Consider the following 115,343-nt stretch of genomic DNA (forward strand, 5'->3'; position numbering starts at 1 on the left):
TTAAATCTGGATGATTTATATCTACACCACTATCTATTACTGCTACAATAACCTCTTCATCACCTTGGGTTATTTCCCATGCTTCTTCTATGTTTATATCTATTCCAGCAACGCCAGATTGCTGTTGAATGGTTTGTCCAATATTTTTAAGTCCCCATAACTCGTTGCTTCTTTCGTCAGATGTAAGGTTAAGGGATTGATATATATAATTAGGCTCTATATATTCAATATAATCATGCGATTGAAGGTTATAGAAGTAGTTTGCCATCTGATCTAAGTCAACTAAGTTAGACATGGAAACTAGTCCAGCATTCATAAACTCGAAATTCTCAATCATTTCAAAATTATTTTGGAGAGTAGTCTTTACTAAATCATTTTTTTCAACATCATCCCTGTATTTAATTATAAATTCACCTGGTACAGCACTATGTACCGTATTGTCTTCTTCGGCCCACATATCGATTACAGTACTAAGTTCGATATCATTACTTATCATGCTATTCATTGGTATAATCGCATAAACACTTTGTGGGATTGCCATCAATATAACTAGTAAAATTGGTATTATCTTAAACTTGTTTTTCATCTTGTCGCCCCTTTTATAGAATGTTTTGAAAAATTATTCTCTAAAAAAGCGTGAATGCCATAAAGCATTCACGCTTTTGTTTGGTTATTATTATTCAGGCGCTACGTCAGTCCAAGTATCTGAACCTTCAACTCTGTAAAGATTGAACGATGCCATATAACCATATTTTGCTCCCATTTCTAAGTAACCAGCATAGTCTAATCTACCAGCTACATAATGCTCAGTTGCATTTCCTGTTGCTACTTCATAGTTAACTGGTTCTTCTGGCTCTGGCTCTGGCTCTGGCTCTGGTTCTGGCTCTGGCTCTGGCTCTGGTTCTGGCTCTGGCTCTGGCTCTGGTTCTGGCTCTGGCTCTGGCTCTGGTTCTGGCTCTGTCTCTGGCTCTGGTTCTGGCTCTGGCTCTGGCTCTGGTTCTGGCTCTGGCTCTGGCTCTGGTTCTGGCTCTGGCTCTGGCTCTGGTTCTGGCTCTGGCTCTGGCTCTGGCTCTGGCTCTGGCTCTGGCTCTGGTTCTGGCTCTGGCTCTGGCTCTGGTTCTGGCTCTGGCTCTGGCTCTGGTTCTGGCTCTGGCTCTGGCTCTGGTTCTGGCTCTGTTACTCCATTTGGTTCTTCGTCAGTCCAAGTTGTTGATCCTTCCACTCTATAAAGCCAGAAGGATGTTCCAAATCCATATTTTGCTCCCATTTCATTGTAACCTGTTACATCTAATCTACCAGCTACATAGTGCTCTGTTGCTGTTCCATATTCACTTTCATAGTTAACTGGCTCTTCTGGATCCGTTGGCTCAGGATCTGTTGGTTCAGGATCTACTGGATCCGTTGGCTCAGGATCTACTGGATCTGTTGGTTCTGTTGGCTCTGAAGAAGTTCCATTAAAGAAGTTCCATATGATTGAACTCATATCTGGTCCATTTGGATCTGTGTAGCTTCCTGCTGTGCTTCCACCTGACCAGTCATGGCCCATTCCATCTACCATCCATTTTTCCATTACGATGTTACCTTCGCTGTCATTGTAACCATATCTTGTAAAAGATCTTCCACCTTGTACTTGACCTTGCTCTGTTAAATCTGCAGTTGCATTGATAGAACCATTCGCTTGTCCATCATCTGCTCTGTCATTTGTTCTTGCCCATTGTTCAATTGTTTGATGCGCATTTACTTCTCCTACTGTAAAATCTTGTGTTCCGTGGAATACAATTGTTGGCATTACTCTAGGTGTGCTTTTTGTCATTTCGTCATAAGCTAGATCCCCTTGTCTTACTGGGTCTGGACCACCAGAACTCATCGCTGTAAATGCCCCCGTCATACCTGTTGCTGCTTTGTACTCTAGTCCTGCAGCAGATCCAACTCCACTAAAGATGTCTGGGTATGTAGCCCCTAAAATTGTACTCATTGCTGCCCCTGCTGATAAACCAGCAACGTATACACTATCATCATCAATTGAGAAGTTTGATTTTACATGGTTTACCATACCTGCAATTAAAGCTGGCTCGCCACTCCCTCTATGTTGGTGCGCTCTTTCAAACCAGTTCCAACACTGACTTGAGTTTGCAGAAGAAGTTTGTACTGGATACATAACAATAAAGTTTTCAACTGCTGCTAAATCATTCATTCTTGTTCCTGCTGCAAATTGATCTGCATCTTGTGTACATCCATGTAACATAACCATTAATGGCACATCTGTTCCTGGTTCATAGCTATTTGGAACAAATACTTTATAAGTTCTACCACTAAAGGATACGTTAGTGAATGATCCTCCGCTTGTACTTGCAAATGATGCTAGCGGTAATAATGAAATTATTAATGCTAGTACCAGAAGCAAACAAAGCTGTCTTGAATTTCTGATTTTCATTGTAAATCCCCTCCAATTATTTTTTTGTAATAATGGCATACTGATTTGCATCATTATTGTACACCACCATTACTTTGTTGCAGAACTCTGCAATTCTGCTTATTTATAGCTATTCTATCTTTGTCCTTTTTTTTCCTTTGTGTACGATTCAACTGGCATATTTTTTGTCACAACACGCATAATTGTATGTATAATAAACACATTAAGTCTTTTATTTAAATGAATAAAAGGTTTATCCAGTGGATAAACCTTTTATTAAATCATCATATTTATGTCTGCTCATAGCAGCTATTTTTTTACTACCTTTAAATTTTATTTCGTAAGATAAATTCCCTACTAACATAATTTTTGAAATGTTGTCTTTATTTACAATAAAGGATTTGTGGGTCCTTATAAAGCTTTTACCAAGCATCTTTTCTAACTCAGCTAATGTTTTTTTCGATGTAAAATGATTATTACCCGTATGTATAATGGATACCCTATCTTCTTTTTCTATATACAATATATTGGCTTTGTTTATAACATGTATGGTGTGCTTTTCCTTAATTGTAATTACATCATCTCTTTTTTTCTCTGATTCTATTTCTGAAACAAGAAGCGTATTTAACACTTCACTAAATTTTTGTATGTCTATTGGTTTTAAAAGATAGTCATATGGATGAACTGAAAAAGAATCAATGGCATATTCCATATGGGCTGTAACAAAAACAAACCTTGTTTCGCTAGATACTTTACTTATCAACTTTGCTGCATCAATACCATTTAAATTTGGCATATCAATGTCAAGAAAGGCTATGTTTAGCCTTTCTTGCTTTGCAATCTCTACTGCTTGTACCCCATCCTCCGCAGTGAAAATTTTACTTGCAAAAGGATTTTTTGAGGCTACTTTTTTCAACATTTCCCTTGTGGGTTTATGGTCATCGCAAATTAAGATATCTCCCATGTTAACACCATCCTAAAGCTCTTTTTTGATGCTTTCTGGTATTTCAGGTTCATGCAAACCCCACAAACTAGTTGTGCTTACGCCACTCATTGCAACTACGGTTAGTAAACTAGCTGCTACAGTTAAAATGTTTCTTTTCAAATGTTTCATCATGCTTGTTCCTCCTTTCTTTTAAAATTTAGATTATAAAATACTAGCATTATGCCTGCTTTGCTAGGCATTACTACTAAGATTTTATTACTTGGATAACTAGATCAACTTTTTAAAAATCTTTTGGCTAACATTTAGATATTATTATCACATTTATTCCTTCTCTTCTTTAATCTATGTAATCTATCCTTTGCGCCAGGTTTAACTGGCGTAAAATATGTGCTAACATTTAGATATATGTGCTTAAGAGGTATTTATCTTTTCTTTGATTTTATAAATGTGTCTTCCTTTATTAAATAAATAGAAACAATTATGGGTGATATTTTTTATAAGAGAGGTATTGAATTTTTTTTACTTTTTGAAAGGCTGATAAGTCCTTATTAAATTTCAAAACTTGTAACCTTCTTACCTAATGGTGTTGCAAGGAAAAAAGCTAACATGATTCCTCCTAAACTAGATGTAGCTGCTTCATCGTATCCTGATTTTTGAACAAACAATATGACTATAAACCAAGTGGTTAAAAGTAAAATTGTTTTTTTCTTTATTTTTTTTCTTAGCTCAGGGTTTTTAATGGATTTTTTCTCTGTCCCCATAGGCACCCATTTAATTGTTATTAAAATACCCATTAAATACAGTGTTATAATTAATGAAAGTAATAGTTGCTGTGGAATAACAATTACTTTACTGAAAAACCCCAATAAAAGCATGAGAAATGTACTATAAACAAAACATTTATTAAAAGTGTCACAATGACTTCCACCAATTTTTCGCCTAAATAGAATAAAGGTTACTACTACTATTGTGGTAGATTTAAAAATATTTAATATATATGCAAATACGAATATTGTAATAAATTTAAGAAACTCACCTAAAAACACCTGTAACCCGTAGCTTAAAATTCCCCTTTTTTCATCACTGTACTTTAATTCATGACAAATATAAGACGAAATACTATCAGATAGTTTTTGCACCATAACTCTATTCCCCCCTTGGTAAAATAGCAGTAAAAACTACAGTCTTTCTAGCTGTGTTTTCAACATTTATACTTCCATTATACTTGTCCATTATTTTTTTACAAATATGCAGTCCATATCCCCTTGTTTTTACGTCCTTTGTTGATATTCCCGCTTCAAATAATGCTTTTTGAATATTATTGCTTATGCATCCTGGATTTTCAATTTGAATTGAATATCCTCTTTTGCAATGACCTAATGTTATATTAATCCATCTTTCATCCTTTGGCATCAATATAGCTGCTTCTATTGCATTTTCTATTAAATTGGTGGCCAAATTATTTAGCTCCCAGGAATTTAACTTGATTTTATCTATTTTTTCCTTGCAATTTATCTCAAAATTAATTCCCTTTTCCTGGGCTACTTCTCTTTTCGTATTTAATATAGCTGTTAGCACAGGATGGCCCACTCTTATAATCTGATTTGTTGTTCTATACTCCTTACTAATACCCGTTATGTAATTTGATAGTTCTTCATATTCCTGTAAGTATAATAATGCATTTATTGATTGTATATGACTGACATAATCATGCCTTTCGGTTTTAAGTAATGTGATTAATTCTTCTACGGCTTTCATATTTGTCTTAACTAAATTTAACTCTGTTTGCTTTGCCTCGTACTCTCCCACCCTTGCAAGGGAAATAATCACTAAAATCGTTATACTAATAATTAAAATGTTATATATAAATATATTGTTCTTTAATGAATCTAGAGAGTCTGCCATTCTTATTGATGTATTAAGCATTAAAATTAGAATCGTTTGAAATAAAATTGTAAAAATTAAAATATATTTTCCCGTATTTTTCAGTCTAATCACCTGCTATATCCCATAAATAAAATTTTTTATTTTTGATTACAAATAAGAGTAATAATGATGAGAAAAATACTGGTATAAAACAAAGGATCGTTTCTTTAGAATTGTCTATTAATGAAGTAAATTCAGGCTCAAAAAAAACATCTAAAACCATTAATACAATGCTTTGAGTAATCCCTTGTGTAGCTCCTCCTATTAGTACAGGTATAATGGCCTTGTAGTATCTTATTTTAAAACAAATAATTGCTAGAAAATAAAAAGAAGCCAGTTGTACAATCACAGAATAGGCCAACCCCATGTTTGCAGCCATTACTATAAAAGCAACTATTGCTTGTATAACCGATGCAGCCAATAATGGGGCTATTTTAATATTTTTAATATTGCAAAGATTTAAACCTATTAAGAATATGAGAATTGCCTCTGGAAATGAAACGAAAATCGAAACATATAAATAATTTAGCATCTTTATCCCCCTAGCCTCTTTTAAATAAGTTAACTAAAACAATTATAATGAATATCAAATAATTGCAAATAGTTATATTGGTCTTTAGTGCTCTAAAGGACTATTTAAATACTTATTGGAAATAAAATCGGATTTTTTGAGGTGCATCGGAGAGGTTGAATATATTTTTATTGTTTCCTATTCCTCTCAGCTTCTATATCCTTTAAGTAAAATCTTTTATTTTTAATTACTAATAAGAGTAGTAATGATGTTAAAAGTACAGGTAGGAAACAAAGAATAGTAACTTTAAAGTTTTCTACTAATGAAGTAATGTCCACTTCAAAAAAAACATCTATAATCATTAGTACAATACTTTGAATAATTCCTTGTACAGCTAATCCTATTATTACAGGTATAATGGCCTTGTCGTATTTTATTTTAAAGAAAATAATAACTAAAAAATATAATGAAGCTATTTGTATTATTGCTGAATATACTAACCCTATATTTGCAGTCATTACTATAAACGCAACCATTGTTTGTAAAATTGATGTAGCTAATAAGGGGCATAATTTGATATTTTTAATATTAGAAAGATAGAGACCTATTAATAATACAAGAATTACTTCTGGGAATGAAACAAAAATCGAAACATATAAATAATTTAGCATATTTATCCCCCAATTTAATTAATCATGACATATCAGTATGATATAAAAGGGTATATCTTATTAAGCATAATATCATATATGTATTTAAGCTTGTGTCGAATACCGTCGAAAGAAATATGATTTGTCATATTTTTGTCGAAAGGTTATATTTGTTCCCTAAATACTTAATCTGTAAATACTTCGACCTCTGAAAAAAATATCCTTCAACTGTTCTTCTAAGGTAACAGGTATAACAAAACCAAGACTTCAATTGTCTTGGTTTTATTAATGGCTCATCGAATTTGGTTAAAAGTCACTGGCTTTTCTCATAGTTAAAGGTTAAAAATGCTCTCAAGTCCTGACTTCTTTCAACACTTCTCATATCAATGATAATTTGATCGGTTCTCTTATTTTTTATTTCAATTTTTAATATCTCTTCTCGTGTTTCTTTTAATGATGTCATCTGTGACCACTTTGTAAATTTACCAGTCTCATAAATGCCATTTTCATATATTTCAATTTTTCGAAAAGCACTTATCCCTATTATTATCATAAATGTGTTGAAGAGTATTACATATAATATCAAAATTTTTTCTGGGGCATTTGCAAAGTGTAATAGCATGAATACATTGACTAACAATCCAAATGATACTGTTAATGTTTGTGTACTTGACTTGTGTTTAAAGCGATCTAAAAGATCTCCACCAAATCTTTTGGCCCTATAAAAATGTATCGCCCTATTTATAACAATAACTGTTCCAATCAAAATGATCATATTTATACTAAATATAAAACCAAATATTTTATAAATAATATCCATATAGCCATATCCCCACCTTACTATTAGTGATCTAGGAAATTGCATTATCTGTACAATTTCCTACAAATCATTTAGTTCTAGTTAATTAGCTTGATTCCCTTTATTTCTTTCCTTGTTTTTACCTTTAAAGTTTAATTTCTGTTATATTAGGTTTTAATGCTTGTTAAAAAATAAGTCATTTGCTTTTAATCTAGCTTTAACTTTTTAAGTGCATCGGCAAGAGCGGTGTTGATCGGTTCTTCACTAGCTTTTTTCTGTTCTTTTAAATATTTAGATACTTCTCTTTTTGATGCGTTATTACCCTGTTTTTTCTTTCTTTCGTTAAAGGAAGAAAGCTTCTCCCTATGTCCACAGGGACATGCAAAAATCTGTCCTTCTCCTTCACCTCGAAGTTCAAGTTTCTTTTTACAATTCGGGCATCGGGCGTTGGTAAGTCTTGATATTCCCTTTTTATATCCGCAGTCCCTATCTTGACAGATGTGCATTTTGCCTTTTTTATTTTTCACTTCAAGAAGGTACTTCCCACACTCTGGACATTTGTTCCTAGTTAAATTGTCATGTTTAAATTTATTTTCACTTTGTTTAATTTCATTAATCAAGGTTTTTGCATAACTGCGCATATCTTTTACAAAGTGATCTTTCTTTAAACTTCCCTTTGCGATTGCATTTAGTTTTTGTTCCCACTGAGCGGTTAACTCTGGAGATTTTAGATCCTCTGGAACGAGATCAAGGAGCTGTTTTCCTTTAGAAGTTATATAAATATCTTTTCCTTTTAACTCTAATAAAAAAGTGTTAAACAGTTTATCTATAATATCCGCTCTAGTGGCTACGGTGCCTATTCCTCCGGCTTCCCCCAGGGTTTTGATTAAATCCTTACTGGTGTCCTTCATATATTTTGCTGGATTTTCCATTGCAGAAAGCAAAGTAGCTTCATTGAATCTTTTCGGTGGCTGTGTTTCTCCTTGGGTTTGGGTTACGCTACTTATCTCTAGCGTATCTCCATCCTTTAATGTAGGTAAAATTTGATCCTTTAATTCTTCCTCTGCTTCATCATCATACTGGTTAGAATAAACTTCTTTCCAGCCTTGATGGTTAACGATTTTACCTTTTGCAATGAATGTTTCATTTTCTATATTTGCCCTTATCGTAGTTTGTTCATATTCAAAGGGCGGGAATAGCACAGCTAAAAATCGCTTTACTACTAAATCATATATTTTTCTTTCCCGGTCACTTAAGGCGCCTAGGTGTACCCGTTGCTCTGTAGGGATAATTGCATGGTGATCTGAAACTTTGCTATTGTCGACAAAGCTCTTTGATGTTCTGATTGGTTTATTTAAAATTTTATTGGCGTAACTAGCGTATGGTCCGACTCCACAGGCCTTTATCCTATCTTTTAATGTCTCTACAATATCAGAGGAAATATATCTAGAGTCTGTTCTTGGATAGGTTAGTAGCTTATGGCTTTCGTATAGTCTTTGCATAATACCAAGGGTCTCTTTTGCAGCGTATCCAAATAGCTTATTTGCATCCCGTTGTAGTTCTGTAAGGTCGTAGAGTCCTGGTGCGTAGCTTTTCTTCTTTTTTTTGCTCACTTCATTGATCTTTAGTTTTTTATTCTGCACCTTTTTTTCAATATCAAGCACTTCGTTTTTATTAAATGTCTTTATATCCTTTGACTTATTATGCTGCCATACTAAATCAAAGTCCTTTGTTTTTACTTTCAGACCATAGTAGGTTTGGGGTTTAAAATTACGGATAGCTTCTTCTCTTTGTGCGATCATTGCTAATGTAGGCGTCTGTACTCGCCCGCAGGAGAGCTGTGCATTGTACTTTGTTGTTAGTGCTCTTGTAGCGTTAATACCTACTAACCAGTCTGCTTCTGATCTTGCTACTGCTGATGCATATAGATTTTCGTAGGCTTTTCCGTTTTTCAAATTGCTAAAGCCTTCTTTTATTGCCTTATCCGTTACAGATGAAATCCAAAGACGTTTAATTGGCTTGTTTGGTCGGGCTTTTTCTATAATCCACCGAGCTACTAGCTCTCCTTCTCGACCGGCATCCGTAGCAATTACAATTTCTTTTACATCTTTACGATTCATCTGAGTTTTTACACTATTAAATTGTTTGCTGGTTTTTTTAATTACAACCAGTTTTAAATAATCAGGAAGTATAGGCAAATCTTCTAGCTTCCACGTGGCATAGTTTTTACCGTACGCCTCTGGATCTGCTAAAGTTACTAGGTGCCCCAAAGCCCAGGTTACAATGTCTGTGGTGCCTTCAAGAAATCCATTCCCTTTTTTATTGCAATTTAGCACTCTGGCAATGTCTCGTGCCACAGAGGGTTTTTCTGCTAAGATTAATCTTTTACTCAATTTAAACAAATCCTTTCAGTTTATAAAACAGCGAAGGATTCTCCGGCTTATATAGTTGTCCCTAAAGTTAAAAAACTGAAAGTCAACACCGAGATACTTCACTTCGTTCAGTATGACATACTAACATTCCTTTTATTTAAAATCTAATTATTTTAGATTAGTCTTTTCAATCGCCATTATTTCTTTTAAAAGCTTTTTAAGTCCTTCTTCAAAAAGCCTATTATCTTCTTTGCTTCTTTTTGGTATTTTACTATACTTTTTTTGTTTCATTCTCATCTGTTGATTAATGTGTCTTTTCATTAAAAGACCATCTATATTTTCCTTTGTATATTCCCAGCCATTTTGGTGAATAGCATAGGCATCTTTACCAAGGGCTAAGGCCGCTACCCCATAATCTTGGGTTACAATGATATCCCCTTTTTTGGCATTGTTAATTAGCACTAAATCAGCCATGTCTCTTCCCTGATCCACGGTAATAATTTTTGCATAGTCATCATTTAGTTCATGACATATATTTTTAACCATAATAACTTCTATTTTATGCTGTTTTGCTACATCTAAAATAATATCTTTTACAGGACACCCGTCGGCGTCTACTAATATTCTCACAGCCATCACCTCTTTACGACAAATAAAAATATAAAGGGCAATGTAATTGCCCTTTGGTTCTCTTCTTTCAGTTTGTTAGTTGGACAGTTGATGTTTTTTAACAATTGTTGAGCAGTTGTTTAGCTGTAGTTAAACAGTTGTTTAACTATTGCTTAACTATCGTTCCGCTATCGTAATAAGTTGGAAAGCGCAAAGGAGTCAAACTCGAGATACTTCACCGTTGTTACAGTAAGCCTCTTTTACGCCTCTTCTACTGTTAATTTAATCATTTTGTCCCCTGCTCTAATATCATCTACAACATCTAAACCTTCAATCACTTTTCCAAAAACTGTGTGTTCTCCATCTAAATGTGGTTGTGGGCTATGGCAAATAAAGAACTGACTTCCACCTGTATCTCTTCCAGCATGGGCCATTGAAAGACTTCCTCTTTGATGCTTGTTGGGATTATTTTCTAATTCGCATTTTATGGCGTATCCTGGGCCACCTGTTCCTGTACCATGGGGGCATCCTCCTTGAATTACAAAGTCTGGGATTACTCTGTGAAATGTTAGACCATCATAAAATCCTTCTTTTATTAGTTTTTCAAAGTTTGCTACGGTACCAGGAGCATCTTTTTCAAATAACTCTGCCACCATCGTACCTTTTTCTGTTTCAAAAATAACTTTTTTCATATGTATACCCTCCTAATTTTCTTCATTGCTACATTTTTATTGTTGCCATATTATAGTATAATTCATTCAGTTCAATACTTGAAGTATTATTTAAAGACTGTTACTTATCTTTGAATAACAAGATGCATAGCATCCCAATAAATTGAAGTTTATTATCTCTAAATTACATATTAATACTAGTTTTAACTACACAAAATTTTTTTCTTTTCTATAGCAAATTCCTCATCCGTAATAATCCCTCTATCTTTTAGTGATGCTAACTTTTCTAATTTTTCATATGGGTCATCATCAGATTTTGATGTTTGCTGAGATTGTGTGTTATTTTTTACTTGCTCCAATGTTTCTAGTGCTTCTTGTACTTTGTTTGTAAAGTTTTTAACGGTTTTTTTCCAGACGTTCTCTATTTTCCGTGACTTTGCCCCATCTGTAATAATTATTTTTCCAAAAAATATACCTGTAGATCCGGAAACTGCGTTAACTCTATTCAAAGGAATAATTTCTTGCTTCATGCCATAAATCATCCCTTTATCTAAAAATATAATCCTCTTATCAGTTAGGGTAATTAACCACGTACTTCCATCCATTAATCCTGAAGAAAAGCCTAGCACTTGCTCTCCTTCACGTAATACTTGGGGTAAATAATGCAATTCTTTTTTTGTAAAGAATTGATCGTCTCCCATTTCCTTTGCAATACGGTTATACTCATTTTGCAACTCATCCTTTGATGCATTTTTAAAATCAAACACAGTATCTCCTCCCTTATCATATGTATTAAGTGTAGGTATACTTCTTATTTTAACATGAAACTATGGCTTATTATTTTTTATTTGTAAGTACCTATGATTAATTGAGTTGTGCAGCACTTCTTTATTGTCTTAAAACTACAAAATAAAGAAGCGGATAATACCGCTTCTTTATTAATTGTTTTTAATTTTTTTCCTGTTTATTACTAAATATGCCCCTGGAATTAGGACACCCAGTATATACCACTTCATTCCCTTATCTCCAGTCTTAGGGTTTTCAGTTGTTGTTTCACTAGATTCTTCCTCTTCAACTGAAATAATTGTAAATGTACTGAATTTATTAATTGTAAACTTAATCCCTAATAAATCCTCTTTGTACTCAACTATTTCTCCTTTTACTAGTACTTTTTCTCCGTCACTGTGTTCTATAAATACCCTCAGACTTTCTAAAAACTGTTTTCTTTCCTGTGGATCATTAGGTAAATTTTCTGTTGGTATAGGTAATATTATGTCAGTAGATTTACTTTCCATATTCGTTTCAATCACTGCTGGCTTACCTATAATATCAAATTCTTTTTCCTTTATTTCATCTTGAATAACTTTTTCACTTTTCGCTCTTTCTTTTATTTCTTGTTGCTGAGGAGCTTCTCTTACTGGTACTATTCTAAAGAATAATTCTTCACCTAGATTAAGACTACTTGTCGTCTCTTTAGGTAAAATAATTCTTGCGACATCTGTAAATACCTCAAAATTCATTGCACTTTCTTTAAGAATCTTCAGTGTATTCGTTGGAATTTTAATTAGTGTTTCTGTTACTTTATCTTCTTCATCTGCAATATTAATTTGATGCGTATCTTTACCCTCTTGTTTTAATTGGTCTATAGTGGCTCTAGCTGCTTCTTCTGTGTACTCTACTGAATCGACTATGGTTCCATCTGATTTTTCTGTTCTTTTTATTATGGGTTTTAATATAGGTTCTTTTTGATATTGAGCTGTAACAGTTAGATTATTTTTCACACTATTAAAATCTATATCCCAACCGCTAAAGGTGTATCCTTCACGAATTAAATCAGTCGGTGCAGTAGCAGTACTACCACGTAAAACGATTTCTGATTTAACTTCTGTTCCATCAAAGTCTTTAAAGGTTACTGTGTACTCTTTAATCTGCCATTTTGCATATAACGTAATATCTTCTGATGGTACTTGATCACTTTCAAAATTCCATGGTGTTGTAAACCCTGAGTCTTTATACCAACCATCAAAGTTATATCCTTCTTTTACAGGATTATTAGGCTGGTTTATTGTTGTATTAAAGTCTGCTATTATAGCATCTACCGTACTTCCTCCATTACTATCGAAGGTTATTGTATACTGGTTTATTTCATATTGCGCTGTTATGGTTACGTCCTGGGTTATATTGTTAAGTTTCTTATCCCAACCGGTAAATGTATACCCCTCTCGCGTTGGATTAGATGGAGATTTGGCGTTACTACCGTGGGTTACCACATCCGTCTTTAATGCTGTTCCATCAAAGTCTTTAAAGGTTACTGTGTACTCTTTAATCTGCCATTTTGCATATAACGTAATATCTTCTGCTGGTACTTGATCACTTATAAAGTTCCAAGGTGTCATAAAATCTGAATCTTTATACCAACCACGGAAGTTATACCCTTCTTTTATAGGGTTATTAGGCGCTTTTATTGTTGTATTAAAGTCTGCTATTATAGCATCTACAGCACTTCCTCCATTACTATCGAAGGTTACGGTATACTGATTTATTTCATATTGTGCTGTTATGGTTAAGTCCTGGGTTATATTGTTAAGTGTCTTATCCCAACCTTTAAATGTGTAACCTTCTCGAATTGGATGTGTTGGAGATATTGCGTCACTGCCGTGAGTTACCACATCGGTTTTTAACACTGTTCCATCGTAGTCTTTAAATATCACTGTATATCTATTAATCTCATACTCTGCAGTTACAGTTAAATTCCTCGTGATGTAGCTAAAGTTTTCACTCCAACCTGTAAATGTATATCCTTCTCGAGTTGGATTAGATGGGGGTCTGGCACTACTCCCATAAGTGACCTCTTCGGTTTTTAATCTCCTCCCATTATAGTCATTAAACCAAACTGTATACCTATTAATAGCAAAGTTAGCTATTAGATTTATACTTTTAGAAATATTGGTGTCGGTTCGTGTAGCCCACCTTAAACCATCACTCCACTCTACAAAATGAAAGCCTAAATTTGGTGAGGCAGTCACTTGGGTTCCGTTTTCACCATGTACAATAATTTGATTTTTTTCACCATTAATTGTCCCGTAAGGACCTGCTGTATAAGTTAAATTATATAAGTATTTAAAGGATTTATCATTACTAAGAGCATATGATTTAGCTGTCGAATCTTCATAGCCATAGATAATCAGGTCGTCCCGGTTGTTACTAAAAGCTTCATCTCCTATGGAAGCAGTCTTGTGTAAGATTTTCACATGCCCAAGGTCATTGTTCTTAAAGGACAAATTCCCTATATTCGTTACACTATCCGGAATACTTATATTATATAATTGATTATTCTCATAGGCCGAATTCCCTATATGCCACACACTATTAGGTATGTTTATTGTTTCAAGCTGATTATTCATAAATGCTCCGGTGTAAATATAGCGTGGTCCATTTGCTATAGTGACATTTGTAAGTTGATTGTTTTGAAATGCATAAGAACCTATTGAGGAAACACTAGCGGGTATATTTACACTAGTAAGTTGATTGTTTTGAAATGCATAAGAACCTATTGAGGATACGCTACCGGGTATATTTATACTTGTTATTTGATTATCAGCAAACACGCTGTAGGATAGGCTTCTTAAACTACTAGGCAAGTTGATCTTTGTAAGTTGATTGCCACGAAAAGCTCTTGAGCCAATGGAACTTAAATTTTTTGATAGGGTTACACTAGTAAGTTGATTATTACTAAAAGCATCCCATCCTATACTAGTTACCGTATCAGGGATCGTTAAATTTATTAAACTATTGTTATTAAAAGCATAATGTCCTATACTTGTAACACTATCTGGTATGACAACACTTTCCATTTCATTGTATCTAAACATTCCACTACCTATGTTAGTAATCCCATCAGGTAATTCTAAATGTGTAAATTTATTATTTGTAAATAAATAAGAAGATTCTCCTAATAATCTGTGGGGAATTGTTATATTCTCAAAACTACTAAGTTGATTATTTGCAAAAGCATAACTTCCTATACTTGTAACACTATCTGGCATTATTAGACTTGTAAGTTTGTTGTTTCCAAAAGCATAATGTCCTATACTTGTAACACTGTCTGGTATGACAACACTTTCCATTTCATTGTATCTAAACATTCCATTACCTATGTTAGTAATCCCATCAGGTAATTCTAAATGTGTAAATTTATTATTTGTAAATAAATAAGAAGATTCTCCTAATAATCTGTGGGGAATTGTTATATCCTCAAAACTACTAAGTTGATTATTTGAAAAAGCATAACTTCCTATACTTGTAACACTATCTGGTATGACAACACTTTCCATTTTATTGTATCTAAACATTCCAGTACCTATGTTAGTAATCCCATCAGGTAATTCTAAATGCGTGAATTTATTACTTGTAAATAAATAAGAAGACTCACCCAATAATCTGTCCGGAATTGTTATATTCTCAAAACTACTAAGTAGATTATTTGTGAAGGCACTACTTCCTATGCTGGTAACACTATCTGGTATTGTTATGGTAGTGAGTTGATTGGCACGGAATGCCCAAGTACCAATGCTAGTCACAGTATCTGGAATTTCTACACTCGTAAGACTTTTACTACGAAATGCATGACTTCCTATATCTGTTACCTCTACTCCACCAATAGTACTAGGAATAATAACATCCTTTGGCCCTGAATGACTATAATTAGTGATGGTGCCTGTAGCTGCATCAAAGGTAAAATAATGCTCCGGTGTATATAATAATTCTCTTGTTACTTCTATTGTATATGTTTTTATGCTGTCATCCTGGGCTGCTACATCTACATTTATTGTATTTTTACCGATATCTAAATTAATATCACTTGACGCATTTCCGTTCTTTACCACTTCACCGTTCACGGCTACTGTTGCGGTTGTATCTTCAACTGTGGGTGTCACGGTTATACTACTGATCTCATTTTCTACATTGGCTGTATAGCTCGTTGTTCCACTTTCAAAGTTCGGTGATAATGTACCCTCACTTAAGGCTATGTTGCTTAAATCTGCATTGCTCGATACTGCCCTTGTTACCGTTACTGTATATATTTTCACATTTCCATCTTCAGCAGTTACGACTACATTAGCCTCATTTTCTCCAATAATTAATGGTATATCTGCTCCACTTCCATTTATCACTGGTGTGCCATTTACCGTTACTGTTGTTGACGAATCCACCAATGTTGGAGTCAATGTTATGCTGCTTACTTCATTTCCGACATTAGCTATGTACTCCGTCGTCTCACTTTCAAAGCTCGGTGATAATGTACCCTCACTTAAGGCTATGTTGCTTAAATCTGCATTGCTCGATGCTGCCCTTGTTACCGTTACTGTATATATTTTCACACTTGCATCTTCAGCAGTTACGACTACATTAGCCTCATTTTCTCCAATAATTAATGGTATATCTGCTCCGCTTCCATTTATCACTGGTGTGCCATTTACCGTTACTGTTGTTGACGAATGCACCACTGTTGGAGTCAATGTTATGCTACTTACTTCATTTCCGACATTAGCTATGTACTCCGTCGTCCCACTTTCAAAGCTCGGTGATAATGTGCCCTCGCTTAAGGCTATCTTACTTAAATCTGCATTGCTCGATCCTGCCTTTGTTACCTCTACTGTATAAGTTTTTGTACTTCCATCTTCAGCGGTTACGACTACATGTATTATGTTGATTCCAACAGTTAGTGGTATAGCTGCTGTTGCATCGCCGCTTATTACCTCATCGCCGTTTACTTCAATACTTGCCATCTCTTCTGCTACTGTTGGGGTCACCGTTATGCTATTTATTTCATTTGCTACATTTGCGGTGTAACTTGTTGTGGTGCTATCGAAAATTGGTGATAGCGTCCCTTCACTCAGGGTTATGTTATCTAAATCAGCATTGCTAGACGTTTGTTCTATGGTATAATCCCCTGATCCCAATTCCGTCTGTGCTACAACGATATTTGTTGACATAGATAATAGCAAACAAAATATTAAAAATAATGAAGTCACTTTACTTTTTATTTTCATCCCTTTTTCCCTCTCTTCTTCTTTATTATAAATATTCTAATCCTTATGACTTAAGTACAACACACTGTAACAAAACAACTTTATAGTTCAATAACTAAATTTTACCACAGGATTCCATTAATAATTGTTAAGGCAAGTTAAAGATATTTTAAATTTTTCTTAAGGTGTAAACTCGCGAACATATGTTTGGTAAAATTCCTTACTTCGTGGTAAAATAGTTGTTAGAGGTGTTGATATGGATATTACATCAAAATTAAATATATTATCCGCAGCTGCTAAATATGATGTGTCCTGTTCATCCAGTGGAAGTAACCGTAAAAATAACGCTACTGGTTTAGGAAATGCAGCGTCTAGTGGTATTTGTCATTCTTGGTCTGAGGACGGTCGATGTATTTCATTACTAAAAATACTTTTTTCGAATGAATGTGTTTACGATTGTACTTATTGCACCAATAAAATAACGAGTGATGTTGAAAGAGCGACCTTCACCCCGGAGGAGGTTGCTAATTTAACGATTAATTTTTATAAAAGAAACTATATTGAAGGGCTATTTTTGAGTTCTGCTGTTTTCAAAGATCCGGATTACACTATGGAGCTATTAATTAAAACCGTACGTTTGTTAAGAGAACAAAATTTTAATGGCTATATTCATTTAAAGGGTATACCCGGGGCTGATCCTAAGTTAATTCATCAGGCGGGACTTTATGTAGATCGTATGAGTGTGAATATTGAAGTCCCTTCAGAGACAAGCCTACAGGCCCTAGCCCCACAAAAGAAAAAGGAAAATATTATTAAGCCTATGGCTTTAATAAAGCATGGTATTACAATAAACAAAGAAGAAAAGAAAAGTTATAAAAAAGCACCTATGTTTTTGCCTGCAGGGCAAACCACACAGCTGATTGTTGGAGCCAGTCCTGAAGCTGATTTAAATATACTAAAACTCTCGGAAGGCTTATACAATAAATTTACAATGAAACGGGTTTACTATTCTGCTTATATACCGGTTGTTGAAAATAATCGGTTGCCTAGTATACAAACAAAGCCCCCTTTTCTAAGGGAACATCGACTTTATCAGGCGGATTGGCTTCTTCGTTTTTACGGTTTTCATGCAGAGGAACTTTTAAGTGAATCTAACCCCAACTTTGACCTTCATTTAGACCCGAAGTGCTTTTGGGCTTTGGAAAATATTCATCTATTTCCACTAGAAGTTAACAAAGTGGATTATAAGGAATTAGTTAGGGTCCCGGGTATTGGTATTCGATCTGCTATGAAAATTGTTGCTGCAAGACGAATGACAAAGCTTGATTATATGGATTTAAAAAAGATGGGTGTTGTACTAAAGAGAGCGAAATATTTTATAACCTGCAAAGGTAAATATTATGGTGGGATTATTTTTGAACCAAACATTATCAGAAATTTACTTATTGAAAAACCACAGAACCATACTGAGCAATTATCGATTTTTGATCTTTATCCTGAAACTATAATGAAAAAAGAATTAGGTAGTAAAGTAACGGGGGAATTTTAATGCTTATTTACATTTATGATGGGAGCTTTGATGGTCTGCTTACTTTAACATACGATAGTTACTATAATAAAGAAGTTCCGGATAAAATTATGCAAGAGGCGTCTCAAGAGGACTTTTTAGCTAACTATACAGTGATTAAAACCGATGAAAAGAAGGCACAAAAAGTGTACGAAGCAATTAGGGATAAATTTTCTAAAGATGCTTTGAATCATATATATTATGCCTTTTTATCTGAGCAGCTTAATCGGGAAAAATTTATTTTAAATTATATAAAATTAGGGTTTAAAACCGGAAAAGATATAGATCGAATGCTCTCTAATGATACGGTGCTATTCATTCATAACCTGAGTAAAAAGGTAAGTCGTGAAAGACATCGGATGTTAGGGTTAACTCGTTTTATAGAATTAGACAAAGGCATTTTATATGCAAAAATCCAACCTAAATACAATGTTTTAAGTTTATTGGCACCCCATTTTTCTAAAAGGCTATCTGGGGAACGGTGGGTTATTCATGATGTAGATCGTGCAGTTGCTGTAATTTACAGTAATAGTGAATGGTACACTAGTGAATTTAAAGTTGAAAAAGATGTTCCCTTAAGTGACCAGGAAGTATTGTTTCAATCCCTATGGAAAAATTATTTTGATAGTATTTCTATTAAAGAAAAGCAAAATCTAAAACTCCAGCAAAAAAATATGCCGAAAAGATATTGGGGAAATCTAGTTGAAAAAAATTAAGCCGAAGCTTTTGCTTCGGCTTTTTGATTCCAAATATCTATAGACTCGTTGTAAATCGTCTTGCTCCTAAGAATCGATCCATCCAATAATCATGGAAGTTTAAGTTTCTTTCTGCTACGCCACTGCTTGTTAGTATGATAAAAGCGCCTTCGCCTACATAAATACCGGACATCGTTGGTGTCGTGGCATCAGTTCCAAACAAGACTAAGTCTCCGGATTCTAAAGCTTCTATAGGCACATTTTGACCACTTTCCCATTGCTCATAAGCACTTCTAGGAAGCTGCATGTCCAAAGCCTCACTGTATACTCTCTCTACGAATTGGGCGGTAGTATATCCTTGCAGCGTCGTCCCTAAGTATTCTTGTGCTTTTAATACTGCAGCATTGTTATGATTAACGCTTTCATATCGTCTTGCCCCTACATACCTTGGTGTCCAATAGGGACTGTTATCTAAATCCCTTATAGCTACGCCTTCAAATCCAGTTACAATAATAAATTGTCTACTACCGATATATACCCCTGGCAATAACACGCCACTGTCTCCTTCAAAGAACAGGGCATCCCCAATTTCTAAATCTTCTTTTTCTATTTCTTTACCTATGGTCCACTGCTGTGAAGCATATCTTGGCAAATCAATATTTAAACTTTGTTTTATTATATACTGTAAAAATCCAGAATAATCAAAGCCAGCTTCTGTGTTTCCTCCGGCTAAATAGGATACTCCTAAATTTTTATAGGCTTCCTCCACTACCGGATTATCTAATCTTAGACTAAGGGCGTCAAAGCGTTTAACTCCTGTATAATGCTCCATCCAATATTCCCCTAAGTAAGAGATGGTTGTTAACCCTTCGTCTCCGGTTGCATGGATCATGTAATTGTTTCCTAGATAAATTCCTGCGTGGGAAATACCCTCTTGCCATGTACCTGAGAAATAGATGACATCTCCCGGTTGTCTATTATTAAAATCTACTGTTTCTCCCACTTCCCATTGGTTGTAAGTAATACGGGGCAAATATACATTTAATCCATCTCTAAATGATGTTTGTACTAACCAAGAGCAATCAAAGCCCTCGGATGTATCACCGGTTAAAAGATAGGGGGTGCCAATATATTTCATGGATTCCCGAACGGCTAAGTGTTCGTGATTCAAAAAGTTTTCAGGATTCATGTAATATATGTCTGCATCAGTAAGTCTTTTTGCACCTACATATCTTGGTGCCCAATAAGGACTACTGTGTAAATTCCTTTCTTCTACTCCTATTGTTGTTTGTACAATGAAAATCCCATTGCCTTTATATATGCCGGGGATTAAACTACTTCCTTGGAAAAACACAATATCTCCTTGTTCAAGGTTTTCTTTTGCAATAGGCTCCCCAACCTCGTACATTCTGTCTGCAAAAACGGAAAGTTGTATCCCTAAGGCCTCTTCAAAGACATAACGTACAAAAAGGGTAGTATTAAAGCCTTCGTCAGGTGTTGTTCCATTTAAATTATAAGGATTCCCTAGTAAACTAAGTGCTTTTTTAACAGCTGGATTATCAATTTCCACTTGATTAAATGTTGTTTCATCAAACCTTCTGGCTCCTACAAGCCTTGGTTTCCAATAAACGCTACTATCTAGATCAATCTGAGATACCCCATTGCTTGTTACAACAATAAAGTTTCCATGATCTGTGTAGATACCTGGTAAAAGTGTACTACTTCCTTGAAAAAATAAAACATCTCCAGACTTAACTTCTTGTAATTCTATTGCTTGACCTAATTCCCACTGTTCTCTTGCTGTTCTTGGAAAGTCTACCTCTTTTATTTCTTCAAAAATATATTGTATAAGGCCTGAGTGATTAAACCCATCTAAATCATTTCCACCTTGTTTATAATCTGTCCCGAGGAGACGAATCGCTTTTTTTGCGATTGGGTTTAATTCAGGTAACAGACTTTTATACCGCTTTGCACCTACATATCTAGGATTCCAATATGGGTCTGTTTCAAAATCCCTTATTGCAACACCAGAAGAAGTTACAACTACAAAATCGCTTCCCTCTATGTATATTCCTGGTATTAAGGAGCTTCTTCCTTGAAAGAATAATACATCCCCGGTTTTTATATCGTTTTGATGAACTGTTTTGCCCATTTCCCACTGTTCTTCTGAACGACGGGGAAGATATACGCCAAAATCCTCATATACATATTGAACCAAGCTGGCTGAATCAAAACCCTGCTTTGGTGATCGGTGCCCAAAATTAAAAGGACTTCCGATTAGCTCTAAGGCAACTCTGTCTATTCCTTCTAGTGAATATTTCACTGCTCCTTGGGATAAAAAAGATGTAGATATTACCCCTAGTACCACTATACTTAATCCTAAGTAGATTTTAAAACGCTTCATTTTCCCACTCCTAGTCACTATTAATTTTTGCTGTACATCCAAAGAAAATAATTCCTAATGTTACAAAAATTATACCATATAAACACTGTGCAATTAGTAAGTTTAAGCGTTTCAAGCTTGTTTAATTATTTCCTTTCTATGTTTATTTTTCCATTTTATTTGCATTCTTTTTATTAACGATCATGAAAATGTTTGAGGCAATTTAAAAAAGCGTAAAAATATAATATGGAATAATTACATATTTAGCTTGAAGTTATATTGTTGGGGAAATTGCATAATTAAATTTAGTAGTATCTTTTTTAATATGTTTTATATTAATTACGGATTTTAAAAGATGCGCCTTTATATTCTTTAGGAGGAAATACTCCCATGAAATCTCAAAAAATACGTTTATATGGTTTTGTTATTCTTTGGATTCTTATATCTTTTGTTCTAAGATTTGTATCAACTGACATTGATACTTTAGTTAGAAGGCACGGACAACTTGAAGTACCTGAACATTATCCTACAGAAATTGCACAGCGTCTTTTAGAAGAAAACGATGGCTTTACTGGGGAAGAAATATTGCTTGTATATAAAGATTCAGAGAATGGGATTAAATCTTATGAAGAAAAAATACAAGATCAACTTAAAGCACTCCTTAATAACCCAGGAGACATTGAAATTGAAAACATTATATCTCCCTTTGATGGCGCATCTGAAAAAGCATTATTATTAGATGATGCTGAGCATATTTTGATAGCTGTTATTGAAGTTGACATGACAACCGCGGAAATTTCTTTTATCCGAGAGGAATTAGAAGAAAAAACCGAGGTTGAGGGTTTAGATCACTACATAACTGGTGCTTCTATTATTGAGGACGATGTCCTTACCACAACGGAAGAAAGATTGGGTATTATCGAGTATTTAACAGTCGGTTTAGTCTATTTAGTGTTACTATGGGTATTTCGTTCCCCGGTGGCTCCTTTTGTTCCTTTAGTCACTTTAGGCGCGTCCTATTTTCTGAGCATATCCATTGTTTCTTTGCTTATTGAACACCTAAGTTTCCCGGTTTCAAATTTTACTCCGGTTTTTATTTTAACGGTTACTTTTGCGATTGGAACAGATTACGTTATTTTACTAATGAAGCGATACGAGGAAGAATTAGCCCAGGGAAGTGACAACGATCAAACAGTAAAAGATACTTTTAAAAAGACCCGGGGGGCTGTATTATCTAGTGCGATAACTGGTTTTGTTGGTTTTCTAGCTATTGGTTTAGCTGATTTTAACTTGTACCAATCTGGTGTGGGCGTTGCTGTTGCTGTAATTGTATTAATTATAGGTATTTGGGTCTGGGTTCCGTTTATCATGAAATTATTTGGAACAAAGATATTTTGGCCATCAAAAATTGAGAAAAAAAAGAACAACAATAAATTTTGGGGTCATTTAGGGACTTTTTCAACCACTAAACCCTTTATTGGTTTGCTACTTTTATTTATTATTATTGTTCCTCTTTTTATTTCCTTTGACAATGAACGTTCCTTTCATTCTTTAGATGAACTCAATGAGGATTACGACTCAGTTAAAGCATTTAATTTAATTGAGGAGGCCTTTGGCCAAGGCGCTTTTTTCTATGCTTCTTTGACCATTGAAGTGGAGGATGCAGCTTGGGATCATTCCGAACGGGTATTTTACATAGAAAAACTATCTAATAACCTACTAAAAATCGATGATGTAACAGAAGTCCGATCGATTACACGACCTGAAGGGGAAAAAATAAAGGAACTAACCATTCCATACCAAGCAGGCGAGGCATCTGATGAAGTAAGAGAAGCTATAAAAGGCATTGAAGAAATGAGAAATGGTACGCAAGAAATGATTAAAGCCTTAGATGAATCCATGGAGGATATGATTGAGGGTGAGCAGGCAATAGAACAACTACTTGCAGCTACTAGGCAATCTCAAAGTGGTGCCCAAGCCCTTAACCAAGGTATTCGTGAGACCAACCAGGGGATTGGACAAATTAGAAATGAAGTCTCTAGTACACAAAACCAAGTTAAAGGATATATGCAGGCCTTAGAAGATATAGATGCTGTTATTTCTACTATTTCTGATAATATTATCGATCGTAGTATTTTCTTATTTGACCCGGTTACAGATCGATTAGAAAATGCAGTAGCTGATATGAATGAATTACTTTTTGGATTAAATGAGGTTTCACAAGGTTTAAATGATTTAGAAAAGGGTTCTAGAGAGCTAAGCCATGGACTTGCTGAGATTGTTAATGGTCAAAAACAATTACTGGAACAATACAGTGCTTTACTTAGGGGTATGGAAGCATTGTTAGATGGCCTTAAGGAATTAGATGAAGGGTTAGTAGAATTGCATACAGGGCTTGAAGAAATGAAGTCATTACTTGTTGAAATTTCAAACCAAGAAGAAAACATATTGCAAGGCTTTTTTATCCCAGAAAAATTATATGAGGATTCATTTTCTGACGCTTGGGATACCTATGGTACGCCTAATAATAATGTAACAATACTACAAGTAATCAGTGATACAAACCCTTATGGTGACAGGGCGATGCAGATTGTTGACGAAATAGAAGAGATCACTCAATTCACGCTAAAGGATACTTCTTATGAGGATGTTCATTATGCCATAGGTGGCGTATCTAGCCAAAATAGAGATTTGAAAAATATGTCTAGTACAGATTTTTTTAGAACAGCTATTTACATGTTAATTGGTATTTTTATTGTGCTCTCAATTTTGTTTAAATCCTTTATTATGCCAATTTACACTATGGCTTCTTTAGCTTTGGCATACATTGCTTCACAAGCTATTGTTGAAATAATCTTTATCAATATTTTAGGTTATCCTGGTATTATGTGGTCTGTACCCTTCTTTGCTTTTGTCATGCTCATGTCAATGGGTGTTGATTATTCAATTTTTTTATTAGAACGTTTTTCTGAAGAGATCAGTCAACTGGAAACAGATCCTACTCCTGATAGGATAAAAGAGGCGATGATCACCGCTATGAAAAAAGTTGGAGGTGCGGTTTTTTCTGCTGCCACTATATTAGCTTCCAGCTTTGCAGCAATGATGTTATCAGGAATTTTATCTCTACTACAAATTGGAACCTGGATCATTGTAGGGTTAGTATTTTATGTTTGCATTTTACTTCCTATTTTTATACCAGCAACAGCTACTTTATTAGGAAAATATAATTGGTGGCCTTTCCATGCAATTAATTTTAAACAAATCCTTGCTAAGTTATTTTATGATGAAGGAAAACTTAACAATACTGATGATGTAGCAGATGAAGTTGCAATTAGTCTTGATGGAGAAGTGTATGAACCGGGAGTATATCGCGTCCAGGAAGATACTTCCCTTAAAGAACTCTTAAAACTGGGAGGAGGGTTAACCCTTCAAGCAGATCCTACACAACTAAAAGTAAAAAAAGACCAAAGTGACAACAGAATTATTCATATTCCAAAAAAGAAAGTAAAAAATCAGGCAAAAACTCTGTCTAAAAAGCCAAAAGTTTATATTTCAAAGAAAAAAATTAAAGGCAATAGAAAAATAAGGCGCAATAAAGTTAAAAGGAATCGATAAATACCTTCTCTGCTTCGAATTTGTTGACTTGTTTGTTGTTAAGAGTACAAAGATGCATTCAACAAATGAGGTGCATCCTCAGGTAATATTTTCAAAGTTATTTTTAAAATTAGTGATGTATTATGCAATTTCCTCAAGTAAAAGGATCCTGCCTATGTTTTATGAATTTCTCGTTGTCTAATGCTGTTTATTTACAATGCAATCCTCTATTTGATATACTATAGCAAGTGCCTTAAATTTCGTAGGAAAGGGCTTTTATATGAGTAATCAATATGTTATAGATTTAAATAAAGTAAGTTTAGGATATGGAAATCATGAAGTTTTAAAAGATATTGATTTGAAAATATTTGAAGGAGAATTTTTATCTATTTTTGGTGAAAATGGCGCAGGTAAAACCACATTGTTTAAAGGCATTTTGCAACTGCTCCCTACAAGGAGTGGCTCAATACATATTTTAGGAAAAGATGTTACAAACACAAAGGACAAGACTTGGTTACGTACTCAAATTGGTTATGTACCTCAAAGACATCACGCTAGCCGCTTTCCCATTTCTGTTTTTGATGCTGTTTTGCTGGGGAGGTGGGGCACTTCTTTCAAATATTTAAAGCGTCCTTCAAAGGATGATTTTGAAATTGTTGAGGAGATGCTTAATTTAGTGAAGTTAGACCATATGATGCATCAGGATTGTAGAACTTTATCCGGCGGGCAACAACAACGGTTAAATATTGCAAGAGCCTTAGTTAGAAACCCTAAGATATTGTTATTAGATGAGCCGAACACCCATCTTGACATGACATCCCGGGACCAACTGGATGATACTATTTATAGCGCCCGTCAAAAATATAATCTTTCTATTGTTATGATTAGCCATGACCACGTACATGCAGAGGAAGTAAGTGATCGGGCAGTTCATCTTCGCATGGGACAGATTTACGGGGAAAGGGGTGCGTAAATGAGTGTATTTGAACTTTTATCCGTACCGATATTTCAACGGGCTTTATTAGCTGCTATATTAACCGGCGCTTGCCTCTCTTTACTGGGCATTGTCATTGTGGTTTTTAATATGACAACGATACGTTTTGCATTAATGCATTTTGGTTTGCTTGGAGGAGCAATTGGATTAGCTTTTGGTGCCAACCCTTTAACTGCTGCTATAACATCCATTGCCATAGGATCCTTATTTTTTGGTCCTTTATCCGATAAGCTTAAGCTTGATACTGGATTAATTGGCGCTTTTTTTATGACCGGTACCATGGCCCTAGCTTTTCTTATTTTTTATCGTACTGGTGTTCCAGCATTAGACGTTTTTTCATTGTTTACTGGTAGCATTATCACCCTTACACGAAATGATTTATATTTTATTATCGCTCTATGTGTTGTCATTGTATTAACGTTCATTGTGTTTTTTAGAGAGATCCAACTGGTTTTTTACGATGCAGAACAGGCTGAGTGGCTGGGGGTTCCTGCAAAAAAAATAAGGAATGGTCTCCTCTTTTTAACTGGGTTGTCCGTAGGTGTTGCGATGCGAATTGTAGGGGCACTACTCATAGATGCCCTAGTTTTGCTTTCTGCAATGGCTGCAATGGGTATTGCAAAAAGCTTTAAGCAATTAATTGTCCTGACTTCTTTGTTCGGTGTAATTACAACTACAGGTGGATTGCTATTTTCCATGTCTTTTGATTTTCCTACTGGGGTTACTATTACCCTTACAGGAGTGTTAATTTTGCTAGTTAGTCAGTTTTTTAAACGTAGTTACTAATAGTGTGGCTGATTCGATATAACCACTTGCGTGTAAGCATCATTTAATTGGGTTTGACTGTCATCCTGAGTAAAATCAAGGATCTCGGGTTTGACTGTCATCCTGAGTAAAATCAAGGATCTCGGGTTTGACTGTCATCCTGAGTAAAACGAAGGATCTCGGGTTTGACTTTAGGGTCTTGAGATTCTTCGCTAGCGCTCATAAGCAGATGACCAAAGAGAAGTTTTGTGTCAGTCGCTTACACAGAGAGGAATGACAAGCATAAAATCAGCTGTCACACTAAATAACTGACTGTTTTACATGAAACGAAGTTTAAAATGTAAAGTTAACTTTCTTATAAGTTTTACAATATAATATATTTTTGGAGGCTTGAAAATGAAAAAGCTTAAATTCTTATCTGTTTTATTGATTTTTATAATGTTTTCTTCTATTTTTGTAGGATGCACCCCTTCAGATCCTGAGGTTTCAGGTGGTTCAAATACAGGACAAATAGACCCCCCTTTAATTGTAGCATCTACCAGTTGGACAGCTGCTATCGCTGAAGCGGCGGGAGCTACAGATGTTGTTACCCTTGCACCAGTGGAGTTAAGACATCCCCCAGAGTATGACTTTAAACCAAGTGATATTCAAAAAGTACAAGATGCAGACTGGATTATCTTTGGTGGTTATGAGCCCTTCATGAACAAAATAATTGAGGCAAATGATATTCCCCAGGATAAAATCATTCGTATCAGTACTACTAATACATTTGATAACTTAAATGAACAAACCCAATTAATAGCTGAATATTTAGGCACGGATATGATACAAGAAGCTTGGTTAAATCAGTTTTCCATTGAACTAGAAATGATTCAAGAAAAGGCTATTGAACAAAATATAAAAGATACAAAGGTTTTAGTACATACCCATATGGCGGCTTTTGCAGAGTCTCTTGGTTACGAAATTGCAGCTGTTTTTAGTGCTGATGATCTTAGCCCTGCTAGAATCGGTGAACTTGCTACTATGGATCATGACTTAATTATTGATAACTACCACAACCCTCAAGGTGAGGCAATACAAGCACTTAGTGAACAAGAGCGGGTAGTCTTAAGAAATTTTCCTGGTCCTGAGCACGAAGGGATTGCTGATTTGTTTGTTGATAATGCAAAAAAACTAGGATTATATTAATAAAATATAAAATAAACCTTCCTTGCTTCGGATTTGTCTACTTCTTGTTTTCTCATAAATACAATAATGCAAGTCAACAAATGAGGGCGCCTCTAATTATGTGATTATGCCATTTCGTTATAAAAACAACAAAAGGACAACAGTTTTTACTTTAAAAACTGTTGTCCTTTTGTTATGTATCTTAGTAATGTCTTCTTGCACCAATAAAACGAGGTGTCCAGTAGGGACTATTATATAAATCTCGTATTTCTACTCCTGTACTTTCTGTCACAACAATAAATTGATCATTGTCAATATATATGCCTGGTAATAATAGTCCTGAATCTCCTTTAAAGAACAATGTATCCCCTATTTTAATTTCAGTTTTTTCAATTTCAATACCCTTTTCCCACTGCTTTGCTGCTGTTCTTGGTAGCTCTATTCCTACACTTTGTTTCATAACGTACTGCACAAAACCGGATGTATTAAATCCATTATTATTATTTCCACCGATCAAATAGGGCGCTCCTAAATGTTTATATGCTTCTGCAACTATAGGATGATCTAATCTAATGCTCATGGCATCAAATCGCTTTACTCCAGTAAATTTGTCCATCCAATAGGAACATAAATAAGAAATTGTTGTTTCTCTCTCATCTCCACTGGCATGAATCATATAATTATCGCCTAAGTATATTCCTGTGTGAGAAATACCGTCCTGCCAGGTGCCTGAAAAATATATTACATCCCCAGGACGAATATTGCTGTAATCTATAGTTTGTCCAACTTCCCACTGGTTGTATGTAATCCGAGGAAGGTACACTTTCAACGCATTTTCAAAGGTCATTTGAACTAAGAAGGAGCAGTCAAATCCTGATAGACTTTCACCGGTTAATACATAGGGCGTACCTATATACTTAATCGCTTCTCTTATAACCGGATTGCTATGATTACTAAAGTTATTTGGATTTAGATAAAAGAAATCTTTTTCTGTCAATCGTCTGGCCCCAACATATCTTGGTGCCCAATATTTACTTTCTTTTAAATTAACCACTTGTACCCCACTTGTTGTTTGAACAATAAAGTCGTCCTCTTCTTTATAAATGCCGGGCATTAAACTTTCACCTTGAAAAAATAGGATGTCACCAGGGGATAGGTCGCTACGGGCAACGGGAATACCCTTTTCAAATAATCGTTGGCTTATTCTTGTTAAATGAATCCCATAAGCCTCTTTATGAACATGCCTCACAAAATTAATTGTGTTAAATCCTTCAGTTAATGAATTTCCTCCGTGTTTATAGGGTGCACCTAATAAATTCACTGCCTTTTTTACCACAGGATTCGTTATTTCTGATTTTGATTGCGTATAAGTGCCTTGCATATTCTCCCTGTTTTTATAGTGGAGATCATCGGATTTAGTACCTTCTTCATTTACTACTTTTTCTACTTCTTCATCAGTAATGTTATCCTTTTTTTCTGTTTTTTCATTTCCATCTATATCTAAGATGACTTCCTTCTTATTATGGCTTTTTTTTATTTCTTCACTTTCTAACTTTTTAATATCAATCGATTCTTCTTCCTCTAATTGAATCATTTCTAATTGCTTTTCCATGGGCTCAATAGCCTGACCATCATTACTCTGGACTTCACTTGTCATGCTTTTTTCTTGTATATTGCATCCTGAAATAACGATTGTTATTATAAATATCATTACAATAAGCTTATTTTCTTTCAACTTCTCTACTCCCCATTTTTACCATATATTATTTTTATATTTATTACTTTCCTATTTTACCAAAATATGATAATTATTGTTAATAAATAGACAATATAATTCTGGTAATTTATACCTAACTAATTGATAATTGTTTTCAATAATTAAATATTATGATATACTATTATTAATATAAATTTTACCGCGGCAGCTACTATCATTAAATTTATTTAATAATGGAGGTAAAATTTTTGGCAAAAATGATGGAACCAAGATTTAAGTTAAGTCGTAGACTAGGGGTAAATATCTATGGACACCCTAAAGCGATGAATCGTGCAGGTGCAAACTTTTACAGAGGAAGTAAAAAACTTTCAAACTATGGTATGCAGTTGTTAGAAAAACAAAAACTAAGAGCCTACTATGGTGTATTAGAAAAGCAATTTATTAGATATGTAAAGGATGCAATGAAATCTCCAGGGATTACAGGGGATGTAATTGTACAAAAGTTAGAGCGTCGACTAGATAATATGGTTTATAGAATGGGCTTTGGCTTATCTATTCGTGAGGCAAGACAAATGGTAAATCACGGCCATATACTTGTTAATGGTGACAAGGTTGATATTCCTTCTTATTCTTTGAAAGTTGGGGATGTAATTACCTTAAGAGATAAGTCAAAGAACATAGATAAGTATGTGAAGAACTTTACTGAATCTGGAGAATCTCAGTTTTCTTATATTGAAAAGGATGTAGAGAAACTCTTTGGTAAATTTGTTAAACTTCCTTTAAGGGAAGAAGTTCCTATTGAAGTTAACGATCAACTCGTTGTTGAGTTTTATTCACAAAGATAAAAAAATGGACACCTTTAAAGGTGTCCATTTTATTGTAGATATACTTTTTTATCTTTATCTCTATCTTATTTCTTCAAATTCAAAAATAGATGATCGCATATGGTTATTTCCAATCCGGCTTCTAAAAGCATATCCAGATAGGGTAACTTCCCCTTTATCTCCTATTACCCGAATCCTTGTTGGTCGTTCATTTTTCATCTGATCTATTCTTATTCCTTCTACTTGTCCAACTTCTGTAAATAGTTTTGATAGATCCTCTGTTGTAATTTCATATGTCCACCAGTTCCTAGAAAACTGAGATGTGTCATATGGGTCTGGCTTTCCGATTAGATAAGGAATATTTCCTCCCCAAATATCCGCAGCATCAATGGTATGACCGCCGGCGGAGGCAGAGTAAACTGCATCAATAAGCAGGTTATTATGCACGATCACTTCTCCCCTTGTTTCTTGTATTGCTGTATTCGTTCTTTCATTGTCTATGGAAACGCCTTTGTATACTTGACTCATAACCGTATCACATACATCATATTTTCTGCTGCTATTTATATGTCTTAATGCATAGGTTCTAGCTGCTAAAGTCTGGGCCTTGATGGTATCCATTGGCCATGTCACATAAATCTCACCAGGGACAACCCCTCTTAAATAGGTTTCGATATTTAAGATATTTATCAAGTCAAGTAGCTCTGTTCCACTACTATCCCGTTTATTGGATCTTGAAATTTCAAATGTTCCAAAGTATTCAAGTCCTTTATGCTGTAATACTGAATTATCATCCCCTACAACCCTTAAAGGATTTTTATTTGTGTGAGTTTGTCCATTTGCTGTTAAAACAAAGTTGTCGTTTGAATATGTTATTGCTGTTTCTACCCCTGGTGCCACAGTAAGTACTGTTTCCCCTGTTACCGTATCAATAAAACGATATTCTCTCAAACTTCTTACTGTTAATCTCGGTCTATCTAGTGATAATGCAACTCTAATATCTCTATTAGATGTATCTCTAGTTGAAATTTGTACACCAGTATAGTAATATTGAAGGATTTGTTTGTAATTATAGCCTGCTTCTGCCATGCCTCTTGCTCCATACTGGGTCATTCCTACTGCGTGTCCCCATCCTCGACCTGTAAACCTAAAAGCTTTTATCCCTAATGCATTGTTTATATCCGTTAGTTTATTTAAGGTTTCTATATTTGCAATGCCATCTGCTTTTAGTCCATAGTGTCTTTGAAAATCCCTCAAAGTACTTTCTGTAGCCGGTCCAAAGTAGGTAGTTGGATTGCTCACTACAAAAAAGTCAGCTTTATTTAACATAGTCTGTAGTAATTTAACATCCTCGCCTGTGTCTTCTCTCTTTAATTCTCTTGTAAATGGCTCTGGTAAAACCACTTTTTTCGGATCATGGGTTATATCTAAAGCGGAAGGATTCTTATATCGCCTAGCACCTCTGTATGCACTCGACCAGTAATCACTAGTATACATATTACGCGCTGTTATGCCGGTACTTGTAACGATAATGAAGTTGCCTTCCCCTTTATAAATACCTGACATCATACCGCTTCCTTGGAAGAAAACAACATCCCCTGGTTGTCTGCTTTTGCTTGTATCTTCCCCTAGTAGAAATTGTTGAGAAGCATACTTTGGCAGGTTAATTCCTCTACTTTCTTTAAATACCCTTTGTACTAGCTCAGAGGTAATTAGGTTCTGACTACCCTCACCTAGATACCCTAATGCCTTTTCTATTACTTCACTTTGCATATTAAACCTTCTAGTACCTACATACGCCGAAGACCAGTAATCACTAGTTTTAAGGTTTCTTTCCGTAATCCCGTTACTCGTAACGATGACAAATTTATCATTTCCTACATAAATCCCTGACATCATGCCACTGCCTTGAAAGAATACGACATCTCCTGGCAAACGATCTCGTTGATGTACTGACTTACCCAGTTCCCACTGATCAGATGCAAAGGTGGGCAAATAAATACCTCTACTTTGCTCAAATACTTTTTGAACCAGTTCTGATGTAAGTAAACCTCTATTACTGGACCCTACATAGCTTAATGCCTGGTCCACTACAACATTGTTAATGGGATACCTTCTTGCCCCTACGTACCTAGAAGACCAGTACTGACTGGTTTTAAGATTCCGCTGGGCGATGCCATCACTGGTTACAATTGCAAAATTGTCACTACCAATATAAACGCCGGACATCATTCCAGTGCCTTGAAAAAACACCACATCTCCCGGATTTAGTTCGCTTCTACTTATACTTTGGCCCATTTGCCACTGCTGGGGTGCATACTTGGGCATAGCAAAACCTATGCTTTCATTAAACAAGTTTTGTACCCATTCAGAAGTTAACTGCCCATTGTGCCTTTTTCCAATGGCATCTATTGCATTTTGGAGCACAATATTACTTGCATCTAACCTCCTGGCCCCTATATATGCTGAAGACCAGTAATCACTGGTATTAAGATTTCTTTCTGCAATACCAGAACTAGTTACAATTACAAAGTCCCCCTGTCCTTGGTATATCCCAGACATCAAACCACTACCTTGAAAGAACACGACATCTCCAGGCTTTAGATCTCTCCTGTTAACAGGTTGTCCTAATTCTAACTGCTGAGATGCAAATCTAGGCAGCTGTACATCTCCATATTCTACGAATATGTATTGTACGAATTCAGAAGTGATATACCCTCTATTACTTTGTCCGACATACCCTGCGGCTTTTTCTGCAATCCTGTCGTTACCCAAGGCCTCTGGTTGTATTGTAAAGGTGTACAAAAATGCCATAACAAAAAAGACGCAGGCTAGCCTTTTAGCCATTAAATTTCCCCCTTTATGAAGTTTTTTGAGGAAAATGCCTTTACTAAAATTGATTTTACTAAAGTAAGTATGCAATTTCCTAAAATACTATGTTAAGTTAAGTATAGCCTATAAAAAGGGGGATTGCATTATGTTCAAAGCATTTAAATTTAGCCAATTTTAGGTAATTTGGTGTGTGACATTATTAACAAAAAGAAGTCCCTTCGTTTACTTTAATCCTCTAATATTTCAATAAATTTGGTCGCAGCAGGTGATAACGAAACGCTTTTTAAAAAACAATATCCTATGCTTCTTTTAGGGATTGGCGCGATTAATGGCACTTCGTAAACAAGCTGATTATTCAGAAACTCTTTAGAGAATTCTTTGGTCACACAGGCAATGCCCAAATTAATTTTTGCAAATTCTAATAATAGATCATGGGACCCTAATTCAATTTCAGGTTCAATTTTAACACCCTTTGACAACAAATACTTTTCAACATATCGCCTGGAGTTAGACATGGGCTCTAGTAGTATTAAGGGTAGTTCTGTTAGTGCTTCAAAACTAATTGGTGTAGATAACAAGGTTTTTGAGTCTGCTTGCCCACAGACAAAAATATCTTCTATTTCTATGCACTTTTTAACTTCAAAGGCACTATCTTGTATTGGTAAGTTACATATTGCAATATCTATATCTCCTGACTTTAATAATTGACAAAGCTCTGGTGTTGTACGGTTTATAATTTTAAATTTAATATTTGGAAATTCCTTATTGAATTTTTCTAAATAAGGCAACAAAAAATATTTTGATATGGTATCTCCTACGCCGATTTTTAATTCTCCTAAAAGTAACTTTTGAGACTCTTCTAGCTTTTTCTCTCCAACATTAATTAAATTAATCGCGACGCTAATATGTTCAAATAAAATAATACCTTCATTTGTTAATGTAACTCCCTTAGACGTTCTGGTGAATAGTCGGCTGCCTAATTCCTCCTCAAGCTGCTTTATACTTTGACTTATAGCGGGCTGGGTCATATATAGTGCTTTCGCTGCTTTAGATAGACTTTGAGACTTTGCTACTTCATGAAAAATCTTATATAAATTTAATCTAGAAATCATTATAAGCTCTCCTTATGTCATGTATTATATATATTTACTTTACTTATATCATATATTTAGGTTATAGTACAAGTAAAGCGTATTTCTTTGAAGGAAATTGGTTAATGTAATTATGCAATTTCCTCAAATATAAAGTCTTTAATAATATATTTTCTTTGAAAATAATGATTTATAAGGAGAGATCTCAATGGAAAGAGTTGTAGGAACAGTAAGTAGAGGACTTCGTGCTCCAATTATACAAGAGGGAGATAATATTGCTAATGTTGTTGTAGATACTGTGCTAAACGCTTCAAAGGTGGATGGATTTTCTATTAATGATAAAGATGTTATCGGTATAACTGAATCTGTAGTAGCTCGTGCTCAAGGCAATTATGCTAGCATTGATGCAATTGCTAAAGATGTGAAAGCAAAATTTGGCGATGATACTGTTGGTGTTATTTTCCCAATTTTAAGCCGTAATCGTTTTGCTATCTGCCTACGTGGTATTGCTAAAGGTGTAAAGAAAGTTGTTTTAATGTTAAGCTATCCTTCAGATGAAGTTGGTAATCATTTAGTAGATTTAGACCTACTTGATGAAAAAGGGGTAAACCCATGGACAGATGTTTTAACAGAAAAACAATTTAGAGAGCACTTTGGATACAATAAGCACACCTTTACCGGTGTAGACTATGTTGATTACTATAAATCTCTTGTTGAAGAATATGGTGTAGAATGCGAAATTATTTTTTCAAATAATCCTGCAAGTATTTTAGATTATACAAAAAATGTACTAGCTTGTGATATTCATACTCGTTTTAGAACAAAAAGAATATTAAATGCAAAAGGTGCAGAAAAAGTATATAGTTTAGATGATGTACTATCAACTTCAGTGGATGGAAGTGGTTACAATGACGACTATGGGCTGCTTGGTTCTAATAAGTCTACTGAAGACAGTGTGAAACTTTTTCCAAGGGATTGTACTACTTTAGTAAATGATATTCAAAATAAACTAAAAGAGCTTACAGGTAAAACTGTAGAAGTCATGGTTTATGGTGATGGAGCTTTTAAAGATCCAGTAGGTAAAATTTGGGAGCTTGCAGACCCTGTGGTTTCTCCTGGATTTACCAAAGGACTTGAAGGAACACCAAATGAAGTGAAACTAAAGTATCTTGCGGATAATAACTTTAAAGATCTTCGTGGGGATGAGCTGAAAAATGCAATTTCTGAATATATTAAAAATAAAGACGAAGACTTAGTTGGTGCAATGGAAGCCCAAGGAACAACGCCTAGAAGATTAACAGACCTTCTTGGTTCCCTTTGTGACTTAACTTCTGGTAGTGGTGATAAAGGTACCCCGATTATATACATTCAAGGCTATTTTGATAACTTCACAAAGTAATTAAAATTCAAAAGCTTCCTTAGAAAGCGCACTTATTCTAAGGAAGCTTTAATTATAAAATTATAAAAGGTGTGTTTCTAGTGAAAATATTTCAAAATGATTGGCAACCATTACTGGAAGAAGAATTTAAAAAGGATTATTATCAGAAGCTCCAAAAACATTTACTAGAAGAATATAATCAAAGCACTGTTTATCCTAATATGGAGGATATCTTTAATGCATTACACTTTACCCCTTATAAGCATGTTGAAGTGGTTATTTTAGGACAGGATCCTTATCATGGTCCAAACCAAGCCCATGGTTTAAGTTTTTCTGTTAAACCCGGGGTTACTACTCCACCCTCTTTAAAAAATATATACAAAGAACTAGAGAGTGATTTAGGGTTTTCTATACCAAGCCATGGTTATTTAAAGAAATGGTCAGATCAAGGGGTATTGCTTCTTAATACAGTCCTAACCGTTAGGGCTGGGGAAGCGAATTCCCATAAAACTTTAGGTTGGGAGCAGTTTACTAACAAAGTAATTGAAATACTAAACCAGCGAGAAGAACCAATTGTTTTTATTTTATGGGGTAAAAATGCGCAGTCTAAAATTAAAATTTTAAATAATCCCAATCACTACATTATTAAATCTGTACACCCAAGTCCACTTTCCGCTCACAGAGGTTTTTTCGGAAGTCGTCCCTTTTCAAAAGCCAATGAATTTCTTACCTCGATAAACCGACAACCAATTGATTGGCAAATAGATAACATATAGCATACACAAAAACAAAAGTGGTGTCATTTGTATAATGGCACCACTTTTTGTACAATCTTATGTTTTCCTACGACTCTATTCGTAGGGAATCTGTACTACAAACTCTGTTCCCTTGCCTACAACACTGTTGACTTTAACCTTTCCATTAAAGGACAATACTACATGTTTTACAATGGCTAACCCAAGGCCTGTTCCGCCTACTTTTCTTGATCTGCCTTTATCCACTCTGTAGAACCGTTCAAATATTCTTGATAAATTTTCTTTTGGAATTCCGATTCCTGTATCTCTCACGCTGATTATGATATATTGGTGCTTTTTATAAGCATTTATAGATATTTCTCCACCTTCTGAGGTATATTTGACCCCATTATCTATTAAATTTATCATCATTTGCTTAAACCAATCACTATTTCCGTACACTTCCGGTAGGTCTTTTTCGATTTCTACCTTTATTGTAATTTCTTTTCTATCTGCAAGTGGCTCCACAACTAACTGGGCTTCTTTAATTGCATTTTCCACATTTGTGGCAGCTTTGTTTTGTATTTTTTTCTCATAGTTCTCGATTTTTGATAATGTCAGTATATCTTCTATTAATCTAGACAGTCGATCTGTTTCTATATCAATAATATCCAAAAAACGATTCCTTGCTTGTTCATCCTCTATGGCACCCATTTTTAATGTCTCTATAAAGCCTTTAATAGAGGTCAGGGGTGTTTTAAGTTCATGGGATACGTTAATGGCAAAATCAGATCTAATTTTTTCTAACCTTCGCACCTCTGTCATATCTTCTATTAAAGCCACCATTCCAATTACTTTTGTGGGATCATTTTCTAGCTTTATTAAGTTTGTATATATTTTTAATACTTTTGTTTCTGGATGTTTTAATTTAATTTCAATTTGTGTTTCAATCTTTTCATTAAATATTGTTTGTATTTCTTTATCTAAAAAATGATTTCTTATAATTTCCAAAATATGTTTACCCACGGCTTCTTCTTCAGTAGTATTAAATAGTTGCTCTGCAGCATGGTTGAATATAATTACTCTTTTTTGGTTATCCACCGCAATGATTGGATTAATAATACTGGTTAATAATGCTTGAAACTTTGTGTTGCTATCGGAAAGACGATCGAATGTATTTTTTAATCTATCTCCCATGTTATTAAAGTTTTTTCCCAGCATCCCAATCTCATCATTGGTATAGATGCGAACCTTCCGATCAAGTTCTCCTTCTGCCATTTTTTTTGATATGTCTGTCATTTCCTTAACAGGATCTATAAATTTATTTAAAAACCGGTAACTTAAGATAAACGCCATCGTTAAACTCAATAGAATGGCCAATCCAATATAAGTTAATAGTTTTTGATGTATTTTACCGATTTCTGTTAATGTTACTGAGAGTCTTATGGCTCCTACATCTTCCCTTCCACTGGGTATTGCAATATAGAGCATGTCTTCTTGTATTGTAGCGCTATACCTTTCCGATCTACCAATATGACCCTTAAGCGCTCCTTTTATTTCTGGTCTATCTATGTGGTTTTCCATTTCTCCCTTGTTAAATTCTGAATCGGCGATCACTTCTCCATTAGTATCTACAATTGTAATTCTTGAATCTATTTTATGCTCTGTATCATCTATAATTTGTTGTATACTACTAGTCTCGATATCTAACTGTGTAATAAATCCATCAATCAATTGAGCATTAGATAACAGCTTGTCCTCTAGTTCATTAATGTATCCAGTTCTAACTAACCCAAGGGATAGTCCCCCTGTCATTAATGTGGCAAGAAGTAATACAACCGTAATTAATATAAGTAATTTTTGTTTCATACTTTTTCACCTACTTAATTTTATACCCTGCTCCCCTTATTGTTTCTATATAGGGTCTATTTTCATCTTCCTTTATCTTTTTTCTGAGCTGTCTTATATGCACATCTACGGTTCTAGTGTCACCATAGTAGGCGTATCCCCATATTTTATCCAATAAAAAGTTTCTAGATAGGACCTTGCCTCTGTTTTCTAATAAGGTTTTTAAAAGCTCATGCTCTTTTATCGTAAGTTTAATCACTTCTCCATTTAATCGAAGCTCGTGACTTTCTACATCTAAAATTAAATCTCCTACCTGAAGGGGTCCTGTTAACTGTTGCTGTTGGCTACCACTTCTTCTAAGAACAGCTTTCATTCTAGCAATTAATTCCCTTACACTAAAGGGCTTACTCATATAATCGTCGGCTCCAAACTCTAAGCCCAGTATACGATCCGTTTCCTCTCCCTTTGCAGTTAACATAATGATAGGTAATGTTTTTAAATTAGGTTTACTTCTAATTTGTTTACAGACCTCAATGCCATCTATTCCTGGGAGCATAAGATCTAGTACGAGTATATCTACGCTTTCTTGGTCTAAAAAAGCTAAACATTCTTCCCCAGTTTCCTTTGTCATTACTTGATAACCGTTTTGCTCTAAATTAAATTTTATAAGTTCAAGAATATGTTCTTCATCATCTACGATTAAAACTCTGTCTTTACTCATTTTATTCCCCTTTCCCTGTGCAAAAAACCGAGCTAACAGCCCGGTTGTATTGCAAGATAAAGTCTACTATTAATCATTACATGATCAAAGGTTTTTCAAATATATATATGCTATTTAATCATGTATTTTTCTCTATAATCTAATCCTAATGTGATTCAACACGCTCACCGGTTACCATATATACTATTCTTTCTCCGATATTCGTTGCATGGTCAGATATACGTTCAAGGAATCTAGCCACAAATAATAGCTTTGTTCCCTGGTGGGCAATACTTGCGTCCTCTTTCATCATCTCTGTTAGCTCCACATAAATGGCATCATATAATTCATCAACCGCTTCATCATCTACATCTAATTCCTTAGCCATTTCAATATCTTCTTTGGTAAATGCGTCTAAACTTTTGTGTACCATTTTCTCTGTTAATATAGCCATTTTAGGAATATCTATTAAAGGTTTGACTAAGGGTTCATGCCCTATTTCTAGGGTTATTTTAGCAATGTTTACTGCATGATCCCCCATACGCTCTAAATCTGTAATAATCTTTATGATGGTAACAATCATTCTTAAATGTTTTGCTATAGGTTGTTGCAATGCCATTAATTTCATACATCGGTTTTCTATTTCTAACTCTAGCTGATCGATTTCATCGTCTAGTTCATATACCTTTTTTGCCCCTTCTAAATCTTGATTACTTAAAGATTGTATAGAGAGCTCGATAATATTTTGGACTCTTGAACCCATTTCTAGTAACTTAACATTTAACTCCTTTAATTCATTGACATATTGACTTCTCATATTTTCACCTCATCCATTAAAATTATCCGAACCTACCGGTAACATAATCTTCTGTTCTCTGATCTTTAGGTGTCGTAAATATTTTTTGCGTGTTATCAAATTCAATAAGTTCACCCATTAAGAAAAATGCGGTTTTATCTGAGATTCTTGCTGCCTGATGCATGGAGTGGGTTACAATCACAATGGTGTAGTCCTTCTTCAAGTCAAAAATCAACTCTTCTATTTTTGCTGTAGCAATAGGGTCAAGGGCAGATGTCGGCTCATCCATTAGTAGAACCTCCGGCTTCATTGCCAGGGCTCTGGCAATACAAAGTCTTTGTTGCTGCCCACCAGAAAGGGCTAATGCAGATTTATTTAACCGGTCCTTTACCTCATCCCAAAGTGCAGCCTCTTTAAGGCTTTGCTCAACTATTTCATCTAATTGCCCCTTATTCTTAATACCATTTCTCTTCGGGCCATAGGCAATATTTTCATAAACTGACTTAGGGAATGGATTAGGTTTTTGAAACACCATCCCTACCCTTCGTCTTAGTGCAACAACATCAATACTATCATTATATATATTTTCTTCGTCTAATAGAATATCTCCTTTTATTTTTACATGATCTATTAAATCATTCATACGATTTAAAGTTCTTAGAAAAGTTGATTTTCCACATCCTGAAGGTCCAATTAGTGCAGTGACTTTTTTTACATCAATATTTAATGAAATATCTTTCAAAGCTTGAAATTCACTATAATATAAATTTAAGTCATTCACTGATATTTTTGACATATGCTTTCCCCTTTCTGTTACTAGGCTCTTTTACCTCTTTTAAAAGCAATACGTATCACTGTAGCGATTATAAAGAAAATACCTACAATCCCCAACAACACTAATGCAGTTCCATACTTTATCTGTTCAGGCATATTAGGTACTTGGGTTGATATAATGTATAGGTGGTAAGGGAGTGCCATTGCTTGATCGAATACGGACTTCGGTAATCTTGGTAAAAAGAAGGCAGCCACGGTTAGTAAAATTGGCGCTGTCTCTCCTGCGGCTCTTCCGATCCCTAAAATGGCCCCGGTTAAAATACCTGGCATTGCATGGGGTAATACTACACTTCGAATCGTTTGCCATTTTGTTGCTCCTAGGGCTAAGGATGCCTCTCTATAGCTCTTGGGAACACTTTTTAAAGCTTCTTCGGAAGCGGTTATGACTACGGGTAAAATTAGGCAAGCTAGGGTTAAAGAGCCAGCTAATAGTGACTGTCCTAATTTCATAAATAAAACAAACAACCCTAACCCAAACAAACCGTATACAACAGAAGGTACCCCTGCTAGATTTAATATTGCCAACCGTATAACTTTGCTTAATTTACCTTGTTTTGCGTACTCTGTAAGGTATATTGCCGAACCTATACCTAAAGGCAGGGCAATTATAATTGTTCCAAAAACTAAATATAGCGTCCCAACTATTGCGGGATAAATCCCGCCTTCACGCATGCCGCTTCTGGGCATTGCAGTTAAGAACTCCCAGCTTACTGCTGAAATACCTTTGTATATAATAAAACCGATAATTGTCAGTGTAATAGCAATAACTGTTGCTGTAATTAAGCCTAAAATAATAAAGGCTATTTTTTCTTCTAGATTTTTTTTATTTAATTTAACCATTTAATTAGCCTCCTTTTTTGATTTTGTTAAAACATAGTCGGCTATTAAATTGATTATAGTTGTCATTGCTAATAGCACCAAACCTACTGCAAATAGGGCATGATAGTGTGTGCCATTACGTACTGTATCTCCCATTTCTGCAGCAATTGTTGCTGTCATTGTTCTTCCGGAAACAAGAAAGGAATTAGGAATTTGAGCTGCATTTCCAGTAACCATCATAACCGTCATGGTCTCTCCAATGGCTCTTCCTATCCCTAACATAACTGCAGCAATAATTCCAGAAGATGCAGCAGGTAGTAGTACATAGCGAATGGTTTCCCATTTTGAAGCACCTAGTGCTAGGGATGCTTCTTTATATTCCTCGGGAAGTGCAGAGATCGCATCATCAGATATACTTATAATTGTAGGTATTGCCATTAATGACACTAAAATAGATCCTGTTATTACTGTAAACCCTGAAGAAAGAGAGAAGGTCACTCTAACCCAGCTAGATAAAACAACAATCCCTAAAAACCCTAGTACCACTGAGGGTATTGCAGATAAAAATTCTATAATAACCTTTAGTACCGTCTTTGTTTTTGGCGGTGCCATTTCCGATATGAAAATGGCACAACCAATACCTATGGGGACGGAAATAAGGATAGCTCCCAGTGTGACCATCACCGAACCTGCAATAAGAGGTACAATTCCATATTGTGGATTAACGGATACAGGAAACCAATATTTGCCCAAAAAGAATTCTTTTGGTGATACTGTACTAAACAAAGGTAAACCTGTACGAATAAGAAATAGAAATATTAAACCTACTATTAGTACCGAGGTTATGCCTAACACAAAAATTACATTTTCTATTAGAAACTCCCCAACTCTATTTTTAATCCCTTTTCTCATGTTTTTATTGTGTTCTATTTGTTTTCTTTTTGCTATTGCTTCCTTCATAAAACACACCTCTCTCTATATGTGAACTAAGACAATGATACTTAGTACTTCTCTGATTTTAATTTATATACATCTAACTTACTTTCTACTGTTTTAAATTTGTCCTATCTTTTAACTATCCCCATAGAAAAAGATTAAGGCGGGTAGTTTTTCTACCCGATGGTTTGTTCATTTTTCCTACTATTTTACTGGTATAAATCCAATGTCTTCTACAATATGTTGCCCTTGTGTGCCCATTACAAAATCCATGAATAACTCTACCACTCCTGTTGGTTGACCGTCTGTGTATAAGAACAGTGGTCTAGCAACTGGATAATCCCCTGCTTGAATGGTTTCTAAAGAAGGATATACTGCTTCACTGTTTTCATCCATTGAAACGGATACGCCTTGAACTTGATCTGATAAATAGGCTAATCCTACATAACCGATTCCATTAACGTCCTGCTGTACGCCTTCTACAATTGCTTGTGTGGATGGCATTAAATTAGAATGTGTCGCGTATTCTTCATCATCAAGTACAAACTCTTTAAAGAATGCATAAGTGCCTGAGTTTGATTCTCTGGAATAAAGGGTGATTTCTGCGTCGTTACCACCAAAGTCTTTCCAATTTGTCTTTTCTCCTGTAAAAATTGCTTTAATATCTGCCCTTGTTAATTCCGCTACTGGATTATCATTATTTACTACTACTGCAATCCCATCTCTACCTGTTACAAACTCAACAACTTCAACACCATTTGCTGAAGCATCATCAATTTCTTTATCTCTAATTGCCCTAGAAGATAGTGCAATGTCTATTGTTCCGTTAATCATTGCTGCAATCCCTGTACCTGATCCCCCGCCAGTTACCGCCATTTGTGCTTCTGGGTATTCATCCATAAATTCTTCTGCCCATCTTCCACCTAAATTAACCATAGTATCTGATCCTCTTGCTTGAACTAATTTGCTAAAATCTACACCACTATCTGTATTTGTTTCAGAACCATTAGCTTCTGTTCCTTGATCTGTTGGTGTGTTTTCTCCTCCACATCCAATAAGCATTACTGATGCTGTTAATGCTACGACTAAAAACAATACTAGTTTTTTCATCTTCATCCCCCTTAATTTTTTTAGAAGTTTTAATTGTCCACAAGCTCATTATACCGACTTCTATCGAAGGCTTGGTTAAGGGAATGTTAATGAATTGTTATGTTTATGTTAAGCAATTTCATTTTCTGATAGTTATATTAAATTTTTTGTTAGAATTCTTTTCCTACTTTTAAAATGTTCTTATGGAATTAAATCTTAATAATGTTAATTTTAATTAATGGAATAAAAAACTCGTAAAAATGAAGTATATAACAACAAAAGACCATTAGATGGCCTTTTTGTCTCGAGTTTATTGTATTTATTTGAATTTTACGCTTTATATAAACAAGCCCAACATTTTTTTATGCTGGGCTTGTTTATAACTTTATGTATTTACTTAAACGGAATAAATTTTTCTCCTTGATGTGGTGCAAAGTAATCATCGGAAGTTGTATGTTTATTTCGTATACAATCATTACACTTACTCGTATTATACATCTTACAAGCCTTTTCATAATCACAATCAATGTAATACATACTCATTCCTCCTTATTTTCCTATATCTTATGTTCAATCTTATAGGTTTATTATCGATATTAACAAAATATCTAATTGTACTTTATTAAATATAATATATAAGTATATTATATTGGTAAACTACTTACTGTTTGAACTAATGGTTTTACTTAGTTTGCTTTTAAAAGAGGTTCTATTTTACTGTTTTATATTAAGGTTACAATTGTTAAACCTTCTTCTAATAAATATTCAATAATCAATGGTAGTGCCTCTACAGTATTTGGTCTTTCATGGAATAAATAAATTGCACCATCTGAATCAGTTTCTATTACGTAATTTAACAATGCAGTTGGTGCCTGCCAATACCAGTCTTCTGGATCTCTATTCCATAAAATACTTCTCATATTTTTTTGCTGTAGAATTGTATCTGTAATATGATTTTGTGCCCCATATGGTGGACGAAAGAGTGTTACCTCATGATCTAAAATTTCCTTGATACTTTCATTTGTTTTTTTTATTTCAGCTTGTTGCTCTTCTTGCGAAAGCAGTGTTAATAATACATGAGAATGAGAGTGATTTCCAATTTCAAAACCATAATCATATGTATATTTTACGTAATCTGGGAACTCATCAATATAAGCACCTATGAAAAAAAAGGTGCCCCCAACATTATAGTGGACCAATATATCTACTACTTTCTTTGTATATTTCGTTGGTCCATCATCAAAGGTTAATGCTACATAACCCTTGGGTAGTCGGGATATTTTACTACTATTCACAACAAAAGGATTTTTAATATTTCGGCTAGGAACTTCTTCTTGAGAAGCATCTAATTGCCCATGGTCCATTTTTTTACTTGTAATTTCTATATCACTATCTTGGACTGGATCTGAGACTACAGGTTTTAGCTTAGCTTGTCCTACAATATAATAACTCATAGTAAGAAAAACTATTATACATAACACACCAGGTAATATATATCTATTCTTTTGTAAAATATTATTTTCTACTAGCTTTTTTGCATCTGGTTTACAACGATTTATTTCTTTCTTCTCTATTTTATCTTGGGTGGAAGTGACTTCGATTGTTCCTAGATTATTAGATTGTAAAAATGATTCTAAATCCTTTATATTATAAATACTTTTTAAATGACTAAGCGTAGCATGAAACTCAGGAGAACACAGAAATTGATCCTTAATACTGTTATTTTTGATATAAGTAACAACAGTTGTTTCATAGTTATTTTTATCCTGATTATTGATACCCGTAAATGACAAACGATATTTTAAATCATCTTTATTTTTTACTATTTTCAATAAATTTTCATATGTAAACTGATCTATATTTAATGTGAATTTTGAAACTTCTCCTTCAATGTGAAAACAACAGGTTAACAAGTAGCAATTATCCTGTTGTTCCAAACCTATGATTTCCAAAAACCTAACTCTGTAGTTAGCATCCATTCGTTAATACCCCGTCCTTAGTCTAAAACTACTGCAATATTATTTATTTTTAAATGAATCAGCGTTATTTTTTATTTGAATCTGGGAAATCCACTACATTTTTTTCAGCACTTTTCTCCTCATTATTATGATAGGAGGATGTAGACTTATTTACCCGTTCTGTAAAATCACTAAAGCTTTTTAGTAATTGTACTTTTTCTTCTTGGATTTTCTTATGACGTTCAACCAACTTTTGATTTTCAATTTCTTTCTCACGAATCGTTTCTTCTAGTGTTTTTATCTGTTGTGCCATAGATATTCTGAATTGCTTATAATCTTCACTTAATTGTCTATATTTTTCCTGTTCCTTTTCCAGTGCAAAATTAACCTCTTCAACCTCATTACTAATTCTTACTTGGTATTCTCCATAATCTTCAAGCAATTGATCAAAGTTCAATTTCTTGAGTGTTAACTCTTCTTCTAGTTGTTTCTTCTCCATTTGTTGCTCGTTTACTTTCTTGTTTGCCGTTTGAACATCTTGCTTTAATTTATCGATTTTCTGATTAGCATTGGTTAGCTGAGCTTCTAAATCTTTTATAGCTACCATTTTAAGTTGTCTATCTTTAATGATCTGTTCAACTGCTACTTCCACATCAACAATGACCTTTTCCTTATGGGATAAACTTGTAATTGAAGGATTCTCCGATGTTTGTGTTTCTTCTTTTAATTGAGGCTGTTTCGGTAGGTTTTCTTCTTGGTGCACTTCCTTCTTACGAAACCAGTTAAATCCCTGTTTTTCACTAATTGACATTCTAGACTCCACCTTTCCAACCAAGATATTTATATAATTTATTTACAATCAAAATATTCTATAAATACCAATAATTATATAAATTTTAAGGTATATTCTAAAGATTGTCAAACTTTTAATTTTATTGTATATTATTGTTTTATTGTGAGAATATGGTATTTTCAGATTTAACGTTTACTTTTGTTCTGTCCCTATTTGCAGTAATAAAATAAAGTTTGTCATAATTTAGTGAAGTTATCTCATAAAATAATATGAAAGGATATTTTATAGGAAATAAGTAATTCTGTAAAAATAGATCTCTTGTAAAGTAGGTGCATAATGAAAAAGGTATATCTATTTATTATAATTTTGGTAGTTTTTTTCCCTCTAAGACCTCTGTTAAATTATCATTATACCTCAGACAACGTATATAACAGATTCGTGGATGCTTATGAGAATATCATAAAGAAAGATATATTTTCTCTTATGATGGCCTACCCAGAACATATTGTAGATATAGAAGTGGTAGATGGTAATGAAATATACCTTATATTAAAATCAGGACAAAGGCTAATATACGATGATAGTAAAGAAAAAAACGCCTTAGAAAGGCTAGAAAACCCTGATTTGAAAGATATGATGGAACAAAACTATGTTCTTGGTGACATTGACGGTCTAATGGCTGAGACATATAACCCTGGAAGAATCCGAGTATATCCTTTATTAAAAGAAGTATACGGATCTAACCAGTATGAAATTGAAAAGAAGCTTTCGGGAGTAAAAATGAGTTCTGGTTATCATCGTTTTAACAGCAGTAATGATGCTGCACACCATCTTGAAATGGCAGTTTCAGCGTTAAATCAACTTGCTAAAAATAAGCCAGAACTTTGGTCCTATCTTTATCCTATAGGTGGTACTTATAATTATAGATATATTTCTAGAACCAACCGGCTAAGCCCTCATGCTTTTGGCATTGCTATAGACTTTGCAAGTAATAAAAATGATTACTGGCAATGGGCATCAAGAGAAGCAGGAGAAAAGCGATTAAAGTCCTACCCTCAAGAAATAGTTGATATAATGGAAAATCATTATTTTATATGGGGTGGTAAATGGGGACAGTTTGACATACTCCATTTTGAATACCGTCCTGAAATCATTATAAAAGCAAAGTACTTCCCTGTTGATGAAAAACCAATAGTCTGGTATGAGAATTTGCCGGCTGAAGATATATCTGTATCCAACTTAATATGTTTTATAGAAGAAAGACTTAAGGAATTTTCCCTTTCTGATTAGATGGTTTTAGTTATAAATAAAAATGGATGTGAATAATAAAAGTAGCGCTTAGTAAAGCGCTTACTTTTATTGGTTTGAAATTAGTTTTATAAAGAAGGTAACGGTTTTTTCTATATTATCTAATGAAATTCTTTCATCCGTGGCATGCACTTTACTAAGTTCATCCTTCGTTATTCTATATGGTGAAAAACGATAGATATTTTCTGAAACAATTTCATATTTCCTTGCATCTGTACCTGCCATAACTAAATATGGAGATACGACAGCCTCTGGAAAAACATCATAAATAGTGTTTTCTATATGCTTAAAGGCTTCCGTAGAAACACTAGATGCCTTGGAAGGATCCTCTAACCTCAATGCTTCAACTTTTATATTCGAATTATTGACTACGCTTTTAATATGATTTAAAAGCATTTCACCGGTTTCTCCAGGTAAAATCCTAAAATTAAAAGTTGCAGTTGCTTTTAATGGCATTACATTTGGCTCTGGACCTCCTTGGGCCATTGTTGCAGCAGTTGTGGTTCTTAGCATTGCATTTCCCGTAGGATTACTTGAAAAGATTTTTATAAACAATGGTTTAAATAACCACATGTTTGCTAAAATCACTTTGTTGATTCCCTTCATTTCTGGGCCAATATATTTAAGCATGTCCTCCACAGGAGGAGTCAGTCTTGTCTTCATTTGATGCTTTTCAAGATTAACAATCGCTTTACTAATCATCCCTAAAGCTGTATTTTTAGGTGGCATTGATGCATGCCCCCCTGGACTTTCTGCTGTCAACCTTATATTCGCATATCCCTTTTCGCAGGTACCTACTACGGCTACAGGGGCATCAATACCTTTCATTGCTCCTTCCGTAACACAGCCCCCTTCATCTAATACAAGATCAAAGGTAATTCCTCTGTCATATAGAGTTTGGGCGATCATCTTTGCTCCGTCTTTTCCCCCAATTTCCTCATCATGACCAAAAGCTAAGTAGATATCTCTTTCTGGTGTATGGCCTTGTTTTAAAAGAGTTTCTATTGCTTCTAAGGCGCCAATCATTTGTATTTTTATATCTAGGGCTCCACGCCCCCATACAAAGCCGTCCTTTATCATGCCGCTAAAAGCCTCATAGGTCCAATCTTTTTCTGTGCCTTCCTCTACTGGAACAACATCCATGTGGGCTAGTAGTAAAATAGGATTTTTTGAGGTGCCTTTTCCCTTCCATTTGTATAAAAGACTATAGGTGTTTATGGTTTCTTTTTCTAAATGCTTATGTACTAGAGGATAGGATGTTTCAATAACATCCTGCAGTTTTTTAAATTCATCCCAATCTGTTAAATTGGCATCAGAGTTTGACACGGTTTTACACTGAATGGTTTTGGATAAATTCTCTGCTGCTCGGGTAGCATCCACATCTATTTTAAATTTTGTAGAAGTAGTATGCTTTTTACTTTTAAATCTTAGTGTATTCACTGTAATAATAATAGTTAATATCATTACTATACTGAAGATGATGATCATATACTTTCCCCCTTGCTTTCTCTAAACTTCTTTGACCCAGCCTTTTTTATACATCCATCGGGCAGCACCTATAGAAACAGCGCCACAAATCGGTATAAGTACCGCTGGCTGTACGGCTACAAACATGGATATTATAACAGTTACGGATAGTGGCACAACGGCTAACTTCCATTGCTTTAATATCCAATAAGCACCTAACCCACCAAATAGGGCAGGCAAAATATTTTCAAAGGCTGGTGCAATAACAGGCGAACTTAATATTGGGGTTAAAGGTACAATTGCTATAACGCCAATTATGATAATTGTCCCTGTTACAAGGGTGGATACCGCAATTGAAATGGTAGAAATAATGTCTCCTTCTTTACTAGATGGCTTAACTTCAGCAGATTCCATGCACATTGCGGCACAGGGAATTTTTAAGTTAGTTAAGTTTCCTGAAACAAAGGCTAAATAGGATCCACCACTACCTAGCATTGGGGTATAAGTTAAAACCTCTGCAATACATATTGGTATTTGTATCATGGATATTGTAAGCATGCCAATCATTAAATTAGAGATAGGCGGGAAAATACTGTATCTAATACTGATTAAAGCCGGCACAACAAAAATAAGTATAAGTGCAATAATTCCAGTGGTACGACCTATTTTGTGAATTTTATCTTCATATTGACTTCCTGCAATTTTGCTTTTAATTGCCATGGTCTTCACTCTCCTTACATTATGTTAGTGTAGAAAATAGATAATCCCATTGCGCCAATCATACTAATGGCTAATGCAAAATTATTTAACCACTTAATTTCATATTTTTTAATAAGATAAGTTAATCCAATCATTATAGCCCCACCTGTAATAGTTGTGGCTAATGGTACCCCTCCTTCTACAACTGGTTGTCCTATAAACACAGATAGCATCCCAAAGTAAAGGGCTGATATTAAGATGGCTGTCCAGGCAGAATCTTTCTGTTTTAACGTCCCCATCTTGTTTTGGATTTTCTTTAAAAATAACACACAGATTAATAATCCCCAAATGATTCCTACGGACATAACCCACATTGAATTAGCAAACACTTCTGCTGTATAACCTGCTCCTCCTAATCCGGATACCCCCATGCTTTGAGCCCCAATATTTGCTGACATTAATTCATAGGGCGCTGATCCAATTATTGATAATCGAATCCAAGGAAAAGGCACACCTAATACCGGTGCCATTGCAATAAGTGAAATTAATATAGGCAATGATGGCACTACCGAAAACACGGCACTTGACTTTACCGTATCCCATAACACTTTTTTATCTATACCAATCCTTAATCCTTCTTTCCAGGCAGCTCTTAATAAAATGATGGCTTGTATAAAAACAAAAGCAACCACAACAGCCCCAATTTTAAAAATAAAAGAGCTATTAGCAATATTCAAATAACTTTCCATATTAGTCCCTCCCTTTTTGTTAGTAAAAGTTTCTTTTAAATAATACTAATTATATTTAATCCCTTATTATCACTGAGGTCAATAGTTATTTATTATCTCTACTCACTTAGGTGGCCTTAATTCAAACGTTTAAATTAAAAAAACATCGGGTAGGGGATAAGTATGAAGACAAATAACTAAAAAATAAGGAGGTTTCTATGTCAAGAACATTAGAAAAGATTAGCCCAGGGGCCCTTAGAAATCTTACTAAAGATTTGTACGGCCTTATAAGAAAAAAACTTTATCTTAAAATATTAATGGCTTTATTTCTAGGTATCGGATTTGGTATAGTGTTTAGCCCTGAAATGGGTTTAGTTGAGGAGATAACTTCTACAACTTTAGGTAATTGGTTAGCAATCCCTGGACAAATATTTTTAGGTCTTATACAAATGATCGTGGTTCCATTAGTTTTTGCCTCTATTATTACGGGACTTGCCTCTAGTGAAGATATGGAGCAATTACGAAAGTTAGGTTCTAGAATTGTCATCTATTTTATATTTACAACGGTTGTTGCAATTTCAATTGGTTTAATTGTAGCATTAGTTATTCAGCCCGGAAACTATATTGATACAAACTCAGTGGATATGGCAGTGGCTGATAATCCTGTAATTGAAAACGGCGAAGATGTAGAAGCTTTAACTGCCGGTGATGTTCCGGCTATGCTGACCAACCTACTTCCCCAAAATCCATTAGGATCTATGGTTGAGAAAGAAATGCTTGCAGTCGTACTATTTTCCATCATAATTGGTTTTGCTCTCGTTTCCATGGCACCGGATAAATCCAAACCCCTTATCGAGATGCTTGAATCCATTCAGGAGGTTTGTATGACTGTTGTTCGTTGGGCCATGCTTTTAGCGCCTATCGCCGTCTTTGGACTAATTGCACAAATTACAATGAAGGTAGGTATTGAGGCCCTGTTAGGCATGGCGGTGTACGTAGGTACTGTGTTACTTGGCTTGATTTTATTAGTGATTTTCTACTTGCTTCTCGTAACATTTTATATTAAAAAGTCCCCTCTATGGTTTCTAGGTAATGTACGAGATGCACAATTGCTTGCATTTTCAACTTCTAGTTCCGCGGCAGTTATGCCTTTATCTATTGAAACTGCAGAGGATAAATTGGGTGTAAAATCATCTATATCTCAGTTTATCATTCCCCTTGGGGCTACGATTAATATGGATGGTACTGCCCTTTATCAAGGTGTTGCAACTGTATTTCTAGCACAGGTATTTGGCATAGAGTTAGCTATAAGTCAGCTATTACTTGTTATTGTTACCGCCGTTGGCGCATCAATTGGTTCTCCTTCTACCCCCGGTGTTGGTATCGTTATTTTATCTATGGTGCTGGACAGTGTGGGAATACCGGCTGGTGGGATTGCTCTAATAATTGGTGTTGACAGAATACTGGATATGAGCCGTACCTCTGCTAACGTTACTGGGGACCTAACTGCTGCAATGGTTATGAATAAACTGTTAAGTAAGGATAAAAATACGCAACCGCTTGAAAATGAAACAGTTTAGATAATTATCAGGAACATTAATATAGAACATAAGTTTTTACATTTTATAGATTAAATCTTAGGTAAGACTAGAATCGAGTAAAAGCATCCTTTTGAATTTTATTTCAAAAGGATAAAGAAACTACACTGATTTCTGAAATTGGTCTAAATGTGATTGATCTATTTAGTTCCAAAACGCCATATTTAAAAGATGCGATTGAATAGGATCTAGATTCCATTGTCTTAACTAAAGGCTCTCATTTTATTCCCAGGATATTGGATAGTTATCTTATTTAAAAAAGCACAGCGCCCCTTTAATTTGGGCGATGTGCTTTTGTATTTTTTTGATCTTTCAATCTGTACTAGTGAATTTTACACTAACTTCAATAGCGCTTATTTAAAGATTACTTTGGCCTTGCAATTTGTATCCACGTAGACCCATAAATCATTTCAATTTCTTGTCCGTCCTCATAATAGAAACGGGTTGGAGAACTTGGCGTATCCTTCTTCCACGTTCCCGTAAACTGCTGGCCATTGGCATAGTAGTCAATGGTTCCTTGACCAACAACTGTAGGCGTTGTTCGTCCTCTTCTGTCTGTAGGATGATCCGTGTACTGTACGACAACATTTCTAGCTAATATTGGGGCACCAGTTGCATCCCGATGTGCATTTCCATTGATTAGCCTACGATACGCCCCTTCGCCTCTATCATATTGATAACTAACTTTATAATTACGACTATATTCGATGGCGAGTGAATTTCCTTGTTTTCCCTGTCTACTCACGTTACCTGGTCTAATCACTGAGCCTGGGGAATGGGTCCCTCTGTTTAGTGTTGATAGGTTTACATACAAATTATGAGGGGCACGACGGGAAGAATCTCTATAGAACCCTGAATGCGCCAATGCATTTGTGTAACTTACTCCCCAATCACTAATTCGTTGTAGATTATCTCTACTCCCACTTGCAGTAATAAAGTTAACTTTATTTTCCCAGGCTAATATTGTATTGTGCTCCCTTGCACTACGAATTGGACCTACCTTATTAGGCAGATTTGAAAAAAGTGCTAAGTATCGTGTTGCTCGACCTTCTACTTCATACTCGTATACAATACTTGCTTGTGATAGCCCGTGTTGTGGCCTGGCATTTGGATGATTATCAATAGCTATACCGTATACAGGGTTCTGATGCCTTTGTGGAATCTCATTTAATTTTTCTGCAAGGTTCTCTCTAGAAGTATCTAAAAGAGCGTTAAGAGTTTTTCGCTGGTCTTCAAGATTTTGTCGCTCCGTCTCCATTTGAAAAAGTCTATCTTGTATGTTGTCTCGCTGCTCTTGGATAGCAAGTTGATGCTGTTGTGCGTTTTTTTGTTCTTCTCTCACAGAACTAATGAGTTCTGCATCTCGGTCTGCAATTCTTCTCATATAATTTAGTCGAACGATCAGATCACCAAAGTTCTCAGATTCCAGAAGAATCTGTAAATAAGATGCGCCACCTTTCATATAGGCACTTCTTACTCTACCTGAAAATTTTTCTGTTGTATCATCAAGTCTTGCTTGTGCTTCTGCTAATAATTTTTCTGCTTGTTTTTGTTTTCTTTCAATTGTAACTAGTTCTTTTTCCAACTCTGTAATTCTATTTAATCGATTATCGATATCTTCATTTAAAAGCTTTATTGTTTCTTCATATTCAGCAATTTCTTCCCTAATCTGATCCGCATCTTGGTCAGGGTAATCCGGGTTGGCATAAACAAGACTGTTCATTCCACCCACAACGGATACCAAGAATAAGGTCCCTAGTACTAGCCCCGTTATTAATCGACGCATTGTGTGCCCTCCCTTTCAAATAGGTTTTTATACCTTTAGATATTTACGAATTGATACAAAACTTCCAAAAGCGCTCATCAGTGTTCCTCCAAGCATCAACCCAATAAAAATTGGTAGTAGTCTCCCTATGTCCGTAACTGGTTGGAATAATAGAATCAACGAGTCCTGACTAAAGGAGGATGTCAATCTAAAGTAAATAAAACCAAGGGTAAGAATTGCAACAACGGTTCCGATCCAACCCATTACCATTCCTTCCATCAGAAATGGAAATCGAATATATCCATCACTTGCACCCATATATTTCATTACAACCACTTCCTCTTGTCTTGCGACTGCAGAAAGTCGAATAATGTTAACGATTAAAAATATCGCTCCCAGGGCAATAGCAACTCCAAGAACTAAAAACAGAAAATTTAAACGACCGGTTATCTGCATTAAGCGAGCAACTAGTTCTTCTCCGTAGTCAACTAATTCAACTTCTGGGTATGTATTAATTGTTTCTGCTACTGCTACAACTTTCTCAGGGTCCTCCACTCGAACACGAATCAAATCCGGCAAGGGATTGTTTTCCCCTTCTAAATCCCTTAATAGGGCTGGGTCGCCCATATTTCTACCAAAATCATATAAACCTTCTTCCTTTGGAACAAAGCTCTGACTAACTACACCTTCAAGCTGTTCAATTCTTTGTTGTATTTCCGTTTCATTTACGCCTTCATTTAGAAAAACACTTACTTCTATATTAGACTCCACATTGCGGATAAATTGATTCACATTTGTTGTAACAAGGAAAAATCCGCCTAAAATAATTAATGATATTGCAATTAATCCAGATGTAATTACTGCAAGCCACGCATTTCTGGAGAGAGATTGCATACTCTGACGCATACAATATCGAAAAGCATGTCTATTCATCACTGTAACCCCCTTTTTCATCCCTTTTAAGCTTACCACCGGCTAGAGAAATAACTCTCTTTTGCATACGATCAACTAAATCCCATGCATGGGTTGCTATAATCATTGTGGTTCCTTCATCGTTTATTTTTTCAAGTAACTGCATTAACTGTAATGCATTATCACGGTCAAGGTTTCCTGTAGGTTCATCGGCCAAAATCAAGACAGGGTCCTTCACTATGGCTCTGGCCACGCCTACCCTTTGCTGCTCTCCACCGGAAAGTTCCCTTGGGAAAGAAGTGGCTTTATGTGATAGGCCCACCTTATCTAAAGCCTCCGTAACTTTTTTCTGGATCGACATAGGAGAATGACCCAGCACTTCAAGGGCAAAGGCCACATTTTCAAACACAGTCTTTTGTTTAATGAGTTTATAGTCCTGAAAAATCATACCTATACGTCTTCGATACTCTAATATATCTCGCTTTCTATACTTTGTAATATCCTTATTTTCAAAGTTAATGACACCTTCTGTCGGTAACTGCTCTCGGAAAAGAAGTTTTATTAATGTACTCTTTCCGGCACCACTTGGCCCCACTAAAAATAAGAATTCTCCTTGACCCACTTCTAGGGACATCTTCTCAAGTGCTACTTCATTGCTTCCATCATAAAGTTTGCTAACATTTTTAAGTTCAATCACACCAGGTTCCCCTTTCACATCCTCCATATTTCTTTATAGACAAAAACTTTAATATTTTTACATAATTTTACCTTTTACATCATTATATTAACACAAAAAATTCCTTCAAGCTATCCTTAAAGGAATTTTCATAGGTGTAAGTCACACGCAGGGACATTTTTTTTGAAATGATTCTAATAAGTTACCTATCTCTTCTCATAGAATTGTTGTCATTGATAGTAGAAGAAGGTAATCCTTGGTTCATCTCCTTAACTAAGCCGGGCTTTTTTTCTTTCGCTCGATCAGGTACTGATTTTTCTACATTAGTAACCTCGTCCTCTAATGAAGGAGGCGTTATTGTATTTTGTTTTCCTTCTTCTGAAACTATAGGCGGTGTCCTGTCACTTTGTTGTTTATTCTCTTTTTCATTGGGTTTTTGAGAGGTGCCTTGTTGGGACCTAGATTCATTATTAGATGCTCTTTCTAATTCAAAAATATTTTTTCCTATTATTTCATCTAAATCTTGAACTATTCCCTGACGTTTAAGATTTGCATATACCCTATAGTGATTTATTGATAAATTTGCATCTTTAGCGGCTTCGTAAACATTGTTGCTTGCTGTAGCCGTTACAACCTTAGCTTTTAACGCCTTATTCTCGAAAGATCTATTAATTAACTCTTCAATTTCCTTAAGCGTTAATTCGTCACTTTCTATTTCTGGAGCAACTGTTGTTATAACTGCCTGGTTATATTCATGAAGAAAACCTTTTTCAACGGATTGATTAATAATCTCTTCTATAAAAGATAATAAATTATCCTGATAAGCCAAATCTATAATTTCTTTTCCCTCATCGTTTAGCCCTTTGGCCTTTATAACTTGAAGATTATCATCAACAAAAATTTCTATACTTGGGTTAATATCAATTGCAACTATATAGACCGGATCCTCATGTTTAAAAGGCATCATTGTAGCCGAAAAAATGAGTAGTAGAAAAACAGCTGCGACTGTAACATATTTTTGCCACTTCAATTTATTTTGACGTCTTTCTGTATAGTAAAATTGTTGGCCTAATATGGGCACTGGATCAGATGAAGACCTTTGAATATTTTTAAACATTCCGTCATCAGTCATCAGTACAACATATTCTTTTGTAACTTTTATAACTGTACCATTTATAATATTATTTTTCATAGACATTTCCTCTTTTCTATGAATCTTTAATGTATTGAGAAAGATGAATCCATTTGGGATTTAATTTTACTATAATTAATGTAATCAAGTATTTTCTGTGACGCTCAATTGTCTTAATACGATACCCTGTTTTCTTTGCAAAAGATTTTAAAGGTAAGCGTTTTTTTGTTAAAAGTGTTTCTATAAATTCCTGGCTTTCTATAAATCTATTAGCCATTAAAAATAACGTTTTTCTTGTATCTTTATGCTTGGGCGAATAGTACTCAAGTTCTTCAAATGAAATGCCAAACAAATTTAGATTACGGTCTAATTCTAAAATTTCTTCTACCAAATCCTGTGTTTCTTGTGTTTGATGAAAAGACTCAAAGGAGTTCTTAACTTCCATTTGATTATTAGTAATATCGTTTTTTTCTGTACTATAATTCATCGAAATGTGTTGTCTTGGTTTTTCCCGTCTATAATAGTCGATCAAATCTCTTTTAATTAGGAGATAGGCATAATTGAGGAAGGATCTGCCCCCTTGGTCATCGTAACTGTCAATGGCTCGGTTGAATGCAATAAGGCCAATACTGGCTTCTTCATCACTCCAAGTAATATACCTTTTACTTAGATGTCCAACAGTGTTAATGATATATGGCTTGTAGTAAGAAATAATATTTTCACGGGCTATTTCACTTCCATTTTTCGCTTGTATAATGAATTGTTGAAAGATAGATTTATCAGCCATTTATAATAACTCCTACTGTGACGTTTTTGTTGACCCTCTAGTATTTATATTAAATGCCATAAGCACTAGAATTTAATCATTTAGCTTATGGCATTTAGTCTACTACAATTTTAAAATGGTTTCTACTATTTGTCTTAATTTTTAGTACTTCAGCCTATCTCCAATTTTTGTATTTAATTGTCCAAAATTCATTAGATATAATTTATCTTTCTTCTCTTTCCTTAGCTCTCCCTCTGCCTTGATTAGCTCTTTCTTCAGCTTGTTCTCTCGCTTCAACCGCTCTTTCTTCAGCTTGTTCTCTCGCTTGAGTGTTTCTTTCTTCAGCTTGTTCTCTGGCTTCATTTGCTCTTTCTTCAGCCTGTTCTCTTGCCTGACTAGCTTTTTCTAAAGCTTCCGCTAAGCGTTCACTTACTTGGTTTTGATTTTCTATAGCTTTTGAAATACCTTCTTTAGCTTCCTCGGGGATATCTTCTCTTTCTAAAAGAGTGGAAAGGTTTTCGCTGCGTTTTAAAGAATTTTGTGCGACTAAAGACTCTACATTAGTTATGTCATTCCCAAGCCCTCTTCCTAACTCAAGATTTTTATTGATTTCCTCTATGTGTTCATTATAATCTTCTATCAATCTCTCAGCAGCTTCCTGATCCTCTTCCTTTAGTACTTCTTCCATTTCCTCCAGACGCCTATCAGCGTATTCATCTTGTAAAAGAGCCTTCTCTTCATATGCCTCTGTCAGCTCATATTCATTATTTTCAATCAATCGGATCGTTTCGTATAACTCTGACTCTGGGGTTAGAACTTCTTGTTGTTCATCAGCATACACTGTTCCACTTATCAATAAAACCCCTACCATACTAGTAACAATTAGCTTTTTCATATAAACCATCCTTTCTATTTTTCTTATAATATTAATTAGAAGAATTGAAGATTTCTTCTAAACTCATCAATCGCGTCTTTGTTGTTTTCGTAGTCTTTAACAGGGGTCATAAAGGTAATAATTCCTTTATTAGCTCGATTATCTTTTATGTAGATTTCTGTTCGGATACTTTCCTTCCTTTCTGATTCAAAGATTAAGGAATCCTTTGTGTCTTGAATTATATTTGCTTTTCTTGTTCCTGTTTTTAAGTCATTTTTAATTTCGTCAACACTTTTTTCACTTGTAAGAATTGTGACAATGGCTTTTAACTTATTGTTTTCAAAGGTAACATTAAATGATCCATTAGTTGACTCTTCTCCCACATTCCACTGAGATGATTCAAATACTCTAAAACCTAAATCTATATTCTCATATAAAACTGCTTTCTCTTGAATATTTTGATTTTCTGTATCAACATGTTTCTTTGAGCAACCGGATGCTATCAAAAGTATCAATATTAATGTTAAAAGAAAAACTTTATTTTTTACCATGAATTCACCTCAAACGCTTTCTAAAAGCAAATAAGCTCTTATTGTTTTATATTTGTGCAACTGGCTAACAAGGGTATAAATGACCCGTAGTCCCTGTAGTTTTGCGTCACCACCTTTCAATGGTTTTGCCTTATTTTTATATGCTGTTTTACTATCTATACGAATAGTCCTTAAATTTTAAGGGGGCTTTAAAGATTTTTTTCTAAATTTTTAGTTTTATATTTAAGAAGATACTTTTCTTTTATTCTTAATATAATTTTTATTTCTCTTTAATAATTTTTAATAACTTAAAATAAGAGACTATTTTATTAGTTGTTTTATTTATTACCAACTTACATATGCAAAGCTTAGATCTAAATATTTCAGTAATCTATATCTTCCAATTGTATGTCATTTTTTATAAATAGTTTGGTTACAATATCTTAAGGGAGGTGACTTTAGTGACAGTTCTGGCAGATTTAGAAAAAGTAATTGCATACTGTGAAGTCGTTAAAGGTAACTATGCTCTAATGGCCCAATCTACAGAGGAGCAACAGGCGAAAGATATGTTTAATAATATGAAAAGCGATATAGAAAAGCATGTACAGTTTCTCAATGCACGTTTGGAGTACTTAAATGAAAATAATAATCTAAACAAAAACAGCTAACTAAGATAGTTATATAAAATGTACCTTCATTTAACTACTAAATTTTAAATTTAAAAGTTGTAAATTTAAAGCTATATAGCTTTTTTATATTTTTTTAACCAGTATTGATAGACCAGCTAGCAAAGGAGCACTACTATTATGGGTCGTTTAAATAATAAGTTTTTTACTGACACAATGAAGGTAAGGCACATAACTTTTATTTTTACTCTTGCAAAGTGGGTTCTATGGGGGAGCCTAATTGGTATAGTTGTAGGTTTCACATCAACTGTACTAATAAATTTTAATGACTTTCTAACAGATATACGAGAAGCAAACCCCTTTACCTTATTGCTACTTCCTGTTGGAGGTATTATTATCGGTTATATCTACATGTATTATGGTAAAGGTTCTCGCAAAGGAAACGATTTGGTTCTTGAACATATTCATCACGGGCAAGGTGAAATTCCTTTACGGATGGGTCCTATCGTCTTTTTCTGTACTTTTATCACACATCTACTAGGAGGCTCAACAGGAAGAGAGGGAGCCGCTATACAGATGGGTGCAAGTATATCCGAGGGAGTGAACCGACTATTTAAGATTAACAGAATAGATCGTAAAATTTTAATCATCAGTGGGATAAGTGGCGGTTTTGGTTCTGCTTTTGGTGCCCCTATAGCCGGTACTATTTTCGGAATGGAGGCTATCACCATAGGTAGAACTAAATATGAAGCTTTAATTCCCTGTTTTGTTGCAAGCTTTGTAGGACATTATGTTGCAACAGCACTAGGAATGCATCATGAACACTTTATTATACAAAACATTCCCGACATTAATGCTATAAACCTTATGAAGATTATGGCTTTAGCCATTGTTTTTGGATTTACTAGTGTTCTTTATAGTCAGTTACGGCACGAAATAAAAAGTCTATCTGATAAATATTTAAAAAATCTTATGCTAAGAGCCTTTACTGGAGGACTCATTATAATAGCATTAACCTACTTAATTGGTTCTAGGGATTACCTTGGTAGAGGTTTACCAATGGTTGAGCAAGCTTTTCAAGGGCAAGTTCCTCCCTATGCTTTTCTAGCCAAAATTGTATTCACTGCAATTACTATGGGTATGGGGTTCCGTGGTGGTGAGGTGATCCCTCTATTCTTTATGGGTGCAACCTTAGGAAATACATTATCTCCATTAGTAGGCATGCCTCCTTCTTTTCTTGCAGCTGTAGGTATGATTGCTATATTTTCCGGAGCAGCTAACACACCTGTTTCTGCTTTTCTTTTTAGTTTAGAAATGTTCAACGGAGAAGGAATAACCTATTTTTTTATAGCATGCTTTATTAGCTTTATATTTTCAGGGCATCATGGGATTTATGCTTCGCAAAAGCTATATGATCCTAAAAGTAGAATGCTAAATATTCCTCCAGGAAAAACGATAAAATCTATTGAGGAAGACAAAAAAATTCAGTAACCAAACTGATTTCAATTAAGGAAGTTGCCTACTTACATTATTAAAGGTTTTTATAGAATAAGTATACAAAACCCCAATATAGGAGTTATCCAACTTCTTTATTTATTTAAGTATTTTTTAAATAATAAAGTCCTTTATAAAATCTGTAGATTCATCTGATTTTGATATACAGAGTTTTCCTTCTGTATTTATATCTACATAAAATGCATCATCAAGGTTATTTACATTATTTAATTTCAACTGCTGCTGAAGCCACTTCTTATCTAAGTTAAGTTTTTGTAAGTTGTCTTCGTAAACCTCTCCATCAACGACCAGAGGTATTTTTAAACCTTTGTACTTTGTAACTATATTCATATCATTAGGCGTTAGTGATTGCGCTTCAGGTTTTTTCATTACACTGATATTTCCACTATCCTCTACAATAGCATACTCAACATCTTGTATATCAAAGACTCCTTTTTCTCTTAAAAACATCAATATATTTTCAATGGAGTACCTTACTTTTTTCATGTTTTGTTTAATAAATTGTCCATTCTGTATAATTATAACTGGTTCAAAAGTAACCTTTTTTCCAAAACTCCGATTTTTCACTGTAAAGTGACTTAACAGATACTGTAATCCTATTAATAGGACGATTGCATATGCAGTTGGCATATGAGGTATTTCAGGATCTGCAATATCTGCCCCAACCACATTTCCCACTATTATTATAGTTAAAAAATCAAAAACAGGAAGTTCACCGATTTTTCTTCTACCCGTAACCATTACCAAAAACAATAACAAAGCCATTATTGTAACAACTCTAAAAGTTATTTTTAGGTATTCCATAAATAGTCCTCCTAAATATTTCCTATATATTAACTTTATTATTCCAATGTTACAATATAAAATACAGTTAAATATTTATAGTGGATTCCTAATTTAATACAATCTATTCTAGGTCTATTCGGTTATTAGTATCTTTTTTTCCAACACATAAATAGGAGTCAATAGAAATTTCCTATTCGACTCCTTTTTTAATTAACACTCTGGTAAAATCGGCAAATTACAATCTCTAACTCTAGCAGGATAAGGTACTATCACCTGATTTCCATCCTCGCCTATTTAGAAACAAAGAGCCATCCTCAGATGACTCTTTTAAACAACTTGTTTGAATATAATAGGCACTTGAATTTCAGTTAACCATTCCTCAGAAGTTTCTTTATTCCAAATTCCATCTATATAAGATTCCCTAGGCAAATCAGATACTTCATATCCATTTTCCTCAATCCATTTCATTACTGCACCATATGCCATGCCTATTGTATTGTATGGCCCTTTATGAAGTACACAAGCAGCATTGTCTACTTTATCAATCTTCTTAAACTTTATTTTATCAGAGTCTTTCCCATAGCCTGTAACCGCTTCACAAATCTCTACATCTATATCTGATTCTTTGTACTCCCCATCATGATATATTGTAAAACAATACTCTGGAACGCTACACTCAACTTTTTGTTGTTCCATATACTCTCCCATTTCAGGATAAACCTTATAATAAGCATCGTAGTCCGGTATAACTGTTCTCATTGAGGCAACAATTACCTCAGGAAGCTCCTTTACAATAACTTTATATTTCATATTCGTACCCTCCAGTTTTAGAGTTTTTAAATAAGTTCGAAGCTGAGAAAGTTTAAATTCCTCTTCTTCAATTTTCTTTAAGATATGGTCTTTTTTCTTTTCAAGACAATCCACCATATTATTTTCCTGATCTATTGAATTTAATATTTCTGATAAAGAAAAACCTATACTCTTTAAAGCTAAGATCTCATATAGTCTAGGAAGTTGACTTGAAGAATAGTACCTATACCCTGTCATTTCATCAACATGAATAGGCTTAAATAACCCTATTTCATCATAGTGTCTAAGGGTTTTAATCGTTATCTTATTCATTTTAGAAAAAACACCAATCTTATACATAATCACAAATCTCCTATGCGCATATTTGATTTATAACTTAATTTTATTATCTACCCTAACCGGAGAGTCAATGGTTATTTAAAACTTTTTAACCCACTTGTCATTTTACCATAATAATAAGTATAAAAAAGACAGCAATACTCCGACTCCACCACTTTATTAGCTTTATTATTTGCTAAATCCACGTTCAGGGAAATTACTTGATAAAACATTTCAATTTGTTCTTGATTATATGAATAGGAAAATATATACTTGAATTAATGAACTAATGAACTTTTATAGTTCATTAGTTCATTAATTGGAGGTGTGTTTTATGGGTAAGCAAAGCCAGCTAAAGTTTAAACGGTTGTTAGAAAAAGCAGAAGAATTATTTATTGATAGAGGATACAGTAAAGTTACAATAGATCAAATTGCCTTAGCTGCTGGTATAAGTAAAGTAACTTTATATAAGCATTTTAACTCAAAAGAAGATCTATTCATTCATATAATGAAAAATATTACTACTAAACATTACGATGTGCTTCAATCTCAATTAACCGATATTAAAGGGTCGGTAGAAAAGCTTAATTTTTTATTTAAATATAGTTTAGAGTCTTATAAAAAATATCCGCTGACATTTTATAAAGACATGATGGAGACCCCTTCTATTTGGGAAAAAATATATAATTATCGAAAAGAAAGAGCTATAAAAATATGCAAAGATATATTGAAAGAAGGGATTAACTCGAATGAAATTAGAGAACTCAACATAAATCATACAGTGAGTATTCTATTATGCTTAGGTGAGTCTTTACCAAAGATGTTTCCTTTTAATGACTATGAGGAATCTAAGTTATTTATGGACAGTTATTATAATTTTGTAAATAATGCACTTATAAAAAAATAAAATAAGTTGAGGGGGGAATATTTTGTATTATAAAAATGATATAGGTTCCATTTATTATGAAGTTCACGGTCCTGAAAACGCTCCAGTAATAGTTTTTTCCCATGGAGTTACTATGGATCACCAAACCTTTCAGGAACAAGTCATTGCTTTAAAAGATAAGTACAGAGTAATTGTTTGGGATATGCCTTATCACGGTAAATCATCTGAGATAAATGAAAATCTTCAGTTCTCTACTACAGCCGCCGATTTTATTATTGAACTTTTAGACGCGTTAGACATATCTAATGCAATATTGGCAGGTCTATCTCTTGGTAGTTTTGTAACTCAACAAGCAGCTTATAAATATCCAGAAAGAGTAGTAGCTACAATTCATTTAAGCGGAGGGTCATTATATCCTAAATATTCTAGATGGTTTAAAGTTCTTAACCCTTTTTTCTCATTACCTATAAGTATTCTTCCTTCTAGGTCTTTGGCTAAGAGTTTTGCTAAACACAAAGCAATTACTCCACATACCATAGCTTACTTAGAAGAAGGGGTACATAAAACAGGTAAAAAATCACTTATACATCTAATAAAAGAAATGATCAATGATATGGTTATTGGACTTCCTGAACCACTTAAACAACCTATGCTAATTATCTATGGAGATCATGAATTAGGCGCTATTAAAAAAATGAATGAAAAATGGCACAATAATAGCTTGAATAGTCAAATATCGGTAATAGAAAATGCTCATCATATTCTAAATCAAGATAATCCAGAAGAATGTAATAAAGTTTTGTTGGATTTTCTTAAAAAGTTGCTTTAATCCCCTATTAATACTCTAATTCCAACCTCTTTTAAGCTGACTCATTTTTTTCTGTACTTTCTACTATTAATTTTATAATACGTTCTATTACACAAATTTTGGGTTATGATATGGCCTTAGCCAAAACATAACCCAAATGACATATTAATGTTTTCGATATTAATCCACCCACCCTTACTTAGGGTACGGTTCACCATAAGTAACGGCGGTTTTTATATGGTAAAAGAATCAAAAAAATTCTTTTTAGTGCTTATTAATAAACTAACTAAGTAATAATGCTCCTATATCAGGAAATTATAAATAATCTTCTCTTATCGGTGTAAATGCGTTAATATCTACTGTATCTTCAAGGGCTATGGCTTTGTGTTTTACATTAGACGGGATTACTACCGACATTCCTTTTTTTAGAATTATTTCATCCTCTTCAACAAAAAGCTTAAGACAACCTGATTCTACATAGCTTGATTGCTCATGGGGGTGTGTATGCCAAGGCACATCTGCACCCTTCTTAAATGTAAATCTTACAATCATTAAATTAGTCCCTATTGCTAACGTTTCCCTTTCAACACCTTCCAGTACTAATACTTTTGACACTTCAAATTCCCTCCTAATAGCTATTTTTTATATGTAGTATTAAAAAATTGAAGACCTCTCAACATAATATGTTATATCCCAGTTTTAATCCTTATTCTTGCCCTCCGTGCCATTCATATCGACTCCAGCTTCAGGATATCATAATAATAGAAAGAGGACAATCGAAACGTCCCCTCGTCTCAAACCACCATAATACACTAAATCCTTGAAATTTTCTCATTAAATTACATTGCTATTTCCTCATAATTTCTTCTGCAGATATAAATACTAGATAAAAGGAGGTTTCTTATTAAGCACTTTAGTAGAAATAAGTAAAGGAGTTAAAAAGAATATGAGTAAAACTACAAGCATTATTCTTATCCTATGTATAATATTAGTTTTTACTTACATTAGCCCTCTACATGCTTATGCTTGTCCTTTATGCTTTGATGCTAGTGATGACCCGATTGGATTAGGTGCCATTACTGGTGCACAAGCTTTTTATAGTACCTTGTCATCAAATCGTATTGAAACTATTAAACAAGATATTATTAATAGATATGGACATTACAGCCCTCAACAATGGGGTGAAAATGTGGATGGCGTTAGAACCAGAATTGATACCGAAGATAAGATTATTGCCCTTACCTTTGATGCTTGTGGTCAAGGAGGGTTTAGTAATGGTTACGATAAACAACTAATAGATTTTTTGATTAAACACCAAATACCTGCTACGCTATTCATTAGCGGTCGTTGGATAGGTAGCAACCCAAGTATTTTTAAAGAACTAGCTCAAAACCCTATTTTTGATATAGCAAACCATGGGTATAGACATTCCCCCCTATCTATAAACGGTAGATCTGCATATGGTATTAAAGGTACTACAAGTATAGGGGAAGTAGTGGATGAAATCTTGTTAAATGAACAAAAAATTCTAAATATAACTGGTAAGAAACCAAGATACTTTCGATCCGGAACCGCATTTTATGATGAAGTTGCAGTGAAAATTGCTAACGAACTTGGATATGAAGTTATTAATTACAATGTATTGGGAGATGCAGGTGCTACTTTTACTAGAGAACAGGTTCGTCAAGCCACACTAAGTGCTACATCTGGATCAATAATTCTATTTCATATGAATCGACCAGAAACAGATATTGCCGATGGAATTATAGACGCTATTCCTGAATTAATTAAAAGAGGCTTTAGATTTGTTAAACTAGAAGAATATCATCAAAAACTTGCTCCTCGAAAACCAACTGTAGATAATTATTTTTTGCACACTGTGGCTAGGGGAGATAGTCTTTGGGCTATTGCAACTAGATTTGGAACAACAGTTCAAAAAATACAAAATATGAATCAATTAAAGACAACCGTACTTAATGTTGGACAAAGACTCCAGGTTCCAGTGAAAGATCCTTCCCTATTAGTTGCCCCGGTAGAAGTTAATCATCGTATTGCTAGAGGTGATAGTCTGTGGCGAATAAGTAATATGTATGGAGCTAACCTTAACTCTATTTATCAAAGAAATAACTTAAATCAACATTCCATTCTTCAAGTTGGTCAAAGGGTAATTGTTCCTATTGAAGCTATCCATGTAGTTAGTTCAGGAGATACCTTGTGGCACATAAGCATACGTTATGGGGTTAGCCTTCAACAAATCTATCAAAGAAATAACTTAAGTCCACAATCTATTATACGCATAGGACAAAGAATTATTGTTCCTCCTAATCCTATTAGTTGGTAATTCTATAATAAAAAAGGCTTGCATTTTCTAAAATGTAAGCTTTTTTCTAGCCTTATCAAAAATTATTTTCCCTCTAATAGTCTTTGAATTTCCTTTTTAGAGCTTCTTGGTCCTTTGATATTTATTTGATATGTGTCTTTCCTTGATTGTATTGTAAGTTCTAAAGCTAAGTTCTCTTCCTGCTGCCAACTATAGGACAAAATATCCTCCCATAAATATGAATTATCATATTTTATCCCATTTTCTGTTATAGCATTTCATTAAACAAAAAAAGTCATACAAATAAATAAAGGATTACTGCCATGGATAGTAATTATAGCATATGTAGTCTACTGGGATCCTAAGAAATATTATAAGGAATCCTGCTCCGCTTAATGCAAAGTGTATCATCATTAGAGCAGCCCCCCATCCCATTTATCCATCTTCATATCAAATTTAAATATGGTATGGCCTATTTTCCTTCGAGAATTTCATTCTATAATAGCAACTACACCGCCTATACAATGTTTGCTATTAGACCTAATATCCAAACCGTTAAAACAAAGGACATGCCCAAGGTTTAGTTTAACCAATCCACTATGATTATCCAAAAACCCTTTCCTAGAAAAATATACTGTACTATAGCCGGCTACTATTCCAATTAATAAAGAAGCTACTTTAAAATTATTAAACGGAATAATAGATATCTATATACCAGATATTGAATTTTATAATTCCATTGCTCATCATATTTAACAATCTCATAGTATATTAAGTATAATTACTCCTTATTATAATCGTTAATAATCGATATAGTTTTATTTGCCACTTCACTACCTAGTGATGCATACAATCTCTTATCTCCAATAATATAAAATTCTTCTTTAGCTCGTGTAGACGCAACATTCATTAGATTTGGATCAGAAACAGCCCACCTTGCTGCCCCACTGCTATTAGAGTCTGCTCCAAGGACAAAATAGACAATTTTCGCTTCTTTTCCTTGAAAAGTATGAACAGTTCCAACATTTGTGGGTTTACCGTCTTGTCGTTTAGTAAAGTTAATTTCATCTAGAACTCGCGCAATTTTATAAGCCACATTTCTAAATGGAGATATAACATAGATTTCATTTGCTAAGTCTGGAGCTTCTTGTAACCGTTTAGCAATTAGACTTTTCAGTAAGTCAGCTTGTTCTTTAACATATTTATCATTTGCCTTTCCAGCAGAATCTAACCACTGTGATTTCCCTTGCGCCTCATCTTCTTTTTTGCCTTGTACCATTAAACCATCATAAGATATTTCATTCGAAATTGTGAACATCGGATAGTTCGAACGTCTATGTACCCAAAGTGGTATACCAATCCATTCATTATCATTTTTTTGGAACCCATACTGACTGGCATTATCTACAATTGTTTGAGTAGACGCATCAGTAGAGACAAATTTTTGGTCTACTTTATAATGCCTTCCTATTAAGGTTAGAACATTCGAATCTAAAGTTAATACTGGTCTTATTTGTGAGGGATCCCCAACAACCATAATCTTTTTACTTCTAAAAATTGCTCCAACACTAGCCTGTGGTAGTGCTTGACCAGCCTCGTCTATAAATAGATTGCCTATTGAATTTTCATTAAGGTTTTTAAACATTCTACCAAAACTAGCAAAAGTGGTGCTAATAACAGGAATAGTAAAGTTCAGCCATTGCCATGATTCTGAAATTAACTGATGACCATTCTCTTTTGCAATGTAATCAGATTGTTTATTCCAAATAATCCTTGCCGCTTTTAAACTTCTTCTATTTTCATAAAGGAATTGCTTTCTAACTTTTAAAGCTGAAATAAATAATTCTGATTGTAAAATCCGGAACTTCTTTGTAAACCAAGGATTAGACTTTTGGAGTTCTTCATATGATAGTGAAAAATCTATTTCCTCTATGCCTCTTTGTGACTTGATTCTTTCCAATGACTCAATTTCTCGTTCTAACTTTTTTAGATTATTAACATTAGTATCCATCCATAGTTCGAAGACAGATTTTCTCTCCTGCATTTGTTTTTGAATAAACTCACTTTTTTCAACAATTCCCTTTAGCTCATTTTCAAATTGCCTACAGTTATTGAACAATTTGCTTTTTTGTTGAGAAAGATAATTTAAATGGTTATTCGCGCTATTGAGATTCTTGAAATACTGTTCAACTTTTGATTTATTAAATATTTTCTGAAACCATAAAAAACTCGGCCTTTGTGAAGTAACTACATTAAAATTTCTTTCAGCTTGAACTTGTTCATTAGTTAAATTTTTAAGTTGTATAGAAGTATTCGATAAATCTTTTTGAAGATTTATGATTTCTTGTTTCAGTCTTTCATTTTCGGCTATAGCTTCTTTTTCCTGTCTAATCAATTCCTTTTGTTTTGCCTTTTTTTCTTTTTCAAATTCATTAATTTGCTCTTTATGTTTGACTTTTATTTTGCGTAGATAATATATTTTCTGACTATATTCTTCTACTGTACCTCTTTTAATTTTCAATTCATTATAAAGACGTGAGAATTCCTGATATACATCAGTATTTGATTGATAATTTTCTTCTAAATCTTTTTCAATTGCTTCAATATTTAGAAGTAATTTATTAATATTGATTGACGTTCCACCTTCTAACGAAAAAACACCCCAATTTTCCTCATTTAATAGTTCACTTTTAATATTACGATTTTTTCCGAATCCCTCACCAGTTAATTGGGAATTAGAAATATCTTTGAAATAATTCGCTTCCTCTAATAGATTTTGAAAATCTTTAGCAACCTCTTTTTTCTTTGGTAACTCCTTAACAATGTTTTGAACTGCCCCATTATTTGAACTTGCCACAATAATATTTTTATTTGAAATAAATGGTGGTAAAACTCCAAGTTTGGCATTTTGCCAATAAACCAGACCCCCTTTAATACCTTTGTTAGAAAGTTTTGAAATTTCTAGTGCCTGTTGTACTACTAAATCAGCAAAAATATCCTTCAACAATGTTGTTTTACCTGTTCCTGGTGGACCGTTGACACTACGAATATCATTTTCGTCGTTTAAAGCTAGATTTACTGCAACCTGTTGCATGAATGAAAGTGCATAATCAGGGTTAGTTGGGAAACGTCCTAACGGATAGAATTTTGGTTTTAAAGCAATTTCCTCAAAAATATGTACGTTAAATTGTTCTGATTCTTTATTGCTGTCTAGATTTTTCCTATATCCAGAAAAACCATTAAAATATCGATTTAAATTTTCACTATTAATTATCCTTGCTATTTTTAGATCTTCAATAAAGAAAGAATGTAGGTTTATATCGTCATTATCCAAATTTTGCACGATTGTATAGCGAAAGTTATCTACCGAAACATTGTATCTTTGTAAAAGTTCAGAAATTGTCTTATTAAAATCCTCATCAAATTTTCGGTTTAAATCTTCTCTTAATGAAGTTTCAACTTTTAAGAAATCTTCAGGTAAATTGCCATGTTCACGAATAAAACCGCTCATTGTTAAAAACAATTTATCAGCTATAAAATTTAGTTGATTATCAAAATATAAAGCAAAGGTAAATTTTTCAGAATTACTGACTTCTTCATAAGTTTTTGAAATCTTGTATCTCTCTCTCAATATATCAATAACTTCTTGAAAATTGAATATACCAAAATATAGTACTATGCCCGACTTTTTAAAGACCTTATCTGAAATGTTTTTTTGTTCCTTTTGATTAGTTAAAAAATCTAAAAAAAACTTCTGCCAATTCTCTTCCATAGTATGTAACGACTTTAATAATTTATCTTTTTTGTTAATTGAACCTTCCGATAACTGCTCTATTGTAATCCATGCATTTAAAATATCTTCCCTTTTATTCATGTTCTATCTCCCATTTTCATAAACATTAAAATTTTATATATTCTTTATATATTTCGTTTATACAGGCCAAATCCCTTTTTAATCAATATCAACAATTAACTGAAATGCTTAATTCAACATTTTAGTTGGGTCTTATTAAAACCTCCTTTACTTATGATACGGTTCACCGTGCTTCACTAAACTGCGATTTTTTCTAACCTACAGATTTCAATTAATATTGCTGCTAAACAATTATAAAATAACTCGATTCATAACGACTCACGAATATAATTACCTATTATTTAAGTTAAGGATATTGCATTGCTCACATATTGCTTCTCTAATGATAGATCAATCTATTTTTTCATATATTACTGTACTGTTAAATTTATCTCCATCATGATAGACATACATAGTTTTGTCATTACGAAGATAGAAATTCTTATGTAACTCTCTAGATTTAGTTGTTTCTTGTTTCATAATACGAACGGTCCAAAATATAGTATAACCCTGATCATCTAAATGTTTCATCAATGATTTCCTATCTGCAAATAAGAATGACTGACTTTCTTTCCAACTCTCTCCTGTACTGATTGAATAACATAGAATTTCATCGTTCTTGTCTTTATAACAATATCCGTCACCATATGTTATTCCTAGTATTTCTCTCGTTTTTGCAGAAGGAAGTGTATAAGTCATATCACCATACTCTTGATAATTCGCAACACATTCTTCAACAGATCTAAAAATTTTATATTCCTTAAAACTTCTTTTATACACTGTATTAATATTATCAACTAAACTCAGTTGGTTCTTCCAAGGAAACCATGTAATCTCCATAGGTGTTATATAACAGTCAGTTTCTGTAGAAGAATGATAATTGACTGGTTCTCTTAGCAAGTTAACAAGTTTAGACTTTTTGTTCCTGGCATCATTAACAAGTATAGGTAAATCTTCTGCTTTTATTAGACCTGAATTAATCCAAATTAATGTTTCTCCGTTTAGATTATTTTCCTCAGCATGGAAACCATACAAAGTTAACCTTTCTTTTTCTATCAATCCATTAAGTTCATTTGGATATAGCCATTTCTCATAATCAGGCGTCCAGTCTTCAGTAATCCAACTTTTTAGGCTTTCAAGTTCGTTTTCATGCTTTACATCAGCAGGTATATCCTCAACAAATATTCTTTCATTACCTTCTTGTATTTCATCTCGATCAAGTTGAACTAATTCTTGTGCTGGATTAGGAAAATCGTCAATAAGGCCATAATCACCAAGTAAACTAACCGCCTCATCGTTGGCAGCATAGTTCAATCGATCCGCTAGAAAACCATATAATTCGTTTCTTGCTATCCATGTATATTTCTCTGCAAATTGCATGATATTACTCCTACTACCATGTGTTGCCTTAGAATGTTCTCTTAATATCGCAATATCCAATCCAAGAATTTCACCTGCTTTACCTCCATTAGGTTTTCCATAGAATACCTCTTTATTCCATCCAAGTGCTAACAGTTTTTCATAGACAGCACATAATATAAATTGTGTTGACGTTAATGATTGAAGACTATATGTATTTGCGTATTCATTCAATAACTTTCCAGGTGAGTCATTAGCTATTTCCTCACGACTGCTATACCATGAATTGTAAGGTTGATCAATCTCAGACTTTATTTCATTTAATTGTAGTAGGCAATCTTCTTCTATTTCATCTTCAGTGTTTAGTATTACATCAATATCTTCTTTTGTATAATGATTATATATTTCATCCTCATGATAAATGTAGCATGTTTCTTTAAAGAACCTCGATTCAATTGGGTCAACAAGTACATACCTTGCTAAGTCGTAATCAATCGGTCCATATCCTCCCATTCGAGTTCCTTTTAATGCATCAATATTAATCGATAGATTATTTCCAAGTCTATAAGGAGGCCTAGAAGCATTCAATATTTCTTCGCTTACTTTTCCTAATGCAAAAGCACGTTCGATTATGGCACGTCCATAATATCGAATTGCACAACTTAAATTATCTACTATTTTATCCCCTTCAAAAATATTTAGATAAGTCCAGTTTGAAAACGAGGCAACCACATTAGGTGCATCATTCAAACACATGACAACACTCATAGCAACTGCCATAAGATCTTCCTTCATTTGAACATCATCGACTTCATATATGTAATCTAATAGTTTAATAAACTCTTCAGGACATGATTTGCCCCAATTAAATAACTGTTTTCTACAATCTTTTCTAACACCATTGCTAGAAGTTGTTAATGCCCATGCATACACAAGTGGTAAACCATCATATGTATCAGAACATTCTAGAGTCCAATAATCTTTACCAATCTTCAATTCACTTTGTAGATACCAAGTATTATCTTCCTGATCTGTAAGGTACGCTGGGATTGACCAAAACTGATCTCTTCCTGCAACTGTATCAAAATCACTTAGAAATTCGTGTAAAAAACTTGCTCCTAATGGATGATTCTCTATTCTGGATACTTTTAAAATTACTTTGTTTGCAATGTTTATAAGCGATTCTGAATTCTTCTTCATCGCTGTTAGAAGAAATGGTCTATAATCTGTAGCTTTCTCTTTAGATACATTAGCTAATGCAAACAAGTTAAGTTCATAAAGGCGATCTCCAGATAAATCTTTGGTAAACTCTGAATTACTAAAAAGAATGCCCTTATCCTCAAGTAATATAATTGCCAACATCTGATGAGATGCATAATTTAGATCATTGATCTTACATGAACTACTATTTTCAAGAAAATATATCGCTGCTAAATAGTCAAAATAGGGTTGTATTCCAATTGAATAAATAGTCTTCGGAACCTCAAATATAGAAGTCGGATGGATATTGTAACTTTGTAAAAACCCTTCACACTCAAGATATTCAACCAATTCTTTGCAAATCTCATAACTATCATTTCCAACAGTTTCAGAGAATTGTTCCAATAAATCCTCTCTTGCTACTTCATTATTCGAAATAAAAAGGTTTACGTAATCATTTAGAACTCTATTAATTATGTGTTCATTCTTTACACTGCTTGATTTTATACTCTGAGCAAATTCTGCTTCCATTACACCCAATTTGCTCTGAAGTAACCTTGTAATAGTAACAGAAGCTCTTTGCATTTCTATAACTTTCCCTCCTCTGTTCAAATCACAAAATAGCTTCAAAGCCAAAGGAGTTTTTAATGCCCATTTTAGCCACGGTACATTAGACACATCAATTTCATAATATTTTACATAATCATCAAATAGTTTGTCAGCAGGTACATCTCCGTTAGCATTCAACCAGATGCTTCCTTTTAACAATTTATCTTCATACTGAATATAGTTGAACACATAGTCACGGCTTGTTGTAATTAACTTTATTCGTGAATATCTTCGTGTTATATCATCAAATTCTCTTAGCCTTTCAATCCATTTATCATATGGTTGAGATTCATCTAAACCATCAAGACAAATAACTATTTTAGGAACAATCACTAGAGCATCATCATCAGTAATCATAGCATTTTGTCTGCTAATTGATAAAGCCTCAAATGCTTGCCAAAGTTCTTCTTCAGACCATTGAGAAGATAATCCAAGCACCGTCTTTATGATTTCAAACCATGTCATATTGGGTGAGAACTCCTTAGCTCTAATAAACACTGGGATATGAGTATTATAGTTATATAGCTCCTCAGCTAAACCAACTATTCCATGGGTTTTACCAGTCCCCGGATCTCCTATAACAACTTGCGTTGTTCTAATGAACTGATTTTCTATTTGTCTTTTCAATTCATAAACACTGTAGTATTCATTATGTGCCTTAATCATCTTCAGAATATCTTCAATATGAAAGTATGTCTCGCGAAGCAGCTTTCTATTTTGTAATTGTATCTCTAGCTCATATAAATCAAGCTTCGATAGCAAACTATAGTCAATTGCTGAAAATGAATCTTCAAAATATACACTTGACCCTATTTCTTCTAATTTGATATGAAGTTCTGAAGCAGCTCTCTCTGTATTAGAAAGCATTTTCAAAATTTCATCATTATCATCCTGACTTTTTACCAGTTTTGCATAGGATACGCATGCATCAATTAACCCTTCTAGATGCATCATATTCTTTTGAGTATATTCATAGGTTTCCATGCGTTCCACAGCATTACCTAAGAATCTCATACTACTTGTTTTCAACTTTCCGCTCTTATGTAAGTTAGGTGTATACCTGTTATGTAACCATCCTTGTTGTTGCTTAGTAAAAGAACCCTTAATTGTTGCGAGTGAAAGTTTTGAGTTATGAAACCAGTATCTTTCCACACCTCTTGCTGATTCTCTTTGCAGTAACTCAAGAAGATAGCTTTCATTCCAAAGTATAACTTTTAATCCCTCATATGCACTTTCCGTATCTTCTTGTAATTTATCCCATCCATTTTGTTCTGTCTTTTGAGATATTTTGCCTCCCTTAACCATTTTTATAGAAGCTAGGTCTCTTGGAACACAAACAATGTACTCATCTATATTAGGTCTAACCTTTAATGCAGTAGTGATTGAATTCTTGATTTGGTTTATCTGACTATCTTGAATACTGTTAGGAAACCATTTAGCCTGTACTGCAGAAATTTTACCACTTTCTTTAACTGCGTACGCTTCAACTCCTCCATCGCCACCAGAACCATTTATTACTCTAAAGCTTATGTAATTTTCTTCTGATACTTCTTTACACCAAATATTAAAAAGCTGATTACACAGTGCTTCAAAAGCTTTATTGGGCGATTCATCATGTGTTTGAAAATTTGTCCAATTCATAAATTCCCTCCCTTTAATAATCTATGTGCACTATTTACTTATAACTCCCTTACTAGCTACAGTTAAAAAGAAACCTTGAACCGTGCATATGAAGTACAGAATGATAAAACTTTAAAAAACCACCATCATTTATGATACGGTTCACCCTTTATAATCCTTAATCCCCTATAAACCTGCTCTAGTAAAATAACCTTCATCAGCTGATGAGGGAAGGTCATGGGGGAAAAGGATAGCTGGTAGTCTGATCGTTTTATTACCTCTTGAGATAACCCTAAAGACCCTCCAATAATGAAGGTGATGTGGCTTGTACCACTGGTAGCTAAGCTTTGTATCTTTTTTGCTAGTTGTTCTGATGAAATCATTTTTCCTTGTATAGCTAGAGCAATTACATAGGCGCCATCTTTGATGTTTTTTAAAATATTTTCCCCTTCTTTATTTTTTGCAATTTGCATTTCTGCTTCGCTTAAGTTTTCTGGCGCTTTTTCGTCTGGTACTTCTATTGAATTTATTTTTCCATATCTGGATAGACGCTTTGTATATTCGTCGATGCCTTGCTTTATATATTTTTCTTTTATTTTACCGACTGAAATAATGGTAATGTTCATGTTAATGCTCCTTTTTGTATACATGGTTTTATTGTATATGTTATAATTTTTCAAAAATAAAAGCCGAGAATCATCTCGACTATACGACTAAATATTTAGGAACGTGATCACAATAATCACAGGTTTTTGGCGCTAACCAATCTGTAAAGGTGACTTTGTCAAGTTGATATAAATCCGGTGGTTGTTCATAGACCTCTACAAAGTCATCTATTGCATCTTCTAGGTGTTTGTTACAAATAACATACATATTTACCACCACTTTCCCTAAATTCCCTTAGGTTTTTTATATGTTCATATTTTTTCACAATTTCTGTTTTATAATACATATTTTCTTAGTATGTTAAGTTAAAGGCATAGTAATTACTGCCTATAGAGCTATTATACATGAATTACTTCTTTTTTCCAAATCTTTTTGTCGTTTTCACGTGAAACAGCACGAGCTATTTTAACTCGTGCTGTCTTCGTTGAAAGTTAATGAAATTATCTCTTCGCCACCATTTCTAAGCACTGTAACATCGATTTCGTCTCCTGGACGGTATCGATAGAGCTCTCGGATCAATCCACCCATTGATTCTATTTCTGTGTTATTAATACCTATAATAACATCACCAGTTCTTAGATCGTATTGATCTGCTACCGACGCTGCTATAATTTCAAAAATATACACGCCACTTTGTGCTTGAAGTCGCTCTCCTGTTGCAGCTTCAAATTCTTCTACATTTAAGCCTCGAATGCCTAAGTATACTCTTGTAAATTCACCTTTTTCTATAAACTGATCAACGATAGGTTTTGCTGTGTTAATGGGTACTGCAAACCCCAATCCTTCACCAGTTCCTATCTTTGCGGTATTAATGCCAATCACTTGACCTTTAGCGTTAAGTAGTGGTCCACCACTATTTCCAGGATTAATAGATGCATCTGTTTGAATAAGGTTGTCGATTGTTTGGGTCTGACTTATAGGAATACTTCTATTTAACCCACTTATAACACCCTGGGTAAGGGTTCTTTCAAAGTTAAGTCCTAGAGGATTTCCTATTGCAACAGCAATTTCTCCAACAGTTAGGTGATCACTATCTCCTAGTTCTGCTGCTGTTAAACCTTCTTCTTCTACTTTAATAACGGCTAGATCCAAAGTATTATCGTACCATAAAATCTCTGCGGTTAATCTATCTCCATTATAAAGTAATACGCCTACTTCATCCGCAGCCCCATCTCCAACAACATGGGCATTGGTTAGTATATAACCTCTTTCATCTACAATGACACCGGTCCCTAGCCCTTCTGCTCTTCTAGGTCCCCAAAAGCGGTCTACTTGAGTTGTTACGGTTGTTATTCCTACCACTGAAGGCATTGCTTTTTCAGCTACAGCTGAATAAACCGTAATATCATGTTGGGGTTCTAATACAATAGGTGCTCTGTCACCGACTATTGGGCCTCTGCCCTCAATAATTTCAGGCAAATATAAATAAGCCACACTTAAAGAAATAGCACTTCCTAGTAGAGCTCCTACAATTACAAGAGCTATTGTTTTTAATTTTGAGCTTTGATTGTTTTTTTTGTTATTCGGTGGTGGGTCAAACCGCTGCGTACGATTGTAATCTTCTTGATCATTGTAGTTCAAAGAATCACCTCCAATATTTCTCTATATTATGAGGTAGCCTCTAAAACTTCAAAGCTGTATAATTTACTTGTTTTATTGTCGTCTGCTACCTCTACAAAAATATCTTTTCCTAGCACGATATTATTTTCTTCTAAAATACTTTTAACTGTTTGTAGTGCTAACTCTGGAAAATTGTTTTCTTTACTTAAGTGGCCAAGTATAAAATTTTTAACATTGCTTTTAAATAAGTGTAGCACTGCATTTCCAGCAACTTCGTTAGACAAATGTCCTAAGTCAGATAAAATTCTTCTTTTTAAAAAATAAGGATATTTCCCTACTTTCACCATTTCTTCATCGTGATTTGATTCAAGTACTACTAAATTTGACCCTTGTACTTTCTCTAGTATAACCTGATTTATACATCCTAAGTCAGTGGCTATACTAATTCTTACCCCATTATTATCAAAACAAAAACCTACCGGTTCATTAGCATCGTGGGAAATAGAGTATGGAAATACATCAAAATTCCCTATTTTAAAAGGTTTATCACTTGTAAACACATTTATATTTTTCTTGTCAACCTTCGATATAATGGGTAGCATACCCTCCCAGGTACCTCTATTTGCATAAATAGGTATGTCATATCTTCTGGACATTATTCCTACACCACAAACATGATCTCTATGTTCATGACTTACAATTATCCCTGTAATTTTTTCAGGCTCAATATTAAGGGCGCTTAATCTTTTTTCTAATTGTTTTCCGTTTAATCCTGCGTCAATAAGTAAGTAAGATTGACCATCAGTAATGAAATGACAGTTCCCTTTACTGCTACTTGCTAAACTGCTAAAATATATGGTCATTTATTATTTAACGCTCCTTATTTCTGCACCTAGTTCTGTCAATTTTTCTACAATTTCATGATACCCTCTGTAAACATATTGCATATTGTCGATTTGGGTTTCACCTTTAGCTATTAAACCAGCTACGATAAGGGCCGCCCCTGCTCTTAAATCGGTTGCAGATACTTTTGCGCCCATTAATTCTTTTACGCCTTCTATTACGGCTATTCTTCCTTCTGTTCTTATGTTAGCACCCATTCTATTTAGTTCAGCTACATGTTTAAATCGACCTTCAAATATGGTTTCGGTAATAATACCGGTACCTTCTGCAATTGCTAAAAGACTACTCATTGGTTGTTGAAGGTCTGTAGGAAACCCTGGATATACTAATGTTTTTATACTTACATTTTTAAATGGTTTAGTAACACTAACTCTTATACTATCATCACTTTCAATTACATCTACATCCATTTCTCTTAGTTTAGCTGTAATCGATTCTAAATGCTTTGGTATAACATTGTTAATTAACACATTCCCTTTTGTAGCTGCTGCAGCGATCATATAAGTTCCTGCCTCAATTTGATCAGGAATAACAGCGTGACGACACCCGTTAAGCTTAGATACCCCTTTTATTTTTATTACATCGGTACCAGCACCTCTTACGTTAGCACCCATGCAATTTAGGAAGTTAGCTACATCAACAATATGGGGTTCTTTTGCTGCATTATCAATAACCGTTGTTCCCTCGGCCATAACTGCAGCTAACATTATGTTTATCGTTGCTCCTACACTGACAACGTCCATGTAAATATCTGCACCTACAAGCTTTTCGGCTTCTACAGTTATAACTCCGTGATCAACTGTTACTTTTGCCCCCAAAGCCTCAAAACCTTTAATGTGCTGATCTATGGGTCTACTTCCAATACTACATCCACCAGGGTAAGCAACTTTTGCTTTTTTAAACCTTCCTAAACCCGCCCCTAAAAAATAATAGGATGCCCTTAAATTTTTCGCCGAATCAAAGTCCGCAAAGCATTCTTTCATATTACTCGTATCAATTTCCATAACATCTTTTTGATTTTGTAATACACTTGCCCCTAAGTTTCTTAGCATATCCCCAAGATCTTTAACATCACTTATATTTGGAAGATTCTCTATAATACAGGTTTCCTCCGTAAGTATTGTAGCCGGAACAAGGGCTACGGCAGCATTCTTAAATCCACTTATATTAACAGTACCTTTTAATTTATGTCCACCCTTTATTAATAATTTATCCATATTTTCACTGGCCTAGGCCAGTTATTCACCACCTTTGTTGGAGTTCAACCTCTACGAATCTATATATATCTATCCTGTAAGTTCAAGTTCTTTTTTAAATTTAATCACAAATTTGAAGCAAGGAGTATTCATTAAACTACATTTGATAGTCCAATTTACTCCCTGTATTATTTAATAAACTTTTTATTATTTGTTTTTGGTCATTTACCCTAATCATTATATCATTTTATATATCATTTGATAAGTGAAAAAAGAACCATTTTCTTTGATTTTCGTAGTTATTTTAACTTAAATAAACAGTTTTATATCTAGCTTGTATCCTTTACCTAAAGATCGAATCAACTCAATAAGGGCATCCTCTCCATTTTGATTGACAAAACCTTTCACTAATCTAAAAGATTGGGTATAGGCGTTAAAAGTATCAAGTTCATGAAATCTTTCTGTTAAGTTTTTTATTGTATAGATATCTTCGTCTATATCTACGCCTTTCCCCCATTCATATCCGTCAACACTATACTCAAAGTAAAGACTTACACCCTCTGTAAACCAAGTAGGATAATTCCCTCTTGCAAGATGATCTGTAAATAAATGTGCTAATTCATGTAGAACTGGCCCTTCACTATAAAATATGCTTTCCATGTCCGCCTCTTCTTCTATCCACTTAGACGGATTGTGTACATGAATGGTATTTCCAAAATACACTCCCATTGGCGCTCTTTCCCCTTTGAGTAATGTGGCGTTCATCATATCTTCTTGATCCTCATATATAATAAGTCTAATTTTATTATTAAATTCATGACTGAAAATATCTGCTAATACTTTATATTTACTTTCTGCCGTATTAGCAACCAGATTTACAATTTCATGATTTGTATTGCGGTATCTAACAATAAAGTTATTTGTCTCTAATTCACTATAATTATTCGTTTTATATGCCACAACAGCTTGTTCTGCTAGTCTAACTCCTGGCCTTAAGAAGGTTGTCCACCCATTACTATATGTGCTTGAAAGGACAAAAAGGATAAGCGCCATTGATAAAATAATCATACGCACAAGTCTATGGTTTTTAAAATATCTAGCTTTAATTATCTTTTTCATTACTTTGCCCCCTTTTGTTTATTTTTCACTACTTATAGTATATCACAGTATTATGTAAACCTCCATCGAGTACTTTTAACTACATTTTATTTAGACACTCACTTTTTTTCTCTCCTTTGCATAATGTGTAATATACAACTGTTAATTTGCAAAGGAGGCTCTTTTGTGTTTGGTTATAGAGATGTTTTTCATGAAACTGTTTTAGAGAAAATGATGTATTCAAAGGATGAGCATCTACCGGTTATTCTTACAGCTCAAGACTGTGATTGTGATAATTTAGAAAAGTGCGTTGAAAAAATGGGTGGTAAAGTTAAGCATAAACTTCACATTATTAATGCTGTTGCTGCATATATTCCAACTGCCGGTATGCGTAGTGCAAGTAACGAAAGATTTATTAATAAAGTCTATTTAGATGATATGGTATTAAAGTTAATGGATACCGCTTCTGTAACGATCGGGGGAGACTATGCAAACGGACTAGGTCTAACAGGGAAAGGAGTCGGTATTGCTGTTGTGGATACTGGTGTTTACCCACATAATGACCTTGTAACACCTAACAATCGTATTATAGGTTTTAAAGACTTCGTAAATAATAAAACTGCACCTTATGATGACGATGGCCATGGTACCCATGTAGCTGGGATCATTGCGGGGAATGGTTTTTCTTCTTCAGGTAGATATATTGGTGTAGCTCCTGATGCTGATATTGTTGGAATTAAGGTTTTAGATGGAGAAGGTTCTGGAAGTATTTCTGATGTTATAGCTGGAGTTCAATGGGCTGTTCAAAACAAAAACCGTTATAATATAAAAATAATTAATATGTCATTAGGATCTAAAGCAAAAAGCTCCTATAAAGATGACCCCTTATGTCAAGCGGTTCAAAAAGCCATTGATTCTGGTATTGCCGTATGTGCAGCAGCAGGGAACAGCGGCCCGGATTCTGGCACAATTAACTCTCCGGCAACAAATCCTAATGCTCTTGTTGTAGGGGCGAGTAATAATAAAAATCCTAGTTCAAATGGCACTGTGGCTAAGTTTTCTAGCCGTGGTCCTACAATTGATGGTTTAAATAAACCGGATGTTTTAGCACCAGGAGTAGATATTACTTCCCTTGGCAATGAAGATAATAATTATAAAACTTTATCTGGTACATCTATGGCTACACCTATTGTATCGGGTGCTTGTGCTTTGCTTCATGAATACAAAAAAAATCTTAGCCCTCAAGACCTCAAAAAACTCATTACAGAGCATGCCGATAGTCTGGACTTAGATAGAAATACACAGGGTTATGGGGTTCTTAATCTAAAAAGTATTTTGGCTTCTTTGAGTCCTGATCAAAAAGAAGTATCCCCCCCGCCCCTTAGACATAATGGGAATGCAAGTGGATTAATGGCATTTCTTAAGAAAAATGAATGGTTATTTGCAATATTAATTGTTTTCCTATTGATTATTTTATAGTAAATAGCAAACCCCCCAGTATTTCTACTGGGGGGTATATTATGTTAGTATCTTACAAACTGAGCAGGATTTATAGGCGTTCCGTTTCTTCTAACTTCGAAATGCAAATGTGGTCCAGTACTTCTACCTGTACTTCCAACCGTTGCAATCTGTTGTCCTTTATAAACTCGTTCTCCACGTTTTACTTGAAGCGAATTACAATGAGCATAATAGGTCTGATATCCATTTTCATGATCGACTATTACTAGATTTCCATAAGACCCTTGCCAACCAGAAAATGAAACTCTTCCTGCATCGGCAGCTGTTATTGGGGTTCCTGTTGGAGCACCAATGTCAATTCCAGTATGTCTTCTTCCCCACCTTGTCCCAAAAGGAGAGGTTAATGTTCCCCTGGTTGGTCTTGCAAAATTCCCTGTAGCAACAGTAGCTGGCCTTGTTTTCGTTCCTTGAGCTATTACTCTCGTTTTTGGAGTTGCAATTACTTCTTCGTGTAAAATTTCACGATCTACTTGAACACCATTTTCTTTAATAATATATGCTTGGACTTCTCTTTTTCCTTGTGAACCTTGTTCGGTAATTCTTTGATCACCTTCATAAAGAGAATTGGATTTTACATATTCAGTATCAAAAGGAATTTCTTCTATTTCTTCTATAAATTCTTTTGTTCTAACTGTAATATAAGGTTTAGGAACAACCAAATTAACTTCTTGTCCAATTTGAAGTCTATCAACATTGATATCTGGGTTTGCATCTTCTATTTCATCAACAGATAAACTGTATTTTCTTGCGATTAACCATGAACTTTCCCCTGGTTCAACTTCATGTATCTTTTTTTCATCCGTTCCATTTATTATATAAGCCAGTGCTTCTTCCTCTGAACGAATCTCAGATATATCTGTTGACACCTCTTGAATAAGTACCTCTTGTCCAAATCCAATTTCAACTAGTTCTTTTTCTTCATTTAGGTAAGGTTCTTTTAAAGTATCCAATATTTCCTCAGCACTTTCTAATGTTCCTACCGTAACAACTCTTCCACTATTAACAACAATCTCATAGGCTCTTACATTTAAATCTAATTGACTTTTTAAATTTCTTACTAAGTCATCAGAATTATTTAATTCACTATCTTTTGCTCTTGTTTCTTCGAAACTAATGTCTTCAGGAACAACGAATTCTTGATTATAAGTTTTCCAGACATCCTCTTTAACTTGTTCTAGGGCATTTGAAAAATCCTCTTCTGTTCTAACCATTGCAATAGCCTGGCCGTTTACATGCACCTCATAAGCTAACATTGACGCGTTTAATGCAACATTAAAAAGAAGTATCAACACAATAAATGTTAAACTTGCACCTCCATAAATAAAATGTTTCTTGTTTTTACCATCTTTTATGTAGGTAGCTGTTTTATCTTTTGTTTGCTTGTAAAAATTTATTGTTTTTTTATTTGTATTAATTACTGCTTCTTTTGTACGTAGTTTAAAATTTGTAATCGTTTCCTTTGCGTTTGCTTTTTTAAATAATATAGATCCTTGCTTTACTAAGTTATTGTAACCGTTCTTTGTTTTTGTTTTTATTTTAACACTTTTATCTGTAGTATAAGCCTTCGCTAGTTCTTTAACTTTATTAAATATATTCTTTGGTTTATCCAAAATCATGTTCTCCTTTCACACATTTTGTTAAATTTTATTGTTCTATGTGTAAAGTTTCTCATCATAAGATTTTTAATTTAAAATTTGTAGTAAGTTTTTCCTGTTTTATTGTATCTTATTTTGTCATACAATTTCAACCCCAAACTTAATTTTTTTGTTTTAATTTAACAGTATTTTCCCCGATTTCATTTAAATTATTCTATTGTCGTTTCTAACCACTCCTCAAACAGTACTTTCAAGTCTTTATCTGTACTTTGTTGAAACACATTATAGAAATCTTTCGTTGTTACATTTTTAAATTTAAATGTTTCATAGTAGCTCCTTAGTGCGCTAAAAAAATCAGCATCCCCTATTTCATTTCTTAATGCTTCAATAAACATAGCTCCTCTACTGTATACAACGCTACTGTATTCAAAACTATTGTCAAACTCATCTAAGGATCTTAAAATACTATCATTACTATTTTTCGTAATGTCTTGGTAATTTTCAAATTGATTTTTTGTCATCTTTTCATAAATCTGTTCCTTTATATGTTCCCCATATTTTTTTTCAAAGTATAAAAGTGTTGTATATTCAGTTAAAGCTTCATCTATCCAAGGTTCTTTTACTTCATTATTTCCTACTAGGCCGTACCACCATTGATGTGCCACTTCATGAACGATAACATACTCAAGTGGAAAATCTTCATCCCGATCATAGAGGTGTTTTCCAATTATTACAAGATTGGGGTACTCCATACCTCCAATAAAAAAATCACTTGCTGCAATAGATAGCTGTTCGTATGGATATATTCCAATCATTTGATTAAATATTGTTATAGCGTCAACTCCATACTGAAGGGCCTGTTCTGCTTTTATCCCCTCAATTGTATAGGATTTAACAGTAGTACGCTCACTTGCTTTTGCACTTCTTACATCGAATCTTTCGCTGGCAACCATTGCAAAGTTTCTTACTTGCTCGGCTTCAATATCATATACTATGTTACCTTTTCTTTCTTGTTGATTCATTACATTCCCAGTTGTAGCTAATGTGTATGTTTTAGGCAAGGAAACCTTAACCCTGTAATTTGAAATATCACTGTAAAAGGGGTCCCCAATAGGATAATAAGGATCTAGATTCCATCCATTATGATCATACACAGAAAGAATTGGAAAGAAGTTTGCCATATTTACTGTATTTTTTCCATAACCCATTCTACCCATACTAAAAGGTAACCTTACCTTATACTTTATGGATAAGGTTACTTGTTTATTTGGCTTTATGGGTTCCTTTAAGGTAACTCTTAAAAGGGCATCATCGTCACCCATTACTTTATAGGTAGCTCTACTATTATTTTTCTCAACTGAGTTTATTTGTATGTATCCAGGATCAAATCCCCTGGGATATGCCCTATCCATATCTGTCTTTTCAAAAGGTGCAGTACTTTCGCATTTGAAAATATTGGGATAAAGATGAAAATAGATGTTTTCTAACTCTCTACCTGTATTATTTGTAAATAGCACTTGCTGACTTCCTTTTAGTGACATTTTGTCTTCAATAAAAGTGATATCCATGTTGTAAATTGTTCCTTGTGTATCAAAATTAGTACTAAAAACCGGTTGTTCTACCGGAACCCCAATCATATACTGTACAACTATACTTACCATCATCACTGTAAGCACAACAGCAAATAGCTTTAATTTTCTTAAAAGCAATTAGATCACCTCACAAGTATTTGATATTAATAAAATGTAAAATAAATTAAATGGTCAAGAGATTACAAAATACTGGTTCTAAATTAAATATAGTACCTTTTAAAATTGTAATTTACTCAACTGAAATAGATCTGACTAGATATCACCGCAATTTTTCCTTAATATGCATTCAAACAAAGCTAAATTTTCTTTTACTATATTTATGTTATAATAGGATTAAGTATGTAGAAATACATTATTAACATCTTATAATTTGGAGTGACCTAAATGATTTTTTTTAAAAGTCCTACAAAAATAGACTTAGGCGATACACCTATTGAAAATATTTTTATTGATGTATACATGCCCATGGCCAACGGTACCTATGTAAAGGTCTATTTGCTTGGATACAAATATGCATGTGATAGAGACACTAGTAATAAAATTGATCACAAAAGTTTAGCTAAAAATCTAAACATTCCTTTATCAGATGTTTATGCTGCTTGGGATTTTTGGGAAAGTAAAAAGATAATAAAAAAAGTACCTTTATCTGAAGAGGATCAGGATAGTGAATATAATTATTCTATTGAGTTTTTAAATCTAAAACAGCTCTATATTGATAATAATTTTAGACCTAATCACGCTCCGAAAGAAGAAAAAGAGAATATTGATTACAGTTGCTCTACTAAAGATATTATTGAAGCAAATCATATTCCTCAAATAAGAGAGATGTTTAATGAAATAAATAAAATTATAATGCGCTCTTTAGTACCTAATGAAAAAATGCAGATACTTGAGTGGTTACAAAAATATAATATTGACCCGCCTCTTATTATAAAAGCTTTTAGCTACTGTTGGCATAAGAAAAAGAAGAGAAGTGTACAATATGCTGGTGGCATTTTAAGAAACTGGTATGATAAAGGTCTCACTAGCGTAGATGAACTTCAGGAATATTTATTGAAACAAGGTGAGCGATATGGTCTGTATGATCGTGTATTTAAAGCTATGGGCTTTTCTAATAGACCAGGTGGTCCATCTGAGGCAGAGAAAGCCAAAATGGATGCATGGGTAGATGAATTTAAATTCTCTCATGATATGATTCTTAAAGCCTGTGAAAACTGTAGTAAAACATCTAATCCTAATATTAACTATATCCATAGTATACTAGAACGATGGTATAAAAATAATATTACTAGCTTAGAAGATGTAGAAAAAGAAAGCAATCTAGCAGCAATTAAAAAGCCAACTAATCCTCAACCTAAATCGACTGTTCCCCAAGCAAAAACCAAGTTTCATCTTGCAAATAGTCGAGGCGATAAGTATTCAGCAGAAGAGCTTGAAAAACTTGTTCTAAACAATCAGAAAAAAAAGTAATAACTTTAGGTGGTGTATACAATGTTTCAAGATTATATAAGAGACATATTAAACGGATATGATAAGAAAAGACGAATTTATGCGCAAAAGAGAGAAGACCGTATACGAGAAGTTTATAACAAAATACCTAGAGTTGAAGCAATTGATAAAGAAATTAAGTCAACTGGTATTTCTTTATCGAGAGCACTACTCCACAGTGACGGAGATCATGAAGCGATAATTAATGACCTTAAAACTAGAGTAGAAAAATTAAAACAAGAGAAGGCCGTTTTACTAACAGAGAATAACATTCCTTATAGTTATTTAAATGAAGAGTATGATTGTTCTAAATGCCTAGACAAAGGTTATCTAAATACTGGTGAGAAATGCCATTGCTTTAAACAACAGTTAATTAATTATGCTTATTCCATGTCTAATTTATCTCAGGTCTTAGAAAAGGAAAACTTTCAAACATTCAATATCAACTTATTTTCAACTGAAGTTTATGAGCAAGAAGAAAAAAACCCACGGGAAAATATGATGGAAATTTTAAATGTCTGCGAAGGGTTTGTTTTTAACTTTGATAACAACAATGATGAAAATCTGCTCTTTTATGGATCTACTGGACTAGGTAAAACATTTTTAACAAACTGTATTGCAAAGGCACTGTTAAACAAGGAGAAAATAGTAATTTATCAAACTGCTTTTAAATTAATTGAAATACTTCAAACAATACGATTTGGCGATAAAGATGCAAATAAAGAGCAATACGACTTGCTTTTCAAAGCGGATCTGTTAGTGATAGATGATTTAGGAACTGAATTGACCAATTCATTTACGAACAGTGAACTTTTTAATATTATTAACAGTAGACTATTATCTAATAAAAAAACCATTATCTCTACTAATTTAAGTCCAAAAGAAATGATTGAACGGTATGACGATCGAATTTTTTCGCGGCTTTTTTCAAAGTTTACCATTCTTCACTTTTTTGGCCACGATCTTCGTTGGGAAACAAATTAAAAATAAAAGAATCTAGGCCTGGGCCTAGATTCTTTTTATTGTTCTTTTTCTTCAAAGAATTTATTTAAATCATCAATTAATTTTGTTACATCCAATCCATGTACTCTACCTGCATCTCCGATACTTTCCATAGTAGCACCTGGACAACCTAAACAGTGTAACCCATATTTCATAAAGATTGCCGCAACTTCGCGATCCATTTTTAAAACATCCATAATTGTCATATCTTCTGTAATCTTAGCCATTAATTAATCCTCCTAACACTTCTAATTAATAATAATGTTACCACTTTATAGCTATATATTCAACTGTTATTGATTTTGTCATTATCACTGTGGAAAACTGGTTATAAATTTTAACATTACTCACATTATCCACAGATATATGCACAGGTGTTCTTTGTATATGTGCATAAGTTTACCTTTCTTTTTCGTAGTCCATAAATTTCTGGAAATTTCCTAACCAAACAAGCTCTACTGTACCAGTTTCGCCATGACGATGCTTGGATACAAGTACTTCTGCTATATTTTTTTTATCACTTTCAGGGTTATAGTATTCATCTCTATATAAAAACAACACCATATCTGCATCCTGCTCAATAGCACCCGACTCTCTTAAATCAGATAAAATTGGACGATGATCTGATCTAGCATCTGGAGCCCTTGATAACTGAGATAGGGCTACAATTGGACAATCCAATTCCTTAGCCATAATTTTTAAATTACGAGATATACTAGAAATCTCTTGTTGCCTATTTTCTGTTCTTCTTTCTCCTTGCATTAATTGTAAATAATCAATTAATACAAAGTCTAATCCTTTTTCCATTTTTAATCGCCTACATTTTGAACGCATTTCTGTTACTGATATTCCAGCAGAATCATCAAAATAAATATTTGATTTAGATAACATAGAAATGGATTTAGCAAGTTTTGTCCATTCATCTTCATTTAAGTTTCCGTTTTGTAGCTTATTTAAGTCAATCATAGATTCAGCAGCTAATACCCTTAAAACTAACTGTTCTTTTGACATCTCTAAACTAAATATGGCAACAGATGCGCCTGCCTTTAGTGCCGCATTATGTGCAAGGTTTAGTGCAAAGGCTGATTTACCCATTGCTGGTCGAGCCGCGACTAATATCAGGTCAGAATTATGAAGACCACCTAGTTTTCTGTCTAAATCAAGAAATCCTGTTGTTAATCCTGTAATGCCTTTTTTATTTTCATAAAGTTCTTCTATACGATCAAAAGTTGTAGAAAGTAGATCCTTTATAATTGTAAAGCCTTCCTGCTGTCTATTTTGAGAAATATCATAAATATTTTTTTGGGCAGTTTCTATTACATCTGTAATTTCTAAATCTGCACCATACCCTAAGTGTATAATTTCCTCTGATGCTTTAATTAGACGTCTTAAAGTAGCTTTTTCCTCAACAATTTCAGCATAATATTTTACATTAGCAGTAATAGGAACACTTGAGGATAAATTGCTTAAATAACCAATTCCTCCAATGGCATCTAATGTATCTCGCTTTTTTAATTCATCAGTTAATGTAACTAAATCTACAGGTTCATTTTTATTAAATAGATTTCCAATACATTCATAAATTTCTTGATGGGCTTCTTTGTAAAAATCCTCTATTTTTAATACCTCTAAAACTACAAGTATTGCATCTCTATCTAATAGCATCGCCCCTAGAACCGATTGTTCTGCTTCTACGCTATGGGGTGGAACTTTTAAAAAAATATTCTCGCTCATATATTTACCATCCTTGTGTTTTAACTATTGTTCTTTAACATGAACTTTTAAGGTTGCTGTTACCTCCGGATGAAGTTTTACTTCTACATTTGTTACACCCAGTGTTTTAATTGGATCAGGTAAATTTATCTTTCTTTTATCGAGTTTAACGCCTGATATTTTTTTTGCTTTATCACTAATATCTTTTGAAGTTACGGACCCGAATAATCGTCCACCTTCACCTGCTTTTGTTTTTATTTCTACTTCTATTTCCTCTAATTTTTTCCCTAAGGCTTTAGCTTCTTCTAATATCGCTTTTTCCTTTTCATTTTGTGCTTTTTTATCTTGTTCAAGCTTCTTTAAGTTCTGAGGTGTTGCCTCAACGGCTAATTTCCTTGGAAATAAAAAGTTTCTAGCATAACCATCACTTGTATTTACTACCTCTCCTTTTTTACCTAAATCTTTTACATCTTTATTTAAAATAATTTTCATATTTCTTCCCCCTCTTCAAAATACGCTTCTATTACTTCTTGTAACTTTAATCTTGCATCGGTTAAGCTTATATCCTTAATTTGAGCTCCAGCGACAGTCATATGCCCTCCGCCGCCTAGCTTTTCTAATATTACTTGAACATTAATTTCTCCCATGGATCGTCCACTTAAAACAATATTCTCACCTTTTACTCCTAGTACAAAAGATGCATCTACGCCTCGAATCCCAATTAATTCATCCGCTGCCTGGGCAGAAATTAGTTGGGCATGATCTATATCATTTTTAAAAGTAGATATAGCAATAGTGTCTCTAATAATTTCAGCGTTTTTAACAACCTCTGCTCTCAATTTGACAGTTTCTAGATCATCTTTGAATAACTGTTTTACGGAAGTAGTATCTGCACCTGCTCTTCTTAGCATAGATGCAGCCTCAAAGGTTCTTACACCTGTCTTAAAAGTAAAATTCTTCGTATCAACGGCAATTCCAGCCATTAATCCTTCTGCTTCAACAGGGTTTATGTTTATTTTTTCATCCATATAGTATAGTAGCTCTGTTACTAACTCACTTGTTGATGAAGCATAGGTTTCATGATAATTCAACACAGTATTTTCAATATATTCCGTACCTCTTCTGTGGTGATCTATGATTACAACTTTATTGGTTTTTTCTAGTAATCCTGGAGCCTCTGTAAAACTAGGTCGGTGAGTATCAACAACCACTAATAATGACGCAGGTCCTATCTTTTGCATGGCTTCTTCTTCTTTAATAATATTTTGTAAATATGCTTCTTCGTTTTTTATTCGATCAAATAGACAATCTATTGTAGGATTTGAGTTGTTTAATACAATAAAAGCTTCTCTTTCCCTGTTCCTTGCAGCACGATAAATACCTAAGGATGCTCCTAGTGCATCTAAATCCGGGTATTTATGCCCCATAATAAAAACATTTTCAGATTGTTCTATTAATTGCTTTAATGCATGGGATATTACTCTCGCTCTAACCTTAGTACTTTTTTCTACAGCCTTTGTTTTGCCACCATAGAAACTAATTTTTTCTTTTCTTTTTACTGCGGCCTGGTCTCCACCTCTACCTAGTGCTAAGTCTCTAGCAGTATTGGATAGCTCAAAAGTTTGTAATAAATTTTCTCCTTGAGCACCTATACCAATGCTTAAAGTGATTGGTATCTTGTTCCCCATATTAATATCTCTAATTTCATCTAGTATATCGATTTTTTTATTTTCTAGCTTGTCTAATGAAGCGCTTTCAAATATAACTAAAAACTTGTCTTTTGCATGTTTTCTAATAACACCTTCATATTTATTAACCCACAAGTTGATTCGATGATCTATTTCTGCAATAACTAAGGGTTGAAATGCTTCTTCTGTGTTTTGCATCACTTCGTCATAGTTATCTATGTGAATAGATGCAACGGCAACTTTCTCTTGTTCATACTTAGATTTCAGTGCCTCATATTCTGTAGTTTCCACCCAATATAACATAATAATATAACTTGAAGAGTGCTCTTTAGGTAATTTTATAATATTGTGCAATACTCTAAAACACCTATCATTTATAATAATCGTTTCCGTTTCCTTCTGTCTTATAATTTTTCTAAGATTGAAGTTTTGAACAATTTTCTCTATATTTTTTTCTAGTAAATCATTAATTTGTACAACTTCCAGAAATTTTGGGTTATACCAGGTAATTGTCCCATCGATCTCAACAATGGTCAAAGGCATAGGTAAATTTAAAATAGCTTGCTTGGTTGCAGAATCAATATCTGAGGAGAGATCTTCTATATATCGGGTCCACTCTTCCCTTCTTATATTTGTTATTTTAAGATTATAATATATCAAATAAGCCAGTAAAAAAATGCCTCCTATACTGATCATAGGATTATAGTAGGCTATGATTCCTGTTAATAGCGTTGTAATAATTAAATATATCCTTGTATCCGGTATTAACATCTTAAATATCTTTCGATTTTGCATAATTTGCCTCCTGTTAATCCTTTTTCTTATTTAATTTACGCATATCAAAAACTATGTCTAAAAACCCAATGAAGGCAATGAAAGTGCTAAAAGGCACAAATAAAATAGCTAATACTATTAATAGTATTTTTATGTACCTGTTAAATCTATGTTTGTTCATAAAGAAAATCAGAACAGTTATTCCCTGTGTATATATTAAAAATACAAAAATAACAAGAATGTTTGAAACAAGATCAGCGTAATATATTCCCCCATCCACTAAACGGGTTAAGTAAGATAGTCCAAGTAATATTAAAAATCCAACAAGTATGTTTTTAGGAAGCTTAAAACTACTAATCCTGGGTGAACTTCCTTTGTAATATCCTGTCTTTTTTAATATATCTATAGACACAAAATAATTTATAAATGAAATACTCATTGATTGGACGACTAAAAGGGCTGGTATAATTGCCATAAAATAATTAATGCTTTCTTCAATTCTAATACTATTAATATTAACGTTCTCAAATAACTCCAGCTGATTATAAATGGTATCTCTTAGTAAAACACCTATTTCATCTATAAGTTGTATATCTAACACCCAGCTAACCATGCTCACAAATATCACAAATGATAGCACAGACGCTGCAGTACTAAATGCTATTACTTCAAACTCATTTGTTTTTACCTTTATTAAATAACTTAATACAATTACTATTGGTGCAAGAAGAATAAAAGCAAAAAAAGAAATCAGTATATTTGTTAAAAAACTAATCAATAAACTATATGCTGCTGTAGTTAATATTGCATATTTTATTCCATATCGACTTCCTAGTATAACAAAAGGTACCGGTAGCATTATAATCATGAATGATATGATTGGAATATAAAGTGCTATAATTGTTAGCACTGTTGCTAACATTATTGTGAAACTTGACTGGACTAATGCTTTTTTATCATTATTATGCTCCAAAATTTAGTCACTCCTAGTATTTATTTGCGATTCCCTTTTATGTGCTTACTTAGTCCTGATAAATCCTGGTACCACTCTTCAAGCTGATGATCCTCTAGAATATATATTTTTGCTTTGTCCTGTACTTTTTTATCTATAACATCGTAATTTATACCCAATCTTCTTCCAAGTGAATAGGTAACTAATATAATATTAGCTAGGCACTCTAAAATTAGATCCTGCCCTTCTTTTGCACCCTTTAGTATGGTTTGAAAAAGCAGTGCAAAACTATTTAATAACTCACACTTTAAAAATTCTATCATCTTTAAGTTCTTCCCTACATCTACATTCTCTCTTTTAGTAAACATACGATTCCCCCTCTAATAACCCTTTATCCGTTTAAACCTGTTTAAAATATCTTCTAAGTTATAAAGTATTACTAATATTTTAACAACTTCGTCTGTAGGATAGTTGTTTATTTCGTCACTAAACTTTAATCTTGACTTAGCACTTTTTATGTATCCAATAAGTTGTTGGATATCTTCATGTGTCTGAACACGCTCCTCTGTAATTAACACATCTTTCTTTTTTAGGTCCCTTAGTGCTTTTTTAATGTTGTTAAACTCAATTTCTACTAACTCTACTACTTCTGTCTTAATTCCTTTTTCTAAAACCTTATTCATGTTCAACAAATTCTGATTGATATCCTCAACAGCGACAATCATTTTATTTAACTCCTGAGAACTGATATTCCCATAAATTAAAACTTTATCCTCTTTCAATTGCAATTTCAAAAATTTATTGGACTCATTAATTATTTTATCTATTTCCTCTATTTCTTCATTTAGCTTAAGTAATCCTTCTTCGGACCGATCTAAAATTAACTCGATTACATTAGCAGTAAATGTCCATATGTGATCTGACATGGCATCAATCTCTTTTACAATTTTAGCATCATAAGTTGGCGGATAAATAAGATAATTTACTACTAAGGCTATTACAATTCCAATGGTTGTTTCTAACAGCCTATCTGTTGATCTACTAATAATTCCAGCATCTGTACTGATAAATATACCAATAAAAACAACACACCCTATTGAAATTGAATCTTGCCAATTTAGTTTATTTAATATGTATATTAATATAACAATACCTAGACCCAACGTAATAAAATTAGACGGTAGCAAAAAAGAAAGTATGATACCCATAATTGCTCCAACAAAAGTACCTAAAACTCTATGCAACCCCTTTTTCCAAGAGTCGGATACTGTAGGTTGCATTGCAATTACAGCAGCAATTCCACTATAAAAGGGGGCATTTATATTAAAAATTGTTGATATAAACATTGCTAAGCTAACTGCTATTCCTGTTTTGATTGTTCGAAGTCCAATTTTCATAGGTGACACTCCATTAGTATGTTTTATTGGTTCTTAAAACAAAAAAAGATCGTTATTTAACGATCTGATCAATGTTAATTTATAAAAGTATTATATCATATAATTAAAGATAATCAATAAGATCACACCGGGTACACCAAGCACTCCAGCTATTATTGCTGTTAATGGATTAATAGTTAAGCCGATATCAAAATATCCTCCAAAAAAATTGAATATTAGTAGTAAAATTCCTCCCATTATACCGTTCCAAATAAGTTTTATAATTTTTTTTATAGGCCATAGTAGTAAAGACCCAAATGCATAAATTAATATTATACCAACAGCATAGGCAGCTATTACGGTTAATTCTTCTCCCATCCTATTTCCCCCTTGTACATCCCTTTTACTATATTTTATCATTTTATTTCGTCTTTATAAAGGCATACTAGTAAAATTCTCCTTTTACGCCTTCTTCTTTTGCCTTTTTCATCAAGTACATATACCTAGTTTTTGCAGCTTCTACTTTATATATTGCATGGTCGATTAAATCTGGATCTGTTACACTTTGAAAAAATTGTTCCGCATTCTTCCACTCATCATGGGCATTTTTTATAATTTCTACCATTTCTTGTTCTTCATTTTCGTTGTTGAATTGACCGAATTTACTGTATACACTCTCAAACATATCTGTTATTCCTAAAAAGCTTTTTTGCTTTTTCATAGAATCCCCCCAATTGAAAAATATATATTGTAAATTCTAACCAAGTTTATGTTAATTATACCTTATATTATTATTCTATTTTTAAGGTATAGGCATATGTGTTTATTTTTATTTTTTACTCCAAATAAAATAATATGGTATAATATTGCTTGATTAATTAAAGGGAGATGATTCATGTGAAACCACTAAAAGGTACAAAAACAGCTGAAAATCTGATGAAAGCCTTTGCCGGTGAATCTCAGGCAAGAAATAAGTATACATATTATGCTTCACAAGCAAAAAAAGAAGGCTATGTGCAAATATCCAATTTCTTTACGGAAACAGCGGATAACGAGAGAGAACATGCAAAACGATTTTTAAAGTTTTTAAAAGAAGATACTGATTTAAATGGTGAATGCATTGAAATCACCGCTAGTTATCCTGCTGCATTAGGGGATACTAAATTTAACCTTCAAGCTGCTGCTGATGGGGAAAATGAAGAATGGTCAGAGTTATATCCAGCATTTGCTGATATTGCTGATGAAGAAGGTTTTCCTGAAGTGGCTATCGCTTTTCGTAAGATTGGTGAAGTGGAAAAACACCATGAGGCTCGTTATAGAAGGTTATTGAAAAATATTGAAGAAGACAAAGTATTTACTAAAGAGACAAAAACTCTTTGGAAATGCAACAACTGTGGCTATGTTCACGAAGGTGTTTCAGCAGTGAAAGTTTGTCCAGCCTGTGTTCATCCTCAAGGTCACTTTGAATTGCTTTCTGAAAACTACTAAATTTTTTATATACATACTACAACAGCACACCCTAGGGTGTGCTGTTGGGATTTAATATACTTAGTATGTTAAGAAAAGCTTAATGTAACAAATAAAAACATCACTACTATAAACAATACTGTTAACACTTTTAAAACTATAAAAAAGAATCTAGTTTCTGATTTTCTATCATTTTTATATAGAAAATTGATTGCACTGGCAATCATAATCAGACCACCTAGTACGCCCCAAAATCCAAATGTAAATAATAGTACCCCTAGTCCTATTATTATCCATGGGAATAACCCCTCTACGCTCTTCATTTGGTCTCCCCCTTTTTTATATCTCTCTTCTACCTTCAAGGGCCTTACTTAATGTAATCTCATCAGCATACTCTAAGTCTCCGCCAATTGGTATACCATGAGCTATTCTTGTCACTTTAATACCTATCGGTTTAAGTATTTTTGATATGTACATTGCTGTTGCTTCCCCTTCAATATTAGGGTTTGTAGCAATAATAACCTCATCTACATCTTGATCTTTTATTCTCACTAAAAGCTCTTTTATTTTTATATCCTCAGGACCTATGCCTTCTAAGGGAGATATTGCTCCATGAAGTACATGATATAAACCTTTGAACTCTTTTGTTTTTTCCATGGCGATAACATCTCTAGGATCCTCTACAACACAAATTGTTTGATTGCTTCTTTTATCATCGTTACATATATGACATGTATCTCTATCTGTAATATTGCTGCATACATTACAATATCGGACACTTTCTTTTGCCCCATATATCGACTCTGAAAATTCTTTCACATCTTCTTTATCCATGTGAATAACATGAAAAGCTAACCTTTGTGCTGTTTTCCTCCCTATGCCTGGGAGCTTTGTGAAGGCTTCTATTAATTTCGCAATGGGGGCAGAATAGTAATCCATTCTTTTGTTCCACCTTTTCGTCTATATATTAAAATAACCCTGGTACATTCATTTTTCCAGTTATTTGAGACATCTCTTTATTAGCCATTTCTTCTGCAGATCTTAATGCTTCATTTGTTGCGGCCATAATTAAATCTTGTAACATTTCAATATCCTCTGGATCAACAACCTCTGGTTTTATTTCAATGCTTTTTAGTTCTCTTTTTCCCGTAGCTACTACTTTTACTGCACCACCACCAGCAGTGGCTTCTACTTCTTTAGTTTCTAACGCTGCTTGTTTTTCTTCCATTTCTTTTTGCATTTTTTGAACTTGTTTCATCATGTTATTCATATTTGGCATTCCTCCGCCAAAGCCTGGCATACCCTTTTTACCCATAATAAATACCTCCTAAATTTTATTATCTTAAGAAAACTTAGGGGATGAAGTAACATAACCAAATAGGCACATACCTTTTAAACTATGTAGTTTCCCCGTAATTTTCTATCTTAAATTATATTATTAGTTATTATAACATATCTTTCAACTAAATATCTATTCCTCAATAACCTCTAAAACACCTTCCGGCACTATACTTCTAAGCTTATTCTCAGCAATATCTTCATTAAAGGTCAATTGTGCTTGCTCCGGTTCTTCTAAGGTAAATTTAATATTTAATTTATTCCCTACATATTTTTCTATTACCGCACTGATATATTTTTTCACTTTATCTCGATCTAGTTTTTCTTTAAATAGTTCCATATCTTTTTCAAAAGAAATCTGCAGTTCCCTATCAGATAGAACTTTAAGTTTTCCTTCTTTTAAGAGGGCTAATGACGATGCTTTTTTTTGTTTTCGCATTTCATCAATTATATGATTCCACTGGGTCTCTACTTTGGTTTGTATTTCTTTTAAACTGCCACTTTCCTCTACTATGGTATTGTTTTGCGCATCCTCAGTAGATTTTTTTGTTTCATTTTCTTTTTTAGGCTGAACTAGATCCTCTTTATTTGTTTTATCCTGTTTATTTAGATTTACAGGATTATGAGAAACTGCGTTATTTATGTTTACATGCTCTTGATTTAGCTTATCTTCAAGGCATTTTATTCTTTCAATTAGCCCCTCTACGCTATCTTCTGTTTGGCGTTTACTTAAACTAATAACCCCTATTTCAAGTAGTGTTCGTGGGTTTGATGCATATTTCATTTTTGTTTCAATATTAGATAGATGGTTGATAAAAGCAACTGCACAATTTGAATCAATTTTTTTGCTTTGGTATTGTATTTTTTCTATATCTTCCTGAGATAGTGTAAACATCTCTTGTAGATTAGTGCCTAGATTAGCTAATAACAGATATCTAAAATGTTGAATAAGGTCTTTTGTTAATTGATGAATATCCTTACCCTCCGAAACCAACATTTCAATATCAAAAATAGCTTCTTTTGTATGGCCTTCTATTATTTTTTCACTAAGATTAATTAAAAATGTCTGATTTGCTATCCCTAAAATACGGGTAACTTCTTCATAGCCTATTTTTTCTTCTGTTGAAGAAATACACTGTTCTAATATGCTTAGGGCATCTCTTAGTCCTCCCTCAGCATGAATAGCAATAACCCTTAATCCATCCTCTTCTGATTCTACCCCCATGGCCTTACATATTGTCTCTAATCTCTGAATTATATCCTGTGTTTGTACAAACTTAAAATCAAATTTTTGACATCTCGAGAGTATCGTTGCTGGCAGCTTATGAATTTCTGTTGTTGCCAAAATAAAAATGACGTGTTCAGGGGGCTCCTCAAGGGTCTTCAGCAATGCGTTAAAAGCACCTGTGCTTAGCATGTGTACCTCATCGATAATGTACACTTTATATTTTCCCTTTGAAGGAGGATATTTTACATTTTCCCTTATTTCCCTTACATTATCTACGCCATTATTCGATGCTGCATCAATCTCTATTACATCCATAATGCTCTCTGTTAAAATACTTTTACATACTTCACAGTCATTACAAGGATCATAGTTATTTGGTTTTAAACAATTAACTGCTCTTGCAAAAATTTTAGCCGTTGATGTTTTTCCTGTTCCTCTCATGCCTGAAAAAAGGTATGCATGAGAAATTTGTCCTGATTTTATTTGATTTTTTAAAGTTGTGACTATGTGGTTTTGACCAATTACATCTTCAAAAACCTTTGGTCTCCACTCTCTGTATAACGCTTTATGCATGCTATCACCTTATTCTGTATATGTTTGATTATGACCTTTAGTTATTATATCATACCCCTATAGTGCCTATTCCTGATAATATAAAACCAACCATGTTGTTGAATACAACCTGTATTAAAAATGATTCTCTAGTCGCAATAGCAACTGCCCCCTCCGGAGCTCCCATACTAATGGGCAGTGTAATAACAATTATTAATAAAATTAAAATAAGTCCTCTAACACTTCCTAATATTGCACCTCCAAGGTTATTAAATGCTCCTAAAATAGGCAAATCAAAAACCTTATTTATAATAATTCCAACAATCATAACTACTAGGCGGATTACCATAAATAAAATAATCATACTTATAATATTAAAAAATATTGTTGTGATCCCTTCTACAATTTGGCCTTTAACGCTTTCAAAGGTTTGGTTTGCATAAGTAGTAATATCAAGATTATCAACTAGATAACTTTGAAAAAACGTAGGTATACTACCGGATAATTCGTTATTAATGGAATTTACCATTAATCCCTCATTTTGTGCAAGTACCTCGGAAGAAACATTTCCTAACTCTGGCATTCCTATATCAACTTTTTGCGTCACTAATTGATTTAGGGTATCTGTAAATGGAAGATTCTCCTTCATCCAGTTTGCAAAGTTCTCATAATAAGCCTTTGAAAATATATAGGCTACAACGTAGCTCCCCAGACTAAACAGGGTTAATATGAAACCTTTTTTATATCCAATGAATATACTTAACCCCAAAGTAATTATTAATATAATATCAATCCATGACATCAAAATTCTCCTCACATTATATTTTCACAAAATAAATTTTATCATCGGTTACAATTATGAAATCTTCTGATGACTGTATATATGCATCTGTAATATCTTTATTATACCTATAACGATTAATAATTTCACCCTTTTTATTTATTAGATATAACATATCTTGTGAATAGGCTAGTACCAGATCCTCATTTGAATCTACCCCTAAAATAGACTTCTCTTCTAACCCTTCCACTGCTTGTATATTACCTTTCATATCGATAAACATGAACTTATATGCTTCTTTGGTAAAGAGGGCCGTTTCCCCATCTTTTACCCCATAAAAAACAACTTGATCCCCACCTACTTTATTTAAAGCAGCTATTTTATTTATTTCATGGGTCCAGTTTATTTTATTGTTTTTGTACAAGAAAATACTTTTATCATTTATAAATACTAAGTCATTATTTATATTTGAGTAGATTTCATAATTAATATGATCTTTAATGTCCATTGTCTCTAGCAACTTATGGTCGGAAACACAATACACTTCAATTTTATTGCTTAGACTTCCGTCATCAAAAAAAATGGTATTAACGAAAATTTTATTTTTATTTTCTTGTATGTATACATTGCCTATATGACTATTTTCTTTTGAAATTTTGTATACAGCTTTCCCTTCAACATCTAATACTAAAACTCTGTCGCCTTTGTTTGTTCTTTCTTTTAATGCAATAAACTTTTCATCTCCTGGATATACAGCTATCATATTTCCTTCTATGGTGTACCTATATTCTATTTCTCCAGTATTATTTAATGATACAAGTTGATTGGTTCCCTGATCAAATAAGTATATATAATCTGTTGATGCTTTCAAGATGGGGCTGTTAAAACCTAATTCAACCTTCCATTGTTCTTTGCCATCTCTACCATAAAAAAATAAACTTTCATTTGAATAATGAACAAGCCCTTCATTAAATTGGATTTGTTCATCCTGAGGTCCTTTATCTATTTCATTTACAATTTCTAATGTTGTATTTTGTTGATTAAGAAAAAATATCTCTTTTCCCTGTGGGCTCATTCCAAAAATAACAATTAGAAATATACCCATTAGTATGACTATTTTTTTTCCTTTGTTCATAATTACCTCCATTAATAATAAAGCTTTCTGTTTATTTCAACAGAAGTACCTGAATTCCTTTTTATGGATGTATATCTTTGTTTTTCATTTTTGACTTTACAATTAGCATTACAAGAAATATAACACCGAGGTAGCCAAGGATAGGATAAAATACATTTACTAAACGCTTAAATCCTAACGTAGCCATAGGAATTGAAATAATGCACATTAAAGTACTAATAACATTTTTATTTGTTTTTGTTACATCTACTATTCTCAAAACACAGCTATATCCATTTGTAATTGCTGTAGTAAACATTGCAATCAATAGTACAATACTGTAGAGATTTTTTGAAAAGTTTCCTAATGAAAATGCTACGGCAATCATCGGCACTTCTAAACCTATTATGCTAGTGTACAGCACTAAAAGGGTTAATAGTATAATTAGCGCCATTAGCCCTAATCCTATTCCTCCTAATATTCCACCATAAAAACCTGCTTTTTGATCAGATATTAAGGGTAAAGTGGATGAAAGTACCACAATAGCCCCCACACTATTAAATGCCACATACACAATAGCTGATCCAATCCATCCAAACTGGGTTATATCAATTTTGAAAGCAGATATATGTAGAAAAATTTCACTTCTAAAATGACTAAAGGTAAATTGATTGCCTCTCAATACAAAAAAACTAATACAAAAAATTGTTCCAATTAAAAAAGGAACTAGTATTGTGTTAGCTTTTGCAATCCCTTTTATACCAGTAATAAAAACAGTATAACTACATACGCCCATTATAATAACTCCGTAAATAAAGCTTATATTAAAGTGTTCTTTAAATATTGCACCGCTTCCAGCTAACATAACAAAAAAATTAACAAATAATAAAACTATGAAGAAAAGATTTATGTAATGCTTTGTTTTTTTCTGAAAATACAAGGATAACAATTCATCAAAGCTTTTTACCTTATGTTTTTGTATCGTTACTAGGGTTTTTGTTCCAATAAACGAAAACAACGTCATGGCAACAAAAACACCAAAAATACCCCGATATCCGTAACGTCCAAAAAATCGTATTATTTCCTGTCCTGATGCGAAACCAGCTCCAATTACCGTGCCAATATAAATACTCGCCAATGCAATAATTGAATTTATCCTCTTCACAATAACCACCCCTTCCTAAACAAGTATATTTAAATAAGGATGATGGTTATTACAATATTTTGTTTAAGCAGCATAATCCCTTCCATTTTGGTCAAACTAATTTAAACACTTGCCTTATAGGAGGGATATATCTCATGTCACTAAGCCCAGATGTCGTTAAAAAATCCGTAAATATAGACAGCACTAAAGCATATTTTGACTTTAGTTCCATGTTGACTGATTACATTAAAAACTATTATACAAACCAATATGAAGATATTATATTTTTATGTATTGGGTCTGATCGTTCTACTGGAGACTCATTAGGTCCGCTTATTGGATATAAGTTAGAAAAACATCTAAGTCAGTACACACATATCAAAATCCTGGGTACTTTAGACCGCCCAGTTCACGCTAAAAACTTAGAAGAAACCATTCAACATATCTATAGTAGTTATAATAATCCTTTTGTAATTGCAATAGATGCTTGTTTAGGTAAAATGGATAGAGTCGGCTGTGTTACAGTCAACCATGGTCCTCTAAAACCTGGAACAGGGGTTAATAAAGAACTTCCCTCAGTAGGGGATATCCACATTACAGGTATTGTTAATATAGGCGGTTATATGCAGTACATGGTACTCCAAAGCACAAGATTAAACTTGGTAATGAAAATGGCTGATACTATTAGTGATGCAATTAAATTTACTTTGTGGGATTTGAATAAAAAAATGTTCTTTTCCCGTTATATTAATTAAGCGCTTTACATATATTTAGTACAAGTCTTATAAATCGATTTCATTTGCACAGTTATTGTTTTTCTTGTATGTTTAGAAACTTTATAAAAAAGGGGGATTTAGTATGATTGATGAAATGAAAAAAGAAATTGATGAGCAAGGCTTGGTAAAGACTTTCTTGAATTTCGACAAAATGATTACACCAGTTATTATTAAAATTATCTTTTATATTTCCTTAGCTATTTGTGCTTTATTCGGTTTTTCACTTATTATCCGAGGTATGGGTGCCGGCCATGGCGGGGGTTTTATGGTGTTAACTGGTCTATTTACCCTAATTATTTCGCCAATTATTGTTAGAGTATGGTGCGAATTTATTGTGGTGATTTTTAAAATTCATGAATTATTGGTTCAGTTAAACAAAAAATAAAATATACATATCTTTACTAAAATATAAGTGGTCTTTTTGACCACTTTTTTTATTTTTTAAAATAATCTTTCATACCTTCTTGTTTCAATAATATATTCTATATCTTCAATACTTCTATTTTTTGCATTAATAATAATACACCCTTGATTGTTTAACTTCTCTGAACTATTTACACTTTTAATTCCTTGTTGGTCATCGATATAAATGACTGCATCTACAAATCCTGTATCATTGAAGTCAACAACTTCATATCCTTTTTGACTTAAAGCATCTCTAATGCTATCTAAATTATTTTGAACCACTACCCGTTTCATATGAAACACCTCCTAATGATATATTGTCTCTAGGAGGTGTTTTATTTATTCACTATAAAGTTATATTCCAATTGTTCTTATCTTTTTATTCATAATTTCTAAACATACAGGTCTAGCATTTTTAATTTCTCCATCGGTATTTACCTCTATATATCCTTCATAATCTATTTCTACTTTTCTGCCTTTAAACATTTCCACATCTTTATATTTTATATGATTGCCTTTAAAAATACTTGGAAATAACCAGAGTAGCTTTAACTTGTTCATTTTATTCACAATGCATATATCAAAACATCCATCTTGCAAGTCAGCCTTTGGTGCAATTTTCATTCCACCACCATAATAAGCACCATTACAAATAGCAACTAACATAATATCTTTTTCCATATATAGATCATCTATTCTAATTTTTAGTTTAGGGCTTTTAAAACGAGTTAAACTTAAAATAACTGATAGAATATAGGCGTATTTGCTTGCTATTAATTTCTTGATTTTATTTGCCTCTGATGCAATTAATGCATCTAATCCAACACTAGCAAAATTTATAAAGTATTCTTCATTAAAACACCCAATATCAATTTTTTTTATTTTTCCTTCTATAATCTTGTCTAGGGATTCTTCAATATCTAAAGGTAGTCCTAATGTTCTTGCTAAGTCATTTCCTGTCCCTGCGGGTATAATTCCTAGATTTTTATTGCTATTTACCATGCCATTTAAAACCTCATGTATGGTACCATCCCCACCTACGGCTACAATTGTATCTATATGACTACTTATTGCATCTTTTGCTAACTGCTTAGCTTCTCCAACTCTAGAGGTTATTTTTATTTCATGTTTTAATCCATGTTTTTTCATTTTTTCTTTTATAATAGAAATTGTTGCTTCACTATTATGCTTTCCTGCCACTGGGTTGATAATAAATAGATAGGTCAAATTCGTCACCTCTAGTTACTTTTTACTTCTACTTGTTTTTAATTCTGTTGCATCTAGCTGGTTATTCATTGCTCGTTCTAAAGCTTGTTCTTCTTCAACAGATATATGATAACTAGAAGTTCCATTTTTAACTGATTTTGCATAAGTGTATGACTCAGCTCGTCCATGTATTCCTGTTAAAATAAAGCCATTATTATTATCATCTAAAATAGCAATGGAAAAACTCAAATCACTACCCACATCGTCAAAAGCATTGTATCGGATAAAGCCTATTTTCTGAAAACTAAAACTTAATCGATTATTTAGTAAGTTAATTTTTGAATTAATTTCATCAAAATTTTTGTGTACTCCCTCAACTTTTTCTATATGTTCGAATAAAATTGATTCTATATTTTTCCCTGTCATTCCTCTAGTTAATTTTTTATACCGGTCTTTTAGTGTTGTTAGTGCACTATAATTTAATATTAGTAATAAAGCCAAAAGAACATTTAATACAACACTCCCTAATATAAAAATAGCTGTATGATCTTCTATAAAAGCTACTATACCGCTCAATATTACCCCACCTTATCTTTTTTACTTTTTTTAATATATTATACTGCAAATTTCAATTGTGTAATTTCCTCATTTATATATTATATTGTAAACGTCTTTTCGTCTATTGTATTTCTTTCTATTTTTACATATTTTTTTGAAATTTTTTGACAGAGTTTATAGAATTGTGCATTGTTATTATAATATTTCCCCTATCTATAACTAGTCTATTAAAGGGACACCTCATCTTATTTAATCTGCTAAAATCGGTGCCTTATACTAAAAGTTAAAACCAGTAAACATGTGAAATGTCACATGCTACTGGTTCATTAACAGTTCTATATTATTTAAACTTGATTACAAATTTCTTTTATTGCTTTTAGGACTATATCTATTTCTTCTTTTGTATTAAAATAACCAAAACTAAACCGAACTGTCCCCTGCTCACTAGTACCTATGGTTTCATGAGCTAAAGGCGCACAGTGAAACCCTGAACGAACTGCTATATTAAACATTCTATCTAAACAAGATCCAATATCGCAAGAATCCTCTTCTTTTATATTTATCGATACGACGGATGCCTGCTTTCCTAAATGATGTGCCCCATAAACTTTTATTTTGTCTATTGTTTGTATTTTGTCTATAAAATATTTTGTTAATTCCTCTTCATGTTCTCGTATTTTCTTTATTCCCTTATCTAAAATAAATTCAATACTAGCACCCAATGCAATGATTCCTGGTGTATTAGGCGTGCCTGTTTCATACCGATCCGGTAAAATTAATGGCTGAATAAGTTCTTGTGACTTGCTTCCCGTTCCGCCCTCTTTAAAGTGACGAACATCAAGCCCTTCTTTTATATAAAGGATGCCTAAACCCTGCATTCCTAATAGACCTTTATGGGCAGGTACTGCTAATAAATCTATATTCATTTTTTCTATATCTATTGGTAACACACCTGCTGTTTGCGCCCCATCTACTAAGAAGTAAACATTGTTCTTTTTAGCTATTTCTCCTATCTCCACAATTGGCATTAAGGTGCCAGTTACATTCGAAGCGTGGGTCATTGCAATTAGTTTTGTATTCGGTAAAATTGATTCCTCTACATCTTTCGGGTCGATCATACCATTCTCATTACAGTATATTATTGTGTTTGTTATTCCGAAGGATTCTAATGCTTTAATAGGTCTTAATACTGAGTTATGCTCCATGCTAGTTGTAATAACATGATCCCCTTTATATAAAGTACCTTTTATAGCTAAGTTTAAACTCTCAGTCGCACTAGATGTAAATATAACTTGCATTGGGCTAGCAATATTAAATAGCTGACAAATTAGCTCCCTTACCTTAAAAATGGCCTCACTAGATTCTAGAGCCATTCTATGCCCGGACCTTCCCGGATTAGCCGCATAGTTACTTAAATATTCATCTAATTTTTGATGAATAATCTTTGGTTTAGGAAAGGATGTTGCAGCATTATCTAAATATATCACCATACCCCTTCTTTCACTTAATATTTTTTTAGCGTTTAATAATTACGTATTAAACCAATCTTCTTTAATGGATAAACATGTGACATGTTGACTAGGTCATGCTCCTTATTGGACTCTATTAATTATTAATTAACTTATTCGTCTGATTTAAATATATCGAGGATTCTTTCTAACTCTTCATCACTATAGTACTCAATCTCAATTTTTCCCCTTTTCTTGCCTTTTGTAATACTTACTTTTGTCCCTAGTAGTTGTTTTAAGTTATTTTCTATATCTCTTAAAATAATATCCTTTTCTTTATCTTTTTTAACTTTTGTTTCTTCTGGGTTTAATAATGATTTAACTAACAATTCCACTTGTCTAACATTTAATTGCTCTGCTTCAATTTTAATAGCAATCTGTAGTTGTTTTTCTTTATCCTTAATTGCTAGAAGTGCCCTACCTTGCCCTGCACTTATTCTCCCTTCTTTGATCATGCCTATAATTTGATTATTTAACTGTAATAGTCGCATTGTATTTGCAATATGGGGTCTACTTTTGCCTAAGGCAATGGCTAGTTGCTCTTGGGTAACCTTATATTTTTCAATTAGATATTTATATGCTTCTGCTTCTTCTATTATATTCAAATCTTCTCTTTGTATATTTTCTATTAAAGCAACTTCTACTAGTTGTTTTTCATCATATTTTCTAACAATGCATGGTAGATCAGTTAATTTTGCCTTTCTTGCTGCTCGCCATCTTCTTTCTCCAGCTATAATCATGTACCCGTTATCATTCTTCGTAACAATGATCGGTTGAATAATACCGTGTTTTTGTATTGATTCGGTTAACTCCATTAAAGGTTGTTCTTCAAAATCTTTTCTAGGTTGATCTTTATTTGGATATATTTTATTTATATTAATGCTTTCAACAATATTATCACTACTTTTTTGATCTGGTTCTATTGTTTTTTTAGGTATTAATGCTTCTAACCCTCGACCTAAACCTTTTCTTTTTGTCGCACCGGCCATACTAAATCACATCCTCTTCCAGATCTATAAATTCTTCCGCAAGCTCTATATAAGCTTCTGCACCCTTTGATTTGTTATCATAATAAATAATTGGCTGTCCATGACTAGGTGCCTCGGCTAATCTAACATTACGTGGGATAATTGATGTATATACTTTTCCTTTAAAATAGTTTTTTACTTCATCCACAACTTGAATTGATAAGTTTGTTCTACCATCGAACATACTTAATACAACACCTTGTACTTCAAGCTTTGGGTTTAAACTTTTTTGAACTAGTGAAATTGTATTCATTAATTGACTCACACCTTCTAGTGCGTAATATTCACACTGTATTGGTATTAATACTGAGTCTACAGCTGACAAAGAGTTAATTGTTAAAAGACCTAGAGAAGGTGGACAGTCTACAAAAATATAGTCATATCTGTCCTTGATAGAATCAATAGCTTGCTTCAATTTAATTTCCCGATCCCCTTCTTGGGTTGCAAGTTCAATTTCTGCCCCTGCTAAGTTTTGACTTGATGATACTAGATCTAGATTTTCAAATTCTGTTTTTATTATTGCTTTTTCGATACTAACCTCATCTATTAATACATCGTATATATTATATTCCACAGCAGTTTTATCAACGCCAAAACCACTTGTGGTATTCCCTTGAGGGTCTATGTCAATAACACATATTTTTTTCCCTTTGTGGGCAATACAAGCACTTAAATTTACATTTGTTGTTGTTTTTCCTACACCGCCTTTTTGATTAAAAATAGCAACAACCTTGCCCATTTTAAATCCCTCCTTTGCATATCTCTTCTATTATCTATTTATTTCGATAAAGTTTGAAAATATCCTCTATAAAATTGTTATTAATAATCCATCGATTAAGAGAATATAATATCCCTAACAAGTATGTGTGTCTTTTATTTTTTTATTGATTTCCTTTTGGCTATTCATATAACCGTTGTAGAGGTGTCTTATAAAGGGGGTATTATGTGTTAAAAACAATTATTACTACATTTCTAATTGTATTTGTTGCAGAATTAGGTGATAAAACCCAACTCCAAACAATGTTGTTAGCTACTCAATCTAAATCCATTTGGCCTGTTTTTATTGGTGCTTCACTTGCTTTGATTTTAAGTTCTATCATTGGTGTTTTAGCGGGTACTTTTTTAACAAAGTACATTCCTCCTTCTTACTTGCAAAATGCAGCTGGCGTTGTTTTTATTGTAATAGGAATATTAACTTTATCCGGTAAATTTTAGTATTGTATAAATTGCATAATTGAATAATTTGTATCATTAAATAAATTTAAATAATACAAGCTAATAAACCACTCTATCTATATAAAGATTAGAGTAAAAATTATATGTCATAGTTAGGTAATTAAACTGACTTCTACTTGATAAAAGCAATAAAAAAGTGGCTAACGCCACTTTTGCTAAAACCCTATAGGTTTCCTCCGACGACGTCAAAACCGTCTGAGTACCAACTTAATACCACAGGGGATTCCATACCATCCAGACAACCAGTAGAAACATAGAACTTTCTTACGGTATAAAAAAGATCCTAATTAAAGGACCTTATTTTGTATTGATTTAGGATTTTGGGATCTTAACAACTAATTGTATAAAATCACCTTTATCTTCTTGTTTAAATTCTGCATTCTCTTGTTTATCTTTTATTGCTTCATAAGCCTGTTTTATCGTATTTATATAAATTCTATAATTCATGAAACTTTTAATTTTTTGTTGCCTCTTTGGGGTATCTTCTTCTTTGCTTATTTCTTCCATCATAGATTTAATAAGTTCTTCGGTTTGCTTTACATTGTACTCATTTTGAATGGTTTTATTTAGTGCAAGAAGTCGTAAATCTTCATCAGGTAGCTTTAACAAGGATCTAGCATGCCTTTCAGTTAATCCGTGTTCTATTAATAGCTTTTTCGCTTCTTCTCCTAAACGTAATATTCTTAGTTTGTTTGCAATAGTTGATTGATTTTTTCCAATATATAAAGCAAGCTCTTGTTGAGTAAAACCATGATCCTCTATTAAATTTGCATAGCCTTCAGCTTCTTCAATAAAGTTTAAATCTTCTCTTTGTAAATTTTCAATAATTGCTAGCACCGCAGAATCTTTATCATTAAATTCATTATGTACAATAGCGGGTATAGTACTTAGTTCTGCCATTTTAGTTGCTTTTAATCGCCTTTCCCCTGCAATTAGTTCATATTTTCCATCTCGAGAATGCCTTAAACTCACTGGCTGTAAAACCCCATATTGTTTTATAGATTGGCTTAACTCCTCTAAGCTTCCCTGCGAAAAAACTTTTCTCGGTTGATATGGATTCGGTATAATCATATCCACATTTACTTCTACAATACTTTTTTCAGCATTACTCATTTTTTAATCCCCTCATTTCTTTATAAAGGCGTTCTTTTCTTTCTTATTTTATTCTAGAAAAAAACTTTATCTCCTTCCTAAAACAACAGGTTTCGTACTACATAATGTACTAAAATGCCTTATTGTTTGACCTACTTGATAGGATCTTTTGATGGTTTTCCTGCTTTCCTAGGAAATTTTGTCGAGGTATTATTTATTTTCTTTATTACTAGCAAATTGTGAACAATATCACTAAAGGGCAATGGAATATCTATTTGTTTTTCAATTTTTCCACCTAATATTTTTACAGCTTTTTCTCCCGCATTTAGTTCTTGATCAAGCTGTTTACCTTTTTGACAGATAAAATATCCCCCTACTTTTACAAAAGGAAGACAATATTCAGCTAAAATGTTCAACGGTGCTACCGCCCTTGCTACAGCATAATCAAATTGTTCTCTATAATTTTTGTTGGTACCATATTCCTCTGCCCGACCATGAATATATTCCACATTATCTAAACCAGTTTGGTTGCCAACTTCCTTTAGAAAGTTAATTCTTTTATTCAAGGAGTCTAATAGTGTTAGATCTATATCAGGAAAAAGTATTTTTATCGGGATTCCAGGGAATCCGGCTCCTGTTCCAACATCTATTATTTTTCCCTTAGGTTTTAATATCTCGCTCTTTATACATGAAATTGAATCTAAAAAATGTTTTACCCCTATTTCATGTTCATCTTCAATAGCTGTTAAATTCATCTTTTGGTTCCATTCTAGTAATAGATCTTTATATATAATAAATTGTTTTGTTTGTTCTTCATTCAATTCATATCCTAGGGCTAAGCTACCTTTCTCAATAACCTCTTCTAACATCATTTTCCTATCCCTCTTTCTTTTTTCGCCTCATTTGTTCCAGGTATACAAGTAAAACAGAAACATCAGCAGGAGAAACGCCTGATATGCGAGAAGCTTGTCCAACAGACAGCGGCCTTATTTCGTCTAATTTTTGTCTGGCCTCCAACCTTAGTCCATCTATACTATTATAATCAATTTGATCTGGTAGTTTTTTATTTTCAAGTTTTTTAACACTATCTATCTGTTTAAGCTGTTTGTCTATATACCCCTCATATTTAATAATAATTTCACATTGTTTAACAGCTCTTTTCATAAGTCCATAAGGCCTGTTGTGATCAATTTCTTTCATATTCTCATATGTAATTTCTGGTCTTTTTAATAGTTCATACAGAGAAATTCCTGCTTTAATAGGTGCACTTCCGACTTTAATTAAGAAATCATTTACTGTTTCAGGTGAAACATTTGTGTTTCTCAAACGTTCTAACTCACGATCTATTTGTTCTTGTTTGTCTTTATATTTACGATATCGGTCCTCTGTAACTAGCCCTATCTCATATCCCTTTTCTGTTAGTCTAGCATCTGCATTATCCTGTCTTAAAACAAGTCTGTACTCTGCTCTAGATGTCATCATTCTATAAGGCTCATTTGTTCCTTTTGTAACAAGATCGTCAATTACAACGCCAATATAAGCATCTGAACGACTTAAAATCAAGGGATCTTCCCCACGGATTTTACGTACTGCATTTACCCCAGCAATTAATCCTTGTGCAGCTGCTTCTTCATATCCAGAAGTTCCATTAAATTGTCCTGCACTAAATAAATTATTAACATTTTTAATTTCTAGGGATGGTTTTAGCTGTGTAGGATCAATACAATCATATTCAATCGCGTAGGCCGGACGCATTATTTCAACATTTTCTAAACCAATTATACTTCTATACATCTTTACCTGAACTTCTTCGGCTAAACTTGTTGATATGCCTTGTACATACATCTCTTTTGTATTTAAGCCTTCAGGCTCTAAAAACACTTGGTGAGATGGTTTATCACTAAATCGTACAATTTTATCTTCTATAGATGGGCAGTATCGTGGCCCAACACTCTCTATATCTCCTCTGTACATTGCAGAGCGGTTAAGATTATGTTTAATAATTAATTTTGTTGCTTCTGTTGTTCTCGCTAACCAACAAGGATGTTGGTCCATATTAATTTCATCATTTAAAAATGAAAAAGGATCTATTTCATCGTCACCATGCTGTACATCCATCTTGTCAAAATCAATTGTGTCACTATGTACTCTAGCAGGTGTACCTGTTTTAAACCTTCTTAATCGACAACCTAAGTCAGAAAGTTTTTCAGATAAAAACTTAGATGAATACAGCCCATTAGGCCCGGACTCATAGTTAACTTCCCCTAAAAAAACTCGACTATTTAAATATACACCTGTAGCTATAATAACTGTCTTCGAGTGATAAACCCCACCATTACGAGTTAGAACCCCTTTAATTGTTCCTTCTTCAATAATGAAGTCAATTACTTCACCCTGCTTTAAAAATAAGTGTTCTTGATTTTCTAGGGTTTTTTTCATTTCTTCATGGTATTTTGTTTTATCTGCTTGTGTTCTAAGAGAATGTACTGCTGGACCCTTTGCTGTATTTAAAACTCTACTTTGGATAAATGCTTTATCTATATTTAAACCCATTTCTCCACCTAAAGCATCTATTTCCCTAACGAGATGTCCTTTCCCCGTTCCCCCAATAGAAGGGTTACACGCCATCATAGCAACTGCATCTAAAGACATAGTTAAAATCAAAGTTCTATGTCCCATTCTAGCAGAGGCTAAGGCTGCTTCACAACCAGCATGACCAGCACCAACAACAACAACATCGTAATTCCCTGCTTCATATGTAATCATTTTTTGTCCTCCTTACCTATTTTCCAATGCAAAAGTTTTGGAAAATATGATTTATAAGATCTTCTTCTACTGTATCTCCAGAAATTTCTCCTAATGCTTCCCAACAGTCTCTAACATCAACTTCAATAAAATCAAGAGGTAGTTTTTGTTCTATGGCTTCAACACCCTCTTCCAAGCTTTTAAGCGCCCGCTCTAATGCATTTCGATGTCTTGCATTTGTTACCATGACAGTATCTTTAGATTTTACATCCCCTTTATAGACCATATCTACAATTCTTTCTTCCAGGTCCTCTATGCCAGTTTCGGATAAAACAGATAACTTTATTATATTTTTACTATCAATATATTCTACAATAGCACCCTCATCGATTTTATGTGGAAGATCTAATTTATTTAATATAACTAATGCTTTTCTATTTCTTATTAGCTCGAGAATCTGAATATCATCCTCTGTTAATGAGGACGATATATCCAGCATAAAAATAATCAAATCTGCTTTATTAAAAAACTGTTTAGATTTTTCAACACCTATTTTTTCAACGATATCATCAGTTTCTCTTATACCCGCTGTATCTATAATTTTTAAAGGAATTCCTCTAATACTTAAATTTTCTTCAATTATATCTCTTGTTGTTCCTGGTACATCTGTTACAATAGCTCTAGACTCCCCTAAAAGTGTATTCATTAATGAGGATTTACCCACATTTGGCTTTCCGACGATAACCGTATTTAAGCCCTCTCTAATAATTTTACCAGTATCCGCTGTATCCAATAGTTGTTGTATTTCTTTTTTTACTTCTTTACTTTTATTTAACAATATATCTAGTGTTACTTCATCAACATCTTCTTCTGCAAAGTCAATAGAAACTTCAATATGGGCTAACATGTCCATTAAATTAGTAATAATTTCTTTAACTTTTTTCGATAAAGTACCTTCCAGTTGGTCTAGGGCTACATCGAAACCTTTATCAGTTTTTGCACTAATTAAGTCCATTACCGCCTCTGCCTGGGATAGATCTATTCTACCGTTTAAAAAGGCCCTTTTCGTAAATTCTCCTGGTTCAGCAGATCGTGCACCCATTCGCAAAACTAATTCTAGAATATTTTTTACTGGTATATATCCTCCATGGCAATTAATTTCTACAATATCTTCAGTTGTATATGTATAGGGTGCTTTCATATATGAAACTAGAACTTCATCTAATCTATTACCTGTGTTAGGATCAAAAACATTTCCGTAGGTAATTCGACGTTCATCAAATTCGCTAAGTTTTTTACCTTTTTTAGATTTGAATATTTTGTCGGCAATATCTATAGCTGATTCTCCGCTTATTCGTACTATTCCGATTCCAGCCTCTCCTGGTGCTGTTGCTATGGCAGCGATTGTATCACTTAAAAACATGTTAACACCTCTTCAACAATTATAGTAAACGTTTTTTAAACTGTTACCCTTATTATAACTTTCTACATCATTATAATCATCAAGTTTGCAATCCCTTATCATTATATAATTCCTTATCTTATTATTTTATAAAAATGATTTAAATATGTAAATTTGATTTTATATTATCACAGAAGAAAACCCAGCTATTTAACTGGGTTTTCTTTTAAGGGCTATAACCACTTTTCGATGAGGTTCTTCCCCTTCACTGTAGGTTTGTACCGCTTTGCTAGATTGAAGTGCAGCATGAATAATTCTTCTTTCGTATGGATTCATCGGCTCAAGGGCTACACTTCTTTTTGTCCTTTTTACTTTTTCAACCATTTTATGCGCAAGATTTACTAATGTATCTTCTCTTTTTTGTCTGTAATTTTCTGTATCAATAAATACTTTAAGATACTTATCTCTACCTTTATTAATAACAAGGCTCGTTAAGTACTGTAAAGAATCTAAAGTTTGACCCCTTCTTCCAATTACAACACCCATATTTGGTCCTTCTAAATAAACTTTCACAACATCTCCGTCTAGATAAGCATCAATCATAACCTCTAATCCCATGGCATTTAAGGTTTCTTTAAGAAAAATTTCAGCATCTTTCGCTGGAGTGTCTTTAACCGTCATCTTTATTTTTGCAAGTTTAGATCCAATAATACCTAAAAACCCCTTATTAGGTATATCTATAATTTTATATTCTACTTCATCTTTTTTCTTTTCAAGTTCAACTAATCCTTTTGAAATGGCTTCTTCTACCGTTTTTCCCGTAACCTCGATAGATTTCATCTACTTAGTTCCCCCCTTGAATAATGCATTGGGCTTTGTAATTACTAATTGTTGTACAAACTGGAATGTATTACTTACTACCCAATATAAAGCTAGACCTGCAGGAAATCCTTGTCCAAAAACTTGGTCCGTAGTCATCACAAATATCATAACTGGAAAAATATAGTTCATTGTTTTTTGAGTTGATTGAGCTG

At 33.5% G+C, this 115,343-nt stretch carries 103 protein-coding genes and 1 riboswitch (1 of these 104 cut by a window edge); of the genes, 23 read left to right on the plus strand and 80 right to left on the minus strand.

Features of this window, described 5'->3' with window-relative positions:
- The 14 genes from RH915_RS04820 to RH915_RS04885 form a co-directional block, all read right to left on the minus strand.
- On the minus strand, positions 1-586 hold a 586-nt coding region (locus RH915_RS04820), incomplete at its 3' end, for a hypothetical protein (RefSeq protein ID WP_310478260.1).
- 90 nt (positions 587-676) lie between these two features.
- Entirely contained in the window at positions 677-2,434 is a 1,758-nt protein-coding gene (locus tag RH915_RS04825; protein WP_310478261.1) for an extracellular catalytic domain type 1 short-chain-length polyhydroxyalkanoate depolymerase, read from the minus strand.
- Positions 2,435-2,666: 232 nt separating this feature from the next.
- Entirely contained in the window at positions 2,667-3,377 is a 711-nt protein-coding gene (locus RH915_RS04830) for a LytR/AlgR family response regulator transcription factor (RefSeq protein WP_310478262.1), read from the minus strand.
- A 12-nt stretch (positions 3,378-3,389) separates the two neighbouring features.
- Positions 3,390-3,530 carry a cyclic lactone autoinducer peptide gene (locus tag RH915_RS04835; protein ID WP_310478263.1) on the minus strand — a complete coding sequence of 47 codons (141 nt, stop codon included), beginning with the start codon at positions 3,528-3,530 and terminating at the stop codon, positions 3,390-3,392.
- 377 nt (positions 3,531-3,907) lie between these two features.
- Complete coding sequence (locus RH915_RS04840; protein WP_310478264.1) at positions 3,908-4,501, minus strand: accessory gene regulator ArgB-like protein; 594 nt, start codon at positions 4,499-4,501, stop codon at positions 3,908-3,910.
- 4 nt (positions 4,502-4,505) lie between these two features.
- Positions 4,506-5,357 (minus strand): sensor histidine kinase, encoded by an 852-nt coding sequence (locus tag RH915_RS04845; RefSeq protein WP_310478265.1) that lies wholly within the window; start codon positions 5,355-5,357, stop codon positions 4,506-4,508.
- Entirely contained in the window at positions 5,350-5,817 is a 468-nt protein-coding gene (locus tag RH915_RS04850; RefSeq protein ID WP_310478267.1) for a hypothetical protein, read from the minus strand. The genes RH915_RS04845 and RH915_RS04850 overlap by 8 nt, the downstream gene beginning before the upstream one ends.
- A 167-nt stretch (positions 5,818-5,984) precedes the next feature.
- Positions 5,985-6,467 carry a hypothetical protein gene (locus RH915_RS04855; RefSeq protein ID WP_310478270.1) on the minus strand — a complete coding sequence of 161 codons (483 nt, stop codon included), beginning with the start codon at positions 6,465-6,467 and terminating at the stop codon, positions 5,985-5,987.
- Between the two features lie 292 nt (positions 6,468-6,759).
- Positions 6,760-7,266: a hypothetical protein gene (locus RH915_RS04860; protein ID WP_310478271.1), complete on the minus strand. Its 507-nt coding sequence runs from the start codon at positions 7,264-7,266 to the stop codon at positions 6,760-6,762.
- A gap of 185 nt (positions 7,267-7,451) precedes the next feature.
- The gene (locus tag RH915_RS04865; RefSeq protein WP_310478272.1) at positions 7,452-9,638 is read right to left on the minus strand and encodes a DNA topoisomerase III; all 2,187 of its coding nucleotides are present in this window, start codon (positions 9,636-9,638) and stop codon (positions 7,452-7,454) included.
- Positions 9,639-9,785: 147 nt separating this feature from the next.
- Positions 9,786-10,247 carry a YaiI/YqxD family protein gene (locus RH915_RS04870; protein WP_310478273.1) on the minus strand — a complete coding sequence of 154 codons (462 nt, stop codon included), beginning with the start codon at positions 10,245-10,247 and terminating at the stop codon, positions 9,786-9,788.
- Between the two features lie 239 nt (positions 10,248-10,486).
- Positions 10,487-10,918, minus strand: coding sequence for a peptidylprolyl isomerase (locus RH915_RS04875; RefSeq protein WP_310478276.1), 432 nt, complete (start codon positions 10,916-10,918; stop codon positions 10,487-10,489).
- Between the two features lie 182 nt (positions 10,919-11,100).
- Positions 11,101-11,664: a PH domain-containing protein gene (locus RH915_RS04880; protein ID WP_310478277.1), complete on the minus strand. Its 564-nt coding sequence runs from the start codon at positions 11,662-11,664 to the stop codon at positions 11,101-11,103.
- Between the two features lie 171 nt (positions 11,665-11,835).
- Positions 11,836-16,950, minus strand: a complete 5,115-nt coding sequence (locus tag RH915_RS04885) for a leucine-rich repeat protein (protein ID WP_310478279.1) — start codon at positions 16,948-16,950, stop codon at positions 11,836-11,838.
- 235 nt (positions 16,951-17,185) lie between these two features.
- Here RH915_RS04885 and RH915_RS04890 point away from each other — a divergent pair, with 235 nt between their 5' ends.
- Both RH915_RS04890 and RH915_RS04895 read left to right on the plus strand, forming a co-directional pair.
- A complete protein-coding gene (locus tag RH915_RS04890; RefSeq protein ID WP_310478280.1) occupies positions 17,186-18,478 on the plus strand; it encodes a putative DNA modification/repair radical SAM protein in 1,293 nt (430 codons plus the stop codon).
- Positions 18,478-19,212: a TIGR03915 family putative DNA repair protein gene (locus tag RH915_RS04895; protein ID WP_310478281.1), complete on the plus strand. Its 735-nt coding sequence runs from the start codon at positions 18,478-18,480 to the stop codon at positions 19,210-19,212. The genes RH915_RS04890 and RH915_RS04895 overlap by 1 nt, the downstream gene beginning before the upstream one ends.
- Positions 19,213-19,249: 37 nt before the next feature.
- Here RH915_RS04895 and RH915_RS04900 read toward each other — a convergent pair whose 3' ends face one another.
- Positions 19,250-21,595, minus strand: coding sequence for a C40 family peptidase (locus RH915_RS04900; RefSeq protein WP_310478282.1), 2,346 nt, complete (start codon positions 21,593-21,595; stop codon positions 19,250-19,252).
- Positions 21,596-21,964: 369 nt separating this feature from the next.
- Here RH915_RS04900 and RH915_RS04905 point away from each other — a divergent pair, with 369 nt between their 5' ends.
- The 4 genes from RH915_RS04905 (at position 21,965) to RH915_RS04920 (ending at position 28,115) form a co-directional block, all read left to right on the plus strand.
- Entirely contained in the window at positions 21,965-25,189 is a 3,225-nt protein-coding gene (locus RH915_RS04905) for an MMPL family transporter (protein WP_310478283.1), read from the plus strand.
- A 259-nt stretch (positions 25,190-25,448) separates the two neighbouring features.
- Positions 25,449-26,141, plus strand: a complete 693-nt coding sequence (locus RH915_RS04910) for a metal ABC transporter ATP-binding protein (RefSeq protein WP_310478284.1) — start codon at positions 25,449-25,451, stop codon at positions 26,139-26,141.
- Positions 26,142-26,948 carry a metal ABC transporter permease gene (locus RH915_RS04915; RefSeq protein ID WP_310478285.1) on the plus strand — a complete coding sequence of 269 codons (807 nt, stop codon included), beginning with the start codon at positions 26,142-26,144 and terminating at the stop codon, positions 26,946-26,948. It begins immediately after the preceding gene.
- A 375-nt stretch (positions 26,949-27,323) separates the two neighbouring features.
- Positions 27,324-28,115, plus strand: coding sequence for a metal ABC transporter solute-binding protein, Zn/Mn family (locus RH915_RS04920; protein WP_310478286.1), 792 nt, complete (start codon positions 27,324-27,326; stop codon positions 28,113-28,115).
- Positions 28,116-28,296: 181 nt separating this feature from the next.
- Here RH915_RS04920 and RH915_RS04925 read toward each other — a convergent pair whose 3' ends face one another.
- Positions 28,297-29,829 carry a C40 family peptidase gene (locus RH915_RS04925; protein WP_310478287.1) on the minus strand — a complete coding sequence of 511 codons (1,533 nt, stop codon included), beginning with the start codon at positions 29,827-29,829 and terminating at the stop codon, positions 28,297-28,299.
- 230 nt (positions 29,830-30,059) lie between these two features.
- Between RH915_RS04925 and rpsD the strand changes: the two genes are divergently transcribed.
- Entirely contained in the window at positions 30,060-30,656 is a 597-nt protein-coding gene (gene rpsD / locus RH915_RS04930; RefSeq protein WP_310478288.1) for a 30S ribosomal protein S4, read from the plus strand.
- Positions 30,657-30,716: 60 nt separating this feature from the next.
- Here rpsD and RH915_RS11445 read toward each other — a convergent pair whose 3' ends face one another.
- On the minus strand, positions 30,717-33,482 hold the full coding sequence (locus RH915_RS11445; RefSeq protein WP_331618308.1) for a SpoIID/LytB domain-containing protein: 2,766 nt from the start codon (positions 33,480-33,482) through the stop codon (positions 30,717-30,719).
- A gap of 212 nt (positions 33,483-33,694) precedes the next feature.
- On the minus strand, positions 33,695-34,579 hold the full coding sequence (locus RH915_RS04950; protein WP_310478289.1) for a LysR family transcriptional regulator: 885 nt from the start codon (positions 34,577-34,579) through the stop codon (positions 33,695-33,697).
- Between the two features lie 187 nt (positions 34,580-34,766).
- Here RH915_RS04950 and RH915_RS04955 point away from each other — a divergent pair, with 187 nt between their 5' ends.
- Together RH915_RS04955 and RH915_RS04960 are read left to right on the plus strand one after the other, a co-directional pair.
- On the plus strand, positions 34,767-35,957 hold the full coding sequence (locus RH915_RS04955) for a coenzyme F420-0:L-glutamate ligase (protein WP_310478290.1): 1,191 nt from the start codon (positions 34,767-34,769) through the stop codon (positions 35,955-35,957).
- 80 nt (positions 35,958-36,037) lie between these two features.
- Positions 36,038-36,712, plus strand: a complete 675-nt coding sequence (locus RH915_RS04960) for a uracil-DNA glycosylase (protein ID WP_310478291.1) — start codon at positions 36,038-36,040, stop codon at positions 36,710-36,712.
- A gap of 75 nt (positions 36,713-36,787) precedes the next feature.
- On the opposite strand, the gene pnpS is transcribed toward RH915_RS04960, so the two are convergent.
- The 10 genes from pnpS to RH915_RS05010 all read right to left on the minus strand — a co-directional run bounded on the left by pnpS (position 36,788) and on the right by RH915_RS05010 (position 46,461).
- Entirely contained in the window at positions 36,788-38,539 is a 1,752-nt protein-coding gene (gene pnpS, locus RH915_RS04965) for a two-component system histidine kinase PnpS (RefSeq protein WP_310478292.1), read from the minus strand.
- A 10-nt stretch (positions 38,540-38,549) separates the two neighbouring features.
- A complete protein-coding gene (locus tag RH915_RS04970) occupies positions 38,550-39,239 on the minus strand; it encodes a response regulator transcription factor (RefSeq protein ID WP_310478294.1) in 690 nt (229 codons plus the stop codon).
- A 145-nt stretch (positions 39,240-39,384) separates the two neighbouring features.
- The gene (phoU, locus tag RH915_RS04975; RefSeq protein ID WP_310478296.1) at positions 39,385-40,035 is read right to left on the minus strand and encodes a phosphate signaling complex protein PhoU; all 651 of its coding nucleotides are present in this window, start codon (positions 40,033-40,035) and stop codon (positions 39,385-39,387) included.
- A 22-nt stretch (positions 40,036-40,057) separates the two neighbouring features.
- Entirely contained in the window at positions 40,058-40,810 is a 753-nt protein-coding gene (pstB, locus tag RH915_RS04980) for a phosphate ABC transporter ATP-binding protein PstB (protein ID WP_310478298.1), read from the minus strand.
- A 20-nt stretch (positions 40,811-40,830) separates the two neighbouring features.
- Positions 40,831-41,688, minus strand: coding sequence for a phosphate ABC transporter permease PstA (gene pstA, locus RH915_RS04985; RefSeq protein ID WP_310478299.1), 858 nt, complete (start codon positions 41,686-41,688; stop codon positions 40,831-40,833).
- A complete protein-coding gene (gene pstC / locus RH915_RS04990; protein WP_310478300.1) occupies positions 41,689-42,627 on the minus strand; it encodes a phosphate ABC transporter permease subunit PstC in 939 nt (312 codons plus the stop codon). It abuts the gene before it with no gap.
- Between the two features lie 180 nt (positions 42,628-42,807).
- Positions 42,808-43,713, minus strand: coding sequence for a PstS family phosphate ABC transporter substrate-binding protein (locus RH915_RS04995; RefSeq protein WP_310478302.1), 906 nt, complete (start codon positions 43,711-43,713; stop codon positions 42,808-42,810).
- A 372-nt stretch (positions 43,714-44,085) separates the two neighbouring features.
- Positions 44,086-44,229: a hypothetical protein gene (locus tag RH915_RS05000; protein WP_310478303.1), complete on the minus strand. Its 144-nt coding sequence runs from the start codon at positions 44,227-44,229 to the stop codon at positions 44,086-44,088.
- Positions 44,230-44,414: 185 nt separating this feature from the next.
- Positions 44,415-45,671 (minus strand): polysaccharide deacetylase family protein, encoded by a 1,257-nt coding sequence (locus tag RH915_RS05005; protein ID WP_310478304.1) that lies wholly within the window; start codon positions 45,669-45,671, stop codon positions 44,415-44,417.
- Between the two features lie 64 nt (positions 45,672-45,735).
- Positions 45,736-46,461, minus strand: coding sequence for a hypothetical protein (locus RH915_RS05010; protein WP_310478305.1), 726 nt, complete (start codon positions 46,459-46,461; stop codon positions 45,736-45,738).
- Between the two features lie 318 nt (positions 46,462-46,779).
- On the opposite strand from RH915_RS05010, the gene RH915_RS05015 reads away from it, so the two are divergent.
- Complete coding sequence (locus tag RH915_RS05015; protein ID WP_310478306.1) at positions 46,780-47,733, plus strand: M15 family metallopeptidase; 954 nt, start codon at positions 46,780-46,782, stop codon at positions 47,731-47,733.
- A gap of 66 nt (positions 47,734-47,799) precedes the next feature.
- Here RH915_RS05015 and RH915_RS05020 read toward each other — a convergent pair whose 3' ends face one another.
- Genes RH915_RS05020 through RH915_RS05030 form a run of 3 tightly spaced genes read right to left on the minus strand, consistent with a single transcriptional unit; the run spans position 47,800 to position 50,666 of the window.
- On the minus strand, positions 47,800-49,239 hold the full coding sequence (locus tag RH915_RS05020; protein WP_310478307.1) for a M20 family peptidase: 1,440 nt from the start codon (positions 49,237-49,239) through the stop codon (positions 47,800-47,802).
- A 21-nt stretch (positions 49,240-49,260) separates the two neighbouring features.
- Positions 49,261-49,938, minus strand: coding sequence for a hypothetical protein (locus RH915_RS05025; RefSeq protein WP_310478308.1), 678 nt, complete (start codon positions 49,936-49,938; stop codon positions 49,261-49,263).
- A 14-nt stretch (positions 49,939-49,952) separates the two neighbouring features.
- Positions 49,953-50,666: a DUF5058 family protein gene (locus tag RH915_RS05030; protein WP_310478309.1), complete on the minus strand. Its 714-nt coding sequence runs from the start codon at positions 50,664-50,666 to the stop codon at positions 49,953-49,955.
- 197 nt (positions 50,667-50,863) lie between these two features.
- On the opposite strand from RH915_RS05030, the gene RH915_RS05035 reads away from it, so the two are divergent.
- A complete protein-coding gene (locus RH915_RS05035) occupies positions 50,864-52,225 on the plus strand; it encodes a dicarboxylate/amino acid:cation symporter (RefSeq protein WP_310478311.1) in 1,362 nt (453 codons plus the stop codon).
- A gap of 382 nt (positions 52,226-52,607) precedes the next feature.
- Here RH915_RS05035 and RH915_RS05040 read toward each other — a convergent pair whose 3' ends face one another.
- From RH915_RS05040 to RH915_RS05070, 7 genes are all read right to left on the minus strand, one after another.
- Complete coding sequence (locus RH915_RS05040) at positions 52,608-54,029, minus strand: DUF3048 domain-containing protein (protein ID WP_310478312.1); 1,422 nt, start codon at positions 54,027-54,029, stop codon at positions 52,608-52,610.
- Positions 54,030-54,056: 27 nt separating this feature from the next.
- Complete coding sequence (ftsX, locus tag RH915_RS05045; protein WP_310478314.1) at positions 54,057-54,941, minus strand: permease-like cell division protein FtsX; 885 nt, start codon at positions 54,939-54,941, stop codon at positions 54,057-54,059.
- The gene (gene ftsE, locus RH915_RS05050; RefSeq protein ID WP_310478315.1) at positions 54,934-55,617 is read right to left on the minus strand and encodes a cell division ATP-binding protein FtsE; all 684 of its coding nucleotides are present in this window, start codon (positions 55,615-55,617) and stop codon (positions 54,934-54,936) included. Before ftsE ends, ftsX begins: the two co-directional genes overlap by 8 nt.
- A gap of 181 nt (positions 55,618-55,798) precedes the next feature.
- Positions 55,799-56,788, minus strand: coding sequence for an anti-sigma-I factor RsgI family protein (locus tag RH915_RS05055; RefSeq protein WP_310478317.1), 990 nt, complete (start codon positions 56,786-56,788; stop codon positions 55,799-55,801).
- Between the two features lie 16 nt (positions 56,789-56,804).
- Positions 56,805-57,515, minus strand: a complete 711-nt coding sequence (gene sigI / locus RH915_RS05060) for an RNA polymerase sigma-I factor (RefSeq protein ID WP_310478318.1) — start codon at positions 57,513-57,515, stop codon at positions 56,805-56,807.
- A 202-nt stretch (positions 57,516-57,717) separates the two neighbouring features.
- Positions 57,718-58,389 (minus strand): DUF5667 domain-containing protein, encoded by a 672-nt coding sequence (locus tag RH915_RS05065; RefSeq protein ID WP_310478320.1) that lies wholly within the window; start codon positions 58,387-58,389, stop codon positions 57,718-57,720.
- A gap of 35 nt (positions 58,390-58,424) precedes the next feature.
- A complete protein-coding gene (locus RH915_RS05070; protein WP_310478322.1) occupies positions 58,425-58,919 on the minus strand; it encodes a hypothetical protein in 495 nt (164 codons plus the stop codon).
- Between the two features lie 52 nt (positions 58,920-58,971).
- Positions 58,972-59,059, minus strand: a riboswitch (cyclic di-GMP riboswitch).
- Between the two features lie 300 nt (positions 59,060-59,359).
- Here RH915_RS05070 and RH915_RS05075 point away from each other — a divergent pair.
- Both RH915_RS05075 and RH915_RS05080 read left to right on the plus strand, forming a co-directional pair.
- Complete coding sequence (locus RH915_RS05075; RefSeq protein ID WP_310478325.1) at positions 59,360-59,566, plus strand: DUF1657 domain-containing protein; 207 nt, start codon at positions 59,360-59,362, stop codon at positions 59,564-59,566.
- A 138-nt stretch (positions 59,567-59,704) separates the two neighbouring features.
- A complete protein-coding gene (locus RH915_RS05080; protein ID WP_310478326.1) occupies positions 59,705-61,015 on the plus strand; it encodes a voltage-gated chloride channel family protein in 1,311 nt (436 codons plus the stop codon).
- A 117-nt stretch (positions 61,016-61,132) separates the two neighbouring features.
- Here the strand turns inward: RH915_RS05080 and RH915_RS05085 are convergent, their stop codons facing one another.
- Together RH915_RS05085 and RH915_RS05090 are read right to left on the minus strand one after the other, a co-directional pair.
- Entirely contained in the window at positions 61,133-61,843 is a 711-nt protein-coding gene (locus RH915_RS05085) for a DUF421 domain-containing protein (RefSeq protein ID WP_310478327.1), read from the minus strand.
- 309 nt (positions 61,844-62,152) lie between these two features.
- Positions 62,153-62,974 (minus strand): MerR family transcriptional regulator, encoded by an 822-nt coding sequence (locus RH915_RS05090; RefSeq protein ID WP_310478329.1) that lies wholly within the window; start codon positions 62,972-62,974, stop codon positions 62,153-62,155.
- A 313-nt stretch (positions 62,975-63,287) separates the two neighbouring features.
- Between RH915_RS05090 and RH915_RS05095 the strand changes: the two genes are divergently transcribed.
- Together RH915_RS05095 and RH915_RS05100 are read left to right on the plus strand one after the other, a co-directional pair.
- A complete protein-coding gene (locus RH915_RS05095; protein WP_310478331.1) occupies positions 63,288-63,860 on the plus strand; it encodes a TetR/AcrR family transcriptional regulator in 573 nt (190 codons plus the stop codon).
- Positions 63,861-63,882: 22 nt separating this feature from the next.
- Positions 63,883-64,668: an alpha/beta fold hydrolase gene (locus tag RH915_RS05100; protein WP_310478333.1), complete on the plus strand. Its 786-nt coding sequence runs from the start codon at positions 63,883-63,885 to the stop codon at positions 64,666-64,668.
- A gap of 294 nt (positions 64,669-64,962) precedes the next feature.
- Here RH915_RS05100 and RH915_RS05105 read toward each other — a convergent pair whose 3' ends face one another.
- Positions 64,963-65,262 carry a cupin domain-containing protein gene (locus tag RH915_RS05105; RefSeq protein ID WP_310478336.1) on the minus strand — a complete coding sequence of 100 codons (300 nt, stop codon included), beginning with the start codon at positions 65,260-65,262 and terminating at the stop codon, positions 64,963-64,965.
- A gap of 331 nt (positions 65,263-65,593) precedes the next feature.
- On the opposite strand from RH915_RS05105, the gene RH915_RS05110 reads away from it, so the two are divergent.
- Complete coding sequence (locus RH915_RS05110; RefSeq protein WP_310478338.1) at positions 65,594-66,988, plus strand: LysM peptidoglycan-binding domain-containing protein; 1,395 nt, start codon at positions 65,594-65,596, stop codon at positions 66,986-66,988.
- 62 nt (positions 66,989-67,050) lie between these two features.
- Here the strand turns inward: RH915_RS05110 and RH915_RS05115 are convergent, their stop codons facing one another.
- From RH915_RS05115 to RH915_RS05155, 9 genes are all read right to left on the minus strand, one after another.
- Positions 67,051-67,239, minus strand: coding sequence for a DUF5673 domain-containing protein (locus RH915_RS05115; RefSeq protein WP_310478426.1), 189 nt, complete (start codon positions 67,237-67,239; stop codon positions 67,051-67,053).
- 509 nt (positions 67,240-67,748) lie between these two features.
- Complete coding sequence (locus tag RH915_RS05120; protein ID WP_310478339.1) at positions 67,749-70,841, minus strand: AAA domain-containing protein; 3,093 nt, start codon at positions 70,839-70,841, stop codon at positions 67,749-67,751.
- A 330-nt stretch (positions 70,842-71,171) separates the two neighbouring features.
- Positions 71,172-75,629, minus strand: a complete 4,458-nt coding sequence (locus tag RH915_RS05125) for a hypothetical protein (protein ID WP_310478340.1) — start codon at positions 75,627-75,629, stop codon at positions 71,172-71,174.
- Positions 75,630-75,754: 125 nt separating this feature from the next.
- Positions 75,755-76,234: a 23S rRNA (pseudouridine(1915)-N(3))-methyltransferase RlmH gene (gene rlmH, locus RH915_RS05130; RefSeq protein ID WP_310478341.1), complete on the minus strand. Its 480-nt coding sequence runs from the start codon at positions 76,232-76,234 to the stop codon at positions 75,755-75,757.
- Positions 76,235-76,313: 79 nt separating this feature from the next.
- Positions 76,314-76,481 (minus strand): CxxH/CxxC protein, encoded by a 168-nt coding sequence (locus tag RH915_RS05135; RefSeq protein ID WP_310478342.1) that lies wholly within the window; start codon positions 76,479-76,481, stop codon positions 76,314-76,316.
- Positions 76,482-76,679: 198 nt separating this feature from the next.
- Positions 76,680-77,855, minus strand: a complete 1,176-nt coding sequence (htrA, locus tag RH915_RS05140) for a serine protease HtrA (protein WP_310478343.1) — start codon at positions 77,853-77,855, stop codon at positions 76,680-76,682.
- Between the two features lie 26 nt (positions 77,856-77,881).
- Complete coding sequence (locus RH915_RS05145) at positions 77,882-78,697, minus strand: MBL fold metallo-hydrolase (protein WP_310478344.1); 816 nt, start codon at positions 78,695-78,697, stop codon at positions 77,882-77,884.
- A gap of 3 nt (positions 78,698-78,700) precedes the next feature.
- Positions 78,701-79,954 carry a UDP-N-acetylglucosamine 1-carboxyvinyltransferase gene (locus RH915_RS05150; protein ID WP_310478345.1) on the minus strand — a complete coding sequence of 418 codons (1,254 nt, stop codon included), beginning with the start codon at positions 79,952-79,954 and terminating at the stop codon, positions 78,701-78,703.
- A gap of 288 nt (positions 79,955-80,242) precedes the next feature.
- Complete coding sequence (locus tag RH915_RS05155; protein WP_310478346.1) at positions 80,243-81,052, minus strand: peptidase MA family metallohydrolase; 810 nt, start codon at positions 81,050-81,052, stop codon at positions 80,243-80,245.
- 165 nt (positions 81,053-81,217) lie between these two features.
- Between RH915_RS05155 and RH915_RS05160 the strand changes: the two genes are divergently transcribed.
- Positions 81,218-82,510 (plus strand): S8 family peptidase, encoded by a 1,293-nt coding sequence (locus tag RH915_RS05160; RefSeq protein WP_310478348.1) that lies wholly within the window; start codon positions 81,218-81,220, stop codon positions 82,508-82,510.
- A gap of 44 nt (positions 82,511-82,554) precedes the next feature.
- Here RH915_RS05160 and RH915_RS05165 read toward each other — a convergent pair whose 3' ends face one another.
- Both RH915_RS05165 and RH915_RS05170 read right to left on the minus strand, forming a co-directional pair.
- A complete protein-coding gene (locus RH915_RS05165) occupies positions 82,555-84,159 on the minus strand; it encodes a LysM peptidoglycan-binding domain-containing M23 family metallopeptidase (protein ID WP_310478350.1) in 1,605 nt (534 codons plus the stop codon).
- A 194-nt stretch (positions 84,160-84,353) separates the two neighbouring features.
- Positions 84,354-85,853, minus strand: a complete 1,500-nt coding sequence (locus RH915_RS05170) for a M1 family metallopeptidase (protein WP_310478352.1) — start codon at positions 85,851-85,853, stop codon at positions 84,354-84,356.
- A gap of 267 nt (positions 85,854-86,120) precedes the next feature.
- On the opposite strand from RH915_RS05170, the gene RH915_RS05175 reads away from it, so the two are divergent.
- The gene (locus RH915_RS05175) at positions 86,121-87,206 is read left to right on the plus strand and encodes a DnaD domain-containing protein (protein WP_310478354.1); all 1,086 of its coding nucleotides are present in this window, start codon (positions 86,121-86,123) and stop codon (positions 87,204-87,206) included.
- Between the two features lie 21 nt (positions 87,207-87,227).
- On the plus strand, positions 87,228-88,208 hold the full coding sequence (locus RH915_RS05180; RefSeq protein WP_310478356.1) for an ATP-binding protein: 981 nt from the start codon (positions 87,228-87,230) through the stop codon (positions 88,206-88,208).
- Between the two features lie 35 nt (positions 88,209-88,243).
- Here RH915_RS05180 and RH915_RS05185 read toward each other — a convergent pair whose 3' ends face one another.
- From RH915_RS05185 to RH915_RS05225, 9 genes are all read right to left on the minus strand, one after another.
- Positions 88,244-88,453 (minus strand): DUF1858 domain-containing protein, encoded by a 210-nt coding sequence (locus RH915_RS05185; RefSeq protein WP_310478358.1) that lies wholly within the window; start codon positions 88,451-88,453, stop codon positions 88,244-88,246.
- A gap of 172 nt (positions 88,454-88,625) precedes the next feature.
- Positions 88,626-89,960 (minus strand): replicative DNA helicase, encoded by a 1,335-nt coding sequence (gene dnaB, locus RH915_RS05190; RefSeq protein WP_310478360.1) that lies wholly within the window; start codon positions 89,958-89,960, stop codon positions 88,626-88,628.
- A gap of 24 nt (positions 89,961-89,984) precedes the next feature.
- Complete coding sequence (gene rplI, locus RH915_RS05195; protein ID WP_310478363.1) at positions 89,985-90,431, minus strand: 50S ribosomal protein L9; 447 nt, start codon at positions 90,429-90,431, stop codon at positions 89,985-89,987.
- A complete protein-coding gene (locus RH915_RS05200; RefSeq protein WP_310478365.1) occupies positions 90,428-92,422 on the minus strand; it encodes a DHH family phosphoesterase in 1,995 nt (664 codons plus the stop codon). Before RH915_RS05200 ends, rplI begins: the two co-directional genes overlap by 4 nt.
- Before the next feature lie 13 nt (positions 92,423-92,435).
- Positions 92,436-93,374: a YybS family protein gene (locus tag RH915_RS05205; protein WP_310478366.1), complete on the minus strand. Its 939-nt coding sequence runs from the start codon at positions 93,372-93,374 to the stop codon at positions 92,436-92,438.
- Positions 93,375-93,394: 20 nt separating this feature from the next.
- Entirely contained in the window at positions 93,395-93,721 is a 327-nt protein-coding gene (locus tag RH915_RS05210; RefSeq protein ID WP_310478367.1) for a MazG-like family protein, read from the minus strand.
- A gap of 12 nt (positions 93,722-93,733) precedes the next feature.
- Positions 93,734-94,750: an FUSC family protein gene (locus RH915_RS05215; protein ID WP_310478369.1), complete on the minus strand. Its 1,017-nt coding sequence runs from the start codon at positions 94,748-94,750 to the stop codon at positions 93,734-93,736.
- 90 nt (positions 94,751-94,840) lie between these two features.
- Positions 94,841-95,107, minus strand: a complete 267-nt coding sequence (locus RH915_RS05220; protein ID WP_310478370.1) for a pro-sigmaK processing inhibitor BofA family protein — start codon at positions 95,105-95,107, stop codon at positions 94,841-94,843.
- 67 nt (positions 95,108-95,174) lie between these two features.
- Complete coding sequence (locus tag RH915_RS05225; protein WP_310478371.1) at positions 95,175-95,450, minus strand: DUF2508 family protein; 276 nt, start codon at positions 95,448-95,450, stop codon at positions 95,175-95,177.
- A 167-nt stretch (positions 95,451-95,617) separates the two neighbouring features.
- Here RH915_RS05225 and rbr point away from each other — a divergent pair, with 167 nt between their 5' ends.
- Positions 95,618-96,217: a rubrerythrin gene (rbr, locus tag RH915_RS05230; protein ID WP_334307728.1), complete on the plus strand. Its 600-nt coding sequence runs from the start codon at positions 95,618-95,620 to the stop codon at positions 96,215-96,217.
- Positions 96,218-96,285: 68 nt separating this feature from the next.
- Here rbr and RH915_RS05235 read toward each other — a convergent pair whose 3' ends face one another.
- The 7 genes from RH915_RS05235 to RH915_RS05265 all read right to left on the minus strand — a co-directional run bounded on the left by RH915_RS05235 (position 96,286) and on the right by RH915_RS05265 (position 102,374).
- Positions 96,286-96,519, minus strand: a complete 234-nt coding sequence (locus RH915_RS05235; RefSeq protein ID WP_310478373.1) for a hypothetical protein — start codon at positions 96,517-96,519, stop codon at positions 96,286-96,288.
- Positions 96,520-96,535: 16 nt separating this feature from the next.
- A complete protein-coding gene (recR, locus tag RH915_RS05240) occupies positions 96,536-97,135 on the minus strand; it encodes a recombination mediator RecR (RefSeq protein WP_310478374.1) in 600 nt (199 codons plus the stop codon).
- Positions 97,136-97,163: 28 nt separating this feature from the next.
- Positions 97,164-97,511, minus strand: coding sequence for a YbaB/EbfC family nucleoid-associated protein (locus RH915_RS05245; protein WP_310478375.1), 348 nt, complete (start codon positions 97,509-97,511; stop codon positions 97,164-97,166).
- A gap of 156 nt (positions 97,512-97,667) precedes the next feature.
- On the minus strand, positions 97,668-99,335 hold the full coding sequence (gene dnaX, locus RH915_RS05250) for a DNA polymerase III subunit gamma/tau (protein ID WP_310478376.1): 1,668 nt from the start codon (positions 99,333-99,335) through the stop codon (positions 97,668-97,670).
- A 49-nt stretch (positions 99,336-99,384) separates the two neighbouring features.
- On the minus strand, positions 99,385-100,116 hold the full coding sequence (locus tag RH915_RS05255; RefSeq protein ID WP_310478377.1) for a CvpA family protein: 732 nt from the start codon (positions 100,114-100,116) through the stop codon (positions 99,385-99,387).
- A gap of 16 nt (positions 100,117-100,132) precedes the next feature.
- Complete coding sequence (locus RH915_RS05260; protein ID WP_310478378.1) at positions 100,133-101,230, minus strand: DUF5711 family protein; 1,098 nt, start codon at positions 101,228-101,230, stop codon at positions 100,133-100,135.
- A 61-nt stretch (positions 101,231-101,291) separates the two neighbouring features.
- A complete protein-coding gene (locus tag RH915_RS05265) occupies positions 101,292-102,374 on the minus strand; it encodes a YkvI family membrane protein (RefSeq protein ID WP_310478379.1) in 1,083 nt (360 codons plus the stop codon).
- A 134-nt stretch (positions 102,375-102,508) separates the two neighbouring features.
- Here RH915_RS05265 and yyaC point away from each other — a divergent pair, with 134 nt between their 5' ends.
- Entirely contained in the window at positions 102,509-103,108 is a 600-nt protein-coding gene (yyaC, locus tag RH915_RS05270) for a spore protease YyaC (protein WP_310478381.1), read from the plus strand.
- Between the two features lie 103 nt (positions 103,109-103,211).
- On the plus strand, positions 103,212-103,514 hold the full coding sequence (locus RH915_RS05275) for a DUF4282 domain-containing protein (protein WP_310478383.1): 303 nt from the start codon (positions 103,212-103,214) through the stop codon (positions 103,512-103,514).
- 56 nt (positions 103,515-103,570) lie between these two features.
- Here the strand turns inward: RH915_RS05275 and RH915_RS05280 are convergent, their stop codons facing one another.
- The 6 genes from RH915_RS05280 to RH915_RS05305 all read right to left on the minus strand — a co-directional run bounded on the left by RH915_RS05280 (position 103,571) and on the right by RH915_RS05305 (position 108,573).
- Positions 103,571-103,828 (minus strand): YkuS family protein, encoded by a 258-nt coding sequence (locus tag RH915_RS05280; protein ID WP_310478384.1) that lies wholly within the window; start codon positions 103,826-103,828, stop codon positions 103,571-103,573.
- A gap of 60 nt (positions 103,829-103,888) precedes the next feature.
- The gene (locus RH915_RS05285) at positions 103,889-104,761 is read right to left on the minus strand and encodes a diacylglycerol/lipid kinase family protein (RefSeq protein ID WP_310478385.1); all 873 of its coding nucleotides are present in this window, start codon (positions 104,759-104,761) and stop codon (positions 103,889-103,891) included.
- Positions 104,762-104,776: 15 nt separating this feature from the next.
- A complete protein-coding gene (locus RH915_RS05290; protein WP_310478387.1) occupies positions 104,777-105,316 on the minus strand; it encodes a DUF4446 family protein in 540 nt (179 codons plus the stop codon).
- Between the two features lie 326 nt (positions 105,317-105,642).
- Positions 105,643-106,788 (minus strand): aminotransferase class V-fold PLP-dependent enzyme, encoded by a 1,146-nt coding sequence (locus tag RH915_RS05295; protein ID WP_334307729.1) that lies wholly within the window; start codon positions 106,786-106,788, stop codon positions 105,643-105,645.
- Positions 106,789-106,919: 131 nt separating this feature from the next.
- A complete protein-coding gene (locus RH915_RS05300) occupies positions 106,920-107,795 on the minus strand; it encodes a ParB/RepB/Spo0J family partition protein (RefSeq protein ID WP_310478390.1) in 876 nt (291 codons plus the stop codon).
- Between the two features lies 1 nt (position 107,796).
- The gene (locus RH915_RS05305) at positions 107,797-108,573 is read right to left on the minus strand and encodes a ParA family protein (protein WP_310478391.1); all 777 of its coding nucleotides are present in this window, start codon (positions 108,571-108,573) and stop codon (positions 107,797-107,799) included.
- Between the two features lie 206 nt (positions 108,574-108,779).
- On the opposite strand from RH915_RS05305, the gene RH915_RS05310 reads away from it, so the two are divergent.
- Entirely contained in the window at positions 108,780-109,049 is a 270-nt protein-coding gene (locus RH915_RS05310) for a TMEM165/GDT1 family protein (RefSeq protein ID WP_310478392.1), read from the plus strand.
- Positions 109,050-109,382: 333 nt separating this feature from the next.
- On the opposite strand, the gene RH915_RS05315 is transcribed toward RH915_RS05310, so the two are convergent.
- The 6 genes from RH915_RS05315 to RH915_RS05340 form a co-directional block, all read right to left on the minus strand.
- The gene (locus tag RH915_RS05315) at positions 109,383-110,183 is read right to left on the minus strand and encodes a ParB/RepB/Spo0J family partition protein (protein WP_310478393.1); all 801 of its coding nucleotides are present in this window, start codon (positions 110,181-110,183) and stop codon (positions 109,383-109,385) included.
- A 131-nt stretch (positions 110,184-110,314) separates the two neighbouring features.
- Positions 110,315-111,034 carry a 16S rRNA (guanine(527)-N(7))-methyltransferase RsmG gene (gene rsmG / locus RH915_RS05320; RefSeq protein WP_310478394.1) on the minus strand — a complete coding sequence of 240 codons (720 nt, stop codon included), beginning with the start codon at positions 111,032-111,034 and terminating at the stop codon, positions 110,315-110,317.
- A gap of 4 nt (positions 111,035-111,038) precedes the next feature.
- Positions 111,039-112,928 carry a tRNA uridine-5-carboxymethylaminomethyl(34) synthesis enzyme MnmG gene (gene mnmG / locus RH915_RS05325; protein ID WP_310478396.1) on the minus strand — a complete coding sequence of 630 codons (1,890 nt, stop codon included), beginning with the start codon at positions 112,926-112,928 and terminating at the stop codon, positions 111,039-111,041.
- 16 nt (positions 112,929-112,944) lie between these two features.
- A complete protein-coding gene (gene mnmE, locus RH915_RS05330; protein WP_310478398.1) occupies positions 112,945-114,330 on the minus strand; it encodes a tRNA uridine-5-carboxymethylaminomethyl(34) synthesis GTPase MnmE in 1,386 nt (461 codons plus the stop codon).
- Between the two features lie 189 nt (positions 114,331-114,519).
- The gene (jag, locus tag RH915_RS05335; protein ID WP_310478400.1) at positions 114,520-115,149 is read right to left on the minus strand and encodes an RNA-binding cell elongation regulator Jag/EloR; all 630 of its coding nucleotides are present in this window, start codon (positions 115,147-115,149) and stop codon (positions 114,520-114,522) included.
- On the minus strand, positions 115,150-115,343 hold the end of the coding sequence (locus RH915_RS05340; protein WP_310478404.1) for a YidC/Oxa1 family membrane protein insertase. The gene runs 493 nt beyond the window's last position; only the last 194 of its 687 coding nucleotides appear in the window; its start codon lies beyond the right edge, outside the window; it ends in the stop codon at positions 115,150-115,152. It lies immediately after the preceding gene.

This window comes from Serpentinicella sp. ANB-PHB4, from assembly GCF_031432315.1.
Classification (GTDB): domain Bacteria; phylum Bacillota; class Clostridia; order Peptostreptococcales; family Natronincolaceae; genus Serpentinicella.

Bases quoted from the DNA above. Each gene is read 5' to 3' on its own strand.
- RH915_RS05135 (WP_310478342.1), bottom strand. From the start codon at position 76,481: ATGTATGTTATTTGTAACAAACACCTAGAAGATGCAATAGATGACTTT.
- RH915_RS05015 (WP_310478306.1), top strand. From the start codon at position 46,780: ATGAAAAAGGTATATCTATTTATTATAATTTTGGTAGTTTTTTTCCCT.
- RH915_RS04850 (WP_310478267.1), bottom strand. From the start codon at position 5,817: ATGCTAAATTATTTATATGTTTCGATTTTCGTTTCATTTCCAGAGGCA.
- RH915_RS04910 (WP_310478284.1), top strand. From the start codon at position 25,449: ATGAGTAATCAATATGTTATAGATTTAAATAAAGTAAGTTTAGGATAT.
- phoU (WP_310478296.1), bottom strand. From the start codon at position 40,035: ATGAGAAGTCAATATGTCAATGAATTAAAGGAGTTAAATGTTAAGTTA.
- recR (WP_310478374.1), bottom strand. From the start codon at position 97,135: ATGGATTACTATTCTGCCCCCATTGCGAAATTAATAGAAGCCTTCACA.
- RH915_RS05030 (WP_310478309.1), bottom strand. From the start codon at position 50,666: ATGGAAAGTTATTTGAATATTGCTAATAGCTCTTTTATTTTTAAAATT.
- RH915_RS04955 (WP_310478290.1), top strand. From the start codon at position 34,767: ATGGAAAGAGTTGTAGGAACAGTAAGTAGAGGACTTCGTGCTCCAATT.
- RH915_RS05055 (WP_310478317.1), bottom strand. From the start codon at position 56,788: ATGAAAAATAATATTATAAATGGTACAGTTATAAAAGTTACAAAAGAA.
- RH915_RS04995 (WP_310478302.1), bottom strand. From the start codon at position 43,713: ATGAAAAAACTAGTATTGTTTTTAGTCGTAGCATTAACAGCATCAGTA.
- rbr (WP_334307728.1), top strand. From the start codon at position 95,618: ATGATTCATGTGAAACCACTAAAAGGTACAAAAACAGCTGAAAATCTG.
- RH915_RS04900 (WP_310478282.1), bottom strand. From the start codon at position 21,595: ATGAAGCGTTTTAAAATCTACTTAGGATTAAGTATAGTGGTACTAGGG.
- RH915_RS05245 (WP_310478375.1), bottom strand. From the start codon at position 97,511: ATGGGTAAAAAGGGTATGCCAGGCTTTGGCGGAGGAATGCCAAATATG.
- yyaC (WP_310478381.1), top strand. From the start codon at position 102,509: ATGTCACTAAGCCCAGATGTCGTTAAAAAATCCGTAAATATAGACAGC.
- RH915_RS05155 (WP_310478346.1), bottom strand. From the start codon at position 81,052: ATGAAAAAGATAATTAAAGCTAGATATTTTAAAAACCATAGACTTGTG.
- RH915_RS04915 (WP_310478285.1), top strand. From the start codon at position 26,142: ATGAGTGTATTTGAACTTTTATCCGTACCGATATTTCAACGGGCTTTA.
- ftsX (WP_310478314.1), bottom strand. From the start codon at position 54,941: ATGAATAGACATGCTTTTCGATATTGTATGCGTCAGAGTATGCAATCT.
- RH915_RS04970 (WP_310478294.1), bottom strand. From the start codon at position 39,239: ATGAGTAAAGACAGAGTTTTAATCGTAGATGATGAAGAACATATTCTT.
- RH915_RS05220 (WP_310478370.1), bottom strand. From the start codon at position 95,107: ATGGGAGAAGAATTAACCGTAATAGCTGCCTATGCTGTTGGTATAATA.
- RH915_RS05175 (WP_310478354.1), top strand. From the start codon at position 86,121: ATGATTTTTTTTAAAAGTCCTACAAAAATAGACTTAGGCGATACACCT.
- RH915_RS05235 (WP_310478373.1), bottom strand. From the start codon at position 96,519: ATGAAGAGCGTAGAGGGGTTATTCCCATGGATAATAATAGGACTAGGG.
- RH915_RS04830 (WP_310478262.1), bottom strand. From the start codon at position 3,377: ATGGGAGATATCTTAATTTGCGATGACCATAAACCCACAAGGGAAATG.
- RH915_RS05065 (WP_310478320.1), bottom strand. From the start codon at position 58,389: ATGAAAAAGCTAATTGTTACTAGTATGGTAGGGGTTTTATTGATAAGT.
- RH915_RS04840 (WP_310478264.1), bottom strand. From the start codon at position 4,501: ATGGTGCAAAAACTATCTGATAGTATTTCGTCTTATATTTGTCATGAA.
- RH915_RS05280 (WP_310478384.1), bottom strand. From the start codon at position 103,828: ATGAAACGGGTAGTGGTTCAAAATAATTTAGATAGCATTAGAGATGCT.
- RH915_RS05085 (WP_310478327.1), bottom strand. From the start codon at position 61,843: ATGGAATACCTAAAAATAACTTTTAGAGTTGTTACAATAATGGCTTTG.
- jag (WP_310478400.1), bottom strand. From the start codon at position 115,149: ATGAAATCTATCGAGGTTACGGGAAAAACGGTAGAAGAAGCCATTTCA.
- RH915_RS05090 (WP_310478329.1), bottom strand. From the start codon at position 62,974: ATGTATAAGATTGGTGTTTTTTCTAAAATGAATAAGATAACGATTAAA.
- RH915_RS05025 (WP_310478308.1), bottom strand. From the start codon at position 49,938: ATGGCAATTAAAAGCAAAATTGCAGGAAGTCAATATGAAGATAAAATT.
- RH915_RS05305 (WP_310478391.1), bottom strand. From the start codon at position 108,573: ATGGGCAAGGTTGTTGCTATTTTTAATCAAAAAGGCGGTGTAGGAAAA.
- RH915_RS04875 (WP_310478276.1), bottom strand. From the start codon at position 10,918: ATGAAAAAAGTTATTTTTGAAACAGAAAAAGGTACGATGGTGGCAGAG.
- RH915_RS05185 (WP_310478358.1), bottom strand. From the start codon at position 88,453: ATGGCTAAGATTACAGAAGATATGACAATTATGGATGTTTTAAAAATG.
- RH915_RS05005 (WP_310478304.1), bottom strand. From the start codon at position 45,671: ATGGATGCTAACTACAGAGTTAGGTTTTTGGAAATCATAGGTTTGGAA.
- RH915_RS05295 (WP_334307729.1), bottom strand. From the start codon at position 106,788: ATGGTGATATATTTAGATAATGCTGCAACATCCTTTCCTAAACCAAAG.
- RH915_RS05260 (WP_310478378.1), bottom strand. From the start codon at position 101,230: ATGAACAAAGGAAAAAAAATAGTCATACTAATGGGTATATTTCTAATT.
- RH915_RS05180 (WP_310478356.1), top strand. From the start codon at position 87,228: ATGTTTCAAGATTATATAAGAGACATATTAAACGGATATGATAAGAAA.
- RH915_RS04855 (WP_310478270.1), bottom strand. From the start codon at position 6,467: ATGCTAAATTATTTATATGTTTCGATTTTTGTTTCATTCCCAGAAGTA.
- RH915_RS04890 (WP_310478280.1), top strand. From the start codon at position 17,186: ATGGATATTACATCAAAATTAAATATATTATCCGCAGCTGCTAAATAT.
- RH915_RS05150 (WP_310478345.1), bottom strand. From the start codon at position 79,954: ATGGATAAATTATTAATAAAGGGTGGACATAAATTAAAAGGTACTGTT.
- RH915_RS05145 (WP_310478344.1), bottom strand. From the start codon at position 78,697: ATGACCATATATTTTAGCAGTTTAGCAAGTAGCAGTAAAGGGAACTGT.
- RH915_RS05125 (WP_310478340.1), bottom strand. From the start codon at position 75,629: ATGAATTGGACAAATTTTCAAACACATGATGAATCGCCCAATAAAGCT.
- mnmG (WP_310478396.1), bottom strand. From the start codon at position 112,928: ATGATTACATATGAAGCAGGGAATTACGATGTTGTTGTTGTTGGTGCT.
- RH915_RS05035 (WP_310478311.1), top strand. From the start codon at position 50,864: ATGTCAAGAACATTAGAAAAGATTAGCCCAGGGGCCCTTAGAAATCTT.
- RH915_RS05315 (WP_310478393.1), bottom strand. From the start codon at position 110,183: ATGAGTAATGCTGAAAAAAGTATTGTAGAAGTAAATGTGGATATGATT.
- RH915_RS04835 (WP_310478263.1), bottom strand. From the start codon at position 3,530: ATGATGAAACATTTGAAAAGAAACATTTTAACTGTAGCAGCTAGTTTA.
- rlmH (WP_310478341.1), bottom strand. From the start codon at position 76,234: ATGAACATTACCATTATTTCAGTCGGTAAAATAAAAGAAAAATATATA.
- RH915_RS04895 (WP_310478281.1), top strand. From the start codon at position 18,478: ATGCTTATTTACATTTATGATGGGAGCTTTGATGGTCTGCTTACTTTA.
- RH915_RS11445 (WP_331618308.1), bottom strand. From the start codon at position 33,482: ATGGCTAAAAGGCTAGCCTGCGTCTTTTTTGTTATGGCATTTTTGTAC.
- pstA (WP_310478299.1), bottom strand. From the start codon at position 41,688: ATGGTTAAATTAAATAAAAAAAATCTAGAAGAAAAAATAGCCTTTATT.
- RH915_RS05200 (WP_310478365.1), bottom strand. From the start codon at position 92,422: ATGCAAAATCGAAAGATATTTAAGATGTTAATACCGGATACAAGGATA.
- RH915_RS04860 (WP_310478271.1), bottom strand. From the start codon at position 7,266: ATGGATATTATTTATAAAATATTTGGTTTTATATTTAGTATAAATATG.
- pstC (WP_310478300.1), bottom strand. From the start codon at position 42,627: ATGAAGGAAGCAATAGCAAAAAGAAAACAAATAGAACACAATAAAAAC.
- RH915_RS05225 (WP_310478371.1), bottom strand. From the start codon at position 95,450: ATGAAAAAGCAAAAAAGCTTTTTAGGAATAACAGATATGTTTGAGAGT.
- RH915_RS05110 (WP_310478338.1), top strand. From the start codon at position 65,594: ATGAGTAAAACTACAAGCATTATTCTTATCCTATGTATAATATTAGTT.
- RH915_RS04825 (WP_310478261.1), bottom strand. From the start codon at position 2,434: ATGAAAATCAGAAATTCAAGACAGCTTTGTTTGCTTCTGGTACTAGCA.
- RH915_RS05120 (WP_310478339.1), bottom strand. From the start codon at position 70,841: ATGAATAAAAGGGAAGATATTTTAAATGCATGGATTACAATAGAGCAG.
- mnmE (WP_310478398.1), bottom strand. From the start codon at position 114,330: ATGTTTTTAAGTGATACAATCGCTGCCATAGCAACAGCACCAGGAGAG.
- rplI (WP_310478363.1), bottom strand. From the start codon at position 90,431: ATGAAAATTATTTTAAATAAAGATGTAAAAGATTTAGGTAAAAAAGGA.
- RH915_RS05000 (WP_310478303.1), bottom strand. From the start codon at position 44,229: ATGTATTACATTGATTGTGATTATGAAAAGGCTTGTAAGATGTATAAT.
- dnaB (WP_310478360.1), bottom strand. From the start codon at position 89,960: ATGAGCGAGAATATTTTTTTAAAAGTTCCACCCCATAGCGTAGAAGCA.
- RH915_RS05070 (WP_310478322.1), bottom strand. From the start codon at position 58,919: ATGGTAAAAAATAAAGTTTTTCTTTTAACATTAATATTGATACTTTTG.
- pnpS (WP_310478292.1), bottom strand. From the start codon at position 38,539: ATGAAACAAAAATTACTTATATTAATTACGGTTGTATTACTTCTTGCC.
- RH915_RS04905 (WP_310478283.1), top strand. From the start codon at position 21,965: ATGAAATCTCAAAAAATACGTTTATATGGTTTTGTTATTCTTTGGATT.
- RH915_RS05095 (WP_310478331.1), top strand. From the start codon at position 63,288: ATGGGTAAGCAAAGCCAGCTAAAGTTTAAACGGTTGTTAGAAAAAGCA.
- RH915_RS05080 (WP_310478326.1), top strand. From the start codon at position 59,705: ATGGGTCGTTTAAATAATAAGTTTTTTACTGACACAATGAAGGTAAGG.
- RH915_RS05215 (WP_310478369.1), bottom strand. From the start codon at position 94,750: ATGAAAATTGGACTTCGAACAATCAAAACAGGAATAGCAGTTAGCTTA.
- RH915_RS05275 (WP_310478383.1), top strand. From the start codon at position 103,212: ATGATTGATGAAATGAAAAAAGAAATTGATGAGCAAGGCTTGGTAAAG.
- RH915_RS04950 (WP_310478289.1), bottom strand. From the start codon at position 34,579: ATGATTTCTAGATTAAATTTATATAAGATTTTTCATGAAGTAGCAAAG.
- RH915_RS05020 (WP_310478307.1), bottom strand. From the start codon at position 49,239: ATGATCATCATCTTCAGTATAGTAATGATATTAACTATTATTATTACA.
- RH915_RS05255 (WP_310478377.1), bottom strand. From the start codon at position 100,116: ATGTCATGGATTGATATTATATTAATAATTACTTTGGGGTTAAGTATA.
- sigI (WP_310478318.1), bottom strand. From the start codon at position 57,515: ATGGCTGATAAATCTATCTTTCAACAATTCATTATACAAGCGAAAAAT.
- RH915_RS05210 (WP_310478367.1), bottom strand. From the start codon at position 93,721: ATGTTTACTAAAAGAGAGAATGTAGATGTAGGGAAGAACTTAAAGATG.
- dnaX (WP_310478376.1), bottom strand. From the start codon at position 99,335: ATGCATAAAGCGTTATACAGAGAGTGGAGACCAAAGGTTTTTGAAGAT.
- RH915_RS05010 (WP_310478305.1), bottom strand. From the start codon at position 46,461: ATGTCAATTAGTGAAAAACAGGGATTTAACTGGTTTCGTAAGAAGGAA.
- pstB (WP_310478298.1), bottom strand. From the start codon at position 40,810: ATGTCAAAAATATCAGTGAATGACTTAAATTTATATTATAGTGAATTT.
- RH915_RS04920 (WP_310478286.1), top strand. From the start codon at position 27,324: ATGAAAAAGCTTAAATTCTTATCTGTTTTATTGATTTTTATAATGTTT.
- RH915_RS05040 (WP_310478312.1), bottom strand. From the start codon at position 54,029: ATGCGTCGATTAATAACGGGGCTAGTACTAGGGACCTTATTCTTGGTA.
- RH915_RS04885 (WP_310478279.1), bottom strand. From the start codon at position 16,950: ATGAAAATAAAAAGTAAAGTGACTTCATTATTTTTAATATTTTGTTTG.
- rsmG (WP_310478394.1), bottom strand. From the start codon at position 111,034: ATGATGTTAGAAGAGGTTATTGAGAAAGGTAGCTTAGCCCTAGGATAT.
- RH915_RS05300 (WP_310478390.1), bottom strand. From the start codon at position 107,795: ATGGCCGGTGCGACAAAAAGAAAAGGTTTAGGTCGAGGGTTAGAAGCA.